Genomic DNA, 110,516 nt, shown 5'->3' with positions numbered 1-110,516 from the left:
CGTCGGTTCGGTTGACAAGGCAGCCGCAGACCAGGCGGTCGCCGTCGTATCCTGCGATAAAGGCAAGATCCGGGTCGTTCAGCAACTGCGGACCGAAGAGCAGCTGACCCAGTTGGAGGTCGGGGTCCCAGGCGGCCCGCCAACGGGCCAAGCCCTCCTCCTCCGCCACAATCTCGAATCGAAGATCATGGGACACTGGCTGCAGGCTGGCCGCGTTCAGGTGGATCCAGTTGGCGCGAAGCAGCCTTCGGAAGCCAAGCGGTGCCAGATCCAGGACGTCGTGGCTGTCCTTGATCGACCAGTCGGCCCAGCCGTTCCTCGTGGCGGTCTCGGCAATGCGCAGGAGCCGGTGATCGGGCCGCCACTGCTCTGAGCGGGTGACTGCGTTCGAGTAGTAGGGAGGAGCCTTCTCATCCGTGTGGGCCAGGTCAGCCTCGACGCGCCAGCCGATCCCAAGGTGGCCGAGGATGGTCCGGTAAAGGCCCACGTTGTTGTCGATGGCTTTCTGCAGCAGGTTGCTCATGTCGGATCCTTGGAACTCGGCAGCTCTTCGTTTACTCGTCCCGGTAGCCTGCAGGCCATGCCCTACAACATCGGTCTGGTCCGCTGGGGTGGCGTCACCATCCCTGCGCGGCCGTGTTTACGCTCAGCCTGGGTGGGCGTCCGCCCAGCGAGCGCTCTGCGTCCGCCCGGCATAGCCGTAGGCGTCCCCGTCCACCGCCTGCACCAGAACGTAGCTCTCCTCACGGACCGGACCGAGCAGGTCTTGCATGCCATCGAAGGCGGCCCGGATAAAGGCGGCCGTCTCGGCCTTCACGTTCGTTCCGGCGGTGATCGTGATGGTGAGCCAGAAGACAGAGAACCCGAGCTGAGTTGGGTTCTGACCTGCGACGAACCACGATCCCGGCGCGGCCGGCTCGACGAGCACGGCCGTGACCTCCGGGCGCTTTCCGAGGTGGTTGGCCGCCAAACGGGTGGCCAGGGCCGCGATCTGCTCGGAAAGGTCGGGCCGAGGTTCAGGGGTGACGTACCGGACTGTAATCATGGGCATCGAGGGGTCCCTTGGGTCGGGTGAGCGGTCGTGTAGCGGGCCGCCGATCCCGGCGGCCCATTGGGTAGGTCAGTCAGAACAAGGGATCACGCGGCCTGCTCGACTTGCAATGCGAGCTGGCCCAAGTACCCGCCCTGCCGCACAACAAAGGCGCGCAGGCGCTCGGGGTAGTCGGGCGCGACCGCCCCCTGCACGCTGGGCCGGGCTGCCAGCGCCTGGCGCCAAGCTTTCGTCTTCGGCCGTCCGTCGAAGAGCCTGAGGTCGACGAAGCTGTCGAACACGTCAAAGTAGCGGAACACCGGACCAAAGGCCGCGTCTACCAACGAGAAGCGCTCGCCTCCAAACCAGGGTCCTTCACTTAGAACCGCCTCAATCTGATCGAAGCGGGTGGCCAGGTCGGTCCGGCGCGCGTCGAAGCCCGCCTCGTCCGCTGCCGTGTAGAGCCGCCAGATGTCGTTGAGCACCGTCGAGGCGAACTCGATCCAGGCGCGGTGGCGCGCCCGCTCCAGCGGATCGGCCGGATGCAGGCGCGGCTCCAGGGTCTCGTCGAGGTAGTCGCAGATGACGGCGGACTCGAAGAGCACAGCGTCGTCCACTCGCAGGAGGGGCACCTTGCCCAGGGGCGAGAGGGCTGAGAACCAGGCTGGCTTGTTGTCGAGGTCGACCACGGTGCGGGTGAAGGGCACCCCCTTCTCAGTCAGCGCAATGACGGCGCGCTGGACGTAAGGGCAAAGGGCGTGGCTCACGAGTTCCAGGCGGGGCATGGGAGGTCTCCAGAGGGTACGGTGAACGGGAGGGAGCGCGGGCGGCCGCACCCCCGACTTTGCTGAGGTGCCGATTTCAGGCCGCCTGCGCCCTGAGTGACCCCTCGGCGGTCAGTGCGGCGCGCACGGCTGGACGAGCGGCGATGCGACCGAGGTAGGCGCGGATCGCCGGATAGGCCGAGAGGTCGAAGCGGAGGATCCCGGCCCAGTTCAGGATGGTGAACAGGTAGGCATCCACCACGCTGAAGCGGTCGAGCACGGTGTCGCGCCCAGTCAGACGCTCCTCGACGAGCACCAAACGGGCATGAAGCTTCTGGACCACCTGCTCGCGCGTGGCGGGCTCGGTCTCCTTGTGCCAGAGCCAGGGCGAGAAGCCCTTGTGCAGCTCGGTCGCGATGAAGTTCAGCCACTCGCGGGCGCGTTGGAGCTCCAGAGTCCCTGCAGGCGGCAGGAGGTGGCGGTCAGGTGCTTGCTCGGCCACCCATTGCAGGATCGCCGCGACCTCGGTGAGCACGTCGCCGGCTTCGGTCTCGAGCGCGGGAACGTAGTTCTTGGGGTTCACAGCAATGAGCGGAGAGCCGTCGGCCAGCCGATGGCGGCCGAGATCGACCTTGGCGAGATCAAAGGGCAGCCCCGCCTCACGCAGGGCGATGTGGACGGCCAAGGAGCAGGCGGCCGGAGAGTAGTAGAGCTTCATGGATGCAGTCCTTATGCTGGACAGGGTGTCGGGATCAGGGGATCGGCCGCGCGCTCAGCCGAGGCGTGGCTGGGGGCGAGCGAGGCCGAACAGGCGCCCGAGGGAGATAGATGGGCTGAGCGCCCAGGCGCCGTCGCCCAGAAGGGCCTGAGCCAGGCAGAGCACGAAGAGGTAGGCGGGGTACTCCCAACCGCCGCCCGCGGCGGTGAAGACCCAGCCATTAGCCCAATGGACGGTCACGAGGGCGCCCAGCAGGAAGGGGCTGAGCAACATCGCCACCCAGCGCGCCTGGATGCCCAGCACGAGGGCTAGGCCGCCCGCCGCCTCGGCGGCGAAGGTGACGTAGGCGAGCCAGCCGGGCAGGCCCACGCCCTCAAAGAAGGCGGCGGTGCCGGGGAGGGTGTAGGTGAAGAGCTTGAGGACGACGCTGTGGGCGAGGAACATCGTGCCGAGCGACACCCGCAAGAGGGTGACGCCAGCCCGGCCCGCCCACGCATCGAGCGCGAGGGGAGAGGTCATCGGAGGGGTCCTGTCGAGGTTGGCCCAAGGCCGTCGTGGCCTCGGATGACCGCAATCTGCCGGCCCATGGCGCGCAAATCCATCGCAAGTTCGGCAAAGGGCGCTTGCAGGATTGCAAGCGCAGGACCGTCTGGGCTGGACTAGCATGAGGTACCGTTCGGAAGGACCACAGCCATGGACGACTGGAACGACTTGCGCCTCGTGCTGGCCGTGGCCCGGGCCGGCTCCCTCACCGGTGCGGCCGAGGTCCTGCGCGTCAACCACTCGACCGCGTTCCGCCGGCTGGGGAGCCTAGAGCAGCGCTTGGGCGTTCGGCTCTTCGAGCGCCTGCCCGGCGGCACCTACCTCGCGACCGCCGCGGGCGAGCGGGCCGCCGCGGCGGCCGAGCGGATCGAGACCGAGGCCGCCGCGCTGGGGCGCGACATCGCGGGCCAGGATGTCCGACTCACTGGCCGACTGCGCGTGACCTCGTCCGAGACGCTGGCCTTCCGCCTTCTGACCCCAGCCATCCGTCGCTTCCGCGACGCCCATCCCGGCATCACCGTCGAGCTCGTCATCGACAACCGTGTCCTGAGTCTATCGCGCAGGGAGGCCGATATCGCGCTCCGGGTCATGCGACCCACCGAAGGCGAGCTCCACGGCCGCAAGCTCGCCGACATCGCATGGACGGTCTATGCGTCCCGGGAGTTGGGCGCCTCGGGCGAGGACGGCCTCGGGGCCTTGTCTCACCTGCCGGTCATCGGCTGGGAGGACGGCGTGCGAGGCATCAACGCCGCCGAATGGCTGGACCGCCATGTCTCGGACACTCAGATCGTCTACCGGACCAGCAGCGTGGTGAACCAGCTCGTCGCAGCCAAGGCGGGCCTCGGCGCGGCCGTGCTGCCGTGCTACCTGGGCGACCCGGAGGCGGACCTCGTGCGGCTTTTTGATCCTGTCCGAGAGCTTGCGCGCGAGCTCTGGATCGTCACCCACGCCGACCTGCGGCGCACGGCCCGGGTGCGGGCGTTCCTCGACATCGTGGGCGAGGCGCTGATAGCCGAGCGCGCCCTGCTCACCGGTATGGACAGGCCCGCGGAGCAGACGACTGGAGGATATAAGGCAGACGCGATGACGTCAGGCTGAGCCGACGACTTCACCACGCCGGCCCTCAAGCAGCTTCGGCCACATAGGCCGGGATCTCATCGAGCGCGTGGTAGACCGGGATACCCCTCTCTCGTGCGATCCGCACATCGTTGTCCGCGCCGGTCGAGGCGCCGGGCAGCCTCAGCACGGCATCGCAGTGCTGCAGGAGCCGGTGGGCGGTCGGGTGCATCACCCGGTCGTAGAGAGCGTCGCCCACCCGCCCTCCACCCGCACCGTGCAGCACGGGAAGCGCCACCCACTCGCCGATCATGGGCACATGTCCCTTCTGGAAGATGGGCCAGGCCGCCTCCTCCAACCGGCGCAGGTTCGCGGCCATCAAGTCAGGATCGTCGCCGGTGCCCGAGCGGTACGGGCCGGCGATCAGGATCATCATGGGTTTGAGCATTAGGGTCTCCGTGGTTGCTGATCTCCACTTGCCACATCCCACAGGTTCATGCAATGTCCTTCAGTATCGTGCAAGATCATGCAGTCTGGACCATGCTGACCCGTGAGCGCAAAGCCCTGCTCCTCGACCGCCTTGCTGTCGAAGGCCGCCTGGTCGCGGCAGCCCTGGCCATCGAGTTGCAGGTGTCGGAGGACACGATCCGGCGGGACCTACGCGAGCTTGCGGCCGAGGGGCGGCTAACCCGGGTTCACGGCGGCGCCCTGCCTGCGTCGCCCACGCACCGACCCCTGGCCGAGCGCTCAGCCATGCAGACGGAGGCGAAGGTCCGGCTTGGCCGGCGGGGCGCCGAACTGATCAGGCCTGGGCAGATCGTCATCCTCGACGGGGGCACGACCCACATGGCCCTGGTTCAGGCCCTGCCCCGCAACCTTCACGCCACCATTGTCACCCACAGCCCAACGATAGCCGCAGCGCTGGAGCCCTTCGAGCGCGTGGACGTCATCCTGATCGGCGGCACGCTCCTCCGGCTCTCTATGGTGGCGCTCGGGGCCGCCACGGCCGAGGCGTTCGGGCGCATCTCGGCGGACCTGCTGTTCTTGGGGGTGACCGGCGTGCATCCCGAGGCGGGCTTGACGACCGGCCACCCAGAGGAAGCTGAACTCAAATCACGTCTGATCCGCTCGGCGGCCGAGACGATCGTGCTGGCCACGCCGGACAAGATCGGGGCCACCTCGCCGTTCCAGATCGCACCTTTGGCAAGTGTCACGGCGCTCGTCACGTTGGGAGAACGGCCAAGCTGGTTGCCCTCTGGCCTTGCGCACTTGGGAGCAGGACCATGAGATCCGGGCATCGCTCCGTTGCTATCGGCGACGGCACGCTACCAATCTATCACCCCTAAACCGGTACTCCGCTCGTGCATTATCATGCAGACAGATCCCATGCTCCCGACCATCCACATCCGACAGTCCGGGCCTGACGACGTGCCCCGCCTGCTGGCCGTTTGGCGGCAGGCTGTCCTCGCGACACACGGCTTCCTGAGCCCTTCCGACTTCGCCGTCATCGAAGCCGAGGTCAGGGACAGCTACCTGCCCCATGCAGCGCTCTGGGTTGCGACGGACGACGAGGACCAGGTGCTCGGCTTTATGGGCCAGTCAGGCTCGCACGTTGAGGCCCTCTTCGTCGCCCCGGATCACCAAGGTCGAGGGGTGGGGCGAGCCCTGGTCAGGCATGCCGCTGCACGGCAGCCCCGCCTGACTGTCGACGTCAACGAGCAAAATGAACGTGCCACTGCGTTCTACGAACGACTGGGCTTCCGCCGCGAGAGCCGCTCGCCTGTCGACGGCGCGGGGCGGCCCTATCCGCTTCTTCACCTCTATCGAAACACCCAGACCTGAACCGATCTGCACAAGCGAAGCCGGACACGATCGACACGGGTCCGATCCCGGCAGACTCTGGTCAGGCCAGCGTCCCCTATGCCGCCCAACTCACTTAGGCTGCAGCGGCAAGCTAGGCCGGCAACCAGCCTTCGAAAACCTCATGAGCATCAAAGATCGTTTCCAGATCCAGAACGTCCGCACCCTCTCGGACGACTGGTACACTCTTAAGATGACCACATTCGCCTGGCGCCGTCTGGATGGTGCGTGCCAGACCATGAACTGCGAAATCTACGATCGGGGCGACGCTGCTGCCCTACAATCTCGAGGCAAACACAGTGCTCCTTGTCCGGCAGTTCCGCTACCGGCCTATGTCAACGGCTACGATGATCTGCTCATCGAAGCGCCGGCAGAGCTGCTTGACGAGCCTAAAGGCGGCATGCCTCATCCTGACATACCGCTGTTCACTCCTCCGTTGAGCGGGTGACGGCCTCGATCCGGTGACCATCGGGATCCACAAGGAACGCCGCGTAGTAGTCGGGGCTGTACTGCGGACGAAGGCCGGGCGGACCATCGTCGGTTCCGCCTGCGGCGATCCCGACGCGGTGGAACTCGCGTACGGCTGCGCGGGACGGCGCCACGAAGCAGAAATGCGAGCCCTGCAGTGGAACGGGTCGCGTCTCGGAGCGGATGAGAAGGAACTCGTCCGACCCGCCACGATGGTAGGCCACGATCCGCTCGTTCGAGGACAGCAGCACGACCCCGAGCGGCGCGAGCACGGCATCGTAGAAGCGCCGGGACCGGTCGAGGTCGATTACCGCGAGCGAGACATGGTCGAAGATCGGGTCGGGCATGAGAGGTCGTTGGTCAGGAGAGGAGAGGTGAGGTGAGGTGGCCAGAATACGCCCAGGGCGCGGACTGCGGTATCCAGCTTATGGGCTTTCTGATGGAGAAAGCGCCTCGGCAATATGATCCCGGTCCGAGGCCTTCGGCTCCAGAGATTTCAGGAACGCAGAGAGCTGCTCCCGCTCCTCCTGGCTCAGGTCCAGCGGCCGCAGCTCACTATGCCCGTCCAGCGCCTCTGGCGCAGTGGCGTAGTGGGCCAGCACCTCGTCCAAAGTCCCGATCTGCCCTGCGTGCATGTAGGGTGGACGTGTCGCGGCGCCGCGCAACGAGGGCGTCTTGAACGCACGCAGGGCGTCATGGCCGGGCTCGGCCATGAAGCGCAGCTCCGCGCAGTCTTCAGGCGCGGCGTCGCTGTAGGAGCCGAGGCAGTTGAACTCGTCCTCGATCACCAGACGTGCTCCGTCCAGGCGACCGGTGTCCTCGGGCAAGCCCGGCACGGAAGGCACGCCCGTGTTGTGGAAGTGGTTGTCAGTCAGTAGCGGCCCGTTGTGGCAGTTCACGCACTCGCCCTCGCCCAGGAAGAGGCGCAGGCCCGCGATCTCGTCTTTCGACAGGAGGCCTGCCTCGGGGAAGTCCTCCGAGGCGACCCAAGCATCAAAGCGGGTCTCGGGCGGCAGGATCGTCCGCTCGTAAGCAGCGATAGCCTTGCCCATGTTGGCGAAGACCGAGTTTACCGCCGCCCGTAAGGGCTCCGGCAACGCGTCCCAAGCCGCAGCGGCTTCTGGGTTGGCAACCGGACTGGCGTGGGACGGAAGACCGCCGAGGTCGGGGAGAGGTCCGAACACGGCTTCGTACTCGTCCGCGTAGTACTCGGTGACAAGGTGGGCATACTGGGCGCGGTCGCCGCCGTGCTCGACTGGGCTCTCCAGCGGCCCAAGCGCCTGCGCCCAGAGGCTGTCCTTTCGCCCATCCCAGAACAGGAACGGAGCATAGGCCATGCCTGCAATGGGCATGGTACGGCGTCCCGTCGTGCCGACGCCCTGGCCGAGCGGAAGGTCATCCTGGAACTGCCGCTCGGGCAGGTGGCAGCTGGCGCAGGCAACCTCGCTGTTGGCGCTGAGGCGGGTGTCAAAGAAGAGCGCCCGGCCCAGCTCGGTCGCCGCCTGGTCGTCGGCCACGCGGTTCGAGGGATCGGGCGGCAATGGCGGCAGTGCCTCGAGCGAGAGGGAGCGGACGAGCGCCAGCTCCTCCTCGGTCCAGTCCGGCCCCTGCACCAAGCCGTAACCCGCGACGGTGGCGCCTGAGAGCAGGAGGGAGGCCGCGACGAGAAAAGAGAGCCGGCGCATGTCTGTCCTCACAGCACGAGGTTGAAGGTGACGGCGTCGGAGCCGGGGGTGCCCTCGATGGCGAGGTCGATCTCCCACCATCCACCCATGTTGAACCTCATGCCCTCAACAAGGTATTGGCCCTCGCCCAGAGCCTCGGTCACCGCCGGCGCGGTGGGCAGGCCATGGCCATGCTGGGGCATGCCACCATCGACATGAATCGCGGCACCGTCCACAGGGAGTCCTTGCGCGTCCTGAAGCGTCACGACCCAGGCGTGCATCGGGCCCACGGTGACAGGCTCCTGCACCGGCGCCATAGCGGCGACGTAGAGACCGGCCACGCTCGCCTTGGCGAGCGACAGGTCGAGGTCGGAGGGCGGGCGCATCATAAAGGCCATGGCGCCAGTGGCGACAGCGGCAAGGCCGAGGGGAAGCCCGATCAGGAAGGCGCGGCGGGAGCGGATGAATGGCATTGTTGAAGTCCTTTCCGTGAGAATCAGCACGGGCGGGACATAAGGGACGGCTGCTAGGCGCCGCTTGAACGAAGATGCTATCCTGACCGGGGGAGGAAGAACGTGGTCACAACCGTCGCCAAGGACTGCCGCATCGTCGTCTGGGAGGGCACGAGCCTCTGGGCGTTTGACGCGAGCGGGGCCGCACCCGCCCCGCAATCCACCCGTCTCCATGTCCATCACGCCATCCAGCTTACGATTGCGGCCGGCGGGCACTACACGCTACAGACTGAGGCGTCCTCCCTTCCGGGGCCGCTCGTCCTGGTTGCCCCCGACGTGCCACACGCCTTTCTACCCAAGGGCCGGCACGCCCTGATCTTCGTGGAACCCGAAAGCCGCACGGGCGCCGCGCTTCTGCATGAGCTCAACGGCAAGTCCATGGCGGCCGTAGATCCGAACCGGCTCCCTGACGTGGCGGAACGCCTGGCTGCCATATGGGACACGCCGCGCCCGCCGGATGCCTGTGTCGCTGAGCTGGGGCAGGACATTCTCGCTCAACTCCTCGGGCCCGCCGCTCCCCCCTCCCCCATCGACCAGAGGATCGCGCGCGCCATAGCTTGGGCGGAGGACCGGCTGGACAAGGCCGTCACCATGCCGGAGGCCGCATCGGTTGCCTGCCTGTCAGAGAGCCGCTTCAGCCATCTCTTCGCCGAGGAGACCGGCCTGCCCTTCCGCAGTTGGGTGCTCTGGCGTCGCATGATGCGGGCGATGCAGGCGCGAGGGGCCGGAGCGAGCCTGACGGACGCCGCCCATCTGGCCGGGTTCTCCGATTCCGCGCACTTCAGCCGCACCTTCATGCGCATGTTCGGAGTGCAGGCGGCGTCGCTCGCGATGGTTTAGCAGGAACGTTCAAGCGACGGCGCCGCGCGGTCCGTAGATGCCCTCTTGCCGTTTCGAAGGAGAGCATTCATGGCCATCGATCGTCGTACCGCCCTCGCCGCCCTGGCAGGCCTCACCCTCGCTCCCGCTCTACCCCAGCTCGCCCGAGCCCAAGAGCAAACCTTGGTCCCGCCGCCGGTGGAGGGATCCGCCCAGCGGATCGCCATGCTGGTCTTCACAGATTCTGACTCGAGCGGACCAGATTCTGCGAACGATGGCTCCACCATGCGGCGGCGAGCGCCAGGCCTCCGAGACTGGCCGCGACTGTGAACGTCACCTGCAGCCCCGCCTCAACAGCATCGGCCCCCAGGTTCCCGGCGACCCGCGATCCTAGAGCAAACAGCGCACCCATGGCCGAGGCTCCCGTCACGAGTCCCAGGTTGCGGGCCAGGGCAAGGAGCGCCGACGTGACGCCGCGCCGATCGGCTGATGCCTTGCCCATGATGGCTGCGTTGTTCGCAACCTGGAATAGCGCATAACCCATAGTGATGAGTGCGAGGCTGCCGACGTAGCCGCCGAGCCCGAAGTGGCCGGGCAGCCATGACATGAGCCCCGAGCCCAGCACGACGCCGCTCAAGCCTGTAAAGGTCACCGCCTGCGAGCCCAAGCGGTCGACCAGCTGGCCGGCAGGCACGCCGACCAGCGCCACGATGCCGGGCCCTACGGTCATCACGAGGCCCGTAGCCACTGGGCCGAGCCCCAGAGCGTCTGACAGATAGAACGGACCCACGACAAGGGTGGCCATCAGAATGGCGGAGACGAGCCCCAGCGCGAGGAGGCCGGAGCTCAGCTCTGCGTCGCGAAGTAGATGAAGCTGGATCAAGGGTGAGGCAGCCTGCGCCTCCACCGCAACAAAGGCGATGAGGCCCAGCACCGACCCAACCGCGAGGGCGGCCCTCACAGACATGTTCGCGTCGAGGGTCGTCGCGAGAGAAAAGGCTCCGAGCGACAGTGCCAGCAGAACGATCCCGGGGAGATCCAAGGAAAGCCACTGGCGAATGACCAGGAGATTGCCCGGGAGGGTCCACGTGGCCAGCAGGAGCGCTCCAACGCCCGCGAGCGCCATGACGGCGAACACGGATGGCCAGCCAGACAAGGCTATCAGGAGGCCGCCGAGCGACGGTCCCAGCGCGGTTCCCACCGCTGACACCGTGCCCAGCAGTCCCATGGCCCGGCCGGTGAGCTCTTTGGGGACCAAGTCGCCCACCATGGCGACTGCGAGTGCCATCATGAGAGCGGCTCCGGCGCCCTGGAGACCGCGTGCGACAACGAGGGCCCAAAGGCTGGGCGCAAGCGCGCTGCCTGCTGAGGCCAGGGTGAAGATACCGACGCCCGCAAGAAGCATCCGCTTGCGCCCCCAAAGGTCACCCAGGCGCCCGGCGGCCACGACCAGGGAGGTCACAGCTAGAAGGTAGGCGATGACCACCCACTGCACGTCCTGACTGGAAGCGGCAAATTCTAGCTTGAGCGTCGGGAGGGCCACGTTGGCGATGCTGGTGCCCAGTGATGGTAGCAGCATCACCACGGCGAGGGCCGCAAGCTGCCAGCTGGCTTTGTGATGAGACTCGGTCGGCATCTCGGTCACCCCTGATGCGCAGCCGGAGCCACGACCGCGAGGGTCACGAGACGCCGGGCGAGCGGGGCGACGACGAGTACGAAGGGAAAGGCGACCAGCCAAGACAGCAGCCAGGCGCCGAGCCAGAGCGTCAGAACACCATCGGCCAGACCGGCGTTGCGAAGGGTGGCGATGCCGGAGACGACGAGCGACATCAGTCCGGAGAGGACGAAGCCGAAGAGGGCGGGAGCAAAACGAGCGGGCATTCTCAACTCCTGTGAAGAGATGCCTGCCACATAGATGTAGGAGAGTCGTTGCAGAACGCGCACTGATCGCATGTAGTCAGTGCATCCCACGCCATCTGTCATGCTGAGGTCTGCAGTGCCCGATCTGAACCTTCTGGTGACGCTCGATGTCCTACTCGCGGAAGGCAGCGTGGCCGGCGCGGCTCGCCGACTGCGCCTCAGTCCATCCGCCATGAGCCGGGCCCTGGCGCGGCTGCGCGAGGTCACGGGTGATCCGCTGCTAGTGCGAGCGGGCCGCAGCCTCGTTCCCACGCCACGTGCGGTCGAGCTGCGGTCGCAGGTCGGGGCGCTGGTGGAGAGCGCCCGCGCCGTGCTGCGGCCGGCCGAGACGCTGGACCTCGCGACCCTACAGCGCCGCTTTACGCTTCGGACCAGCGAGGGCTTTGTCGAGACCTTCGGGCCGCGGCTGCTGGCCCTTGTCGCCGATCAGGCCCCCGGCGTGACGCTGCAGTTCCTGCCCAAGCCGGACAAGGAGAGCGCCCCGCTGCGCGAAGGAGAGGTGGACATCGAGACGGGCGTCATAGACGCAACGACCGCGCCCGAGTTGCGGGCCTCCCCGCTCTTCGAGGATCGCTGGGTCGGCGTGGTCAGGGCTGGCCATCCCCTCGCCCAAGGCACCGTATCAGGCGAGCGGTATGCCGGCGCAGGCCACGTCGTGGTCCTGCGGCGAGGTCTCCACAGCAGCGAGATCGACGACGCCCTGCGGGCCGCCGGGCTTGAGCGGCGGGTCGTGACCATCGTAGGCGGCTTTGCCGCGGCGCTCGCGCTGGCTCGGGACGCGCAGCTCGTGGCCACCGTGCCGGAGCGGCATACCAGGGGCCTGCGCAAGGGGATGGACAGCTTCCCTCTCCCGGTCCCGATCTCCTCGTTCACCATCTCCATGCTGTGGCATCCACGCATGGATGGTGATCTCGCGCACCGCTGGTTGCGGGGCTGCGTGCGCTCGGCATGCGGCACCCGCCATGGTGAGATGCTGGACGGCCTGCCTGATCTGACGTAGCGTCAGGCGCACGGACAGAGTGCAAACGACGCGCGTTCCGCAACCGACGCCGAGTGCCTAGTGCAGAGGGTGCTGCCCGCCACCCCAGCCAAGAGGCTCCTATGGAAAGCATCACCACGCCCGCTTCCGCAGCAGACTTGATCGCTCAACCTGATGTCAGCCCAAGTGCCTTAGGGCGGCTGGCGAGCCAAGCTGGGGTCCGTCAGGACCAACTCGCAGAGGACCAACGCTTGGCCCGCCTGACCGGCCTGCTGTTCCTTATCACCTATGCCACTTCGATCCCCGCCGCTCTCTCCCTCTACGTGCCGGCGCTCAGCGACCCCACCTTCATCCTCGGCGGCGGCTTCGATCGGGGCGTCTCCTGGGGCGCGTTCCTCGAGCTTATCCTGATCATCGCCAACATCGGCTCGGCGCTTGCGCTCTATCCCGTGCTGCGGAGACGCTTCGAGGTCCTGTCGCTGGGCTTCGTGGCCGCGCGCATCACCGAGAGCGTGTTCATCGCCGTCGGCATCATCACCATGCTGGCCCTGAACACGCTGCGGCTCGAGGCCGGAGATGCTGACGAGGCGTCGCTCCTCGTGGTCGGCCAGTCGCTGGTCGCGATCCACGACTGGACCTTTAACCTCGGGCCGGGCGTCGTCGTCGGCGTCGGCAACGGCCTGATCCTCGGCTGGATGCTGTGGAGAACCCGGCTCGTCCCGCGCGCCATGTCGGTTCTGGGCCTGATCGGGGGTCCCGCGCTCCTCCTGGCCGGCATCTCCATCGTGTTCGGGCTCATCGAGGCCGGCTCCACCGCGCAGATCATCGCCACCATCCCGGAGTTCTTCTGGGAGCTGTCGCTCGGCATCTGGCTGCTGGTGAAGGGCTTCAGTCCGACCGCCTTGGCCGCGCTGCACGAACCCCGCCCGTGATGTCCGCCCACGCCGGACTAAGGATGGTGGGCGCTCCCGAGAGCCGAGGCGACCACCAAGCTGGAACCGGGAGCCCCACCGCCTCCGCTCGGGCGCGCAGATCCCAAGCACTGCAAATGCAATCCCTCAGGCCCAGGAGAGTAAGATGACGATCACAGGAGCCAGCCTCATTCGCGCGACGGGTCTGGCCGCCATCATGGCCGGGATCATCTTCGCGGCCATCCAGCCAATCCACCCAGCCGACGTGCTGGCATCGGTCACCTCGAGCTACTGGACGGTCATCATGGTCCTGAAGCTCGTCATGTGCTTCCTCTTCCTCTTTGCCATTGCAGGCCTCTACGCGAGGCAGCTTGAGGAGGCGGGATGGCTGGGGCTGGCCGGAGCCCTCCTGTTCAGCCTCTGCTGGATGCTCCAGATCGGTTATGTCTTTACCGAACTCTTCATCCTACCGGCGATGGCGACCGCGGCACCTTCGTTCGTCGACAGCTTCCTGGGCATCGTGAATGGGAGACCGGGCGAGATGGCCATCGGCGCTCTCGGACCGGTCTATGGAGTGCTCGGCATCCTTTATCTGCTCGGAGGCCTGTGCCTGGGCATTGCCACCTTCCGGGCTGGCGTCCTGCCGCGCTGGCCGGCAGGCCTTCTCGCCATCACGGCCCTGCTGACGCCCCTGGCCGCTTTGCTGCCGCACGAGGTCCAGCGGCTTGCGGCCGTGCCGATGGGGCTTGCCTTTGCTTGGCTGGGCTATGCCCTCTGGTCGGAGCGCCGGGTGGACGCGTCCCGCGTGGCTCAAGCCGCCGGTCCATCACTCTCACAAACCGCCGCAGGGTAGGTCTGGGTCTGACAAGTGGAGCAAGAGGAGCGGCTTGTTATTTGCGACGGGACGGCGGGCACGGCGATCCAGACGGCCCGCCTCCTTCTGCGTCCAGCGCGGATGTCAGACCTCGATGACCTTCATGCCATCATGTCGGACCCAGCCGTGATGCGCTTCTGGTCGACGGAAGCACACCGCGACCGGGCGGAGACCGAGCGCTACCTGGCGGCTATGGTCGGCGAGGCTCACCGCGGGCTCGACTTCATGCTGGAGGTGGATGGACGCATCATCGGCAAGGCCGGGGCCTGGAGCACACCTGAGATCGGTTTCCTGCTCAGTCGCGAACACTGGGGACGCGGTCTGATGGACGAGGCGCTCCGCGCTGTCATCACCCACCTGTTCGCGACGACGGACGTGCCGGAACTCACAGCTGATGTTGACCCGCGCAACGAGGCCTCGCTTCAGCTGCTGACAAAGCTTGGCTTTCAGGTAACAAGACGCGCCGCGCGGACCTTCTTCGTCTACGGGGAGTGGGCAGACTCGATCTACCTTGCTCTGCTCCGACCGACCTGACGGTCTAAAGCGCACAGGCGGAAGGCCTAGCCTTACATTACGCCCTGCGTAGCAGTACGGCCACTCGCTGATAGTCAATCCCGTAGTGCAGGAGCAGGACCAACGTGAAGGCTCCAGCGAGTCGAGGGGCGCCGGCCGCGAGCAGAAGCGCAATGGCGATGCTGAAGACGGCAGCTTCGAGCAGGAGCCTCGCCGCCCCGCTGACCACCACGATTGGCTCGCCTCCGTCACCCGGCACGCGGAACACGGCCCAGGCTGTGGCGAGCAGGAGCGGCAGCCCGAGCCCTCCGAGTAACCTCACACCGAGCGGGGCAGAGAGAGTGAAGCCCCAATAACCTACGGCCACCAGGGCCAAGAGTTCGAGCACGAAGCGCAGGGCAAGGTTAAAGGCCTGGAGCATGGACGGGCAGCCGGATCATTAGAAACGTATTATCCGATCATGGCATGATACCGGCTATGGCCGCCACTCCCGGTTCCTGAACTCGTAGGGTGAGATCTACCCGCCAGTGCGTCATTCGGGAGATACACTCAGTGAGCCTTGCTTGAAAAACGTTGCAGTCTGAAAATGCTGAGGAGCTTCCTGCCGCCTTGGCTCTGCCGTCCTCGGTTCTCGCAAGAGCTTCGTCCAGAATGGCGTCGATAATCCCAGCAGAGATCCGGCTCCAGCGAGCCTGCCGCCATGAGGAGCGCAGCCATCTAGCTCAGTGAGCCGGCATCCTTAATCGAGGCTGGGTTGCAGCGTGTTGTCCAGCCCAGATCGAGCTCAAGACGATGACGGCACCGATCATTTGCACCGGGCTCAGCTCCTGTCCGAGTAGGACCCAGCCCAGAAGGACGGCCGTGACCGGGCTCATCATCCCCAGCATCGAGAGAGGTGCGGGCCCGAGCCGGGCGAGGCCACGGAACCAGAGGACGTAAGACACTGCCGCGCCGATCAGGCTAAGGTAGGCCACAGCACCCAGATGCCGCACCTCGATCGGGGGAAGTGGTGGCTCGACCACAAGCGCGAAGGGAACCAGGATTAGTCCGCCTGCTGTCAGCTGCCATGCGGTCACGGTGAGCGCGGATACGGGCAGCTGCCATTTGCGGCTCAGGACCGTGCCGGCGGCCATCGAGGCGGACCCGCCAAGGCCTGCAGCGATCCCCACGGGGTCGAGCGCTGCCTCAGGGCCAAGCACCAGAAGTGCCACGCCGCCCACACCAGTGGCAGCTGCCGCCACGGCGGGCAGGTTGATGGCCATGCCCAAAAGGCCGCGCGCCAGCACGATCACTAGGAGCGCCTGGGTCGCTCCGAGGGTGGCGGCAACGCCCCCTGGCAGACGATAGGCTGCGACGAACAAGCAAATCCAGAAAACGGCAAAGTTGAGCGCGCCTAAGATGAAGATCCGGCCGAGCCATTCTCGCTCCGGTAGGCGGCGCGTGACGGCAAGAAGCAGGAGTCCCGCAGGCAGCGCACGGAGCGCTGCGATAGTTACAGGATAGCCGTGGGGCAGGAACTCGGTGGTGACGTAGTAGGTGCTGCCCCAGACGACAGGCGCCAAGACGGTCAGAACAAGGTCGGTCGAGCGGGTCATGCGAAGCACCGAAGCACGGGGCGGGTCGGTCGAGCGTCCGACCGCGAGGTTACAGGTAGCGGCGGAGACGGGCACCGAAGTCGTCCGGGTGGGGTTCAAGGCCGATGTCGCGCAAGAGCCTGTGCGGCAGGTGCCGGGTCGCAGCGTCGAGCCGCTCTTCCTCGCGACGGCGATGGTGGCGGACCAACCAGCTCCGCAGGGTTCGGGCAATCAGCGTGGAAGGAGTTGACGCAAGTCGGGCAAGGGTCGGGGCCATGACGCTCTCCATCAGGCCACGAGCTTCAGGGCCACGCGCAACTGAGCGCGCAGATCTTCGACCGGTCCGTTGATCAGGCGGGCGCCCGTCTCGCGCACGACCAGCGTCGGGACCGAGCGCACCTGGAGCCGGTGCGCGTACTGACGGTCCCTTTCCACAGCGCGACGGGTGCCAAACTCGGCCATCACCTCAGAAAAGTGAGCCGGGTCGTACCACGCCTCTTTCGCAATCGAGATCAGCACCTCGGGGTCGGCAACGTTGCGGGCTTCGGTGATGTGCGCCTTCTGAAGCCGGTCGAACATGTCCCAGTGCGCAGCAGGGCCGCCGATCCGTTCTGCAGCCTTGCAGGCGAGTGCCGCGGGCAGGCCGAAGGGATACTCGAACGGGGCAGCCCTCATACCGTCGAGGTTGAACAGTTCCGGGGTGTCGCTGGCCCGGCGGCAGGCCTCCCAATGGCCGAGGATGGTCTCCTTCGCTGCGGCAATGGAGCCCCAGACCTCAATCATCCGCTCGCGGCTGTCCTGGAGAACGAAGGTCCGGTGATGGACCGCGAGGTCGAACTCGTCGGCCAAGGCGCGCAGACGTGGCGAGATGTTGAAGCACCAGCCGCAGACGACGTCATGGAAGAAGTCGATGGTCAGGCGAGGCATCACGCAGCCTCCCTCTGGACGGCGCCGGAGGCGAGCCGCGCGGCAATCCGAGCGACATGGCGGCCCTGGTACCAGGCGCCGGCCAGTTCGATCTCTGAGGGTAGCCGTGAGTTGTCTACCCCAGCGATCGTGCCAGCGCCGTAGGGCGATCCGCCCACCATCTCATCGGTCCGATGCAGGCCTTCGAAGCTGTAGGGGAGCCCCGCAATGAGCATCCCGAAGTGCAGCATCGGCACATGCGCCGACAGCACCGTCGCCTCCTGTCCGCCATGCTGGGTGCTGGACGAGGTGAAGACCGCCCCGACCTTGGCCACGAGCGCATTGCGGGCCCAAAGCCCGCCGGCTTGGTCAAGGAACTGCTTCATCTGTCCGGCCATGTTGCCGAAGCGCGAGGGCGTGCCCAGGATGATGGCGTCGTAGTCCGGCAGGTCGGCGACCCGAGCTTCCGGCGTGTCGTCAAGCATGTAGCCCGCGCTGTCCCGCACCACCTGCGGCACGGTCTCCGGCACGCGCCGGAGGTCGACCTGGACGCCAGGCACGGAGCCGGCACCTCCGGCTTCGGCTTGCGCCAAGGCGCGGATGTGGCCGTAGCTAGAGTAGTAGAGAACGAGAACCTTTGTCATGGGATCCACCGGTTGTCTGGATGCGATGACCCGGAGGATGGCGCGATGGACGGCCCGGATTAACCCGGCTGCGCGAACGTCATTCGTGAGCTGGCGTCACGAGTGGGGACTCACAACGCATCGGAGGAAATCAATGAAAGCGAGTGTCTTCGCGTCGGCCCCCAGCCGAGAGGCGGTCACCGCGTAGATCGTGCGTTCCGGCATCTCCCAGCCCGGCAGAACCCGCATAAGCCGTCCGGCCTCGACCGCCGGGGTCGAGAGGAAATCCGGCAATGCCCCAATGCCCTGTCCTGCGACGAGCATGTCCCGGAGCACGACGCTGCTGCCCAGCCGGAGCCTGGGGCTGATCTCGACGGCCTCGGTCCGCTCGGCGCCTCTCAGCATCCAGCTTCCTGGGGTGTCCGAGAGAGCGTAGGCGACAAGGTCGTGCGCGTGCAGCTCCTCCGGAGAGGTGGGACTGCCACGGGTCTCGAGATAGGCAGGAGCCGCGAACAGCCCCTGCCGGACGCCGCCGATCCTTCGCGCCACGATCCCGGAGTCGGGAAGCTCTGCGCGGATGCGGATCGAGAGGTCAAAGCCACCTTCGATCATGTCGATCACATGGTCGTCGAAGGACAGCGAGAGCTGCACCTCCGGGTAGCGCGCGAGGAACTGTGGAAGGGTCGCCGAGAGCACTGTTGTGCCAAAGGAGTGCGGGGCATTCACCCGCAGCAGCCCGCCAATCACTCCGGCGCCGGCCCGCACCCGCTCTTCAGCCCGGGCAAGATCGTCAATGATCTGACGTGCGTCCTCGTAGTAGATCTGACCATGCCCGGTCAGGGACATCCGCCGCGTCGTGCGGCTGAGAAGCGAGCAGCCCAGGCTTGTCTCAAGGAGCTTGAGCTCGCGGCTGAGCAGCCCTGGGGAGACGGCGAGGTCCTCGGCGGCTCGTGCGATGCTGCCGCGCTCCACGATCCGGCAAAAGGCCCTCATGACAGACAGACGGTCCAGCGCTTCCTCCGAAAACTTCAGCAGGAACGATGCTCTCCCACGGTCACAGGGTATCTGCAGGTGCCGATCAGCCCAAGGGGTAGGGTCGCGACGCTATAGCATTGGCGAGGCAAGTGGCTCCAATCTAGCCCCGCCTGTTCTTCTTCGTCCGGACTGGGACCAGGACCATCCTGCTTCCCTCTAACACCGGCTCAGCAGGACCGGCACTCCTCGAGTTCGACCGGCGCGGTTGTTTTCCGTTGCAACGACCACCTGGTGATCCACTCACGCAGCCGTAGCCTTCGGGCCGACCAGCGAGCCCGTCTCTCCTGGCGCAGCATACGGACCAGCTCGCGCCGGTGCATGGCCGCCGGATCATGGGCCTCGAAGCGTTCAAATCGGCCGGCCAACCGCAAGTAGTGATGATCGATGCTCTGTAACATGGCTTGGCTTCCTCGAAGGCAGGTATGGAGCCAAGCTAGCTTGCAGGCCTGATGTGAGCTAATCAGCAATTCTTCAGATCTGAAACCTGGGGTTTCACATGTCGGCACCCGACTGGCGGCATCTTCCTTCCCTTTCAGCGCTGCGAGCCTTTGAGGTCGCGGCCCGCCACCGCAACTTCAGCGAGGCCGCACGCGTGCTCAACGTTACGCATGCGGCCATCGGGCAGGCGGTCCGCGGCCTTGAGGCTGAACTCGGTACAACGCTGTTGCGGCGCTACGGACGGGACCTGACTCTTACCGAGGACGGCGAGCGCCTCGCCCGCGCGCTCCATGACGGCTTCGGCACCATCGCCGCCGGGGTCGAGGCGCTGCGACGGGTGGAGAAGCGTCGAGGCCTTCGCGTGACCACCACACCCAACTTCGCCCAGTCCGTTCTTCTGCCCCGCTTAGGGGAGTTCTGGCGCCGCCACCCCGACGTGGCTGTCTCGATCACACCGGATTATGCAGTGTCCGACCTGACCCGGGATGGCTACGACGTGGCCATCCGGACCGGCCAAGGGTCGTGGCCCAGAACGGTGGCCGAGCCTTTGGTGAGGACACGCTACATCCTGGTGGGAACGCCTGAGCTTCTCGCTCGCGACAGCGACATCACGCGCCTGCCGTGGCTTCTGGCACCAGATGATCCGCAAGAGGCCCTGTGGTTTCAAGGCGCCGGGATCGATCCGGCGACGCTGACGGTGAACGGCATCGACAACCCGACCCTGGCCGTCTCGGCTGCACTGGCCGGCTATGGTCTTCTGTTCTCGGCCGATGCTGTGGTGGCCTCCGACTTGGCCGCCGGACGGCTCGTCGAGGTGCCCTTTCCGGGCCTGCCCGAGCTCACCTACTGGGTCGTGACCTTGCCTGGCCCGCGCCGGCCGGCCGTGGACGCCTTTGTGAGTTGGTTGCGGGCAAAGCCGGGAGAGAGCGAGAAGGGCGGTTGAGCTGGGCCAGGAACAGGTCGTGCCACTGCCTGGCATGACAGATGGCAACACCCGTAGCGCAGGAGCACTGCCAAATTTGCGCTTGGTCTGGCATCCGCAGTGCTTAAGCTCGCCGAAACATCCTGGCTGATCTGTGTCGATCTGAGCCGCCGCAGGTGCAGGCGAGAAACTCCTTGACCTTCCCATGATGGGAAGGGCCAGCTTGCATGGCAGTTCACCTCCGGAGAGCTGCCATGACTCACATCAGCCACCACGACCACCACGCTGCACCCGGCGCCACGCTCAATCGATTGGCCTTCAGCGCGACCGTCCACTGCCTCAGCGGCTGTGCCATCGGCGAGGTGCTGGGCCTTGTGATCGGTACCGCGCTAGGCTGGAGCAATGGTGCCACCATCGCTCTCGCCGTCATCCTGGCCTTTCTCTTCGGGTATGGTCTAACGATGCTGCCGCTCCTGCGCGCAGGCCTCACCCTTGGGGCGGCCGTCCGGCTTGCGCTCGCGGCGGACACCATCTCCATCACTCTGATGGAGGTCGTGGACAACGGCATCATGCTCCTCATCCCCGGGGCGATGCACGCTGGGGTCGGCTCTGGCCTTTTCTGGGGCAGCTTGGCCATGGCGCTGCTGATCGCCGGAGCGGCGGCCTTTCCGGTCAACCGGTGGCTCATTGCCCGAGGCCGGGGACATGCTGCCGTCCACCAGCATCATACTGGACACTGAGCGAATCCGAAGACCCGTAACGCTGGCGTCATGACCTTGCGGCCGCCTTGAAGAACCCGCCCCCCCAGCTTGTGCGCGTCACCGCGCTTATGGCTGGCCGAGCAGGGCACAAGACATCTTTCACAGCGTCCGCCTGCCTCTCCAAGCAGGTCCGTGTCACCGCATCGCAGAGGTTTCCTGCCTGCGCACGCTTCATACGATGCGTCCAGCGCTCCGGTGCGGATGCTGAGGGGGAATAGTTGCGGCATTTCTAAGCCACTGCTGTTCGCCAGACGAGCGAAAGACCCACAACGGCATAGTCTGGGTATGTAGCTGCCCCACCGGAGCAGTTGCGATCACGTTGGGCCTCGAAACTCTCATTGTGGTCTGTTATCTCTTGTTCATGCACGATTCACCCGCTCTCTCCCTTGGTCGTCGCCAACAAATCGCTGATCGTCTGGCTCGCGGTCAGGCCGTGGTAGCCACTGCACTCGCGCAGGAGTTCGGCGTCTCCGAGGACGCGGTCCGCCGCGACCTGCGGGCTTTGGCGCAGGAAGGGCTCTGCCAACGCGTCTATGGCGGCGCGCTACCGCTCTCGCCGGCCTCGACGCCTATCGAGGTCCGTTCGGGCGAGGATGCCGCGCGGAAGCGCGCCCTGGCGCGAGCCGCCGTGGCCCTGATCTCCAAGGGACAGACCATCTTTCTCGACACCGGCAGCACGGTGCTTCAGCTGACCGGACTGCTGCCGCGCGACTTCGGCTTGCGGGTGGTCACGAACTCGCTGCCGGCCGCGGCGGCGCTGATGACTCGGGACGACCTCTCGCTGATCCTTATCGGCGGCCGCGTGAACCCATCCGTTGGTGGCTGCGTCGACGCCCGGGCCCTGGCCGAGCTGGGGCGCTTCCGCTTTGACCTCTGCTTCCTGGGTGCCTGCGCCTTGTCGGCCCAGAATGGCCTCGCCGGCTTCGACATGGACGACGTGGACATGAAGCGCCGCCTCCTTGAGGTGAGCTCAGCCACCGCCCTGATGATGACCAACGCCAAGCTGGAGACCTCGGCTCCGTTTGCGATCGGCCCGATCTCGGACATCGCCCACGTCGTCCTGGAGCATGACGCGCCTTCCGAGGTCGTCTCCGCACTTCGCGCGAGAGGCGCTGACCTGCGGATCGCTGAAGCCCCGAACTTCTGACCCTTTCCTCCCTTTTCCTTGAGCCCTGACATGACCTCTTACGCTGAGACCACGCCTTCGTCGGCGGACACAGGGGGCACCCGCCTCGCGACGCGCCTGTCCTTCTTTGCCGCCGGCTTCGTGATGGCCTGCTGGGCGCCCATGGTGCCCTTCGCCAAGGCGAACGTTGGCGCCGACGAGGGCCAGCTTGGGCTCCTTCTTCTTTGCCTCGGCCTGGGCTCGATTCTGGCCATGCCGCTTACCGGTTGGATCAGCGCCCAGGTGGGCAGCAAGCCCATGATCCTGACCGGGGGCCTGGGCCTCGTCCTGATCCTGCCCTTCCTCTCCGTGGTCAGCAGTCCGCTCCTGCTCGCCGCCGCGCTCCTTCTCTTCGGGGCCTCGCTGGGCACCATCGACGTGGCGATGAACGTCCATGCCACGGAGGTCGAGAAGGCCGCCGGCGTGCCGCTCATGTCGGGGTTCCATGGCATGTTCAGCGTAGGCGGCTTCGTGGGCGCGGGCGGCATCACGCTCCTTCTGTCTCAAGGAGTCTCGCCGTTCGCGAGCGCGCTCTGCGGCAGCGCCCTGGCCCTCGTGGCCATTCTTCTGGCGTGGCCGCGCCTGTTGCAGGTTCAAGGCGGCGAGGCCCCGGCCTTTGTGGCCCCGCGCGGCATCGTGCTCCTGCTTGCGGCCCTGTCCGGGCTCATCTTCCTTGTCGAGGGCGCCATCCTCGACTGGAGCGCGCTGCTGCTCCTTGGCCGCGACCTGGTCGACTCGGCCGCGCAGGGGGGGGTGGGCTACATGCTCTTCTCCGTCGCCATGACCGTGGGCCGGCTCACGGGCGATCGGGTGGTCAGCGCCTTGGGAGATCTGCGGGTGCTCGTCTGGGGCGGGCTGCTGACGATGGCTGGCTTCGTGCTGCTGCTGGCCGTCGACTGGACGCCTGTGGCGCTCCTGGGCTTTCTCCTGATCGGGCTGGGGGCCGCCAACCTCGTGCCCGTGTTCTTCAGCCGGGCCGGGCGACAGACCATCATGCCGGCGGGCTTGGCAGTCGCGGCGGTCACGACAACGGGTTACGCGGGCATCCTCGCCGGCCCGGCTCTCATGGGCTTTGTCTCGGACGCGACCAGCCTGTCGGCGGCCTTCTGGCTCCTGGCCGCGCTGGTGCTCCTGGTGCCGCTTTCGGCCCGAGCCGTGACGCGAGGGTGAGCTTTGAAACCCGCTCATCACCATCCGGACCCGTGATCTTGAAGGCTCTGCGGCCTTTTGGCGCAACCACAGACACATCCACGGTTTCCGCAGGTAGCTGGGCCTCGCGCGTCAGGCTGACCTAAAGCAAGGGTCAGGCGCACAGATAAAAGTGTAGAATCGGCCAAGGGCAGCCCTAGTCGCCATTATCGCGCCTTCCAGTCTTGGTGGAGCCAAGGTGGGCGTGGAAGGCTCGGGCACTGAGGTTCGCCGCGTAGACTTTAACCTCGAGAACAGGATGAGGCACCAAGGCCCTTCGGACTGTAGGACCGCGCGATGCGGCGAGACACCTTCGATGATCTCCAGCGAGGAGCAGGAAGGTGCCTTCGATGTCCAACAACCAACGGAAAAGCAGCGACTGCCGAATACAGTCTCTACTCTGTTCTCGAGTTGTCGTCCTATCCCGACGCAGGGTGCTCAAGGAGTTGCCCGATCTTGCGCGTCAGCGCGTCTACCGCGAAGGGTTTGGTGAGCATAGCCATGCCGGGTTCCAGGACACCGTTGGCCAACGTGGCGTTCTCGGCGTACCCGGTGATGAAAAGAACCTTGAGGTCGGGACGTCGCTCCCGCGCTTGGTCCGCCATTTGGCGACCGTTCAGGCCGGGCAGGCCGACATCGGTGATCAGCAGGTCGATGCGACGCTTCGACTGCAGGATCTTGAGGCCCGATGGACCATCCCCCGCCTCGAGCGCATGGTAGCCCAGATCGCCCAGCACTTCGACGATCAGGCCGCGCACCACAGGCTCGTCGTCGACAACCAGCAGCGTCGCCCCGGCTTCCGCTCGGGCAAGCTCGACCACTCCGGCTTCAGCCTCGGCGCTCTCCTCCTGCCCTCGATGGCGCGGCAGGTAAAGCTTGACCGTCGTGCCCTGCCTCTCCTCCGAGTAGATTCGGACGTGCCCTTCCGATTGCTTGGCGAAGCCGTAGACCATGGACAGGCCAAGCCCCGTGCCTTGCCCGATGGGCTTTGTGGTGAAGAACGGCTCGAAGACACGCGAGACGAGTTCAGGCGACATGCCCATCCCGGTGTCTGTCACGCAGATGGCGACATACTGGCCCGGTGTCACGTCGCGCTGGGCGGCGGCGTAGGCGTCGTCGAGATGAGCATTGGCCGTTTCAATGGTCAGCCGCCCTCCGTCAGGCATGGCATCACGCGCGTTGATGCAAAGATTCAGAAGTGCGCTCTCGAGCTGCACGGGGTCGCACAGCGTGCGCCAGAGGCCGCCGGCCATCACCATCTCAAGGGAGATCGCAGGCCCGAGCGTGCGCCGCAGAAGGTCTTCCATGTCGGCCACCAGGCGATTGGCTTCCACCGGTTTGGGGTCAAGCGGCTGGCGGCGCGAGAAGGCCAGAAGGCGGTGGGTGAGCGCCGCCGCGCGCTGCGCCGAGGTCATCGCCGCGCCCACATAGCGGTCGAGCCCCGCCGTCCTGCCTTGCGCGATCCGGGTCTGCATGAGGTCAAGCGAGCCCACGATGCCTGCGAGCAGGTTGTTGAAGTCGTGCGCAATGCCGCCCGTGAGTTGGCCCACGGCTTCCATCTTCTGTGCCTGGCGCAGAGCCTCCTCGGTCTCGGTCCGCGCGACGATCTCGGCGGCCACGCGCTGTTCCAGCGTCTCGTTGAGCGCCTGCAGAGCAGCTTCGGCCTTCCGGCGCTCCGCCAGTTCGCATTCGTTGACCTGGAACAGGCGGGCGTTATCGATGGCCGTTGCGGCGTGACCGGCGATCCCTAACAGAAGGGTCTCGTGCTCGCTTCGGAATACATTGGGCTTACCGTGGCCGTATAACAGTGCGCCCAGCACCTCGCCCGAGCGCGAGATCACAGGGACGCCCAGGTAGCTGCGAACCGGCAGATGCCCATCTGGCATTCCGTTGTAAGGGGCATTCATCCCATGGCGTGGGTCGGACAGGACGTCATCGGAACGAACGACCGCCTCCCCCTGAAACGTGGGGTGGAAGAGCGCTGTGGAGCGCACCATGGGGAAGTTGGCAAAGGCCTCCCGCTTCGCGCCTGACAGGGCATAGAGCATGAAGCGCTCGCCCTGTTCGTTCAGGACGTTGTAGAAGAAAGCTCCGAACTCGGCTCCCGTGAGCTCCCGTCCCGCATCCGTGACCATCTGCACGATGCGCTCGAGATCCCGCTCGGCCGCGACGGCGGCACCCGTCTCGTTGACGATAGCGAGCGCCCGGGTTTCGCGCCGCAAGGCTTGCTCCGCTCGCCGCTGCTCGGTGACGTCCACGTTGACCCCGGTCATTCCGAGGAACTCGCCTACCGCGTTGAACCGTGGACGCGCATCCGTTCGGAGCAGGCGATACTCGCCATCCGCTCGCCGATACCGGGCTTCAACAGTGAATGCCGTTTGGTCCCGCATCCCCCGGCCAAAGGGCTCAGACAGTGCGACGACGTCGTCTGGATGGATGGTGGGGGTCCAATCGAAGCGAGGGATGTCCTCCTCGGCCACGCCCCAGAACTCCCGCTGGGCGTGGTTGAGGTAAAGGCACTTGCCCTTGGGGTCGCCCATCCAGAGCATCACGGGAGCGCTGTCCGCGATGAGGCGGAACCGCTCCTCGGTTTCCTTCAGCGACAGATGCGCGTGCATCCGTTCGGTCTCGTCGGACATGACACCGATGATGCGGGTCGGCTGCCCCTCGGCATCGAAGAGCAGATCGTAGCGCAACCGAAGCCAACGGACTCCGAGCTCGGGGTGTTGGTAGCGGAACTCGGCGTCATACGAGGTCTGCCCTCGCGCCATAGCCGCCGCATGCTCCGCCGAGATCCGCTCGTACTCGCCGGGGCAGTAACGAAGGCGAGCCGCCTCAGCGTCAATCGGCTCGCCTTCGGGGAAGCCAAGGAGCCGGCTCACATCCGGCGAGCCGGTGACGGTGTTGGTGGCGACGTCGAGATCCCATACCGCCATCCGGCCAGCCTCGACCGCCAGACGCAGGCGTTGCGCGGCCTGGCTTTCGGCCTGTTCGGCCTCGCGACGAGAGGTGATGTCCTGGATCGTGCCGAGATAGCGGACGGCTCGAGCCTTGCCGTCCACCTCTTCGAAGATTGCTTCTCCAAAACCGAGGATCCAGCGGATCGAGCCATCCTCGAGCAAGACCCGGTACTCGAAGGGGTCGCGGCAGCGCTCATTCGGGTCGAGCGCCGAATGATAGAGCGCCTCCACATGAGCGCGGTCGTCGGGATGGATGACGGAGAGGATCCGCTCGGGCGTGACTGCTTCCTCTTCGGGAAGACCAAGGATGGCCTTGGCGCGACGCGAGTAGGTCATCCCACCCGTCAGGACGTCCAGATCCCAGATGCCAATGCCGGCGGCCTCGGTGGCCAGCTTGAGCCGGGCCCGCTCGTCGTGCAGGGCTTTCGCGATCTCCTGCTCGTCCGTCACGTCCTCCTGAACGCAGAGCCAGTGCCGCTCGCCAGCGATCTCGACCTTGCTGATGCGCGAGCGGGTTGTGAACTCCGACCCATCCTTGCGCCGGTTGCGCCACTCGCCCTGCCAGGTGCCCGAACGCTTGAGTTCCTCGATGACCTCTTCGACAACCCGAGTGTTCTCCTCAGGCGAGTAGGCGTTCTGCAACGAGACGTGCTGGCCCAGGAGTTCGCCGGGCCCGTAGCCAAACAGCCGTTCCTCGGCCGGGTTCGTGTAGACGATCGTGCCGTCCTCGCGTGAAAGGCTCACACCTTCGGTCATCTTGTCCAGCAGGACACGGGTGAGGCTCGCAGGGCTGGCGAGCTCGGCAAGCCGCAGCGGCATCATGCTGCTCACATTCATCGCAGACCTCGGAGGTTCAGAAGGACGGAGTGGATGGCTGGCTCGGGCACGAAGACATCTATCGGAAGCCGTCACCCGGGTGAAGGTAGGTCCAGAGGAACTCGGACGGGCCAGTCACTTTGGCCGGGTTCCGCACGCAGAGCGTTCGTCCTTGGTCACCTCGCCGCCACGGACCGATCTGCCGGTCCGCAAGACAAGGCGGCGAGCCATCCCAGCACCGCCGGCCGCCGATCCTGGACCGGAGAGCCGCGCCGCGTGCCAGGCCTTTCTCGGGATCGCATCGTCCTGGGCCTTATCGGCTACGGAGGCCCTGCGGCTCCTGGGTGAGCCGCTGAGCGGTGAGGTGGAGCGCATGGTGCGGCTGCATGGGGTCCTTGGCGCTCATCCTCCTCGGCTCCCAACTTGTGGAGTATCCTCTCTAATTGGGATCCCCGCTGCGGCGCTCTGCAGCATGAGGACCCCAAGTGCATCAGATCTGCGATGAGCGCTGGCAGACGGTCGCCCCCTGACGAGCAAGTCGCCATCATGTCGTCGCCAAGGCAACTCGCCTATACGAGAGGGGTCGGCTGGCTGGGCTCCCCAGGGCCCTGGGTTGGGGCGCCGGGGAAGCCGAGGGCGGGCGTCAGCGCGCCTCGCCGTGCAGGCGATGGAGCTCCTCGGCGAGCCGCTGCCCCCGCTCCGTCAGGTGGTGGCGGTCGTCGGGGGCACCGGGCTCCGTCCGCAGGAAGCCCTCCTGGCGCAGCCGGTCGATTTCGACCCGGGTCAGGTCAGCGCGCCGCACCTTGCGCGTCTCGAGGACGCGCCTGATCTCGTTCGTCGAGGCATTGCCGACCCGGGCGAGCTCATTGAGGACGATTCCGCGCAGGGGCGGGAAGTCCGCGGCCCGGACGGCGAGGTCCAGGACGAGCTTGCTCCCCCGCGGGCGGCCGGGCCGGCGCGTCCCGGCCTTCTCGCGCTCGGGCTGGACCGTCTTGGCCTTGTGCGTCGTCTCGACGGCCGGCCAGGGCGCGCGCTCGATCGAGCAGCAGGGGATGTCGAACTGCTCTCCGAGCATCCGCCGCAGGGCGGTCTCATCGAGCATGCCCGCGACGAAGCGGATGCTGTAAAAATGGGGTGCCGTACGCATCGTTGTCCCTCGTGTTGCTGGGCTCGCGCCTCAGCTTGTTGTCGATATGATGAGGCTAGGGGGAGGTTGCGAAAATCGTGCCGGCTCTTTTTCACCCATCGCAACTTTTTTCCTGGTCACCGATCGGGCGGTTCCGCGGCCCCGCCGCGATGGCGCGGGTGACGGCGGCGACCGTTTCGCCGCCGGTTTGGTGCCGCTGCGGCACCACTGTCCGGGTGGCCGTCGGTCCGACACCGCGCTCCTCCCGCCGGCAGGAAATCGCGGCCTCCGGCGCAGCGCCCTGCCTCGTGAGGGTCCACGGAATCGACCGGCCCCAGCCCCATCTGGTGGCCGACGCCGGGGGGCCTCGGAGTGAGAGCGTCATCGCCCTCGGCCTAAGCAGCACAGGCAAGACCTATGTCGCCCTCGGGCTTGGCCTGACCGCCTGCCAAAAGGGCTTCGCTGTCGGCTTCACCAGCACGGCTGCTCTCTCGCATGAGTTGATGAAGGCCCGTGGCGAGCGCCAGCTCATGCGCCTCCAGAAGCGGATCGCCAGCCACACGCTGCTGATCATCGACGAACTGGCTTCGCGCCGCTCTCGACGACCGGGGCTGAGCTGCACTTCGAGCTGATCTCCCAACGCTACGAGCGCGGCGCCACGCTGATCACCAGCAACGGCTGTTCGACGAGTGGACCGAGATCTTCGGTTCGCCGAACACCGGAGCCATTCTCCAGCCACCGTCGGATCAGACGTCATCACAGGGGCACGACCGCGGGGGTGGAACGTGGATGAGGGATCCTCACAACAAGGCACGAGCTTTGACGCCGCCAAGATCGACGCCCCTCGACCACACGCCGAGCGCATCCTGTGAGCCCCGCCGCGGGCAGCACGAATAGAAGCCTGCTCCCGGCGCGGAACGCCGCTTGGCACGAGACCGCCCGATGACAGAAGCCTTATCCTCTGCCCAGCTGAGGCCGGGCCTGCGCGAAGCCTTGCCCGCCCGTCTGCGCGGGAGGTGCCGCACGTGCGATCCGGCCGACACGCGTCCTTGCCACACCGACATGGAGGACTATCGCTCGGGCTCGTCGCAGCGGAGACTGCAAGGGCAGCTCGGCACGGCGGCCCCGATGTAACGTCTTTACATCAGTAACGCGATACTCGCATGATTCATACTTCCCTTTCCGCAGGCCGTGTTCTATGATTCCGCCATGACGCCCCTCGGCACAGACTGTCGCGAGGCACCGCCTAGACCGCCCTCAGGATCCCTTCCAATGACTCGCGCCCGATTGGCCCTCCGGCGACACGACATACACACCGGCCGCCACTCCGCCGGTGCTGCTCTCCTCGTGTTCCCTTCCGCCCGGTCCTCCGCCGGCGGGTCATCCCGGATCCATCATGCTTGGCGATCTCCCCTACCAGATTCTTCGACTTCTCGCCGCTTGCCACCCCATCCTGTTCATCTGGGCCGCGCGCGTTCACGTCGCCGCGTTTGATGCGTGCGACCAGTTCCTCCATGACCGCCCGGACCTGACGCGGCCGGGCAGGCAGCGGCCCGCTCCCTGCCCTTGGTGGTGGGTCGTGATCCAGGAGGCTGCGTGATGCCGGAGCCGCTCCCCGTCGCCCGGCCCGCCCTTGGCCGGATCCCCCTGGGCGAGTTGCTCCTCCTCATCGCGGACAGCGAGCACCTGCCTCGCGTTCCGAACGGCCGCCTGCCCGTCCTCGACGGCTGGCAGATCGACTTGGGTGAGCACGACCTGCTCCACATCCAGGGCCATCTCGACGGCGCGGCGGAGCGGTTGAACCTCCCGCTCCTGGCTGTCGCGCCGAGGCTCAGCGCGGCGTGGCTCGTCGGTGCCGCCTGGGTTGAGCTCGGGGCGCATGCAACCCTCACCAGTGAGCTCGCCGTGGTCGCGACGCTCCTTGGCGCTGAACTCTGGTGCGATGCGCTGCGCCACGATCTCCTCACCCCCAAGAGCGGCTGACCTCGGCGACCGCCCAACTTGTCCGCCGCTCGACGACTGACCTCCGCTCGCTACGATGCTCGCCATGACGACCATACGCATGCCCGCGACCTTCGCCCCCACGCGCTGACCGCGCGTCCTCCGTCCCACTCTACCCTTCCGTGTGACGTCATGCGCTCCCTCCCCGCCCCCGGGCTCATCACCGCCCGACCCAAGCCCCGCGCGCCCGGCGAACTCGCCCGCGCTTATCTCCAGCGCCTCGAGGCCGCCGAGCGCGAGGCGCGCCGTCGCGACACCGAGGTCGATCGCTGGCGCGCCCAGACCCGCCGCAACGCCCGGTTGGATAAGGGACGGGGCGCCGCCCTTATCGCGCAGTCCCTCGCAGGCGACGGAAGCCGCGACGACCCGCGCTGGCTGCCGCCGCAAGCGGCCTATGCACTCCCCGAGTCGGACCGCGCCCGCATCAAGCGCGCCGCGGCGACGATCGAGGCGCGCCGGCTCCCGCCGACGCCGCTGCCCACCCGGATCGCTCGGGAGGAGCGCGACGAGCTCTTCGCCGCCACCCACGCCATGCGCCTAAGCGGGGTCGCGACCGAGGCCGAAGTGGACGAGGCCTTCGCGGCCATCCACGCCGAGTTTCCGTGGCTAGCCCGGGCGACGGAGATCCTGTGGCATCAGGCACGGCTGCGGGCCCGAGACGGCCTGCCCTTCCGGGTTGGGCCGGTCGTCCTCCTCGGGCCGCCGGGCTGCGGCAAGTCCAGCTTCGCGCGGGCGCTCGGAGCACCCTTCAGCGTGCCCACGGTCACCGTAGACGTGGGCCAAGCCGGTGGCGTGTGGGACCTGCAGGGAAGCGACAGCAAATGGGGTGGGAGTTCCCCGGGGCGTATCACGCGCTCGCTCCTCGCGACGCGCATCGGCAACCCGGTGGTGGCGGTCGACGAGATCGACGCCGGCCGCGCCATGGGCGTCCACGGGGGCGGCCGCTCGCCCTCAATCCATCGTGTGATGATGGGGATGATCGAGCCGTCGACGGGCGCGGCGTGGGTGTGCCCTTACTACGAGGTGGCCATCGACCTGCGCCACCACAGCTGGGTGATGACGACCAACAGTGTCATGCACATCGAGCAGGCGCTTCTCGATCGGGTGCGGGTGATCGAGCTCGACGCCGTCGGCCAGCGCGACCTCGTCACCACCGCGCGCCGGATGGCGGCGGTCAAGCTCGACGAGGAAGGGGCCGAGCTCGTGGCCGGGGAGGTTGAGCGGGCGCTGAAGCGCGGCGCCAACCTCGGGTTGCGCCAGGTCGCGCGCCTCGTGGAAGCGGCCGAGGCCGCTGCCAATCGGCCGGTCCTGCACTGACGGGAGGGAGAGATGAGCAGCTTGCTGAGTGAGCGTGACCTGCGCGTGATGAGCGCCTTCCCCGAGCTCTTTGGGTCGGGGCGCTGGGACGCGCGGACCGGTTGCATGGTCTGGGGCCTCATGGTCGGCGAAGGCTGGCGGCCCCTCGTCCTCGGCCTCCTCGAGGAGCTCGCCGTCCTCGTGCGCAAGGAGGGCGTCGGGGGCATCCACATCCTGCAGGTCAAGGACAAGTACGAGGGCCTGAGGGTCTACGTCCACCCCTACACGGATCCGGTGGAGGCCGCCATCGTCCGCGCCGAGGCGCGCGCCGCGCGCGCGGACTTGCGAGACCTGCGGCCGCCTAGGCGAGCTCCGGACCGACCAACCTTATCTGCAGACGCTCTGCGACGCCTGCGCGACCGCGAGGCGGTGAGCCGATTAGCTTGGAGCCTCACCTCGCCAGGCTGCAGGGCTAGGAGCGGTACAGGCCCGTGAAGGTCGCGCGGCGCATCGAGGGCGAACCTACGCTAGTGTCGCCGCTCCGGATCGGCAGCTGGCCGGTCACCGTGGGCGAGAAGGCCACTATCGCCGCGGGGGTCGCACGGCCCCGTAGCGTGGCGCGTCTGCTTGCGGCGGCCGTGGTCGGCGCGGCGGCCAAGCAGGGGCAGGTCGATCCCACGGGCCGGCGCGCAGCCCGCTTCCATCTCCTCGGAGCCAGGGCCGACGACCTCCGGGAGCCCTCCTGGGCCGCCACCGTTTTGGTCACGGATGGCCCTTTCGGGAGAATTCGAGGCCGATTTTGTTCATCGATGACCAATCTCGGTGCCGCTCCAGATCATCTAGGTCGTCCCGCCCCGGACGGCCCTCGATATGACGCCCGGCGACTAGGACAGTGGCCCCACGAAAAGAGGAGAACGAGTCAAGCTTGGCGGCAACCTCAGGAGCGTAGCTCAGCGGCAGAGCGCTTGCCTTATAAGCGAGAGGGCGCTGGTTCGAGCCCAGCCGCTCCCACCGTCCCGCGCCACGCGCGAGCGCGTCCTGCGACCGGTCCAGGAGCTTGGGCCGTGCCGCAGGCGCGCACGAAGCTCCGTCGACGACCGACAGCCAAGTCTCGGGCGGGTCCTCCAGTGGCCTAGATTACTTCTCCTTCGTCATCAGCTCGACGATCCGGAGCGCGTCGGCGATGTCCATCTCCGCCGCGACCTCGAGGAACACCCGGCCCCGGCCCCCACCGTAGGCGGGGGTGATCCGGAACGGCACCCGGCCCTGCTCCGGGGGTGGCACCTCCTCGAGGTCGCCCCGCTCGGGGTCGATGTCCGCCGGTCGGACCCCCAAGGCTTTGGCGATGGCCACGAGCTTGGCCGGCGGCGGTCGCGTCCGACCGAGAAGATAGCGCCCGAATGCATCTCTCTGCAGGCCGGCACGGCGCGCGAGTTCTGCCTGCGTGAGGCCGCTGCGCCGGGTCAGGTGCTGCAAGTTCGCGGCCCAGACCGGCAATTCCTCGATCGGCCGCGTAGCCTCGCCATCGGCCACGGCCTCCCTTGGACTCGACGCGCCCTCCGGCGCGGGGGCCGACGCCGGTATCTCGTCGGGAACCCGATTGGTCATGCCGCTCCTCGTCTCACGTCGCGCCAATCCGGGAGCTTCCCATAACACGGCAGCCTCTGTCGAGAGATCAGACGGCCGGGGCAGCTCCAGCCTGGCCGCGGCAGGGCTGCTTTTCAGCCCCGTGCGACCCGATGGCCTTGCGGCCGCGATGGCGTTTGCCATGTCCAGTTTCCCTGCCGGTTTGCGATATGAGAAATGGCAGATCGCGCCCGGAGTCGGTCGGGAAACGCATAGATGGGCCCGGCAGGCCTTGGGAGGGATGCCTCCGGCGACGTCGGACCACTCGCGGAGACTCCCGCCGGGATTTTTCCAGGGAGTGGACATCCCCTTACTCTCTTTCGACAATATATGGGTTTCGAGGTGTGGCGCGGCTCTAAGCCGACCGACACCGTCTTTCCCGCCTTAACTAGGTCGCCTGCGATGCCCTAAGCGAAGGAGCGAGACAGCGGTCGGCGATTCCTCAGCCGAGGTTGGCCTCATCGCCTCAACGGAGGCGCTTAGGACTTCAGCCCGCTTCGGACGCCGCCCGCCCGAAAGACAGCGAGTTTATCCTCACCATCTTCGAGAAGCTACGGACCGGAGCCGACCGCTCGCGTGATGCGCTTCTTGAGATGACAGTGAGAGGACCCGACCTCACCGCTTCCTTATGGCCTCTGTCGGTCCTGCGGTGCTCGGGCTTCTCGCATGGAGGGTCCGGGCGAGCGAACGGCAGCTCGCCGGGAGGAGCACGTCGGTGCCGCGCTAGTGGGCCCTACTCCCCCACCGTCTGGACCCGAGGCCGAGGAGCGGCATGTGCTTGGCCGTCTCGGGCTGCCTTTTCTCGCGAGGGGGCGAGGTCGGCTGCGGACGTGCTGGTCCGTCTCCGCCAAGTCATGGCTCCTATCCGCCCAGCTCTCGCGGGTCTGCCAATGCGGCTCCTGGCGCAGCCCTCCAATCTGCGCTCCGGCTTCCCTGACGTTGGCCCACGCCTCTCCAACGCGCGGCGATTTGCGAAGACCCGGAGCGCCTCAACCATCCTTCTGTCAGCGCGGATGCGCTGCCGGCTCAGTCTTGAACGCGCGCTGGCGAGGGCGGCGAGTGCCGCCTCATCGACCTCGGCCCAACCGTGGCAACAACAAGCCGCCTAGGAGTTCGAACTTCGCATCTGCATTGATGATCAACTGCCGGAACCAATCCGACCGACAACGAAGAGGCAGTTGGGCCGCGAGATTTCGTGACCCGGCGGGCAAGGTGCTAGCGGGTCGCTGGAGGCGCCAAGGGAAATCTTGTTCGCCGGCCGCACTCCCGGCTGTCGGCCCTGGTTCGGTGCCAGGACCGGCTTCGCCAATCTTGCGAAGTTCCGGGCAAGAGCCGCGAGGACGAACGTTTCCGCGGCGCCTGACAACGCCCATGTTCGGGGACAGGTCAGGCCGGAACGTTACCTCCGTTCAGCACTCCCAGTAGGTGAAGTGCCCGAGGCGAACATGGCGCCCTGGGCCAAGTGGAAGAAGGCGTCGACGCCCACGAACTCCATCCTGCCGCCGTGGATCAGGACGATGAAGCCTCGCTCGCCATCCTCCGTGAAGGACCGGATCATCTCGCCGCCTGCGACCTCGATCATGAGCTCGGCGACTTGGGCGCGGGCGCACGGGGGTTCAGCGTTGGTCTGGTCCAGGGGCATTGCGATCTCCGCCGCGAGGGAGAGCGGTCACCTTGTGGTCTCCAGCGCCACTCTGGCGGGGTTCCGGAACACCGAAAGCTGTCGCGGCAGCACGACTTCTATGAAGTTGTGGACGGCGCTTTCCGTCAAGGGAACAGCGCTTGAAGAGCGGCGCCGCGTCAGTGGTCCTTCTCCGTCCTCTGGACCGCGCTTGATAACCTTTCGGAGGCAGCAGGCCGCTAGGTGGAAGGGGCGGCGTCCCTGCCCCCGGATCTGCAAGCGCGAGGCAGGACCTTCGAAGCGGCACTCGGAGTTGCGGACCGAGGGCGCTGCCTTCTTGCGGACCACCCGCTTTCGCTCCGCGGGCGCGAGGTGCAGGTTGCCTGCCCCGAGCGCCACCTCACTGCGCTTCCGGGCCACCGCCTCACGCATGGGCTCGACGTCACCGAGTTCGCGGTCAGAGGGTTCGTCGATCATCGTCTATCTCTCTCCGGGCCGGTGGCTGGGCTCCCCCGACCCTGTCTCAGGTCTGGGGGAGCCGGGTGCCGTGCTTCAGCGCGCCTCGTCGTTCAGGCGGCGGAGCTCCTGGTGGAGCCTCTCGCCCAGTTCCGTCAGGTGGTGGCGGTTGCCCGGCTTCCCCCGGACGGTCACCAGGAAGCCCTTCTCGCGGAGACGCTGGATGTGGACCCGCGTGTGGTCCGCGCTCCGGACACCGCGCGCCTTGAGCACGGAGCTGATCTCCTCCGTCGAGGCCTCGCCCACCCGCGCGAGCTCCTGCACGATCTTCCCGCGGAGGATCGGGAAGCTCTTCGCCACTTCGGCGGGGTCGAGGGCCACCTGGATAGCGTTCCGGCGCTCGGGCTGGGCCGTCTTGGCCTTCTCGCGGCCGGGCCGGCGCGTCACGGCCTTGCGGACCGTCATGGCCTTGCGGGGCGTCTCGACGGCCGACCAGGGCGCGCGCTCGATCGAGCAGCGGTTGACGTCGAACTCCTGTTCAAGGAGCGCCCGCAGGGCGGTCTCGTCAAGCAGGCCCGCGACGAAGCGGATGTTGTATTCATTGGCAGATTCACGCATTTCTGTCCCTCGTGTTGCCCGGCGCGCGCCGTGGCCTTGTTGTCGATACGCTGAGGCTAGAGGCAGGTTGCGAAAATCGTGCCGGCTCTTTTTCACCCATCGCAACTTTTTTCCTGGTCACCGATCGGGCGGTTCCGCGGCCCCGCCGCGATGGCGCGGGTGACGGCGGCGACCGTTTCGCCGCCGGTTTGGTGCCGCTGCGGCACCACTGTCCGGGTGGCCGTCGGTCCGACACCGCGCTCCTCCCGCCGGCAGGAAATCGCGGCCTCCGGCGCAGCGCCCTGCCTCGTGAGGGTCCACGGAATCGACCGGCCCCAGCCCCATCTGGTGGCCGACGCCGGGGGCCCGGGGAGTCACCGGCGGGGGCAAGCCATCCGGAGGCCGACGCCGAATGTGCCTTGACATCGCGCGACGACGGGGCTCGCTTCGGAGAGACCCTCAAGCCAATCGCAACGCGGCCTGGTCCATAAAAGCGGCTGACCGCCTGGCCTGCGAAAGCCGCCCCCGACCTTTCTGGCCGGGGCCCTGCTCGACAGGTCCCCTCGGGCGGCCCATAACGCCCGAATCGCCGGGCGTACGCCTTTTTGTTACAAAAATCCTCAGAATTTCCAGATACTTACCTGGCTTATAACGCCGGCAACGGATCTGACCGGAAAATGTGTCTCTATACATGAGGTGGTGTGTGAGGCCCTCTGGGACTCTCTTTTACTCCTTATACATATAGAATTAGTTGTTATAGAAGGACAGAGGGCCCTTTTTGCCTGCTTCTTCGGCAGCTTAGGGCCGTCACTAAATGTGTTATGTGAAGTATCATTTGTAACATAATCTTTTTATTGAAGAATTTTTCTTCGCTGCGGCGGAGGAGACCTCCGTCCTCGCCGGGAAACCGGCTCGCGCCCAGAAAGGGCCGAACGGCAAGCTCACGTCCCGGCGGACGAGGGATAAGAGCGAGCCGAGCTGGTTTGTGCCCTACCCGGACCCTCAAGCCCTGTGCCCCGAGAACATTTGAGGGGGGACGAAGCTTGAGGTGCGGTCCGGTCAGCGGTGAGCCTGCCTCCGGCCGTGGTTCGCGAAGGGCCGCGCACCCAGATGCCCGTCGGTTCCTGCGCGCCCCGGCATCAGCCCGGGGCCTCTCCCCACGACAATACATCCCTGCCGCGCCCGGAGCCGCAGGAGCTGCTCGGCACACGCCCTGACCGCCCCCTTCTCGCCCGGGCAGACCACGCGCATCCGCCCCGGCCGCCCGATCTGGCCCCAGGAGGCTACGAGGACCCAATCCCCGAACAGGTCCGGCCCGACGCTCAGCCCATAGGCGCGAAAGCGGTTCCGGGCGGGATCGATGCAAGGGAGCCGGACGTCCATGTTCCCCCTCCGACGACCGAAGCCGTAGAGTCGAACGTCCGGATTCGCCCGCGCAAGGGCCGCCCGCCCATCCTAACTCGGACAAACGAACAGGCGACGCCCCCATGCCCCAGTTCTACTCACTCACCCGAAAGGCCGAGCTTGCGGCCCACCCCTCCGTGTCGCCACGCCCTCCGCATCAAGGCTTCCCGCTGCCCCGCCGACCGGGGCGAGGCCATCAAGGTCCCCTGCCTCGCCTTCCATCTCGACGGTGACCTCTCCGCGCCGATTCGCAGAAGATTTTGCCCGCACCGATTGGTGGTCGACCCTTCGGCTGCGATCCTGACCAGGGCCGACCTGAACTTCCGCTTCGGCAAGAAAGTGGTTGAGATCGACATGGAGGCGAGCGCCTGGGTACTTCTGCGCCACTAAATCCACGCCGCCCCTCCCCAGCCTGCCCGATCCCTCGACACCGCCCGCGAGGCTACCCTGATCCAGTGGCTCACCCGCCGGTGCCGGAGCGCGGCCTCCCCAAGCCCGAGCTCCACACTTGGCTTTTCCGCATCGTCAACCATTCACTGACCACCCGAGGCCTCCTCGCTCGATGACCAGATTGTGACTAAGGGGGAAGCATTCCTCAATCTGGACAAGTCTGGTCCTCGATTGCGGGTAATGTCTGAACCGGTCGACCTGGTGCCTGTTCAGGCGCACCATGCTCGTTTGGTGCATCCGCCGTCTCTCATTGGGAAGGTGGACGACAGGGTGGATCAGGCGCCCCCTCGAAGCTCTATGTGTCAGAAGAGTCAGGGTTGCCGGCGCCGCTCTTGGTGCCGGGCCTAGGCACTGCGCCAGCTTTCCGACCCTGCGCGACAGACCGCAGTTCCATGGCGCTCCGATTGTGCTAAGGCCCCGTCATCGTCGGTTTCGGCTGTGGCTCCCGACGACTGAGAGACAGGGGACCGAAGGTCCTGCGCGCTCCCGCCTCAACGGCTCGGGAACGTGTCATTGGACCCTATTATACTGCTCCTCCTGGTGGAGGACGAGGCGCTGATCCGCCTCCTGCTCGAAGAAACGCTGACCGACGAGGGCTTCGGTCTGGTGCTGGCCAAGGACGGCCATCAGGCGATGGCGGCACTCACCGCCGGCGCGGCCCGGTTTCGGGCTCTGGTGACGGACATCGACCTTGGCGCGGGTCCGGATGGCTGGGCCGTGGCCCGCCACGCCCGTGGGCTCGTGCCCGAGTTGTCCGTTGTCTACATGAGCGGGGGAAGCGCGAACATGTGGGCCGCTGAAGGCGTGCCCAGGAGCGTCATGGTACCCAAGCCCTTCGTGCCGGCCCAGATCATCACGGCCGTGTCCAACCTGCTGAATGAGGCGGGCGGTCGATAGGCAGGGCTCCGAGAGGGTTCGACGGGCAGGGGACCGCCGCACACCGGTGCCCATGGTGTCGGGCCTAGGCACATGAAGTGTACTAGGCGGCGCTCGCAGTAGGTCTCTCCTCGGCCAGATGTCGAGGCCGAGGAGAGGTCATGGTGCCCGGAGGGCTCAGGCGTTGATGCTGTCCTTGAGCGCCTTGGCGACGGTGATCTTGACCACCTTGTCCGCAGGTTTCTGGATCTGCTCGCCCGTAGACGGGTTCCGTGCGGTGCGCTCGGGCCGCTCGCGGCAGTAGATCTTGCCCACGCCAGGCAGCGTAACGGCGCCCCCTTGGACCACCGTTTCGGTGATGATGCCGGTGAGCGCCTCGAGCGCCGCTCCGGCCTGCTTCTTGTCGCCTCCCGTGCGCTCGGCCAGCGCCGCCACGAGTTGCGCCTTGGTCATTTGGTTGGCCATGTGTCCCTCCTGTTGCGCGGCCTCTGAGGCCGTCGGAGCTCCATGCTCCGCCGCGGCTCAACCCGCTTGTCCAGAAAAACCTCTGTTCCCTCAGGAAAGCCGCGGATCGTTGCGCTGGAAAAGGGACACTGGTGCCCAGCTTGGGCACAGAGCTATGCGCACCTAGAAAATGCACCGCTCAAGAGACTGAGCGGGTGAGGTCCGCCAGCATGTGCGTCTTTCGAGAAAGACGCACTGAGAAAGGGTGGGGGTTGGAGACGCCTTATCAGTGCTCAACAGAGCAAAGCGCTGCGTCACAGGTTGCTATCGGTGGGGACGCCCTAAATAGCTGTTATGACAAGGCGCGCTGCTCTCAATGTATCCCTGACCCCCGAGCTGGTGGCCTTCGTGGCCGCTCAGGTCGGTTCAGGCCGTTATGCCAGCGCGAGCGAGGTGGTGCGGGCCGCGCTCCGCTGCCTCGAACGGGACGTTGTAACAGGACCGCCGGGCTCTGAAGCCGTCCCGTCTTGAGCCGCGCCCACGATCTCGGTGAGCCGGACAACGTGCGGCATGACACTGCAGCCGAGCGCGAGCAGCTCCTGCGCGCCTTTGATCAGGCGCCCGGGCTCGTTGCTATGCTGGAGAGCGCAGAGCACCGCTTCACCTTTGTCAACGCGGCCTACCGCACGCTGATCGGCGGCCGCGAGGTGGTGGGCAAAACGGTCCGAGAGGCGCTCCCGGAACTGAAAGGCCAAGGCTTCTTCGAACTGCTCGACCAGGTCTACCGATCGGGCGAGCCATTCCGGGGCACCTCGATGGCGGCCCGTGTTGTGCGCGTGACCGGCGAGCCAGCCGAGGAGCGCATCTTCGACTTCGTCTACCAGCCCGTCACCGATCCGGACGGGCTGGTCACGGGCATCTTCGCTCAAGGCGTGGACGTCACCGAACGGCACACGGCCGAACAGCGGGTGGCCGAGGTCCAGCGCCGGCTCGACGCCGTGTTGACCAACGCCTCCGTTGCCATCTTCCTCATGGATGAGCGGCAGCACTGCGCCTACATGAACCGCGCGGCCGAGGAGCTCACGGGCTACACCTTTGCCCAGACGCAGGGCCGTCCCCTGCACGACGTCATCCACCACACGCACCCGGACGGCCGTCCCTTCCCCCTCGAGGACTGCGCCATCGACCGCGCTTTCCCGGAGAACGCCGACACGCGCGGCGAGGAGGTCTTCGTCCATAAGGATGGCTCCTTCTACCCGGTCGCTTATGTCGCGTCGCCCATCCGCGACGAGGCCTCCCGCACGATCGGCACCATCATCGAGGTGCGAGACATCTCGAAAGAGAAGGCGGGGCAACGTGAGCTGGAGGAGGCCCAAGCTGTCGCGGAGACGCTGAACCGCACCGGCGTCATGATCGCGGCCGAACTCGACCTCAAGAAGGTCGTCCAGCAGGTCACAGACGCCGGCGTGGACCTCACGGGGGCGGCGTTCGGGGCGTTCTTCTACAACGTGCTGACCGAAGCAGGCGAGAGCATGCTGCTCTACAGCCTCTCGGGCGCAGATCGCGCCCACTTCGACCAGTTCGGCCTGCCGCGCGCCACGGCCGTGTTCCACCCAACCTTTGCCGGCGAGGGTGTGGTGCGCTCCGACGACATCCTCCTCGATCCGCGCTACGGCAAGAACGATCCGCACAAGGGTATGCCAGAGGGCCACCTGCCGGTTCGCAGCTACCTGGCCGTGTCAGTCGTCTCCCGCTCGGGCGAGGTGGTGGGTGGCCTCTTCTTCGGCCATCCCGAGCCGGGCCGTTTTGCCGAGCGCCATGAGCGCATCATCGTGGGGCTCGCGGCGCAGGCGGCCATCGCCATCGACAACGCGCGTCTCTTCCAGGCCGTGCAGCGAGCCAACGAGACACTCGAGGCCCGGGTCGCCGAGCGCACCGAGGAGCTTGTCCGCACCCAGGAAGCGCTTCAGCAGTCGCAGAAGATGGAAGCCGTGGGCCAGCTCACCGGAGGCATCGCGCATGACTTCAACAACCTCCTGGCCGGGATCTCGGGCAGCCTGGAGCTGATGGCCTCGCGCCTGAGCCAAGGCCGGGTGCAGGATGTCGAGCGCTACATGACTGCGGCCCAAGGAGCCGCTCGGCGGGCCGCCGCGCTGACCCACCGTCTTCTGGCCTTCTCCCGCCGCCAGACACTCGACCCCAAGCCCACCGACGTGAACCGGCTCGTGACGGGCATGGAAGAGTTGATCCAGCGCACAGTCGGGCCGGCCATCACCATCGAGACCGTGGGGGCCTCGAGCCTGTGGACGGCGCTGGTCGATGCTCCTCAGCTGGAGAGCGCCATCCTCAACCTTTGCATCAACGCCCGCGATGCGATGCCGGACGGGGGGCGCATCACCATCGAGACCGCGAACAAGTGGATGGACCGCGCGGCCGCGCGCCAGCACGACATGCCTGAGGGGCAGTATCTGTCGCTCTGCGTGACGGACACCGGGACGGGCATGAGCGCGGAGGTGAAGGCCCGTGCCTTTGACCCGTTCTTCACCACCAAACCCATTGGGCAAGGGACAGGCCTGGGTCTGTCGATGATCTACGGCTTTGCCAAGCAGACGGGCGGGCAGGTGCGCATCTACTCGGAAGTGGGAGAAGGCACTACGGTGTGCATCTACCTGCCCCGTCATCATGGCTCCGCCGAGATCGATGACAGTGACGGCGACCACAGTGAGCCAGTCGGAGCCAGCCAAGGCGAGACGGTGCTCGTTGTGGACGATGAGCCCACCGTGCGCATGCTCGTGACCGACGTGCTGGAAGAGCTGGGCTACAGCGCCCTTGAGGCGGCTGATAGTGCGGCAGGGCTCAAGATCCTGCAGTCCAGTGCCCGGATCGATCTTCTTGTGACCGACGTGGGACTGCCCGGGGGCATGAACGGCCGGCAGATGGCGGACGCGGCCCGAGTGAGCCGCCCCGACCTCAAGGTGCTGTTCATCACCGGCTATGCCGAGAACGCAGCAGTCGGGAACGGACACCTGGAGCCTGGTATGGCGGTGCTCACCAAGCCCTTCGCGGTCGACATCCTGGCCGCGCGGATCAGAGAGCTGATCACCGCATAGAGGCGTGGAGACCTGAGACGGCCCTCCCGAAGAGCGAAGAGAGATCGAACGCCGATACTCAGCTCGGGACTCTGCGACCCTGACCAGCAATGGTTTCATGAGCAACGCGGTGGACCACGAGCCTGCTGGCTCCGCGTTCCTCACCCCTGAAAAGAAAGCGACCGAGAGACATGGCTGATCGCGAGCAGATGGTGGTCCGCCAGAAGGCGCTGGCCGAGTTCGGCGAGCTGACCCTGCGCAGCGACAGCCTCGACAAGGTGCTGCAGGAGGCCTGCCGCATCGTGGCCGACGCGCTCGAGACCGACCTCGCCAAGGTGCTGGAGATCCAGCCAGAGACCCAGGAGCTGCTGGTCAAGGCGGGCGTGGGCTGGAAGCCGGGCATTGTTGGCCAGACGCGGATCCTCATGGGCGAGTGGTCGTCCGAGGCTTACGCCATCGAGACCGCCGAGCCTGTCATCATGCAGGACATCCGCCACGAGGAGCGCTTCGACATCCCTGAGTTCCTGAGAGAGCATGGCGTTGTTGCGTTGGTGAACGTGCCCATCTTCCTGCCGGGCAGGAAACCTTACGGCCTTCTCCAGGTGGACAGCCGCGCGCCGCGCGAGTTCGACGACGAGGACATCCAGTTCCTGCGCACCTACGCCACCATCCTGGGCCCGGTGATCGACCGTCTGCACAAGTCCCATAGCCTCGAGCAGGCACTCCTGACCAACCGGCACCTGCTCGAGGAGCTGCAGCACCGGGTCAAGAACCAGTTCACCATCATCGCGAGCCTGCTCCGCATGGGAACGAGACAGGCCAAGTCCGGAGAGACACGCCAGGAGCTGGCGGCCGTGGGTCAGCGTGTCGAGACGCTCAGGATCCTCAACGAACAGCTCTACATCGCGGGCACCGTCGATCGGCTGCGCCTGCGTCCCTTCATCATGCAGGTGGTCGAGAACCTCGTTCACCTGAACCCTCCCGAGGCTGGGGAGGTGCGGCTCGAGTTCGCGATCGAAGAGGTGGAGGTCAGCCCCGAGAGGGCCGTGCCCTTAGGCCTGATCCTGAACGAGTTCGTCACCAACAGCCTGAAGCACGCATTCGACGGGCGTGGTGGGATGATCGAGGTCAAGATAGAAACCCAGGACACGGGCACGATGCGCCTGCAGGTCAGGGACAACGGCAAGGGCCTGTCCTCCGGGCCACGTGAGGCGCGACCCGGCTCCGGGACGGGTCTGCGGCTGATCGGTGCCTTAGAGGGCCTAACAGAACCTCCTTGTGGTGATGGCGTTGTCCTCATCATGAGAGAGTTGGTGAGCGACGAGATGTGGTCGGCGGTGGAGCCGCTGCTGCCCGAGGAGAAGGCGAAGCCGAAGGGTGGTCGGCCGCGATGCTCGGATCGGGCGGCCTTGCGCGGGATCGTGTTCGTGCTGCGCTCCGGCGTGCCCTGGGAGATGCTGCCGCGAGAGGTGTTCGGCTGCTCGGGCATGACCTGCTGGCGACGGCTGCGGGATTGGCAGCGGGCGGAGGTGTGGGACGGCCTTCACCGGGTCCTGCTTGAGCGGCTGGACCGGGCCGGTGAGCTGGACTGGTCGCGTGCTGCCATCGACTCGGCCTCGGTCGGGGCAAAAAGGGGGGTGCTGCGACCGGCCCGAACCCGACGGATCGCGGCAAGCCGGGCACCAAGCGCCACACCGTCACCGATGCCCGCGGCACGCCGCTCGGCGTGACGATCACCGGCGCGAACCGTCACGACAGCATGGCGCTCGCGCCGACCTTGGACGCCGTGCCCGGCGTGCGATCGGGCAAGCGAGGTCGCCCCCGCAAGCGCCCGGCCAAGCTGCACGCCGACAAGGCCTACGACAGCCGCCGGTGCCGCGCGGAATGCCGAGCCCGCGGCATCCGCCCTCGCATCGCACGAAAGGGCGTCGAGACCTCCGCCCGTCTCGGCCGCCACCGCTGGGTCGTCGAGCGCACCTTTGCCTGGTTCGCTCAGTTCCGCAGGCTGGCCATCCGCTACGAGCGCCGCGCCGACATCCACCTGGCCTTCACCAAGCTCGGCGCCGCGCTCATCTGCCTGAACCAGATCAGGAGGTTCTGTTAGGCCCTCTTAGCGCATCAGATCGAGGCCAAGCCCGTCTGGTCCTCAGCCGAGCCAGGGACGGCGCTCTCTCTGGAGTTCAGCGGTCAGGACTGAGGGAGCACATGGTGCTCGCGTTGCAAGCCAAACGGTGGATGCGTGCTCACCCTCAAAATCCCTGCACTCGCAGACGTGCCCTCCGGCGCTGTCCTGGTCTCCTGCTAGGGACCTCTGTCTCACATGACCTCGCCCTTGCCAGAAATGGCGGCTCGCCGTGTGCGTATTTCTTGCAGACCGTGTGGAAACGCACCCGGCGCCGAGCGACAGGGAGCTTCAAACTCTCGGTGACGGACGCTGACCCGCTTTCGGCTCCTGTGGGGCCGTAGAGCGAACTGAGCGATCAGGAACTACCTCGGGTGGTCACCAGTCAGGCAGCACGGGTGTGCTGTTAACCCTTTGCCGCGGCGATCAGGCCGGGCACTCCGATCAGGCTGATGGCGCGCCGGATGTTGTAGACGAGCGCCGTCAGGCTGAACTCGCCCCGGGCATTGTCCAGTCGCCGCATGAGGAAAGCGCCCTGGTTCGTCCATTGCTTGATCGTGCCGAACGGGTGCTCGACGCAGGTTCTTCGCTGATTGAGGACCTCGGGGCGGGCTGCGAGCCGCACCGCCATGCGGCCCAGCACGGCCTCGTTCTCCAGGCGCGAGACGTATCGCCAGAGATACCCAAGCCAGCCTTGGTTGCAGTGCCACGGCCGAGGCGACTAGCCTTGGCAAGGGCGATCACTCTGCCCTTCGTGCCTTCCTTTGGGTAAAGCAAAGGACTGATACCACCGCGCACATGAACTGACCCATGTGGCGCAACGATATAGACAACTGCCGCGCCAGAGGCGCGCAGGGGCGGGATTGAAACGGCGCGCCTGCGACTCGGACGGGTCAGTTCATGTGCGCGGTGGTATGATCCTGCAGGAAGGCGAGCGGGCTTCCGGCCCGAGTTCGGTGCCCGTGAGCTCAGGCGCCTGATCCGGTCGGAGGTCGAGACCCAGCTTGCCCGCGCGATGCTCGCGAACGAGGTCCACGAGGGCGACCGCGTGGTCGCCCGCTGGGACGCCGAAGCGGGCAAGGTCGTGTTGGAGCCGCAGCCGGATGACACCCCCGCAGCGGAGATCTCCGACGACAGGAAAGATGCCAACAGAGATAGGCACTCGGCCGAGGCGGCAGAATAGGGAGGTGCCGGGCCCGGCGGTTAGCCCGCCGGGACGACCAAGGCAAAGGGCCGGGTCCCTCACGGATCCGGCCCTCCCTTCTTTGTATCAGCAGCAAACTTCGGTGCTCAGGCTCGGCGGGCGATCTCCTGGGGCACGGCGCCTCGATCTACCAGGGAACGCAACTCCTCTTCGCCAATCGTTTCCTTCTCCAAAAGGAGCCGTGCTGTCCGCTCCAGCACGGGCCGTTGCGCCTCCAGCAGCGCCACCGTGCGGTCGAAGGTCGCGTCCACGATCCGGCGCACCTCCTCGTCAACGGCGGCGGCGGTCTCGTCGGAGTAGTCGCGCTCCTTGGGCCCGTAGTAGGGCTGGTCGGTCGCCACGAACGAGCGTCGCTCACGGTCGAGCGCGACATGGCCCAGCCGCTCGGTCATGCCGTAGCGCGTGACCATGGCGCGGGCGATGTCGGTGACCTTGACGAGGTCGTCGGCCGCCCCGGTCGAGAGATGCCGATAGACGATCCACTCCGCCGCGCGCCCGCCCAGGAGCACGGCCATCTTGGCCTCGAGCTCCTCGCGGGTCATCAGGAAGCGGTCCTCGGTCGGGCGCTGGATGGTGTAGCCCAAAGCCCCTACCCCTCGCGGGATGATGGACACCTTGTGGACCGGATCCACACCGGGGAGCGCCAGCGCCACGAGCGCGTGCCCCATCTCATGATAGGCCACGATCTCGCGCTCCTTGGGATTGAGGAGCCGGTTGCGCTTCTCGAGCCCGGCCACAATCCGCTCGACGGCGTTGGTGAAGTCCTCCATCGTCACCGCCTCGGCCCCCCGGCGCGTGGCGAGCAGCGCGGCCTCGTTGACGAGGTTGGCGAGGTCGGCGCCGGTGAAGCCCGGGGTCAGATCTGCCACCTTCTCGGCGTCCACGTCGGAGGCAAGCTTGGCTTTTCTCATATGCACGCCCAAGATCTGGACGCGCCCGAGCTTGTCGGGCCGGTCCACCAGCACCTGCCGGTCGAAGCGCCCGGCGCGCAGCAGCGCCGGATCGAGGATCTCCGGCCTGTTGGTCGCCGCCAGCAGCACCAGCCCGGTCGAAGGGTCGAAGCCGTCGAGCTCTACGAGGAGCTGGTTCAGCGTCTGCTCCTTCTCGTCGTGGCCGCCCGCCAGGGGGCCGATGCCCCGGGCGCGGCCCAGCGCGTCGAGCTCGTCGATGAAGATGATGGCCGGGGCGCGGCTGCGGGCCTGCTCGAAGAGGTCACGGACACGCGCAGCCCCCACGCCCACGAACATCTCCACGAACTCGGAGCCTGAGATGGAGAAGAACGGCACCCCCGCCTCGCCCGCGACGGCCTTGGCCAGCAGCGTCTTGCCGGTGCCCGGAGGCCCCACCAGCAGTACGCCCTTGGGCATGCGGCCACCCAGGCGTCCGTAGCTCTGCGGGTCCTTGAGGAACTCGACGATCTCGCGAAGCTCATCCTTGGCCTCGTCCACCCCGGCCACGTCGGCAAAGGTCACCCCGGTGTCCTGCTCGACATAAACCCGGGCCCTGCTCTTGCCGATCTGCATGAGCGTACCGCCAACACCTCCGCCCATCCGCTTCAGGAGGTAGACCCAGACACCGACAAAGAGCGCGACGGGAATGATCCAGGAAAGGAGGTCGCGCAGCCAGGTGCTCTCGATCTGGCCTGTCACCACCACACCATGCTCGGCCAACTCACGGGCGAGGTCCGGCTCCACCCGCGTGGTGATGAACATGGACCGGCCATCCAGAGGCTCTGTGAAGCTGCCTTGGATGAACCGGTCGGAGACGGCCACCTCGGCGATCCGGCCCTCGTCCAGATAGGACTCGAAGGCGCTGTAGGGGATCTGCGCGACCTCTGTGGCCGTGGTGTAGACATACTGGAAGAGCATCAGGCCGACGAAGGCGGCGACCCAATACCAGGCGGACAGCTTTATTCGTCTCGTGTCATCCATCGCCGTAACACCCCATCGCTGTAGAACCCCGATGGCCGTCAGGGAGGAGCGAGCCGGCCCCTACGGGCTGGCCCACTCCCACTCAGCCCCGATTAGGCTGTCGAATGCGGCCGGTGATTATCGGACCAGAGCAGGGCCGCCGCGACGATGACCACGACGAGCCCAAGCACGACATGCGCGCCCATTGCGGTCCTCAGCTCCGAGAAGCCCAGCACCCAGGGCGCGATCACCGCCCAGAGGCCGAGCAGGCCGTTCACCCATTCCTCCGCCCGGTGATACGAGACCAGGGCCGCCAGCGCGATGAGCGCAATGGCGGCGCCCACGATCCAGGCGTTCCAGGCCGCGGCCGTCACGGTCGTGAACTCCAGGAACCAAGGCGACAGGGCCAGACCGAGACCCGCGAGGATGTTGGCAGCATCCGCCGGGTTGTGGTCGCGGAAGTTTGTCGAATGCATCATTGGTTTTCCTCCTTTCTGTTTCTGCGGTTTGCTTCAGTGAACCGTCCCCTTGGCAGGGACGGACACGGCGACGGCAGGCCGTCCGCCGTCGCCGATCGCGAGGCGGGGCTTGGGCGGCGCTAGGCGTGGCACCCCGGCTGCATCGGGCAGGAAGGACGCCAACTCCCCTTTGGCGAAAGCACCCGCGGCGATCTCGGCCAAAGCCAGGTGAGGCCCCGGCGCGGCCCCGGCGATGACCCGGGGCTCGGCCCCCTGTCGAAGGGCACGGGCCCGAGCCGCAGCGGCTAGGGTCAGGGCGAAGGGGTCAGGGACCACCTTCTTGGCATCGAAGACAATCAGCGGGTTCATCGCGTCACCTCATGCCGCAAGCCCGGTCTGGTCCGCCTTGGCCGTCTCAAAGGGGGCGCGTCTCTCCAGGGCCAGAAGGGCCTGCTCGACGTCGGCCAAGCGCGAGGGCCGGCCGTTCTCCGGCATGCCTTCGGTTGTGGCCAGGTCGGCCAGGTGCTCGCTCCAGGCCCAGTTCATCAGGACCGAGCGCTTTGCCTCGATCAACAACTTGGGATCGGCCACCACGTCCATCGGGTCGGCCCAGGTGTCCTCGCCCACAGGGTCGCCGCGCTCGGCGGCTCCCGCCATGGCCTGGCCATAGCGGTCCTGAAGCCAGCGCATCTTAAGGCGATCGAGTGTTGCGTCGGAGAACAGTCGCACGGCGGCCGCAAGCTGCTCGCGCTGCCGATCTGTGGCACCCGGCGGCGGGATGACCTCGTAAGAGAGCCCCTGCCCTTCGGCGTAGCAGATGGCGGCCTCCAGCGTCGGGAAGCTCAGCTCCACCGGGGCCAGGGGATCGTCCCCGCTGGTCCAGCCCATGAGGTCGTCCAGGACCGGCGGGCTGCGCCGCTCAAAGGTCAGCCGCCAGCCCTTGGCTCGGGCCTTCCCGGACGTGGTCACCGAGCGGTCTGCCTTCTGAATGCGCGCCCTGACCCCCTTGGGCCAGATCGCGCCCGCGAAGGGCAGGACAGGATCAGTGTTACCCGCCTTCGGAGTGCCCTTCATGGGCCTTATCGGGATTAGAATGGAAAAGGGTTCAGCGTTCGCGTGTTTGATTGCTGCTGCATCTGTCATGACTCATCCCTCCCGTTTGGCGAAGGATGGGGCTGGCGGCCCGCTCGGAGCCGCCAGCGTCTGGTCTCGGTTCTGCCGCTCAGTGGCTGATCGGAATGCGCTTCACCTGCGCCTGCGCCTGCTCGGTCTTGGGCAGCACGACCGTCAGCACGCCGTTGCGGAAGCGCGCCTCGATCCGCTCCTCCTCGACCTCGATCCCAAGCGGGATGCGCCTCTCGAAGCGGCCATAGACGCGCTCGGAGAAGTGCCGGTCCTTGTCCTCGGTCTCGGAGCGCTTCTCGCCCCGGAGCGTCAGGACATCGCCGTCGAGCAGCACCTCGATGTCCTTTTCCTCGAGCCCCGGCACCTCGGCCGTCACGCGGATCTCCTTGTCGGTGTCCGAGATCTCGACGCTGGGCCAGGGTGCGCCAAAGCCCCCCAAGGACCCGAACGCCCCCGTCGCGGGTAGTCGGCTGTCGAAGGAACGGAAGACGTCATCGAAGAGCCGGTTCATGTCCCGCTGGAGCGACAGGAACGGGTTCTGCTCGCTCTCGCGGTAGAGAGTCGGGGCCTGCTGGTCGTTGCTGCGGCCCCAAGGGATCAGACTACGCATGTTCATGGTCATCCTCCTATGTGTGCTCGCAACGTCCCCGAAGGCGCCCGGCCTTTGGCCGGACGCCCCTGGACGGCATGAGTGGGGAAAGCTGGCCTCAGGCGGCCTGCTGGTCGCCCTCGATCTGCTTCGTCTCGGTCCCGGGCAAAGACTGAGGCTCGGCCCGACCGATCTCGATGCGGCGCGGCTTCATAGCCTCGGGGATCTCGCGCACGAGCTCGATAGTGAGCAGGCCGTCGGCAAGGCTCGCTCCAGTGACCTTCACGTGGTCGGCCAGTTCGAAGCGACGCTTGAAGGCGCGCTGCGCGATGCCTCTATGCAGATACTGCGCGTTCTCCTCGCCGCCCTTCTGCCCGGTCACCACGAGCAGGTTGGGCTCATGATCGAGGGTCAGCTCCTCGGGCGTGAAGCCCGCCACCGCCATAGCGATCCGATAGCTGTCCTGGCCCGTCTTGACGATGTCGTAGGGCGGCCAGGCATCGACAGCCTCGAGCCGGCTCGTGTTCTCGAGCAGGTTCAGCATGCGGTCGAAACCGACGCTCGAGCGGAACAAGGGAGAGAAATCAAACGTGGGTCTCATAGCCACATCCTCCATTGAGCAACATGGATACAAGGTGGCGCCAAGTCCGAATGCGTTCTCGACGCCCGCTTGACAGGGCCAGCCCCAATGCAGGCGGCTGGCGACCAGCGATATGGAAAGGGCATTCGACATTTCAAGAGGGGGAGATCAACAATGGATTGGCGTCAGCGCTTTCATTGGGAGATTATCTCGTCAAATGACCCCGCGGAGGCGCGACCTCAAACCAGAATGCCAAATCGGTTTTGCGCCAGATGGTTGCTGGCCATGGCAGGTCTGGCAGCCACTCAGTCATGCCTCCTCGCCCGGCACGCTGACCTTTTCGTGCAGCACCTCACACATCCAGAGCTTCTTAACGAGCACAAGGCACACCACGGCCAGGGGTGTGGCTAGGATCAGCCCCAGCGGCCCGAAGAGCACGCCAAAGCTCAAGACCGCAAAGATTGTCAGCACGGGAGGCAGGCTCACTGTCCGCTGTTGCAGGAGCGGCAAGATGAGCATGCCCTCGGCCTGCTGGACGAGGACGTAAAGCCCAGCCACCCAGAGCGCACTGCGCGGGCTGTCCGTTAAGCCCGAGGCCACCGCTGGGAGGGCGCTGGCCACCGGCCCCACAAAGGGCACGAACTCGAAGAGGCCGGCCATGAACCCCAAGGCCAAGGCCGACGGGATCTCCAGAACCGTAAGCCCCAGTGTCACCAGCGCGCCGACGACCATCATGGCTGCGAGCTGACCGACCAGCCAGAGCTTCAGAGCTTGGCCGAGAGCGGACACCGTGTAGCGCGCCATCTGCTGTCGGCTCGGGGGCACGAGCTTGAGGATCCCGTTCAGGTAGAGGGCCGGGTTCAGGGCGAGGTAGATGCCGGCCGCCAGCATTACGACGAGCTTGGCGGCCGCCGTGATCGCCCGGGTCGTGTAGCCGGCCAGGCTCGCGACCAGATCTGCACCCGCAAGACCCTGGCCCCGCTGCTGGTCCAACCACTCGCCCAATGCGTCGGCCCCGACTTGGTCCTCAACGGCCCGCACCAGATCGGGCAGGCGCTCCAGCAGGGCAGTCCCCTGTGCCCGGATCTGCGCCCCCAGAAGAAGAGCAAAGCCGACCAGCAGCACGAGAATGAGCAGCGCCGCCGATGCAACGGCCAAACGGTCCGGAATGGGCGTGTGGCGCGCGACCGGACCTGCGATCGAGCGCAGCAGGATGGCCACCAGAACGGAGCCGAACAGTAGGAGTAGCACCTGCGCGAGATGCCAGACCAGAAGAGCTCCGGCCCCGATGGCAGCCGCCAGCACGAGGAGCCTAGCTGCGCTCCACAGCCCTGTGCCCTGCCCCGGGTTGGCTGGACCGGTCATGGGAACCTCAGCTCATTGGCCACCGCTGTCCGGCTCTTTTAGCGGAAGCACGCCTCCACACTGGACTTTCGTTCCGCTCCGCACCGGGATCGCGGGCTACGCCAGACGCCCCGCCACGGTGAAGCGGCGGGGCGCCTCGATGCCTGTCGCCTCAGGACTGGACCAGCGGAACGGCCACAAAGGACCGTGCGCCCGCCCGGTCGATCAAGAGAAGGACGGAGGACCGGCCCTCGGTCCTCGCGGTCTCGACCGCCTTCTGCACGTCCTCGACCGTCTCAACCGCCACCCTGTGGACCGACACGATCACGTCGCCGTCTTGGACGTCGGACCGGGTTGGGTCCTCCACCCCAAGAACGGCCACGCCTTGGGTGGACTCCGTCAGGCCCCACTCCTCCCGCAGATCCGGCGTGAGCTCTTGCAGCGTGAGACCGAGGTCGGGCACAGCGACACCGGACAGAGGAGCCGCATCGCTATCGGGCGTCGCAGTCTCACTAGGCAGAGCTGCCAGGGTCGCGGTCAGGTCGACCACCTCCTCCGATCGCCAGACCTGAAGTCGCACCTTCTCGCCGGGCTCGCGGCTGGCAACCGACCTCGAGAGGACCTCCGGCTCGGCGACTGCCTCCCCATCCAGTGACATGATGACGTCGCCGTCTCGCAGGCCAGCGGCAGCTGCAGGAGTGTCCGGCTGGACTCCGGCGACCAGCACGCCTTCGGGCTGGTCCAAGCCCAGCGCGGAGGCGATATCGGCCGTCACCGGCTGGATCTGAACACCCAGGTAGCCGCGCGCGACGGCGCCAGATTGCGCCAGTTCGTCGACCACATCGCGCGCGACCTCGGCAGCAAGGGCCACAGTGGCTCCGGTCTGGGTTGCGTCGCCCGCATTCGTGCGGATGCCGATGACCCGACCTTCGTTGTCCAGCACCGGCGCGCCGACCAGAGCCGAAGCCGGCGCATCATCGATCAGCAGGCGCTCTCCATTGGTGCTCCGCCCGGCCAGCAGGCCTGTGACCAAGACGGGGCCGAAGTCCTCTGTGCGCCCGACCGACGGCAGGCTCTCGCCCAAGTCGAGCTCTTCTGAGGTGCCCCAGGACAGTGCGGGGAGTTGCTGCCCCTCGACCCGGAGCAGGGCAATCCCTGTCTGAGCGTCACGGCCGATAATCTCGGCAGGCTCCGAGCTGCCGTCCGGCAACGTGACTTCGACCCGGTCGGCATTGGCGAGGAGCGCATCGGCGGTCACGATCAGCCCCTCGGGATCGGCTATGAAGCCGGAGCCTACGGTCTGAACAGGCCCGGCTCCAAGCTCTGGCCCGGCGAAGGGCAGATCAGGTATTGGCTGATCGCTGTCCCCGAAGCGACGGAGGAACTCGCGCATCATATTGTCGTCCGGGTCCAAGCCTGAGCGGGGCAAGTCGGGCGTCGAGGCTGTCACGGTTATGGTGACGACGGACTGAGCCGCCGCTTCGGCCACTTGGGAGAGGGTGGTTTGCTCCTGGGCAGGCGTCTCAGCGGTCTGCGCCATAACCGGCGTGGCACCCAGCGGAGCGACCAGGCAGAGAGCGGACAGGGCGACTCCGGCGAGCATGCCCGCTCGGCGCCCTTGAGATATATGGATCGGTGTCATTGGTCATGAACCTCCAAGAAGACCACAACACATTGACATGCGCGATTGCAGCTCGCGCACCCGGCATCGCCAGCCTGCGGCTCAGAGATGCCGGGTGAAAGATGTTGAACAACTTTAATGGGTTTAAGAGCGCTCACCTGTTTTTGACATCGATATAGACATCTAGATTAGCTTCGGATGCTGTGCCTTACTGACCGACCATCATTGAACGGCCTGGGGAATATCGGTTCGGCCGTAATACTGGCCTCACCGTAAGCCTTCCCGGCGGCGCAGGAAACTTCGAGGGAGGAAGCAATTCAGGAAGCAGGCGACGAGATCACGAGCCCGGCGGGGCGCCTTGTCTTCCGCCCGGTGACCAGGCGGACAAAGGAGGACTTTGTCGCGCTGTTCGACCGACCCGGTACGCAAAAGCAGTGCTGGTGCATGGTGTGGCGGGCGACCAAGGAGGAGGGCCAGGGCACGAGCCCGCCTGTCCGCCGGGCGCAGATGCTGGGCCGCATCGGTCGGGGCACGCCCGTCGGGCTTCTGGGCTATGACGGTGACGAGCCGGTCGCTTGGGTGTCGATTGCGCCCAAGGAGACCTACAGCAGGCTCGGTGGTCCCGATCCGGTGGAGGGCGAGACTGTTTGGTCGCTCGCCTGCATGGTTCTTCGTCCGACCCATCGTCGCCGCGGACTGGCGCACGACCTCATCGCGGCAGCGGTCGAGTATGCCAGACGGAACGGCGCGACCGCAGTGGAGGCCTACCCCGTCGATCCCGAGTCGCCGAGTTACCGCTACATGGGCTTCGTGCCAGCCTTCCAGCGCGCGGGCTTCGTAGAGGTGGGCATGGCCGGGTCGCGCCGCCATGTCCTGCGCCTCCACCTCCACGGCCATGCATCCGGCTTGTAGATCTTTGCGCCAAAGACAAACAATTCCAAGTAGCACGGCAGGAACTCCAAAAAGGGGCTGCTGGTTTTTTGTGCGCAGCGTCTGAGTGGGCGCAGCACCAACGAGGGCGCTGCCATCAAGGTCCAAACTAGCAGATGGAGAAGGCGAATGAGATCGCTTGCTTATCTGGGTCTGGCACTTGCGGCCTCCTTGACCACCGCTCTGCCAGCCCTGGCGCAGGACGAAACGTCTGGCACCGAGCAGACAACAGAACCGACAGATCCGGCGGCTGAGCAGGACGCAAGCCAAGGAGCCACTGAGCAGGGGACTGACGAGGCGGCCGGACAGGACGCAGGCCAGGCGACTACGGAGCCCAGCACCGACGCAGGCACCGGACAGGCCGCGGACCAGACGGATGCTGAGCAGGGGACCGATCAAGCGGCCGCGGACAGCACAGCTCAGGCCGGTCCCTCCGGCGAGATCCGTCCAGTGACGATCACCTGCCAGGACATCGTGGACACGGACGTCCAGCTGGTCCCACAACTCGTCTACTGGATCGATGGCTATAACATCGCCTACGACGCGGCGACCGGCCAAACGGACGTCGATCCCGTCGTCAGCGTGGCAGAGAACTGGCTTGCCGTACCCGTTGAGAACATCATCCGGGCCTGCGAGGCCAATCCGGACAGCGCCGCGGCGGACGTGATCGCTCAGGAGCGCGCGAACAACGAAGGCGCTGCGGCGCAGTAAGCACCTTTGAGCGGCAAGGAGACCGGGGGCGGCTTGAGTCTGCCCCCGGAATTTTTACGACGCCCCGATAGGACGTCCTGGAGGTCAGTGGTCGCGTTGGGCTGGGGCACTGCCGTTCATGAACCACGGCCCTGCATATGAGGCCAACATCTGGGTTGCCGCGAAGCGAGACGTGACTCAGACTCCCAGCATGCCGATCGCGCCTGAGCACCGCTGGTACTACCCCATCGACTGGCGCGAACTGTCCGATCTCATTCGGTTCACCCGGGCTCAGAGCCGCTGCGAACATTGCGGCCGCCCGCATGGACAGGACGTCACACACTTGGGCAACGGCACCTGGTGGGACAAAGCATGCAGCACCTGGCGCGATGGCCGGGGCAAACGGGTGCCCAAGCTGCCCCCACCTCAGGTGTTCGAGGCGGGGCAGCCCAGCTTCACCGGCATCCCCCCTGCCCCACGTCTGCCTGTCACGCGCGTGGTCCTGGCCAGCGCGCATCTCGACCACGACCCAGGCAACAACCGGCCCCGCAACTTGGCGGCGCTCTGCCAGAGGTGCCACATGCTCCACGATGCGCAGGAGCACCGCAGGCGGAGATGGAGCAAGGTGTTCCGGCTCCGCGCCCTCGGCGACCTGTTCGAATAGGGCACCGAAGATGTGGGCGACCGATCAGGCTCGCCGGATCGTCTTTGCACTCACCCGGAACAGGGCGGCGATCTCACCCATGGGCCGTCCTTCCTCGTCCCGCATCCGGCGAGCCTCGGCCCGCTGAGAGGGCGACAGAGCTGGAGGCCGTCCCCCTACCCTGCCCCGCTTGCGAGCCGCTTCCAGGCCTTCGCGCGTGCGCTCCGCGATCCGGCCCCGCTCGAACTCAGCGATCGAGGCGAAGACATGGAACACCAGACGCCCAGCCGGAGTGGTGGTGTCGATGTCCTCGGCCAGCGAGCGGAAGCCAGCGCCCTTACTCTCGATGATTTCGACGATCTCCAGCAGGTCCTTCAGCGAGCGGGCGAGCCGGTCATACTTGGTGACCACGACCACGTCGCCCGGACGGAGCTGGTCCAGGAGGCGGTTGAGCTCAGGCCGCTGCCGGGCCGTGCCGGTGATGGTGTCCGCATAGAGGCGCCCTGCCCCGGCCTTCTCCAAGGCCTCGCGCTGACCGTCAAGGTTCTGCTCGCTCGTCGACACCCGCGCGTAGCCTAAGATCATGGACAGAACCCTCCCAAAACCTCGGAGGTTTTGGCCCAGGGTTCTGTCTCAGTCAAGCCTTTGTAGCTGCTGAGTCAGCTCAGGTGGGACAAAAACGACCGTTTTAGTCCTATAAGTACCGCAAGCGGCTACGATCCTATCCTGCTTGCCGTGCCAAAACCGTGAAGGCAAATTTCACGAACCAGAGGTATTGCCAAGCCGAGCTCTCGGTGGCATAAGCGTGGTATCAAGATTCACACCTGATCGGATATGGCATGAAGAAGGTCTTCCGAGAGTACGAGGCGCTGTGTCGCGCCGAGGGATATCCGCTGCTCGCTATAGAAGTGTCCGGCCGTCATTGTCGGCTTCGGTTCGATGCTGGGTTCATCGTGGCGGCGATGACCCCGTCCGACCACCGCAACATTCAGAACATCAGAAGCGCCATTCGGCGACTGCATCGCTAACTTGAGAGATGGACATGGACGACGTGACAGACGCTGAGGCGCGGCGCGATACCTTCTCAGAGCTGATGTTCCAGTATGGGGACGATCCTCACTACTGGGACTATGCCCAGTGGATCGCAGACATGCTGTTCCAGGCTCTCGAGCATATCGAGGGATTGGTAGGGAAGGAGGCGGCGGCTGCCCCCTTGCGGCAACTCGTTCAGCCGGTTGCCAACTCAGGCGGCCATAGCAGTGCAGAGACCTGGCGCGACGTCGTTGAAGATACTCTCGCCGCGGGCACGGTCTGGCCGATCTCCGATCGGCTTCATTATGCCCTTCTCTACGGGATGTATGGCGTCACGCCCGAAAGTATTCCGCTCAAGGAGCGGGCGGGCTGGATCGCCAACCTTGTAGAGGAAGTCGCCACCTTTGCCGCCCGGTCGGACGTACGCGCCTTGGAAGGTGGAGGAAACGCAATCATCAGGATCGCGAACCTTGCCTCTTCCCGCCATCACCTGGACACCGGTCGGGGAGAGGTGGACGTCCACTCCCTGGCCGTCCTCGGCGGGGTTTCGGAAGGGCGCGTCCGCAACCTGCTGTCCGGCTCAGAGGGGCCACTCGAACGAGGCCCCGAGGGAGGCATCGTTGCGATGAGCGCATTGACCTGGCTTCAGAAGCGGAAGGACTTCCTGAACTCGATCTGGGCCGAAGACGAACCGGTCGAGACAGAGGACAGCGAACCTGCCGGGCCGATCGAGCCGGATCGGATCACCTTTGTACCAGTGGCGCGGGACGGCTCGATCTTCAACCCCGATCTGATCCGGGGTGGCGTCTACCAGATCGGCGCAAAGGGAGAGGAGCAGACTTTCAGCAACTTCACTGACGCGCTGGCGGCGCTCAATGCCATGCCCGTGCCACGCTGGCGCCGCCCTAACGACAAGGGGCACTGGGGGATTGTGAGCGGCGTAGCCTGGCAGCGTGTCGAACGGCAGCAGTAGGAGATCTGACCATGAACATGCGATTTGGAGCCGACCTGTCCGCCGAAGATGTTCTGTCTCGCCTTCTCGGGGCAGGGCCCGAACGTACGTCCCTCGCCCCGAAGGATAGTCGTGGGATCTACGGTCTCGTGGATCACCACGGTGCTCTGCGATACGTCGGCTCGACGGCTTCGACGACGCAGACTTTCTACGAGCGGATCCATCAGCGGCACCGTACCGGCTCAGAAGACAGCAGCCACTACTTCTCCCGTATGTATAACACCGGGCGGATGTGGCGGATGCGGAACGATCCTGCGACGCGCGCCGACGGCGATATCGCAAAGGCGCTGAGGAACGCGTTCATCGCGGAGTACTGCCGGGCGGTCTGGGTGCCGTTGCCGGATGGGGCCGACATCGCCGGGCTCGAGAGGGCAGTAATCGAGCTCGCGCCCGCCGGAGCCGTGGCTTGGAACCGGCGCGCGAGCGAAGTCTACGCAGAGCCGCAGGACCTGGTTGACCGGATTATCACCCGGCTCGGTCTCGGCGCCTCGGAACTTGCTGCCTTGGGGCGTCAGAAGCAGAGATACGAAGCGGCGTCGGCCGGCATCGCTAGGCCCACCACGACACCTTCGACCCACGACAGAGCGATGCCGCCGTTTCCAGACGGTCCGTTCCGCTTCTTCGCACTCGATGTCGAGACAGCGAACCATGACCGGGGGAGCATCTGCCAGATCGGTGTCGCCTGTGTCCGACCTGACAACAGGATCGTGCCTTGGGTGACCTACGTCGATCCCCAGGTGGATCGCTGGGCCTTTACCTACCTGCACAAGATCGGCCCGGAGACCGTGCGGGGCGCGCCGACGTTCCGGGAGGTCCTGCCGGTGCTCGCCGATGCGCTGCGTGGGCCTGTCGTCTATCAGCACTCCGGCTTTGATCGCAGCGCGATCGAGGCTGCCTGCCAGACCTGCGGACGTCCTGCGCCGGAATGGGAATGGAAGGACAGCGTTCAGGTCGCACGGCGGGCCTGGCCGGAGCTTCGGGGCAACGGCGGGCACGGATTGGCATCCCTCAAAGCCCGCCTGAACCTGTCGTTCCAGCATCACGACGCCGGCGAGGACGCCCGCGCGGCTGCGCAGGTCGTCCTGCTTGCCGAGGCCGGTCGCCGGATCGTCGTCGCGTCGGGACACGGCGACAGTGCCTCTGACGTCCTTGAGAATTTCGAGGAGACGCCAAACCTTTCGGCCGGGACCTCAACGGTTGCAACCAACCGTTCCCCCACGGCGAAGCTCATCGGGCGGACGACGCTCACGGCGGGGAACATCCGCAACAACCACATCTACCTTCGGGACTTCTTCGACGCCTTTCCGAAGGAGGTCGTCGGCGGATCGAATGCAGCTGCAACGGCTCCGCAGACGATTACGGTCGAGTGGGGTGGCGACAGCGTTGTAGTCACCGATCTCGACGGAGAGAAGAAGTTCTTCCGAAAGCGAGGATGGGTTCGGGAGTTCTTTGCGCGAACCGGTGCCATCCCGGGTGACGCGGTTCTGGTGGAGATGATCGGCCCGTATGCCTACAGGGTCACCGTCCAACGAGGGTGAGAGCAGTTTACCGGTGGCGCCGTCGCCCTCGGCACGTCAGGATAAATCTTAGTACCCTTTGCCAGACAGATGATATCCTGACGCGGTTCTCGGACCAACCAGGGAAGCGGCAGAGGGAGTTCGCTCACCCTATCTAGGCCTGTCCGCTATGGGGTCGTTTGTTGGACATAGTTTCTGGCGAAGAAGGGCTTGGTGGGCTCGTAAGCAGCGTGACGCTTTCTACTCGGGACAAGGCGTGTAAGGCTGCGCCGGCGTGAAGAGGAACTGCGCTGCAATCATGTCTCCTTTCGTAGCCACGCACTTCACTGCCTCAGGAACGAGCTCTTCAACCGACCTCCGCCAGTCATCGAGTGCGATCTGCTTCTCATTGGTCGGCGCGTCGAGACGCATGACGTTGGGAGGCCCGAGCAACAGCCGTGCTTGGTTTGTCGCGGCGAGCGACTGAAGCCGCATGGCTGCGAAGATGGCGTCCTTCCAGAAGAACAGGCCTCCCAGCTGGATCTGCTTCGATGAGACCACATAGGGGTCGTTCCCACAGCCAATCGTCAGAACGTCGATCTGGGTAGGCTCAACCGTAAAACAGGTCAGTGCCTCGATGACCGCCAACATGACCGGGTTGTTGGCCCACACGCCCCCGTCCACAAGGAGGTAGCCGCCGCGCTCCAGAGGCCGAAAGAAGGCCGGAGCCGCAGCAGTCGCGAGCCCGACTGTGACCATGGGCACATGCCTGTCGGTCTTGTAGTCGGGATGATGCGGGGTCTTGAAAACGAAGACCTCGCTGTGGCGGCCCTCGAACGCGGGCACGACCAGCCGAACCTTGGAGCTTCCGAGGAGCCTGCGTGCCCCAAGTCGATCCATCAGCAGCGCCTCGAGCGCGGTCTGGTCATAACGATATCGGAGGTAGTGAAGTCCGTTGCGCCAGATCCCTTTCAGGCGGCCGCAAAGGCCTCTGGGAAGTGATGGGAAGACCTCGAAGCCTCGCTCGACGTATAGGTTCTGGAGATCGCGTCCTGTGAGGCCGGCGCCCAGTCCCAGTCCCAGGATGCCACCTGTCGAGGTTCCTGCGACCAAGTCGAAGTAATCTCCGATGGCTCGGCCGTTCGTATAGCGGCGCTCCAGTTCGGCCAAGATCGTGGCCGGGAAAACTCCTCGGATGCCGCCGCCGTCGAGCGATAAGATGCGAAACCGCCGATCCTTTGGCCAAGCCTGTGGAACGCGGCGGTTAGGGATCGCTCCCCATGAACGGGCCTCTCCAGGTCCGAGGCGTCCGAGTCCAGGCATCGGGTTATGTGATCGTCAACGTGGAAACGAAGCCGCCCACAGTGCGGTTCTGATCCCAAATGAGTAGCGGTAAGTCCGCTTTCGGCATCCAAACGCGTCCCACTTCCACGGCAGTTGAGTTGGGTAGTGCCGAGAAGACATTGATTACGGCGTCCTCGCCATGGGCGGCCTTGATGCGGTCAAACAGGTATCGGACGCGCCGCTTGAACTCTGCGAGGTCTTCTGGTCGGCGCATGATGTCGTTGTGAGGGTTGTCTGCAGTAAGCGACCAGATCGATACATCGTCCCCCAGGACCGCATGGATGCGGTCGTCGTTTACTGTTGCGCTCAGCGCGAGCTTCAGCGCGACCTTCGAGTGCCGCGGTCCATCAGGTTCCGCAGTCCGGAACGTGATCGCGGGCTGGTTCGGCTGCCAGCGCCAAGTCGACGGCTCGCGATGTTTTTGGTGGACCGACACGGGCACGATGTCGCCCAGGAGACGTCCCAACTCCATCAGCAACGGCTGGGGCGCCAGCGCGAAGACGCTGATCTGGTTGATCTCCCTTTGCTCGATGCGCTCCTTCACCTTGCGCGCGAACTGCCGCCTCAGGTTGTCCTGTTGGACCTCCCAGTACTTCGCCTCGTGGTCGGCGTAGTCGCAGCCAACGAGTTCGATGTCGATGGTACGGCCCTGCGCAGGGTGGCGGTCGGGCGGCATGGCTGCGAAGATGGAGCGAGTCGAGACTAGGGCATCGTTCTGCCCGATGTCGGCCGCGAACCGGATTACGTGGGAAGCACGCTCCTCCGCGATCCCCGTGACGATGGCGATACGGTCCTCGTGCTCCGCCTTCATGTCGAGCAGGACCTCTTCGGGATGGTCCGCAAGGTAGTCGACATCCACACCCTTGTGATGCGTGGCACAGAGCAGCATCAAATTGGAAATGTCTTTGGCTAAGAGGGGTGAACGGACACGATCGCCACGCGGACCGTCGGCGCTGTCGCCCACGATATGAGCGATGAAGCCGAACTTCCCGTCTTCACGCCCGGCGATCAAGTCGCCGATAAGTTCGGTGTTGCAGCCGCGATATTCACAGCGGCCTCCAGCCTTTACCCACAATGCTACTTGAATTTTCTCCGGAATGTACGTCTTCGCCATAGCGGTCCCTGCATCTCTCAACTATATCGTGTTCACGTTTCATTCACCAAGTCCAGTCGAGGCCGCTGATCACCTGAGGGGTGGCTTCACAGCGGGATTATGTTTGGAGGGTTGATGTGAGAAGACCTGACCTCTCGACCGAGAGCGCCGAGTTTCTAGAGGATCTCGCCGAGGAGCTGAGCGTTCCGCCGAGCCGCTACGAGGAGGCGGAGCGAAGCTACAAGTCGCTCGGTGAGTGGCTGCACCGGGATGGGTCGACAGTTCGTGAGTACGATCCACAGGTCTACGTCCAAGGATCCTTCCGTCTTGGAACCACGATCCGACCCTCGAATGAGGACGAAGAGTACGACGTCGACTCCGTGTGCGAGCTTCGCAAGCTGAGCAAGGGCCACCTCAGCCAGCAGAAGTTGAAGGCGCTACTCGGGGCAGAGATCGAGGCTTATCGTCGGTCGAAGAGCATGATCAAGCCCCTCAGGGAGGGGCGGCGCTGTTGGGCGCTCGACTATGCGGATGGTGCGCAGTTCCACATGGACGTGGTCCCCGCACTTCCGAACGAGGCATCCGTGCGTGCTCTGCTTGAAAGCAAGGGCGCCGATCCTCGATGGACCTCAACTGCGATCGCCATCACCGACAACGAGGTCTGGAGCTACCCGTACGTCACTGACGACTGGCCTCGTTCCAACCCGAAGGGCTACAGCGAGTGGTTCAAGAGCCGTATGGCTGTGACCTTGGAACGCAGGAAGCGGGTGCTGGCTGAACAGGTTCGGGCAAGCATCGAGGACATACCAGACTACAAGGTGCGTACTCCGCTCCAAGCCGCAGTCATGATTCTGAAGCGCCACCGCGATCAGATGTTCGAAGGCCGCTCGGAAGTCCGCCCGATTTCGGTGATCCTTACTACTCTTTCAGCGCACTCTTACCAAGGAGAAGAGTCCGTCGGGCAGGCGCTCGCGTCCATCCTCGCCGGCATGGATCAGCATATCGAACAGCGCGCCGGCCGTTACTGGTTACCCAATCCTACCGACGCCTTGGAAAACTTCGCTGACAAGTGGGCTGCGCACCCTGAACGGGCTCAGGCCTTCTTCGAATGGCTGGACAGAGCGCGAGGCGACTTCTTGCAGGCCGCGAGCTCGACTGACCGCAAGATCATTACGGAGACTTGGGAACGTGGAGTGGGCACCGAGCTCGCGGACCGTACCTACCGGCGTCGTCAGCCTGCCGCTCGACCCACGCTCCTCAAAGCGGCCTCTGTCGCTCCTCCCAGTGCGGCGTTGTCGTTCCCCAACAAGGAACGGGTGCCGACGAAGCCCCAGGGCTTCGGCGGCGCAACATGATTTGGTGGCTGGAGGATCCGACGCGAGCCAAAGCGGAGCGCCGAGGCATCGCCGACCTTGCCGAGCGAGCTAGCTGGCTCCGCAACGTGCGATGGCATCTGTCCAGTGGAGCGGTTCTGGCTGTCGACTTCGATGTCGATCACGAGGGCGAGGTGATCCCGCTCACAATGACATACTCGGAATTTCATCCGAACGCCCCGCCCAGGGTCGTGCCGCGTGAGGGGACCCGGCTGTCGGGTCACCAGTACGGTGACGGCGGGAGCCTCTGCCTTGAGTATCGTGCCGACAATTGGACCGCCGACATCACGGGCGCGACGATGTTGGAAAGTGCCCATCGGCTCTTGACCAGCGAAAGGGGCTTGGCTCCTGTCGAAGTGCCTTCGGCACATCGTCTCTCTTCGGGGCAGAGCGTTCGTGGGACGTCCTTCAGGTTCCTGATAACGCAGGCGGCCAACGAACGACTGCGACACCTTGAAGCGGGGCTGTGCGTCGAGATCGGCCTTCTTGAGAAATTTCAGTTTGGCGTGGTCGCCACGACCGTGACCGATATCGAGGGGTCGCCTTGGGTTGGGGCTTGGCCTGTTGGGGTGCCTGGGACCTCTCGTCGGGGCTTTGCAATTCGCCTTCCACCTGACTTCTCGATGCCCACACCGACCCGGGAAGGCTTGTCCTCTCTCCTAGGCGATCTGGGCTTCGCCGCCCTCCGGGAGCGGGCTATGCAGGCTGGCGAAGATCTGGATTTCGTTATCCTGACGAGCGAGGATCCGGCCCACTTCCTTGTGTTCGACGCGAATGGCACTCGCCATTTCTGCCGCTCGCGCACGCTCATGCTCGAGCCAGTCGAATCCCGCGTCCCGTATAGCTATGCCACACTCGCCGAGAAGAGCGTGGGCCTCGTAGGCTGTGGTTCGCTCGGGTCCAAGATAGCGGCAATGCTCCTGCGAGCGGGGCTGCGTCGCTTCACACTCGTCGATGACGACGTCCTGCTGGAGGGCAACCTCGTGCGCAACGAGCTCGCCTCGCCTGCCGTCGGTGTTCACAAGGTGGATGCGCTTCGCGCGCGTCTCATCGAGATCGCCGGCGAGGTGGAAGTTAAGGCCCACCGCATAGCGCTTGGCGGTCAGGAAAGCGCCGAGGCGACTGACCTCGTGATGTCAGGCCTACAGGCGTGTGATGTCATCGTCGACGCCACGGCAGATCCCAGCTGCTTCAACTTTTGCGCGGCCGTCGCTCGGGCCAGCCAAAGGCCGATGATCTGGGGCGAGGTCTTCGGCGGCGGAATCGGCGGCTTGGTTGCGCGGGTCCGACCGGAGCGCGAGCCCGAGCCGCAGGCGGCGCGGAACCAGATTGTGAACTGGTGTAATGCCCACGGAGTCGCGGCACCGTTGGCGCACACGGTGGCGCCTTATGCCGGCCTAGCCGAGGACGAGGCGCCCCTCCTTGCGGACGACGCGGAGGTGGCCATCATAGCGGGCCATTTGGCTCGCTTTGTTATAGACACGCTGGTCCGCCCTGACGGAAGCGCCTTTCCTTCGCCGGCCTACGCAGTCGGCCTCAGCCGGGGATGGATCTTCTCGGCTCCGTTCGAGACGTGGCCGATCGAGTTGGTCGGCGCCGAGCCTTGGAAAGCCGAACGCGATGTAGCCTCCTTGGAGCAGAGCCTTGAGTTGCTTCGCGAGCTGATGCCTGGCGCATTCGATGATCACGATCAGCCTGCCCAGTGAGCAGCGCGCCAGGCTGAGCGGATACCTCAAGCGAGCCGGGCGGCGCGAGATCGGCGGAATCCTCATGGGGGAGCAGGTCGCGCCCGATCATTTCCAGATCGTCGAGTTCTCCGTCGACCCGGTGACCGGCACGGCCGCGCACTTCGTTCGCAGCCCCGAGCATCACTCAGCAGCGCTTGGCGAATTCTTCCGGAGGACTGGCGCAGACTACAAGCGGTTCAACTACCTGGGCGAGTGGCATTCGCATCCAAGCTTCCCGGTCAGGCCGAGTTCGGAGGATGTGGCCTCGATGCAAGGCTTGGTGGATGGTGAGAGAGACATCGACTTCTCTGCCCTGCTCATCGTAAGGCTGCGTTATTGGCTGATGTTCGAGGCACGCGCCTACATGTTCGTCCGGCAATCGCCGTCCCGAGCCGTTTCGCTGACGCTCTGACCCAACTTCGGATTGGCTTCCGAACCGCCTTTACTGGCCGAAGTCGCATCACATACCTTACGGAAAGTCTGGCCTTGCGATCGCCTCGACAATTGCAGCAGGCAGCGGCCCGCTCACGTCGCCCAGAGCCGCAGCGCCTCGCCTGGGGCCTCGAGAACTAGGTCCTGTCTGACGGCCGCTGCAAAGAGAGGGAGCGCAGGTAGTTGAGTTGGTGAGTGTCACCATGGCGGGAGTAGAGAGAGCAGGCCCGCGCAACGCTTGCAGCATTCCTCATTCAGCTTGTTCAAAGAGTAGCACACCTGTGGTCAGGTCTCGCAGGCATCGTTAGCGGGCTTCTTGATATAGGTGCCGGGTGCAGGCGGACGGCCAGCAATCACGTCGAGTTGCCAGGCGATTACTTCCCCCTCGAGCCAAGCACTGCGCCGGGGCCCGAGCTTCAGAGGAGCAGGGAAGCAGCCGTTCGCAACATAGCGATGGATCGTGCTCAGCGAGAGAGCGACACGGCGCTGGACCTCGGATGCGGCGATGAAGACAGGGTGGTCGGGGGTACTGGTAGCGTCAGGGGCGCAGGGTGCGGAGGACATAGCGAAGGTTCCAGAAAGCATCTCTGGATCCTACGTAGGGCGGCCGACCTGATACAGGAAACTTGAAGTAGAGCTTATACTATGAAGCTAGTTTAACCTCATCGAGGCGATCCGCCCACCACTGCATCATACGGCGGCGATGCTCGAGATACTCGGCCGCGTTGTAGGTTCGGCGAACAGTGTCGCGATCCACATGATCTAACTGCAGCTCGATCCAATCGCTCTCAAAGAGACCAGACTCGTTGAGCCAGGTCGAGGCAGTCCGCCTCAGGCCATGGAAGGTGATCTCCGACTTGTCGTAGCCCATCCGGCGCATCGCGGAGTTAAGAGTGTTCTCGGATAGCGGCCGCGACTTGTCTACCGCACCAGGGAAGATCAGGCCGTTGCCGTTTCGGCCGCCGCCGGGACCCGACCAAGGCAGGACCTCTTCGAGAAGGGCCCGCGCCTGACGCGACAGCGGAACGATGTGGTCGCGATGGTTCTTCATGACAGATCCCGGCACGCGGATGAGTTCCTCGGACCATCGGACGTGATTCCACCGCAAGCGCCGGATCTCTGCCGAGCGGAGGAAGATCACTGGCCCGAGCCGCAGCGCGAAGTGAACCGATGGGTCCCCACGATAGCTGTCGAAGGACTGAAGCAGCTTACCGAAGTCGCTCGGTTCGAAAATGGTGGGGTGATGCGTCACTTGGGGCGAGGCCAGTGCCTCCGAGAGCAAGGCACAAGGGTTTGTCTTGGCATCGCCCGAAGCGATCGCGAAGGCGTAAACTCGCGCGAGGAACGTCCGGGTTCGTGCGACTTTCTCGAGATGTCCCGAAGCCTCGTAGACCCGGAGCCGCTCGAGGATCTTGCGGGGCTCCACAGTGTCGGGGGCCATCGCAAGGATCTCCTCGCCGACCGTATCCATGAACCAGTTCATCTTGTCCATGGTGGCAGCGGCCGCGCCCTCCCGGCGGCGCTTCTCCATGTACGCGCGGGCTAGCTCCCCGACCGTCGGGCCCCTTGGAGCTTTGGGTGCAGGTAATGACCCCCTCTTACGGGCCTGCTTCTCGGCTGCGGGGTTGACTCCTTGCGCGATAAGCCTCTTGGCCTCATCGCGCGCGACCCGGGCCTCGGCGAGGCCGACTTCCGGGAAGGCGCCGAGCGCCAAGGTTTGCTGCCGGCCGGCGAAGCGGAAGTTCATCCGCCAGAGCTTGCCGCCAGCTGGCGTAACGAGGAGGTGGAGCCCGCCCCCGTCAGTCTCCTTGTAGGCCTTCTCAGCCGGCTTGAGGGCCCGAATGGCAACAGCGGTCAGCCGCATGACGAATCGCTCAGTGAAAGTAAGCGGGTGAGAGCTGACCGAAGCGCAGGTGATGGTATTTCGGAGCCCTGTGGCCCGCAGACTAGCGAGATACCATCAAGGATACCATCAGGATCTCGGGATGTCTTGAGGTCTCCTGGAGGCTTATGGCCTCGGGAGGTCAACATAAAACCAAGAGAAACAAAGGTCTTAGCGTTTCTTGGATGCTTCTGAAGGGAAGATGTGGTGCCGCAGAAGGGACTCGAACCCCCGACCCCATCATTACGAATGACGTGCTCTACCAGCTGAGCTACTGCGGCGCAGGGGGGCTTTAGCACCCCCCCGCAGGAGGTGGAAGCCCTAACTTGATGTCGACGGGCCTGGGCGGCCGGGTTCCAGATCCTCCATGATGGGGGTGATCGCCGTCGAGCTTCTTCCTTCGGACCCGTTCTGCACTAGGAGAGGCAGAAGCTCCACTCCACCCGGCAGGCTCGCCTCGGCAGGAGGGGTCTTCCAGCTCAGGGTGTCGAAGGCGTGGCAGTTCGCGCAGACCGGAACCCAATGCGGATGGATGCGGCCGCAATTGTCGCAGACCCATTGGGGGCCACGGGGGGCGGCCAGCGCTCGCGTCAGCCAGCCCCGGACCGTTGCCTCATCATCGCCCAGACCTCGGGCGATCGCGGCCATCAGGGTAAGGTTGCGGCCGGTTGGCTGAGTCTCGGGCAGGTCGCCCAGCGCACGGCGGGCAGCCTCAAAGTCCTCGGCGGCGATCAGGAGTTCGGCCACCAGCATCCTCGTCTCGGGATGCTCCGTGCGGATCGACGTCAGGACCTTGAACCGGTTGAGGCGCTCCTGCGGCGTCTCGTCCGGAACGATCTCTGCAAAGGCCGCCGCCAGGTCTGGATGCGGCTGCACGTCCCACGCTTTCCGAAGGATGCGCGCGGCCGAGCGGGAGTTGCCGGCTGCGATATAGCCGCGGGCCGCCATGACCGCCGCCGGAATAAGATCCGGCGAGAGTCGATTGGCCTCGATCGCCGCCTCGCGGGCTTCGATGCTCTTGCTTTCGTCGATGACGTCGGCGGCCTGGGACAGGGCCAGAATGGCATCCCGCCGCTTGTGGACGTCGCGCGGCAAGGCTCCGGACCTGCGCTGGGCATCCAGCGTCTTCCGCGCACCCGCCCAATCATGCGACTCGGCCTGCAGGCGCAGGAGCACGTCCTGCGTCTCGGTGTGGCGCGGGTTGATCTCGAACGCCTTTTCCGCCAGCCGGAGCGCCGTCACATCGTCACCCTCCGCCAGCTTCTGGCGCAGCAAACCCCGGACACCGGCGAACCGCGTGCGTTCGTGGCGAGCGAGGATCTTGTAGGTTTCCTCGGCGCGTGCGCGGTCGCCCGCCATCTCGGCCGCTTGCGCGACAAGGAGCTGCGTCAGCTCGGGCTGGTCGAGATAGCGGTTGGCGGCCATCGCCCGGGAGAGCGCCCCGCGCCCATCGCCCGACGCCAGCGCCACGGCAGCCTCGGTCAGCGCATTGAGGCCCTTGCGCTCCTTGCGACGGGAGAAGTGGTTCGAAAGCGCGTTGTTGTCGCCGTTGAGAAAGCGGATGACCGCGCCGAGCACGCCGAACACCGTGAGCAGCAGCCAGACCACGACGGCCAGCAGCAGGAGTCCGATGGCGAGCTGCAGAGGGCTGAGCGTGAACTCGTAGCCGCCGACGGCGATGACCGCGCCGCCACTCTGCTCCATGAGATAGGCGCCACCGATGGTGAGCCCCGCGACGACGGCCACGAAGGCGAGGAGCTTGATAAGAGACCAGAGCATGGCCGGGGCCTTTCGGTTCTTGTTCCTGGGGCCGTCAGTCGGCCGAGGTGGCTTGGGAGGAGGTGGCGCCGTCGCGCAGGGTTGCCAGGGCGGCTTCGGCGTCGATCCGGGCCTGGGCCTGCGAGATCCAGTCGGCCATGGCAGCCTTCACGGGGTCGGGCAGCGAGTCGATCTCGGCCAGTGCCTCGGTCAGCCGCCCTTGCCCCAGGTCGCCTTCCACGCGCGATAGGACCGCATCCGGGTCCTGCCCTTCCCGCGGCGTCACGGAACGGAAGGAAAGCTGTCCCCGCAGGAAACCGAGGACGCCCGGGCCATCGTCGAGAAGACCCTGGTCGCGGGCCGCGGACAGGCCGGCGCGGGCCGCCTCCGGGAACGTCTCGCGCAAGGTGGCGAGGGTGGGAACGCCGGCCCCTGCCGATTGGGTCAGAGCGCCGGGAATGTCGACGCCGGTTCCGGCGAGGTCCGACAAGGGAGCCTCGAAGGTCTCGCCGGCGTCCAGCGCGGCGGAAACCTGGGACAGCGCCGCTTGCCGGCGGGCCTGCGCCTCGGCAGCCGTGGCGCGGGACTCCATCTCGGTGGCGGCGCTGGCGGCCGCCTGGGCCTGCTGGGTCGCGGCCGTGCTGGCAGCCTCGGCGGCATCCAGACGGCGATCCAGGTCGTCCACGGCGGCCTGGACCTGCGACAGCGTCGAGCCTGTCTCGGTCAGCCGCGACTCGGCCTCGCCCAACCGGGGCTCGAGAGCGGCCACGACCTCCTGTCGCAGCGCCTCCGCATCGACGGCCGGGGCGGAGGGTCCGGGTGCCCCCTCGGCGGCCAGCGAGCCAAGCGGCGCCTCGCCCCCTGCAGGCGGGGCCGGACGAGCCTCAAGGGCAGCGATCCGTTGCTCGAGTTGGGACGTGCGCTCCTGAGCCGTCTGGACCTCCTGGGCCAGTTCGGCCCGCAACGGCTCCAGATCGACGGCGGGAGCCGTGGCGGTCGCGTCCGCGGTCTGAGCCGGAGCTTCCTCCAGGGTGGTGAGACGCGCCTCGACCTGGGACAGACGGTCGGTCAGCGCCTGCACCTGATCTGCCGGAACCGTCGGCTCGGCCTCCAGGGCGGCCAGGCGCTGGTCCAGATCGGCTGGCAGCCGTGCCGGGAACAGGCCGAACCGGTCGTGCGCCAGCCAGGCCGCCCCGAACCCAAGGGCCGCGGCGATCATGCCGCCCAGCAGCAGGCCGCCGAAGCCGCCTCTCCGACGCGAGGCGGGCACCGAAGCCGCTGAGGGAGGCAGATCGGACAGAGGGGGACGCCTGACCGGATCCGTCGGGGCTGCGGCCCCGGTATCGCTGATCCGGGACGCGGAAGAGCTGACACCGGAGGTTACCAGCGGCTCGGAGCCGTGCAGGCCGGAATGGTTGCCACCGAGCGGCTCGGAGCCGCGCATGGCTGTGTCGGAGCCTCCGCCAGCGACGATGGCGTCGTCCGGCCTCGGATCCGAGGAGGCGGACGAGGTCCATGGTGCCGCCCCGGTCGATCCGGCCCTGTCGGCCCCGCCCAAAGGTTCGGATGTCACGGGCTCGCCGAATGGCGTGCTCACCAGGCCTTCTTCGGAAAGGGCTTCGACGCGCCCTTCGGTCGCCGGCGCGCCGGAGGATGAGAGCGACGGCTCCTCCACATCGACCTGTCGGACGTCAGGGAAATCGCCGGACTGGCCCTGGTCAGGAGCTTCCGAACGGTCGGTCGGTGGGAGATCCGCGCGCCCCTCCGGGGCGACCTCTGCCCCATCGTCGGGGCCCGGCTTGCGCGCCATGTTCGTTCCTTCGCTAAGGGTCACTCGGGACCAGGTGCCGATCCTTACCTAATCTGCTCTCTTGCCCCCCTCAAGCCGGAGGCCTGCAACCCGGTGAACCGATCAAGGATGGCCTGGACCATGGCGGTGCCGTTCGGACCCGCCGCAGTCACGAGGCTCGCGGGTCGCAAGGGACCCGCCGCCTGGGCGACGGCGTCGCTGAGGGCGATGACGTCCAGGGGCGCAGCAGGCGTCCAGGCCGCCAGGAGCGTTGCGCTGCGCGGCGAGAACAGCGGCACGACGAGCGGATCGGGGTCTTGCAAGGCCGCATGGGCTTCGGGAGTGGGAGGCAGGGCCTCTTGGCTGTAGGCCACCGCTTCGCCGGCGCAAAGCCCAGCGGCGTTCAGCCGCGCCGCGATGTTTCCGCGGGCGTGCTCGCCCCGGAGGTGCAGGAGGAGGCCGGAGGGCCGTTCGGTCAGCAGCCGTTCGACCAACTCCTCGGCCTCCTGACCGGCGACACGAGCCTGGAGCCCTTCGGCCGCCGCCACGTCGGCTGTCCGGCGTCCCACGCACCAGGCAGGCAAACCCGCCAGTCCGAGCGCCCCGGCCCGCCTCGCCCCATGCTCGGAGGTCAGGATGAGCCCGTCGGGCCGTTCGGGCAGATCGACGGCTCTTGGCTGGATCGCCATCACGGGACTGATGATCGCGGGGATCGGGCGGCCCCACACGGCCTCGCAGGCGTCGAGGAGCCGCTCCGATGCCGCCTGAGGACGCGTGAGCAAGAGACGTGCCGCCCCGTTCATGGTTCCCGTCCTTGCCCGATGCCGCCACCGATGTTACGCGCGGATCCTGGGCAGAGGCCAGCCCATGGCGGACCGGCCTCCAGGACGGACAGGCATGGACCGATCTCTCACCTTCCTTGGCATCGAGTCGAGCTGTGACGACAGCGCCGCGGCCGTGCTGCGCGACGGCCCTGCAGGGACACGGATCCTGGCCTCGGTGGTCCGCGGACAAGGACGGCTCCATGCGGCCTTCGGGGGGGTCGTGCCCGAGATCGCCGCACGGGCCCATGCGGAGACCCTGGACCTCTGCGTCGAGGCCGCGCTGGCTGAATCCGGCCTGGAGCTCACGGATCTCGACGGGATCGCCGTCACTGCCGGCCCAGGCCTGATCGGAGGCGTGCTGGCCGGCGTCATGACGGCCAAGGGTCTCGCCGCTGCCACGGGGCGGCCTCTCTGGGGCATCAACCACCTGGCAGGACACGCGCTGACGCCGCGCCTGACGCACGACTGCGCCTTTCCGTATTTGATGCTGCTGGTGTCCGGAGGGCATTGCCAGTTCCTGCTGGTCGAAGGGGTGGACGACTTCCGACGACTGGGGGGAACGATCGACGACGCGCCCGGCGAAGCCTTTGACAAGGTTGCCAAGCTCCTGGGGCTCGCGCAGCCCGGCGGCCCCGAGGTGGAGCGGGAGGCGGCGGACGGGGATCCCCGACGGTTCCCCCTGCCGCGCCCGCTTCTGGACCGCGAGGGCTGCGACATGTCCTTCTCCGGCCTGAAGACGGCGGTGCTCCGGACGCGGGATGGCCTGGTGGCCGGGGCCGGGGGCCTGCGCGAGGGTGACCGGCGCGACCTGTGCGCTGCCTTCCAGAACGCCGTGGCCGATGTGCTGGTCGAGAAATCCCGACGGGCCCTTGCGATCTATCGGACGCACGCACCGGAGAGCCCCAGCTTCGCCGTCGCCGGCGGTGTGGCGGCGAATGGAACGATCCGCGCCCGGCTCCAGGCCCTGTGCGAGCGGGAAGGCGTGGCGTTCGTGGCTCCGCCGCTCGCGCTCTGCACCGACAACGCCGCCATGATCGCCTGGGCCGGGATCGAGCGGGCGCGGATCGGCCTGCCCCCGGATCCGGCTATCGTGGCGCGGCCGCGCTGGCCCCTGGACCAGTCGGCTGCGCCCATGATCGGCGCCGGCCGCAAGGGCGCCAAGGCATGACCGGGATCGCCGTCGCCGGAGCAGGCGCGTTTGGCACGGCCTTGGCGGTCGCGCTTTGCGCCACCCGGGACGTGACGCTCTGGGGACGCGATGCGCCAGCCATGGAGGCCATGGCGACCACCCGGAGCAACCCGCGTCTGCCCGGGGTGGACCTGCCCCCAGCCCTGTCCGTCAGCGCGGACCCGGCTGTGGTCTCGCGGGCCGAGCTCGTCCTCCTGGCCATCCCGGCCCAGGCCTTGCGCGGCTTCCTTCTGGATCACGCATCCTTATTGGCCGGCAAGCCACTGGTCGCCTGCGGCAAAGGGATCGACCTCGCCACGCTCGAGGGTCCAAGTGCCGCCATCGGGCATGTTGTGCCCTCGGCGCGTCCCTTGATCCTGACCGGACCCAGCTTTGCCGCCGACATCGCGCGCGGACTCCCAACCGCTCTGACCCTGGCCGCTGCGGACCCCGACGACGGGATGCGCCTGCAGGCTCGCCTGTCCACGCCGGCCCTCCGCCTTTATCGCACGACCGACCTCGTGGGGGCCGAGTTGGGCGGGGCCCTCAAGAACGTCGTTGCGATCGCCTGCGGGGCTTGCATCGGCGGTGGCTTCGGCGAGTCGGCCCGCGCCGCCCTGCTGACGCGCGGGTTCGCCGAGATGCAGCGCCTGGCCCTGCGCCTGGGAGCCCAGGCAGAGACCCTGATGGGGCTGTCGGGCCTTGGGGATCTCGTGCTCACCGCCACCTCGCCGGGCTCCAGGAACTACCGCTACGGCCTTCACCTGGGTCGTGGCGAGGCCTTCGAGTCCGGCGTCACGGTCGAGGGGGCGGCGACGGCCCTCGCGGCCGCACGGCTGGGGCAGAGCCTGGGAATCGATTTGCCGGTGACCGATGCGGTGGCGGCCCTTGTGGACGGACGAAGCGATGTCGGCTCGGCCCTGCGGCGACTTCTCGACCGTCCGCTCAGGGCCGAATAGGACAGGCGCGGGACAGACAAAGGAAGCAGCAATGGCCTACTGGCTCTTCAAGTCCGAGCCGGACGTCTTCAGTTGGGACCAGCAGGTCGCCCTGGGCGACGCCGGCGGCGAGTGGCACGGGGTCCGCAATTACCAGGCCCGCAACAACATGCGTGCGATGGTTCCCGGCGACCGTGGGTTCTTTTATCATTCCCAGAAGGGGCGCGAGGTGGTCGGGATCGTCGAGGTCATCTGCACCGCGCACCCCGACAGCACCTCCGAGGACCCGCGCTGGGACTGCGTCGATCTGCGCGCCCTGCGTCCCCTGACCCGGGCCGTCACGCTCGATGAGATCAGGGCGGAGCCGGGCTTGGCCGACATGGTGCTGGTGAGGAACAGCCGACTGTCGGTCCAACCCGTTCGTCCCGAGGAATGGCAACGGATCTGCGAGTTGGGCGGGACGGAGCCCTGAGCCAGCCGGTCCTTGGGCCACATGCCCGGATCGCGCTACACCGAAGCAGTTCCTGGAAATGCATGAAGGGGTTCCGCAGGACGGAGCGGAACCCCTTCTCCTCACCCGCGCTCCCACACGCGACGAAGGTCTTGGTCCGAACCGTCCTGGCTCATGGCGGTACTAGCATCGCAACGCCGACGAACCAAATGCCAAGCGCCAAGAATTTTAGTCAATTGCCTGAATACGAAGAAGGCCCCCGGCATCCCGGAGGCCTGTTCCGCAAAGTCGGAGCGCCGGAGTCCTCCGGCCTTGGTCGGGCGGGTGCCCTCAGTAGCGGTAATGTTCAGGCTTGAAGGGGCCTTCGACCGTCACGCCGATGTAGTCGGCCTGATCCTTCTTGAGTTCGGTGAGCTTGGCCCCGATCTTCTTGAGGTGGAGCTTCGCCACCTTCTCGTCCAGCGTCTTGGGCAGGATGTAGACGCCCGGCGCATAGTCGCCCGGCTTCGTCCACAGCTCGATCTGGGCCAGAACCTGGTTCGAGAACGAAGCCGACATCACGAAGCTGGGGTGGCCGGTGGCGTTGCCGAGGTTGAGGAGCCGCCCTTCGGACAGGAGGATGATCCGGTTGCCCGACGGCATCTCGATCATGTCCACCTGTTCCTTGATGTTCGTCCACTTGTGGTTGCGGAGTGCTGCGACCTGGATCTCGTTGTCGAAGTGGCCGATGTTGCCGACGATCGCCATGTCCTTCATCTCGCGCATGTGCTCGAGCCGGATGACGTCCTTGTTGCCGGTCGTAGTGATGAAGATGTCCGCGGTCGCGACCTCGTCCTCGAGGAGCGTGACCTCATAGCCGTCCATCGCCGCCTGCAGCGCGCAGATCGGATCGACCTCGGTGACCTTCACGCGGGCGCCCGCGCCGCGCAAGCTGGCAGCCGAGCCCTTGCCCACGTCGCCGTAGCCACAGACCACCGCGACCTTGCCGGCCATCATGGTGTCGGTGGCGCGGCGGATGCCGTCCACCAGCGATTCCTTGCAGCCGTACTTGTTGTCGAACTTGGACTTGGTGACGGAGTCGTTCACGTTGATCGCCGGGAAGGGCAGCAGGCCCTTCTTGTGAAGGTCGTAAAGACGCTTCACGCCCGTCGTCGTTTCCTCGCTGACGCCGCGGATCGCCTCGCGCTGCTGGGTGAACCAGCCGGGCGCCTCCGCGAGACGCTTCCTGATCTGGTTGAAAAGGCAGACCTCCTCATCCGAGGTCGGCACGGCGATCACGTCCGTTTCGCCATTCTCGACGCGTGCGCCGAGCAGGATGTAAAGCGTGGCGTCACCGCCGTCGTCCAGGATCATGTTGGCCGTGCCTTCCGGGAACTGGAAGATCCGGTCGGTGTAGGTCCAGTACTCCTCCAGGGTTTCGCCCTTGATGGCGAAGACGGGGATGCCGCGGTCGGCGATGGCCGCCGCCGCGTGATCCTGGGTGGAGAAGATGTTGCACGAGGCCCAACGGACCTCGGCCCCGAGGTCCACCAGCGTTTCGATCAGGACGGCGGTCTGGATGGTCATGTGGAGCGATCCCGCGATGCGGGCGCCCTTGAGCGGCTTGCTCGCGCCGAACTCCTCGCGCAGCGCCATGAGGCCCGGCATCTCGGTCTCGGCGATGGCGAGCTCCTTGCGCCCGAAGGCGGCAAGGCCGAGGTCCTTGACGATGTGGTCGGCGGGCATGCGCGGCTCCTTCTTGGGCGTGTTCAGCGGCGGGACTTAGCATTCCCCTCGTTAACCGGCAATTACTTGGCGAACCCCGGCCGGGCTGGCTACATCGCGCAAGCACGACGGAGGTCAAGGTGGTCAGGCGCGCATGGCAACGGATGCTTTCGGGACGGCGGCTGGACCTGCTCGACCCCACGCCCTTCGACATCGAGGTCGAGGACATCGCCCACGGCCTGGCCTTCGTGGCCCGCTGGAATGGCCAGACGGTCGGGGACTGGCCCTACTCCGTGGCCGAGCATTCCCTTCTTGTGGAAGAGATCTTCGGAGCGACGGCCCCCGACCCGACGACGCGCTGGCGTCTGGCCGCGCTGCTGCATGACGCCCCCGAATACGTCATCGGCGACATGATCTCGCCCGTGAAGACCGTTCTGGGAGAAGGTTATGGCGCGCTCGACGCGCGGCTCGCAGCGGCAGTGCACCTCCGCTTCGGCCTGCCGGCCACCCTCCCGCGGGAGGTCAAGGCAGCCATCAAGAAAGCGGACCGGATCAGCGCCTGGCTGGAGGCCACTCGGATCGCCGGTTTCTCAGTGGCCGAGGCCGATCGCATCTTCGGGCGTCCGCCCGATGGAGTGCTCGCCGGCCTCGTGCTTCGGCTCAGGCCGCCGATGGAAACGCGCGCTGCGTTCCTTCGGCGGCATTCGGAACTCGCCGAATGACGGTTCACCCGAGGCGCGGCCAGACCACGCGGCGCAAGCGACGCATCCTCCGGTCGGGGGCGGCTTCGGGGTGGTGCGGGGCGCGGGCAGCAACGCTGATCGCTTCAACAAGAATTTGGAACATGACCTCAATTCCTTCAACTTACCACGCTGAGATAGGCGAAGCCCTCACCGGCTGCGAGGCAGGAATCCTGCACATCTGTTAGGTTGGCTTTCATGTACCTTCCCTCGCTCACCAGCCTCCGGGCCTTTGAGGCGGCCGCTCGGACCGGCGGTTTTTCGGCCGCGGCCCGCGAACTGAACGTCACGCACGCCGCCATCGCCCAGCAGGTCCGCAGTCTCGAAGCTCACTTGGGAGTCACGCTGCTCGAGCGGGCGGGACGGGGCCTTGCCGTGACGCCGGAGGGGAAAAGGCTCGCCTCGGCCTTGACCCTGAGCTTTGAAGGCATTGCGGCAGCCATCGAGGAGGTGCGGACCGGCGAAGAAGGGCGGCCCCTGAGGGTGACGCTGACCCCGGCCTTCGCGAGCCAATGGCTCATGCCGCGACTTGGGCGGTTCTGGGCCGAGCACCCGGAAGTGCCCATTGCGCTTCATCCGGATCGGCAGGTGATCGATCTCGTGCAGGCCCGCATGGATCTGGCCATCCGCTTCGGCGACGGCCAGTGGCCCGGCCTCAAGGCCGAGCTCCTCGTGCCTGCCGCCTATACCATCGTGGCGGCCCCGGCGCTCCTGGAAGGGCGGTCATCCCTCACACCCGAGGAGATGGCCGTCATGCCCTGGATCTTCGAGGCCGGGGCCGACGAGGAGCGAGCTTGGCTGCGCCGGATCGGGCTGGATCCCGATCACCTTCAGGCGACCACCATGCCGACGGAAGAACTCGCCCTCTCCGCCGCACGGGCCGCTTATGGACTTTACGTCGAACTCGGGGCCCTGATCGGGGAAGACATCGCCTCTGGACGGCTCCAGGCGGTTCGAACGTCCACGGATGCGCGGTTCGGTTACTGGATGGTGCGCCGGAAGGTGCCGCCCAGCCGGGCCTTGCGACGCTTCATGACATGGTTGAGGTCGGTCGCCGCCGAGGGCTGATCCGCTTCAGACATGTTTCACGTGAAACGGGCGAAGGTGGGCATCGCTATTTCGGGCTACGCTTGGCCAGGATGCGCTGGAGCGTCCGCCGATGCATCCCTAGTCGGCGTGCGGTCTCCGAGACGTTGCGGTCGCACATCTCATAGACGCGCTGGATGTGCTCCCACCGGACCCGGTCGGCGCTCATGGGGTTTTCGGGTGGCTCGGGCAAGTCTCCCGCGCGGGCCAGCAACGCGCGCGTGACCTCTGCGGCGTCGGCGGGCTTGGACAGGTAGTCGATGGCGCCGATCTTCACGGCCGCCACGGCGCTTGCAATCGCGCCGTAGCCGGTCAGCACGATCACCCGGGCGTCCCCCCGCGTGTCCCGGAGGCGTTCCACGACATCAAGGCCATTGCCGTCTCCAAGGCGCAGGTCCACCACGGCATAGGCCGGAGGGTTCAGCGCGATCGCGGCCAGCGCGGCCGCCACCGACCCGGCCATCTGCACCTGGAAGCCGCGGCGCTCCATCGCGCGGCCGAGGCGGCGCAGGAACGCCTCGTCGTCATCCACAAGGAGCAACGACGGATCCGGCCCGAGATCGAGATCCTCGGGCATCTGGTCTGACATGGGAAGAGGACCTTCGGGCGCCATGGCCCGAGAATAGAACAGCCCATCCCCACGTCAACGCGCCTTGGTTCAGGCAGCCGCCGCCTTGACGAAGCATTCCAGCTTGTTCGCCACTTCGTCGGGCGTTTCATCCCGGTTCACGAAATCAACGAACCCGACCCCGGGCAGAACGAGGTAGCTGAAGGCCGAGTGGTCGACGAGGTAGTAGTCCGGGTCACCATCCTGCTTGGCGTAGTACACCCTGTAGGAGCGAGCGGCCTCGGCGACCTGCTCGGCGCTTCCCGTGAGGCCCACCATGCGGGGGTGGAAGTTCTGGGCGTAGCTCGCCACGACCTCGGGCGTGTCGCGATCCGGATCGACCGAGATGAACACCGGCGTGGCTTCGATCCCCCTCTGCTCCAGCAGGTCCACGGCCTGCGCGTTGCGGGCGACGTCCAATGGACAAACATCGGCGCAGGAGGTGAAGCCGAAGTAAAGGATCGAGGGCTCGACGATGACATCGCGGTCCGTGACCGTCTGTCCCGCGCCGTTGACCAAGGTGAAGGGTCCGCCGATGTCGCCCCCCGCCACCTGTCCCTCGCGGCAGTCGGCAAAGGCGTCACCCGCCCCCCCGAACCGAGGGGCCAAGGCCATTCCCGCCACGCCGGCCACGGCCACGAAACCGGCCGCGAGCGCAAAGGTTCTGGTCCGCATGCGCGATCCTCCTAGCTGTTCCGGGCGTTGATCGACCCGCCGACGGTACGTAACAATGCGCCTATCCGCCGCAAGGAGGTCCGTGCTGCCGGACGCCGACACCGATCTCTCCTGGCCCGATGCTCTGGGTCCCGTGCGCCGCCGCGAATGGGTGCCCCTGCGCACCTTGACGGTCCTTCGCTGGCTGGCCATCGCCGGACAGGTCGCCGCTCTCGTCGTGGCGACCAAGGTCCTGAGTCTGGACATCGCCACTGGCGCCGCCTCCCTGGCCGTCGGGGCCTCGGTGGTGGTGAATCTCGTGGCCACCTTCACGACCTCCCCCACCCGCCGCTTGACCGAGCGGGAGGCCACCCTGCTCCTGACCTTCGACATCCTGCAACTGGGACTCCTGCTCGCGCTGACGGGCGGGCTCAACAACCCGTTTGCGCTGCTCCTGCTGGCGCCCGTGACGATCGCAGCCAGCGTCCTGCACCCTCGGAGCACCCTGGTGCTGGGTGGCCTCACGCTCACCATCATCACCGCGCTGGGACCCTGGCACCTGCCTTTGCTGACCTCGGCCGGCCCCCTCGAGACGCCCCGCCTGTTCCTGTGGGGGTTCTGGGTGGCCCTGATGATCGGCGTCGGGTTCCTGGGGCTCTATGCCCGAAGCGTCACGGCCGAGATGGCCGCCATCAGCGAGGCCCTGACCGCCACGCAGCTCGCCTTGGACCGGGCGCAGCGCCTGTCGGATCTGGACGGCGTCGTTGCCGCCGCGGCCCACGAGCTGGGCACTCCGCTGGCCACCATCAAGCTGGTGTCCAGCGAGATGATCGAGGAGTTGAGCGATCATCCCGAACTTGCCGACCTGCGCGAGGATGCCGAGCTGCTGCGCGCGCAGGCCGACCGGTGCCGCGACATCCTTCGCGCCATGGGCCGGGAGGGACGACGCGACCCTTACCTGGACAGGGCGCCGTTCGAGGCGGTCCTCCGCGAGGCGGCCGAGCCGCATCTGGACCGTGGCAAGGCGGTCGAGATCCTGGTGGCCGCCGGGCGCCAGCCCGAGATCCCGCGCCGCCCCGAGATCGTCCATGGGTTGAGGAACCTCGTGCAGAACGCCGTGGATTTCGCCAACAGCCGCGTCGAGATCCGCCTGGACTGGACGCGGGACCGCCTTGTCGTGCGGATCCGGGACGATGGACCCGGCTTCGAACCGGCACTCCTCGACCGCATCGGAGACCCGTTCATGCGAGGCCGGCCGTCGTCGCGACCGGTCCTGCACGAAGCCGATCCGCCTCGCCCGGGGTATGAGGGAATGGGCCTTGGCCTGTTCATCGCCAAGTCGCTGCTCGAACGTACGGGCGCTCGACTCACCTTCGCCAACGACGCGGGCGGCGGGGCCGTCGCAGTGGTGGCATGGCCCTACGGTGCCTTGTCGGCTGCGTCACCGGCAAGCGCCGAGCCCACGGCTGCAGAGCCCGGTGTGGTCCCGCACAGCTAAAGAGGCATCCCCAAGCCACTCGGCGAAAGTGATTAACTGCTAATTAATCTTTCCTGCCCATTCCTGCCCAAGATGGCCTGGACAGGAGGAATGGTGCTGCACGCCCTCAACATCCTCGGCGCGGGACTTTCCGCGTTCGTCGGGGCATCCGCGATTGTCTTTGGCCTTGATCGCTGGACGGATGCGGCACCTGTCCGTTCATTATCGGCCGGCGGGGCGGTCATCTTCCTTTTCGAAGGCGGCACGCTGGTGGATGCAACCCCAGCGGCACGGCAACTCCTCCGGGGCAAGCGCCGGGCTGACTCGGATCTGTCACGACTAGCGGACGTCGTGGGGGGCAGGTTCGGCACGGTCCTGACACACCGCCTGTCCGAGCTGCGCGCGAACGGGCGATTGATCCTGACCTCCATCGACGGCCTCGAGACCCTTGAGGCCGAGGAGGAGAACGGCCTGCTTCGCCTGACACTCAGGACCGACTGCCGGTCGGTGGGCAGTGTCGATCGCCTGTCCGTGGATGCGCTGGAAGCGGAGTTGCTCCTGCTGCGCGGCCTCGCCGAGGATGCGCCCCTGCCGATCTGGACGCAGGACTCCCAGGATCAGCTGTCCTGGGCGAACCGCGCTTACCTGGAGCTCTCGGACCGGAATCGCGTTGCACCGGATGATCCAGCTCAGGCCGAAGGGGGCCGATCCTTCTGGCCCGCGGCGCCTCTCTTCGAGCCCCCGCGCGACCTGAACGAAGGAGAGTGCCGGCAACGCCGCCTTTCACTCCCCCGGCCCGTCGGCGAGAGCCCTGTTTGGTACGAAGTCACGAGCGTGCGCCGCGGGGAAGGCAGCCTGCATTTCGCAAATGACGTCAGCGGCCTCGTCCTGGCCGAATCCGCACGTCAGCATTTCGTGCAGACCTTGGCCAAGACCTTCGCTTCGCTGCGAACCGGGCTGGCCATCTTCGACCGTGACCGCCGTCTCGTCCTTTTCAACCCGGCCTTCGTCGACCTCACGGGCCTGCCCATCGGCTTCCTGAGCGGACGGCCCGTGGTCCAGACCGTGCTCGACCGCCTCCGTGAGGCCAAGATCCTCCCGGAGCCCCGCGATTATGCAGGTTGGCGCGACGAGGTCGCCGCCCTCGAGGCCGCCGCCGCCCAGGGGCAGTACTGCGAGAACTGGAGCTTGCCCAATGGCCAGATCTACCGGGTCACGGGTCGGCCGCACCCCGACGGCGCAGTGGCCTTCCTGTTCGAGGACATCAGCGACGAGATCGGGCTCACGCGCCGGTTCCGGGCCGAACTCAGCCTGGCCCGCAACGCGCTCGATGCGTTGGACGACGCTGTCGCTGCCTTCTCCCCGACCGGGGACCTGACGCTCTGGAACATGGCCTATGCCCGGCTCTGGCGACGCACCGAAGGAACGACCGATCCGGGTCACCTCCAGGCCGAAGCCGCCGAATGGGAGCGGGCCTGCCTCCCCACCCCGTTCTGGGCGCAGCTCCACGCCCGGTCGGACTCCGCCCGGGTCCCGCTGGAAACGGCGCTGGAGCACAGGGACGGCCGTCGTCTCCGGGTCCGCCTGGTCACTCTGACCGGGGGCGGTCTCCTTGCGATGTTCCGTGAGGACCCTGAACACCGGCTCGGTCCAACTCAGGTAGCCTCCTGAAGACACCGTCGGACCCAGTCACCGACGGAACGGCTCGGATTCGGCAGGACTTGCCAAGCCGAAGTCGAGCGGGTCGGCATGGTGGGACGTCGTGGCCTTCTGCCCGACTGTCATCGCTGATCCGACACGTCACGGAAGGGACGTCGTAGTCCCTGCCGCGCGGGGCTGGCGGGGTTCGGCCGGACTGCGTAGTCTGGAGGACATGCTGCTGGCCGGACCCAAGACCCTCTTCACGGAAGCCGATACCGCCCATCTGGCCGCGAGCCTGGCCGATCGTCTGGTGCCCGGCGACACCGTCCTGCTCAGGGGTCCCGTGGGGGCCGGAAAGTCCGCCTTTGCCCGAGCGTTGATCCGGGCCCGGCTGGGCGATCCCCAGGCGGAGGTCCCGTCTCCGACCTTCACTCTCGTCCAGACCTATGGTGAGGGCGACGACACCCTCTGGCACGCGGATCTCTATCGTCTGTCGCATCCCGAGGAGGTTCTGGAGCTGGGTCTCGCCGTTGCCATGGAAGAGGCGATCTGCCTGATCGAATGGCCCGACCGTCTTGGCCCCCTGGCCCCACCGACGGCCCTGGTGCTCGACCTCGCCCCATCCGACGAGGAGGCGCGGGTCGCGACCTTTTCGGGCTCGCCTGAATGGAAGCCGCGCCTGGAGGGCCTCGATGCCTGACGCCACCCCGCTTGTTTCGGACCAGGAAATCGATCCTTGCCAGGAGTTCCTCGCCGCCACGGGCGTGGCAGGCTGGCGGCGCGAGCCCTTGGCCGGGGACGCGTCGGGCCGCAGGTATGAACGGCTCTGGGGACCTGAGGGGCGCACCGCCATCCTGATGGACGCCCAAGCCGAACCCGACTCCGTCGCCCCATTCCTGAGCATCGGGCAGCATCTTCTGAGCTTGGATCTCTGCGCCCCCAAAGTCCTGGCGCGGGACGGCGGCCTTCTGCTGATCGAGGATCTGGGATTTTCGCACATGGCCGGGTGGCTGGACCGGCAACCGGACGACACCCGTCTCCTGTACGGAGTGGCCGTCGACGTCCTGGGCCGCCTGCAGCCGGCCCCGCCTCCCGAGGGCCTGGTGGCGCTGACACCGCTCCGGGCCGCGGGCATGATCGCACCCTTGTGGGAGCATTACGCGCCCGACACCGACCCCCGTCTCGCAGCCGAGGTCACGGGCCGGCTGCGCGAGGTGCTGGAAGTCCACGCCGGCACACCCAGCGTCCTGGCCTTGCGCGACTACCATGCCGAGAACCTCGTGTGGCGCCCGGAGCGCGAAGGGACCGACCGTCTTGGCCTTCTGGACTTCCAGGATGCCCTGCTGGCCCCGCCCGAATACGACCTGGCCTCCCTCCTCCGCGATGCGAGGCGGGACACGGGAGATGAGTTGCGCACGGCCATGATGCGTCGCTTCGCGGAAGCGACGGGGCGCGAGGACGCCCAGGTCACTGCGGCCGCGGCCGTGCTGGGACTCCAACGCAACCTGCGCATCCTGGGGATCTTCGCGCGCCTCGCCCATGAAAGAGGCAAGCCCGGCTATCTGGCCTTGATGCCTCGGGTCCATGCGCACATCCGCGCGGATCTGGAACATCCGGCCCTGAGCCCGATGGCGGACCTGATCGGCAGGGCTGTCCCGCCGCCCGAGGTCCGCTCGTGACATCGCACCCGGCCATGATCTTCGCCGCCGGGCTCGGCACCCGCATGGGGGCCCTGACGGCGGACCGGCCCAAGCCTTTGATCGAGGTGGCGGGCCGCCGTCTGATCGACCAGGCGCTGGACTTCGCCCGGGAGGCGGGCGCGGAGCCCACCGTGGTGAATGTTCACTACAAGGCGGACCAACTCCGCACCTATCTGGCCAGCCACCCTGTTCGGATCTCGGACGAGAGCGAGCGCCTTCTCGAGACGGGCGGCGGCCTCAAGGCGGCCTTGCCGCTCTTGGGACAAGGTCCGGTCTGGACGCTCAACAGCGATGCGGCCTGGACGGGACCCAATCCGCTGATCGCCCTGGGCCAGGCGTGGTCGCCCCGAATGGAGGCCTTGCTGCTTCTGGTCCCGACTTCGCAGGCCCTGGGCTATGCGGGCCAGGGTGATTTCGACATTGACCCCACGGGGCGTCTCGCCCGGGGGACCGGTCATGTCTATACGGGCGCGCAGATCCTCCGCACCGAAGGACTGGCCGAAATTTCCGACCCTGTGTTCTCCCTGAACCGGCTTTGGGACCGGGCTGCCGCGCGGGGCGGGCTCTTTGGCCTTGTCCATGAGGGGCAATGGTGCGACGTGGGCCGGCCCGAGAACCTCCGGCTGGCGGAACGTCTGCTGCAGGCGGAGGCTGGCTGATGTTCAGTTCCCCGGGGCCTCGCGTCTTCGGCCTGCCGCCCGGGGCGGACTTCGCGCGCGAGATGCTGCGCGGTCTGGCCCAGCGGCTCGACGGGGGTTCGCCCGAGAGTTGGGCCCGCGTCACGATCTATGTTCCCACCCGCCGCATGCAGCGCCAGTTGCGCGACGCCTTCGACAAAGGAGCCGCGCGGATCGTGCCGCGGATCCGCCTGATCGGCGACGTCGCGCTGGATCCGATCGGCGCTGACCTGCCGCCGCCGGTTCCGGCGCTGCGCCGTCGGTTGGAGCTGTCGCAGCTGATTGCTGCCCTCCTGGCGAGGGAACCTGACCTCGCGCCCCGGGCCCGGCTCTTCGACCTCTCGGACAGCCTGGCCGATCTGATGGAAGAGATGCAGGGCGAAGGCGTGCCGCCCTCGGCCATTGCCGGGCTCGACGTGGCGGATCTGTCCGGCCACTGGGCGCGCTCGCTCAAGTTCCTCCGCATCCTGGAGCCGTGGTTCGAAGCCGAGGGTGCGCCTGACGGCGACGCGCGGATGCGCCGCGTGGTGGACCGGCTGGAACGGCAATGGCTGACCGCCCCGCCGGCCGACCCGATGATCGTCGCCGGAGCCACGGGATCGCGCGGGGCAACGATGCGGCTCATGGAGGTGGTGTCGCGCCTGCCGCAAGGGGCGGTGGTCCTGCCCGGCTTCGACACGGACCTGCCCGGACCGATATGGGACCGGCTCGACAGCCCGCTGACGGGCGAGGATCACCCCCAGTTCCTGTATGCTTGCCTTCTGCGCCGGCTGGGCCTCGGCCCCGCCGAAGTGGGGTCTTGGACCCCGACTCCGCCCGCCTGCGCGTTGCGCAACCGGCTGGTGTCCCTGTCCCTTCGTCCCCCACCCGTGACCGATCAATGGCTGTCCGAAGGTCCGCTCCTGGGCGACCTCGCCCCCGCCTGCGAGCATCTCACCCTGATCGAGGCCCCCTCCCCCCGGAGCGAGGCCGAAGCCATCGCGCTTCGCATGAGGGAGGCCATCGAGGAGGGTCGGACCTGCGCCCTCGTGACGCCCGACCGGGTGCTCACGCGCGCCGTCGCGGCCGCGCTGGACCGCTGGGGGGTGAGCCCGGACGACAGCGCAGGCGAGCCTCTGCCGCTATCGCCACCGGGTCGTCTCCTGCGGCAGGTCGCGGATCTGAGGGGCGCCCGGATCTCCGGAGAGATGCTGCTGTCCCTCCTCAAGCATCCGCTCTGCCACGCCAGCAGCGACCGGGGACCCCATCTTCGCCGCACGCACGAACTGGAGCTGTCGCTCCGCCGCCGGGGTCCTCCGGTCGTTGGCTCGGCGGCGATCCGTAGCTTTGCGGCACGACAGGTCGGCCAGGATCCCGGGGTCTCCGCCTGGGCCGACTGGCTGGCCAGTTTGCTCGACCGCCTGCATCCGCGGGACGACCGGCCCTTGTCCGAGCACGTCGCCGACCACTTGGCGCTGACCGAGGCCTTTGCCTCGGCCCCGGACTCGGCCGGCACATCACCGCTCTGGCAGGAGGCTGCGGGACGCGAGGCTCGCCGGGTCTGCGATCAGCTTGCCCGCCATGCGGACGCCGGGGGACGCCTCTCGCCCCGCGACTACGCGAGCCTGTTCGATGGCGTGCTCGATACTGCCGAAGTCAGGGACCGGGACCGTGGCCATCCCCAGGCGCTGATCTGGGGCACGCTGGAATCGCGGGCGCAAACAGCCGACCTCGTCATCCTCGGCGGCATGAACGAAGGGGTCTGGCCCCCGGCCGCATCGACCGATCCCTGGCTCAATCGTCGCATGCGGGAAACCGCAGGCCTGCCCCTACCCGAACGTCGCATTGGCCAGACCGCTCTGGACTACATGCTGGCCCTTGGCGCCCCGGAGGCCTGGATCACACGGGCGGTGCGGACCGACGAGGCCCCGACCGTCCCGTCGCGGTGGCTCAACCGCCTCGCCAACCTGCTCGACGGACTGCCGGGGCAAGGCGGCCCCGACGCGATCGCCCGAATGCGGGAACGCGGCGACCGATGGCTCGCACGTGCGGCAGCCCTGTCGCGCCCCCAGCAACGCCTCGAGCCGGCACCCCGGCCCTCACCCCGGCCGCCGGTCTGGGCACGCCCCCGACGCATCTCGGTCACCGCGATCGAGAGGCTGCGCCGGGACCCCTACTCCGTCTACGCCGAATCGGTGCTCCGCCTGCCGGCCCTCGACCCGCTCACGGCGGCTCCGGACGCTCCGCTGCGTGGCACCGTCATGCATCGCGCCCTGGAGAACTTCATCAAGGCCGGGGTCTCTCCGGAACAGCCCGAAGCAGCTCTCAAACTTCTTCAGACCGCCTCCGAGGTGTTTGAAACAGATTGCGCCTGGCCCGTGATGCGACGGTTGTGGCTGGCCCATCTGGCGCGGGTGGCTCCGTGGTTCCTTGAAACCGAAGCCGACCGCCGCACCCGGGCCACGCCCCAGCTCTTCGAAACCAAGGGCGAGATCGAGCTGCCCGGCCTTGGCATCGTCCTCGTGGCCAAGGCGGATCGCATCGACCTCACCCCGGACCGCAAGGCGGTCATCCTCGACTACAAGACCGGGCAGGTCCCGACCGAAAAGCAGCAGAAGCAGTTCGCAAAGCAGCTGCTCCTCATGGCGGCAATGGCCGAACGAGGCGCCTTCGGGGCCTTGGGGGCCCTCAAAGTCGCGGATGCCGCCTTCGTCGGGCTCGGGTCGAATCCTCAGGTCATCAGGGCGCCCCTGTCCGAGATCTCGCCCGATCAGGTCTGGGAGGAACTCCAGGTCCTCCTGCGCGCCTGGATGGACCCCGCGCGCGGCTTCTCGGCGCGCATGGCGGTCGAGCGGGAAGATTGGGAAGGCGACCATGACCATCTTGCACGATACGGCGAATGGGATCATGCGACCCCCGTGACGCCGGAGGACATGGTCTGATAGCGTCGGACCCGACGCCACCCAGGACCTCGCCCGCTTCCGGATGACCGCTCCCCGCCCGACCTTCCTGGCCGACCACCCGGCGGCCGAGCGGCAGCGCCAAGCCGCGGATCCTCTGGCCTCGACGTGGCTCTCGGCCAACGCGGGCAGCGGAAAGACCCGCGTGCTCACCGATCGGGTGGCACGGCTCCTGCTGGCTGGGGTCGATCCCGCCAACATCCTGTGCCTCACCTACACCAAGGCCGCAGCCGCCGAGATGCAGACCCGCCTGTTCCGTCGGCTGGGCGGCTGGGCGATGAAGGAGGATGACCAGCTCATCGAGGAGCTCCGCCTTCTTGGCCTGACCGAAGGCTTGGAGCCCGTGAACCTTCGGGAGGCGCGCCGTCTTTTCGCTCAGGCCCTCGAGACGCCGGGCGGCCTCAAGATCCAGACGATCCACGCGTTCTGCGCCTCGCTTCTGCGTCGCTTTCCACTCGAAGCCGGGGTCTCGCCGCAGTTCCGCGAGCTGGACGACCGTGGCATGGCTCTGCTGCGGGCCGAGGTGGCCGAGGATATGGCCACGGGTTCCCAAGCGCCCCTGGTGGATGCCGTGGCGCAGCACCTGTCCGGCGATGCCTTCGAACGCATGCTGGAGGAGATCGCAGGAAAGCGTGAAGCGTTCTGGCCCGGTCCCAGCGAGGCTGACCTTCGCGGGCTGCTCGATCTGGCAGAGGACGTGACCGAAGAGTCGCTCCTGGCCTGCATCGAGTCCACTGAACGGCGGCAGCTGCTACGGGACGTCGTCACGCTGTGCGGCACCGGCACCGTCACGGACAAGAAGGCGGGCGTCGCGCTGGCCCGGGTCTGCGCCCAGGTCCGGTTCAGCCTCGACAGTCTGGCCGAGCTTGAACGGTGGTTCCTATACGGTGAGAGCGCAGAAAAGAGCGGCCCCTACACCGCCAAGATCGGGGCCTTCCCGACCAAGGCGCTCCGGACCAAGGAGCCCGAACTCGTCGAGCGTCTCGAGGAGCTGATGAAGGAGGTGGAGGCCGCGCGCGACCTGCGGCTCTGCCTGGCGGCGCACGCCCGCAACCGCGACCTCCATGCCTTCGCAAGCGCCTTCGTGGACGCCTATGAGCGCAAGAAGCTGGCCCGCGGCCTCCTGGATTTCGACGACCTCATCGCACGCGCGCGGAGCTTGCTGACCGATCCGGCCGTGGCCCAGTGGGTGCTCTGGCGCCTTGATGGCGGCATTGACCACATCCTCGTGGACGAAGCGCAGGACACATCGCCGGGCCAGTGGGCGGTGATCGAGAAGTTGGCCGACGAGTTCGCGGCCGGGGAAGGGCGGGACCCGCAACGCCGTCGCACGATCTTTGTCGTCGGGGACCGCAAGCAGTCGATCTTCTCGTTCCAGGGAGCGGACGCCGAAGGCTTCGACCGCATGCAGGCGCATTTCGGCGAACGGTTGGGCCGGATCGGTCAAACGCTCCAGTCCACTGCGCTGGAGTATTCGTTCCGCTCCTCCGAAGCCGTCCTGCGGGTCGTGGACGCCACGTTCCAGGACCATGAGGGCCTGGGGGATGCCGCGCCGCATCACCTTGCCTTCAAGGCCGGAATGCCGGGTCGGGTCGATCTCTGGCCCGCCATTCCCAAGGCCGAGAAGACCCGGGAGGAGCGTCACTGGACGGACCCGGTCGATTCGGAGGATCCGCGAAGCGAGTCGATCCTGCTGGCCGAGCAGGTGGCCCGATCGGTCGAGGAAATCCTCCGGGACGGCACCCTGCCTGTGGAGGTGGATGGGACCTGGATGCGTCGGCCCGTGACGCCCGGCGACGTGATGATCCTGGTGCAACGCCGGAGCGCGCTGTTCTCGGCCATCATCCGGGAGCTCAAGAAGCGCAACCTCGACGTGGCCGGGGCGGACCGGCTCAAGCTGCGGGCCGAACTGGCCGTCCGCGACATCGAGGCGGTGCTCCGGTTCCTGGCTCTTCCCGACGACTCGCTGTCCCTTGCCTGCGCTCTCAAGAGCCCGCTCTTTAACTGGACCGAGAAGCAGCTCTTCCAGCTGGCCCAGCCCCGTCCCGAAGGACAGACCCTGTGGGAGGCGCTCTGCCATGCGCCGCCCTGCGAGGCGCGGGCGATCCTCGACGACCTGCGGCGGAAATCCGACTTCCTCCGGCCCTACGATCTCGTGAACCGACTCCTGCTCCGGCACGACGGGCGGAGGCGGCTGCTCGCCCGGCTCGGCCCCGAGGCCGAGGACGGGATCGATGCGTTCCTGTCCCAGGCGCTCTCCTATGAGCAGGAATCCGTGCCCTCCCTGACCGGCTTCCTGGAATGGAGAGGGCAGGACGAAGCGGAGGTGAAGCGCCAGATGGACGCCGCCGGCGACCGCATCCGCGTGATGACCGTTCACGGCTCCAAGGGTCTGGAAGCGCCGATCGTGTTCCTGCCCGACTGCGCCAAGCGCAATGCGCCTCCCCTGTCGCCGCTCTACTCCATGCCGGGCCGCCCTTACGTCCTGTGGGCCTGTGGCCGGAGCGACATGCCGCGTGCCATGCGGGACAGGCGGGCCTCTCTCCTCGACGCGCAGGAGCGCGAACGGCGGCGCCTGCTCTATGTGGCCATGACCCGGGCCGAGTCCTGGCTGGTCGTCTGCGCGGCCGGGGAATGTGGCCCGGAGAGCTGGCACGGCGCTGTCGAAAAGGGCCTGGATGCCTTGGAGGCGCCTCAGGTCCCGGTCCTGGACGGCATGGGCCGGCGTTATGGAGGCGACTGGGATCACCTGCCCCTGGCACCGCGCCGGGCGCGCCGTCTGCCCCAGCCGGTCGTTCCCGTGCCGGACCTGGCCCCTGTGACCACGCCCGGGCCGCACCTCCAGGCCCGCGCCCCTTCGGACCTGGGAGGGGCCAAGATCCTGGACGACGAGGACGCGGACCAGGACCCGGAAGCTGTCCGCGCCCGGTCCCTTGCGCGTGGGCACCTCATGCATCTCGCGCTCGAGCACCTGCCCCGGACCTCCCCCAAGGCCGTCCTGGCGCTTTTGGCCGCCACAGAAGAGGCCTTCCTGGCCGGGGATCTCGAGCAGATCGTCGCCGAGGCCGGCGAGCTGATCGCCAACCCCGAGCTTGCCGACCTCTTCGGGCCCGACACCCTGGCCGAGATCGAGCTCAGCGCCGAGGTGGACGGGCTGGGACGGCTTCATGGCCTGATCGACCGCCTGGTCGTGACGTCGGACATCGTCACGGCCATTGACTTCAAGACCAACCGCGTCGTTCCCAATACGGCCGAACAGGTCCCTGAGGGCATCCTTCGCCAGCTTGGCGCCTATGCGGCGATGTTGGGCGTGCTCTATCCGGGCCGGGAGATCCGCACGGCCGTCCTCTGGACGCGGGCGGCGCAGCTGACCTACCTGCCTTCTCCTCTCGTCATGGCGGCCCTGCGCCGCGCGACCGGATCCGGCCTGCCGACTTGACGCCTACGGAAGCGCTCCATACCTTCGCCGTCCGACCCCACGCGTTGCGTCCCTTGTGCCGCGACGCTCTTGCAGGAGTGCCATCATGGCCACCGTTCCCGTTACGGACGCGACCTTCGACGCCGAGGTCCGCAATTCCTCCGTTCCCGTGGTCGTCGACTTCTGGGCCGAATGGTGCGGTCCTTGCCGGATGATCGGCCCGGCCCTCGAGGAACTGTCCACCCAGTACGGCGACCGCGTGAAGATCGCGAAGGTCAACGTGGACGAAAACCCGAACGCGGCCGCCCAGCTCGGCGTGCGCGGCATCCCCGCCCTGTTCCTGTTCAAGGACGGCAAGCCCGTTTCGAACCGGGCCGGGGCCGCGCCCAAGGCCGCGCTCCAGGCCTGGATCGACTCGGCCATCTGATGGCTGACGGCGATTTTCCCGGCTGGCACGGCACGACGATCCTTGCGGTCCGCAAGGAGGGACGGGTCGTGGTGGCGGGCGACGGCCAGGTCTCTCTGGGCCAGACCGTCATCAAGGGGACGGCGCGCAAGGTGCGCCGTCTCTCGCCCGGGGGGCACAGCGTGGTCGCGGGATTCGCCGGGAGCACCGCCGACGCCTTCACCCTGCTCGAACGCCTCGAGTCCAAGCTCGAGTCCTCGCCCGGCCAGCTTGCCCGCGCGGCGGTGGAGCTGGCCAAGGACTGGCGCACCGACAAATATCTCCAGAAGCTGGAAGCCATGCTGATCGTCACCGATGGGGCCACGCTCCTTGTGGTGACCGGGGCAGGCGACGTGCTCGAGCCGGAGAACGACGTCGCGGCCATCGGATCGGGCGGAAACTATGCGCTCGCGGCGGCCCGCGCGCTCATGGACACGGATCTGGACGCCGAGACGATCGCCCGCAAGGCGATGTCCATCGCGGCCGAGATCTGCGTCTACACGAACGGCAACCTGACGGTCGAAGCCCTGCCGTCGTGACGGGCCAGGGCAAGGGCGGGCGCCGACACCCGGATTCGGCTGTCCGTCCCTTTGCGCCACGTTGCAGCAGGCCCCGAGCCGGCGCGGGGGCCTCCGATCGCGAGGCCGGATGCATCCGGGCCGGGGCGGGCCGGGGCGGGTCCGTGGGGCCTCGGCTCGCTCCGCTTGCCCGCTCCGGGCGTCCGTGGCCTGACTGCGCCTTGAGCACCCAGCCCGCCGGCCCCATCTGGAGCCTGACCACCTTCATCCGAAAGCGACCATGACTGACCTGACCCCCCGCGAGATCGTATCCGAGCTGGACCGCTTCATCATCGGCCAGGACGCTGCAAAACGGGCCGTCGCCGTGGCGCTGCGCAACCGCTGGCGCCGCAAGCAGCTCCCATCCGACCTGGCCCAGGAAGTCACCCCCAAGAATATCCTGATGATCGGGCCCACCGGGGTCGGCAAGACCGAGATCAGCCGCCGCCTGGCCCGTCTGGCCCGGGCACCTTTCCTGAAGGTCGAGGCGACGAAGTTCACCGAGGTGGGCTACGTGGGCCGGGACGTGGAGCAGATCATCCGCGATCTGGTGGACGCAGCCATCGTCCAGACGCGCGAGCAGATGCGCGAGGATGTCCGGGCCCGGGCCCTGCAGGCGGCCGAGGATCGGGTCATCACGGCCATTGCAGGAGAGGATGCCCGCTCCGGCACCCGCGACGCGTTCCGGCGCAAGCTCAAGACCGGGGAGCTCGATGACACGGTGATCGAACTGGAGCTGAACGACACCTCGAGCCCCATGGGCCTTCCCCCCGGGCTCGACCTGCCCGGCGGACAGGGCATGGCCATGGCCTCGCTGGGCGATCTCTTCGGCAAGGCCTTCCGTCGCACCGTCCGCAAGCGCATGACCGTGGCCGAAAGCTATGACATCCTCCTGAACGAGGAGGCCGACAAGCTTCTCGACGACGAAACGGTGACCCGGTCCGCCTTGCAGGCCGTGGAGGAGAACGGGATCGTGTTCCTGGACGAGATCGACAAGGTCTGCGCCCGGGCCGAAACGCGCGGCGCCGACGTGAGCCGCGAAGGCGTCCAGCGCGACCTGCTGCCTCTCATCGAGGGCACGACGGTGTCCACGAAGCACGGGCCGGTGAAGACCGACCATATCCTGTTCATCGCCTCGGGCGCCTTCCACATCGCCAAGCCTTCGGACCTGCTGCCGGAACTTCAGGGGCGCCTCCCGATCCGGGTGGAGCTTCAGCCGCTCACGGAGAAGGACTTCGTCCGGATCCTGACCGAAACGGAGAACGCCCTCACGCGGCAGTATGCAGGGCTGATGGGCACCGAAGGCGTCGACGTGACCTTCACCGAGGATGGCATCGCCGCCCTGGCGCGCATCGCCGCCGAGGTGAACCGGACCGTGGAGAACATCGGGGCCCGCCGGCTTTACACGGTCATGGAACGTGTCTTCGAGGACCTGAGCTTCGTCGCGCCCGACCGCGGCGGCGAGAAGGTCACGGTGGACGCCGGCTTCGTGGAGAAGCACCTGGGCGCGCTGATGGCCCGTGCCGATCTGGGCCGTTACGTGCTCTGAGCCGTCCGGGGCGCGGTCGCGGTTCCTGTCACCGCCTCCCAGGGGGCGTTGGGATCGGACGGGTCGCGCCCGAACCACGCGGTTTCGATGATCTCGAAGACGGGTTTCTCGAAGGCGGCGTAGCGGTCGATGCGGACGTGTCCCGGCTCGATCGTCAGGAGGTTCAGGGTGTTGGGCTCGTTCCGCAGGCGCGTGGACAGGCCCGTCCCGGCCTGAACCAGCAACACCCCTGGTGCGGCCGTCAGAGGGGCCACATGGGCGTTGTGGAGGTGCCCGGACAGCACGATGTCGGCTCCGGCCTTCCGCAGGGCCTCCACGCCCTGGGCCGAGTGTCGCATGAGCCGTTTGTCCGAGCCCAAAGGGTGCTCGGGGGGATGGTGCATCACGACGACGACGGTCTTCTGCGGGTTCTCCTGGAAGGCGGTCGCGATGCTCCGGAGCTGAGAGCGGCCGATCCGTCCGGCCTGATGCACGTAGCGGTTGACCGTATTGAGGCCGATCACCGTGATCTCCTCGTCCTCGTGCCGGGGCGAGAGATCGTGATGGATCAGGCTCCGGTACCGCCCCCAGGGATCGAGCAGCCGGATCATCACGTTGTCCAGCGAAACGTCATGATTCCCCGGGACAGCGAGCCAAGGCGAACGCAGGCGGTCCAGGAAGGCCGCCGCCTCCACGAACTGCCCTCGCCGGGCGCGCTGGGTGAAGTCCCCCGAGATCGCGACAAGGTCCGGCGTCGTCTCGGCCGCAAGAGCCACGAGGGGATCGAGCAGGTCGGGCCGCGTGCGCCCGAAATGCAGGTCCGAGATGTGGAGGATGCGCCTCATGCCGCAGCCCCGGCCGACTCCGGCACCGATCCCGAGTCGGCCTGGTTGGGCGCAAAGACCTCCAGGGCGTCGTGGCGGATCCTGAGCCGCAGGGGGGTCTGCATGCGGAACTTCTCGCCGTCGCAGGCCACGGTCAGATGGCGCGATCGGGTGGCGATGGTCACCTGCTCCGCGCAGGTCAGGTCGAAGTCGCGCCCTTCGCGCATGTTGCGCCGCACGAGCCGGAAGGCCTTCTCGAACATCCCCACGCGGCCGGTGTCGGGGGCCACGAAGATCGCGAACTTGCCTTGGGCGACGCAGTCGCTTCCGGCCAGGCCGAAGCTTTCGAGCTGATAGACCGAGCGTGCCACGAACAGAAGCGGAGTGCGCACCCGCATCTCCTGATCGTCCGCCTGAATGTTGAGATAAAGCGGGCGCTGGAACCGCGCGAAGGTCTTGGCAGCCGACCAGTGTGCGGCGATGCGCCGCCGCCCCCACCGCGCGTAGACGTCCTCCCGCGCCCTCAGGATCGCGGGATAGATGCCCAGGCTGATGTTGTTCAGGAAGACCTGGCCGTTGACCTCCCCCAGCGACATGCGGCGGGTGGCCCCGTCCAGGATGACCTGCGCGGCGCCCGCAGGATCCTCGGGCACCCCGAGCCCCCGCGCGAAGTAGTTGAACGTCCCGAGCGGCAGCACGCCGAAGCGCCGGCCAGATCCCGCTACGGCGCCCGCAACCGTCATGATCGTCCCGTCCCCACCGGCGGCCACCACCGCGCCGAAACCATCGCGGACAGCCTGGCGGGCGACCTCCTTGATGTCTTCGCCCTTCACCCGCCGGATCACCGCTCGGGGTCCCAGAACGTCCATGGCGGCCTTGATCGCATCGGCCTCCCGGCTGTTACGGCCTGATCCTTCGTTGCAGATCACGCAGATACGGTCGAAGGCGGCGGCAGGAGTCTGATCGGGCATCTTCGGGTCCAGGGCTTGGCGCGACATGCGCGAGGACGCAACGCAAGCGGGCCGATCCCGGTTTCCCCGATCTCACGCCCGAAGATAGACGTAGAGCGCTCCTTCCCCTCCATGCCGCTGGTGCGCGGGGGCGACCTGAAGCACGGCTCCCGCCAATGGCGGCAGCATCAGCCAGCGCGGGACGTCATGCCGAAGCCGCCCCGCCCGGGCCGGCATCGGGGCAAGGTCGTCGGAGACTCGGCCCTTTCCGGTGATGACCAGCACGAAGCGACGCCCCGCGGCACGCGATCCAAGGATAAAGGACGTCAAAGCGGGATGAGCCTCGGCCAGGGTCATGCCGTGGAGGTCGATCCGCGCCTCGGGCCTGAGTTTGCCACGCTTCATCCGGCCGAACTGACCGGCGTCCATCCGCAGCGGCATCCGCGCAAAGCTTTCCACCAGGCCCGGCAGGAGGTCGTCCGAGCGTCGATGGTCCACCACCTGTCCGACGCGGAACGGGGCCAAGGTCGCGGATGGTTCAGCCGAAGCCGGCCGCGGCAGGGGATCGGGTGACTTGGGGGCTGGTGCCGGAATGGGTTTGGTCTCGGCATGAAGCGGGATCGCGCTGCCCCTGACGCGGTCCCAGAGCTCACGTTCTTCTGACGACAGCCGCCGTGTCACGACGCATCGGCCGCCGCTGAAACGGGCGCAGGTCCCTCGCCGTCAGCGGGCAAGAGGACGACCATGCGCCCGCCGTTCCGGACACGGCCAGCCTTTCGACCGGCCTCGACGCCGGTGCCGAAGAAGATGTCGGCCCGCTGCGCGCCCTTGATCGCGCTTCCGGTGTCCTGAGCGACCATCAGGCGGCGAAGCGGTTCAGGACCCTGCATCTCGATCCAGACCGGCGCGCCCAGAGGCACGCAGCCCGGATCGACAGCAAGGGTACGCCCGGCCGTGACGGGCTGCCCCAGGGTGCCCAGGGGTCCCGCATCGGCGGACAGGTCCACCAGCTCCCGAAAGAAGACATAGGACGCATTGATCCGCATCACCGAGGCGCCTTCCTCGGGATGGGCGCGCAGCCAGGTCCGGACATCCTCGGCCGTCGACCGCTCCGGGCTCAAGGCACCCCGGTCGAGCAGCGCCCGCCCGATGGACCTGTAGGGGTGGCCATTGGACCCGGCATAACCGATCCGCATGACTTTGCCCCCTGGCAAGCGAAGCCGGCCCGATCCCTGCACCTGGAGAAAGAAGAGGTCGATCGGATCCCTTGCCCAGGCGATTTCCAGGCCGCGACCATCAAGCGCGCCCGCTTCGATCTCTGATCGCGTGAACCAAGGCCCTGACGCGGGCCGGTCCGGCGGGAGACGGTAGATCGGCACCGGACAGCGTTCCGACGGGGCGAGATCACCCTCGATCTCGGGCTCGAAGTATCCGGTAAACAGGCCATCCTCACCGTCCTGCATGAGAACGGGACGGAAGTTGCGCTCGAAGAAGGTGCGCGCCTCGGAGGTCCCGACACCTTGGGACAACCTGGCCAGCCGCGCCCAGGCCGGACCGTTCAGGGCGCCGCAGGTGGCGCGAAAGACCCGCAACGCCTCGGCGTGATCGTCGTCGGCCCATCCGTCCAGATCGGCAAAACCGACCGGAGTCAGCTGAAGGCCCCGCAGCGGCGGGGCGGCCAGGCCGCTGACCGCGCTGCCGGATCTCATCATTCGCTGGTGGCGACCAGGATCCAGTTCGGATCGGACGATCCCATGACCCGGGCAAAGCTCCAGACATCCTTCTGCCGCCGGATCTCGGTCGGAGAGCCCTCGACGATGGCGCCGGTGCTGTCACGTACGACCGAGGTGAGCTCGCCCACGAAGCGGACGGAGATCTCGCCCTCACGGGTGGATCGGTCGAAGCTGGCGTCCCTCAGGGCAAGGTCGCTGACGCCGACGAAGGTCGCCTCGACCTTGTAGCCGTTGCGATGCCGCTCCTCCACGACCTGGGCCAGGGCATTGTAGACGTCGGGCGACAGGAATGGCTTGACCTGCGCGAGTTCGCCCCGCTCGAAGGCCATGAGGATCATCTCGTAGGCCGCCCGGGCGCCCTGGAGGAACTCGCGCACATTGAAGGACGGATCGGCTCCCTTCATGGCGGCGAGGGCACGGGCGGGCTCCGAATCCTCGGGCACGTGGTCCGTGATGTCGCGGTCGGGCCGTCCTTCGATCACCTCGAGCTCGGGCCGGGTCCTGCGACCGGTGGCCTCGGGGATCGCGACCGGGGGCTTTTCGAAACCCTCACGGCTCCCCAGCACGCTTCTCAGCCTCAGGATGAGGAATATGGCGATGCCAGCCAGGACCAGAAGCTGGATGATCGGTGAATTCATGTGATCCTCGCGGCCGGATGAAGGCCGCGGGTGGTGCAGCGGCCTAGGGTCACCTATGTATGCCGGGGGTAGGATCAAGTCCATCGGCCGCCGCCGCGCGACAGGATCTGGGCATCCCCGCTTCGGAGGCTCTCATGTTCAATGCACGCCTGATCGTCCCGGCCCTCGTCCTGGCCGAAATCGCGGGCTTCGTCATCATTGGCCGAGCGATCGGCATCCTGGGCACCCTCGCCCTTGTCGTGCTCGCGACGCTGCTCGGCGTGGCGATCCTCAAGCGGCAGGGCAGTGAGGCGCTGGCGCAGATGCGGGGCACGTTGCGCGTCGGGCAGGATCCCCGTCCGGCTCTGCTGCGGGGGGGCTTCGGGCTCGTGGCCGCGCTCCTGCTCGTCATGCCGGGATTCCTCAGCGACATCGTAGCGCTCCTGCTGCTCCTGCCTCCTGTGCAGCGTGCCGTCGTGCGGCATCTGGCCCGGAAGGGCGCCCGCGTGGTCAACCTGCAGACCCGGACCTATGGCCGGGAGGAGATGCGGCCGCGGACATCGCAAGGGCCCATCCTGGAGGCCGACTGGGAAGACGTTCCGCCGCCCAAGCAGCCGACTCATCGGCCCTCGGGCTGGACGCGCCACTAGGGTCCGCTCCGCCCGGCATTGAGACGGGCTCCGGGGGATGATAGGGAACACCGCCAAAGCAACAGTTGCGTCCCCCGGGAGGACCCCCATGCAAGACACGCCCGAGACCCCGCAAGGGGCCTCCCCCACGCCGGCCGCTGCTCCTCGGATCAGCCAGCGCATCCTGACCCAGTACATCCGCGACCTGTCCTTCGAGAACGTCCTGGCCCGCAAGGGCGTGACGACCAGCGACGTCGCGCCCGAGATCGCCGTCCAGGTGAGCCTCGACGGCCGCAAGCGCGGCGGCGACAACCAGTACGAGGTCATGACCAAGCTGACGGCGACCTCGAAGACCAAGAGCTCGGGCGAAGTGCTCTTCGTGCTCGAGATCGAGTATGTGGGCGTCTTCCAGATCGAGGGCGTGCCCGAGAACCAGATGCACCCCTACCTCCTGATCGAGTGCCCGCGCATCACCTTCCCCTTCCTGCGCCGGATCGTGAGCGACGTGACCCGCGACGGAGGGTTCCCGCCCCTGAACCTCGAGATGATCGACTTCATGGCCCTTTACCGGAACGAGCTGGCGCGCCGCGCCCAGGCTCCGGCAGCCGCCCCCAAGCTGGACGCCTGACAAAGACCGGCGGCCGTGTCCAAGGCGCGGCCGCCCTTCAGGAGCGCAGCCACAACGCTGCATCCCCCAGGCCCGCAACGAACTTGGCGTGCGCCGCAGCCTCTTCGTCCGTCAGGAGGGACGGGAGAGGCGTCGAGCGCGGCCGGGGACGCCAGTCGCTGTCCACCTTGGCCACGGCTTCCGCCTTGGCCGGAGTCGTAGGCTCGGCCTGGAGTCCGAAGTCGGGTTGGCGTCCACCGATCAGCTCCAGGTAGACTTCCGCCAGGATTTCGCTGTCGAGAAGCGCGCCGTGCAGGGTTCGCGCCGAATTGTCGATGCCGAACCGGCGGCAGAGCGCATCGAGCGAGGCCGGCGCGCCCGGAAACTTTCGCCGCGCCATCAGCACGGTATCGATGGCCCGGTCCATGGGCATGGCCGTGTAGCCGAGCCGCCCCAGCTCGTGGTTGAGGAATTTCATGTCGAAGGCGGCGTTGTGGATGACGAGCTTGGCGTCGCCGATGAAGTCGACGAACTTCTGCGCCACCTGGGCGAAGACCGGCTTGTCCCGCAGGAAGTCGTCCCCGAGACCGTGAACCGCGAACGCTTCGGCCGGCATCGAACGTTCCGGATTGATGTATTCGTGGAAGTGCTGACCGGTCGGCAGGTGGTTGAACAGCTCCACCGCCCCGATCTCGACGATGCGGTCCCCCGTTTCGGGGTCGAAGCCCGTGGTCTCGGTGTCGAGGACGATCTCGCGCATCAGGAACCTTCGTGACTGGGGGCAAGGCCGCCCCGGATTTCCTTGATGATCTGTCGCACGGCAGCGCGGGCGCCCTCAAGGGTTTCGGTCGGCACGATCCAGCGAGCCCGGGCCCGTTTGTCGGCATCCGGCATCTGGCGGGACAGCAGCAGCTCCGCAGCCGCGCGGTCTAGGCCCGGCCGCGCCAGAAGGCGTGCCATCTGCGTTTCGGGCGAGGCGGAGACCACCACGACCCCGTCGCATTCGGTGTCGATCCCGCGCTCGAGAAGGAGAGGAACATCGAGCACGACGATATCGCCCGGCGCTCTGGCCAGAAACGTCCTCCGGTACTGGGCCACCAAGGGGTGGACGATCGCCTCGAGCCTGGGAAAGAGCGTCGGGTCGGCCTCCAGCGCCTCGCGGAGGATGGGACGGCTGACGGACCCGCCGGTCACCGCCGCGGGCACGAGCGCGGCGATCCCCGGAACGGCGGCTCCTCCGGGTTCATAAAGGGCGTGAACGGAGGCGTCCGCGTCCCAAACCGCAAGCCCTTGGTCCCGAAACATCCGCGCGGTCGTGGACTTCCCCATGCCGATGGAGCCGGTGAGGCCGAGGACGAAGCGCGCCTCCTTCATATCAGGCCAGGACGGCGGCACGCAGCGCGGCATCCACCTCGGGCCGGGGACCGAACCAGCGCTCGAACGCCGGGACCGCCTGGTGCAGCAGCATTCCCAGCCCGTCCACGGTGGTTGCCCCGGCCTGCCGGGCCTCGCGCAGGAGCCGTGTCTCGAGCGGCGAATAGACGAGGTCCGTCACGACCTGCCCGGGCCGGAGCCCATCGAGCGGCACGCGCAACTCCGGCTTGCCGGTCATTCCAAGGGACGTGGTGTTCACCACGGTCACGCCCTCCTCGACGGCGTTGCCGGCCTGGATCCAGTCGAAGATGCGGATGCGGTCGCCGAACTCGTCCGCCAGCGCATCCGCCGTCGCTCTTGTCCGGTTGGTGAGCAGGATTTCGGGCACGCCCACATCCAGAAGCGCGACGATCACCGCCCGGGCAGCGCCGCCAGCGCCCAGCACCGTCGCGGGCCCCGACGCCGGGTTCCAGCCGGGAGCCCCCTGGCGCAACGAGTTCACGAATCCCTCCCCGTCCGTGTTGTCGGCCAGGATGCGGTCCTCCTCGAAGACGAGGAGGTTCGCCGCCCCGATCCGCTGCGCGCGCTCCGTCGCCTCGTCGGCGAGGCGCAGCGCCGCGAGCTTGTGCGGGATAGTCACGTTCACGCCCCGGAAGCCGGCCTTCGGCAGGGTCCGCAGCACGTCGCCGAGATCCGCCTCGGCAACCTCCATGGCAACGTAGTCGCCCGCGACCCCATGCCGAGCGATCCAGTGCCGATGGAGCCTGGGCGAGCGTGAGTGAGCGATCGGTCGTCCAACGACGCCCGCGAGAAGATAAGGCTTGGTCATGACGGAATGGTCCCGCGCGCCGACAGGAAAGACAAGAGGGGCAGGAGCGGCAGCCCCAGTATGGTGAAATGGTCGCCCTCGATCCGGGTGAAAAGCCGGATCCCCTCGGACTCGATCTGATAACAACCGACCGAGTGCCGCACGCTCTCCCAGTTGCGGGCCAGGTAGCCTGCGATCCACTCCTCCGAAAGTCGTCCCATGGTGAGCCGCGCTTCCGACACATGGCGCCAGATGGGCTCATCGCCCCGGTAGATGACGGCCGCGGAATGGAGCCGGTGCGTCCGTTCCATCAAGGCGATGAGTTGCTCCCGAGCGTCCTCGACGGTTGCCGGCTTGGAAAAGAGGCGGCCATCGCAGGACAGGACCTGATCGCAGCCCAGGGTCAGCGCCTCGGGCCGCCTTGGGCCCACACGGGCTGCCTTCATCTCGGCCAAGGCGTCGGCGATGTCGCGCGCCGGTGCCCCTTCGGCCAGGAGCGCATCCTTCAGGGCTCCTTCGTCCACCCGCGGCATCACGACGTCGAACTCAAGGCCTGCGGCCCGGAGCATGGACGCGCGGGTCGCGGACCCGGACGCCAGGACGAGATCTTCGGGCGGCATGTGGATAACCCTGCGGGCAAGAAGGGGCGAAACGAAGGGCAATGTGGACGACTTGCAGGCCGGGCGGAAGGGCTGTGGGAGACTCACCCCCTGCCCCATGTCACCCGCCCCGAGTCCCCCACCGGGGAGAAGGATAAGTCGCCCCTGTGGACGACTCAGGAAGAGCGTCAGGCGGCCTTCTTGGAACGCGACGCATCAGTTCAACGAAATCAGGACCATAAGGGATCCGATGTGGCATCCAGGTCAGATGATTCGACATGAACCTTTGTGGATCATTCGGTGGATTGCGCCATTGCGACGCAGTTTTCCACAGTACAACCGCCATCCACTTCCCTTTCATTCCTGAGTCTCTAGAGAAGGTGGGCCAGCCTCACTCCGCGGATCCGCATGATCGACCTGCTTTACCTGCTCTATCCCTGGATCAAGGCAGCCCACGTCATCGCGATGGTCGCGTGGATGGCAGGGCTGTTCTACCTGCCACGTCTTTTCGTCTATCATGCGGAGCGGGCGGCCCCGGGTTCCGAGCTCGACCAGACCTTCCAGGTCATGGAGGACAAGCTCCTCCGGCTCATCATGCGTCCGGCGATGATCGCCACCTTCGCCTTCGGGCTGACGCTGGCGGCAATGGGCGGGCTGGACTGGGGGGCGGCCTGGTCCTGGATCAAGATCGCGGCGGTGCTGGGTCTTGCCGGATTCCATGGCTGGTGCGCCGCGCGGCGACAGGACTTCGCCTCGGGGCGGAACACCCGTTCCGGCCGGACCTACCGCATCGCCAACGAACTGCCGACCCTGCTCCTTCTCGTGATCGTGGTCATGGTCATCGTGCGGCCGTTCTAGGCGGGCTGCACAGCCGATTGACGGACCGCTCCGGAATGCCTATCTCTGCGTTGCCCTCCCGTCCGGGAACGGCACCTCACGCGCATAGCTTCGTCCCGACCGCCGCCCTTTGAGGGTGAACGTGGTCGTGCAAGACTTTTCCCAGGATCTCCATGACCCAAGACCGTCTCAACCTCGCCGACCTCAAGGCGCAAAGCCCCAAGGACCTGCTGGCCCTCGCCGAGGAGCTCGAGATCGAGAACGCCTCGACGATGCGCAAGGGCGACATGATGTTCGCCATCCTCAAGGAGCGCGCGGACGAGGAATGGGTCATCGGCGGCGACGGCGTGCTTGAGGTGCTGCAGGACGGCTTCGGCTTCCTCCGCAGCCCCGAGGCCAACTACCTTCCCGGCCCCGATGACATCTACGTCTCGCCGGAGATGATCCGGCAGTATTCCCTTCGGACCGGGGACACCGTGTCCGGCGTGATCCAGGAGCCCAACGAGAACGAGCGGTACTTCGCCCTCGTCACCGTCGAACGGATCAACTTCGAGGATCCCGAGAAGGCCCGTCACAAGGTGGCCTTCGACAACCTCACGCCGCTCTACCCCGACCAGCGCCTCAAGATGGAGATCGAGGACGATCCCACGATCAAGGATCGCTCGGCGCGCATCATCGACCTCGTGGCCCCGATCGGGAAAGGGCAGCGGAGCCTCATCGTGGCGCCGCCGCGCACCGGCAAGACGGTGCTCCTCCAGAACATCGCCCACTCGATCGAGAAGAACCATCCCGAGGTCTACCTCATTGTCCTGCTGATCGACGAACGGCCGGAGGAAGTCACCGACATGCAGCGGAGCGTGAAGGGCGAGGTCATCTCCTCGACCTTCGACGAGCCTGCGACGCGCCACGTCGCCGTGGCCGAGATGGTGATCGAGAAGGCCAAGCGCCTCGTGGAGCACAAGCGCGACGTGGTGATCCTCCTCGACTCGATCACACGCCTGGGCCGTGCCTACAACACGGTGGTCCCGTCCTCGGGCAAGGTGCTGACCGGCGGCGTGGACGCGAACGCCCTCCAGCGGCCCAAGCGATTCTTCGGCGCGGCGCGCAACATCGAGGAAGGCGGCTCCCTCACCATCATCGCGACCGCGCTGATCGACACCGGCAGCCGCATGGACGAGGTGATCTTCGAAGAGTTCAAGGGCACGGGCAACTCCGAGATCGTGCTCGACCGCAAGGTGGCCGACAAGCGCGTCTTCCCGGCGATGGACATCCTCAAGTCCGGCACCCGGAAGGAGGACCTGCTGGTCGAGAAGGCCGACCTCGCCAAGACCTACGTGCTGCGACGGATCCTCAACCCGATGGGCACCACCGACGCCATCGAGTTCCTGATCTCCAAGCTGAAGCAGACGAAGACCAACTCCGATTTCTTCGACTCGATGAACGCCTAAGACCATGGCCGACACGATCTTCGCCCTGGCCACCGCCGCCGGCCGGGCGGGGATCGCGGTCGTCCGGATCTCGGGTCCTGCGGCGCATTCGGCGGCGGCGCGGCTGGCGGGACGCCTGCCCGAGCATGGACGCTCGCTCCGCACCCTCAGGGACCCTCGGGGCGAGGCGCTGGACCAGGCCTTGGTGCTGACCTTCGCCCCCGATCGGAGCTTTACGGGGGAAGCCGTCGTCGAGCTTCATTGCCATGGGGCTCCGGCCGTGGTGTCGGCCCTGCTCCGGGCGCTTGGGACGCAAGAGGATCTTCGCGCGGCCGAGCCCGGCGAGTTCACGCGCCGGGCCCTGGAGAACGGTCGCCTGGACCTCGCGCAGGTGGAGGGCCTGGCCGATCTCCTCGCCGCCGAGACCGAGGGCCAGCGCCGGCAGGCGATGCGCGTGTTCGCCGGCGCGCTTGGCCGCAAGGCGGAGGAATGGCGCGCCCGGCTGCTCCGGGCCGTGGCCCTGGTGGAGGCCACGATCGATTTTTCCGACGAGGACGTTCCCGAGGATGTCTGGCCCGAGGTCCTCGAGCTGATCGTCCTGTTGGAGGAGGAACTCCGCATGGAAGCCCAGGGCGCCCGCATCGCCGAGCGTCTGCGCGAAGGCTTCGAGGTCGCCATCGTCGGGGCGCCAAATGTCGGCAAGTCCACTCTCCTCAACCGTTTGGCCGGTCGCGAAGCCGCCATCACCTCGGACATTGCCGGAACCACCCGCGACGTGATCGAGGTCCGGATGGATCTCCAAGGCCTCCCCGTCACCCTGATCGACACCGCGGGCCTTCGCGAGGCGCAGGACCCCATCGAGGCCATCGGCATCGAACGCGCCCGCGCCCGTGCTGCGAAAGCCGACCTCCGTGTCCATTTGCATCTTCCTGGTGAGACCGCACCGGAGGCCGGGCCGGACGACCTCATCGTGCTTGCCAAGGCGGACCTGGCCCCCGGCTCGGGTCTTGCCGTCTCCGGTCGGACCGGCCAGGGCCTGGACGCGCTCGTGGCCGAGATCGGCCGTCGCCTGTCCGATCGCACGTCCGGACTCGGGGTCGGCCTGCGCGAGCGCCATGCGAACGCCATGCTGGATGCCGCGAACCTCCTTGACGAGACCCGCGCCCTGATCGACATCGGCGCGGCGGTCGAGCTCGTGGCCGAAACTCTCCGCCGCAGCCTGCGCCAACTCGACGCCCTTGTGGGGCGCGTCGGGGTGGAGGATATACTCGGCGAGATCTTCTCGAGCTTCTGCATCGGCAAGTGAGGCGGTGTTTCACGTGAAACAGGGTTACGACGTGATCGTGGTGGGCGGCGGCCATGCGGGCTGCGAGGCCGCGCATGCGGCGGCCCGCGCGGGCGCGCGCACCCTTCTGCTCAGCCTCAAGCTCGCCTCTGTGGGCGTGATGTCGTGCAACCCCGCCATTGGGGGCCTGGGCAAGGGCCACCTCGTGCGCGAGGTGGATGCCCTCGACGGCATCATGGGCCGGATGGCCGATCGCGCCGGCATCCAGTTCCGACTCCTGAACCGCTCCAAGGGTCCCGCCGTCCAGGGTCCCCGCACCCAGGCCGACCGCAAGCTCTACCGCGAGGCTGTCCAAGCCGAACTCGCCGCCTGTCCCGGCCTCGACCTCCTCGAAGGCGAGGCCGCCGACCTTCTTGTCGAGGGGGGCCGCGTCACCGGGGTCAGCCTGTCCGACGGCTCGCGCATTCCGGCGCGCGCCGTGGTCCTGACCACCGGCACATTCCTCAACGGCATCATCCACGTCGGCGATCGTTCCCGTCCGGGCGGTCGCGTGGGCGAGCCGCCGTCCAAGGCCCTGGCTGAACGTCTTTACGGCCTGAACCTCCCCATGGGCCGTCTCAAGACCGGCACGCCGCCGCGCCTCGATGGCCGCACCATCGCCTGGGACCGGCTCGAACGGCAGGAGGGTGACGACGAGCCGGCGATGCTGAGCTTCCTCAGCACCGGTCCCGTCGTGCCCCAGGTCGCCTGCGGCATCACCCGCACCAATGCGCGGACGCACGAGATCATCCGCGCGAACCTGGATCGATCGGCCATGTACGGCGGCCACATCCAGGGCGTGGGCCCGCGCTACTGCCCCTCGATCGAGGACAAGGTCGTCCGCTTCTCCGACAAGGAGAGCCATCAGGTCTTCCTCGAGCCCGAGGGCCTCGACGACCCGACCGTCTACCCGAACGGCATCTCCACCTCCCTCCCCGCCGAGGTGCAGGAGGACTACGTCCGCTCCATCGAGGGGCTGGAACACGCCATCATCACCCAGCCCGGCTACGCTATCGAGTACGATTACGTCGACCCGCGCGCGCTGACCCTGTCACTCGAGGTCAAGGCCCTCCCCGGCCTCCACCTCGCCGGCCAGATCAACGGCACGACGGGCTACGAGGAGGCTGCCGCTCAGGGCCTCGTCGCCGGCCTCAACGCCGCCCGGGCCGCGCAAGGCCAGGCTCCGGCCGAGTTCAGCCGCGCCGGATCCTACATCGGCGTGATGATCGACGACCTGACTTCGCGGGGGGTCTCCGAACCTTACCGGATGTTCACCTCCCGGGCCGAGTTCCGGCTGTCGCTTCGCGTCGACAACGCCGACCAGCGCCTCACCGCCCAAGGCCGAGATTGGGGCTGCGTGGGCGAGGCCCGCTGGGCCGCCTTCAGCGACAAGCTGGAGGCGCTCGACACGGCTCGCGCCGACCTCAGCGCCCGTCGCTTCACGGCCCGCCGGATCGCCAGCGCCGGCCTCAACCTGAACCCCGACGGCGAGAGCCGCGACGGCCTCCAGACCCTCGCCCTCACCGACGCGACATGGGACCACCTCGCCACGCTCGACCCCGCGCTGCCCTTGCCTGCTCCCGCGATCCGCGAGCAGCTCAAGCGCGAGGCTCAATACGCCACCTACCTTGACCGGCAGGAGCGTGACATTGCCCAACTCCGGCGCGAAGAGGCGACCCGCCTTCCCGCCGATTTCGACTACGCTGCTGTGCCGGGCCTTTCCATCGAGTTGCGCCAGAAGCTCGAACGCCACCGCCCGGCCACGCTCCGCCACGCGGCCGAGATCGACGGCATGACCCCATCCGCCCTCCTCCTCCTCACCGCGCGCCTCAAGAAGCGCCCGGACGGCCTTGCCGCATGACCACGACCCGCGATCTTGCCGGGCTGGACTTGCCCCCGGCCGTCCAGGATCGGCTGGAGGTCTTCGAGAGCCTCGTTCGCCGCTGGACCGAAAAGATCAATCTGATCTCGCCCGCAACGGTTCCTGACCTCTGGACGCGGCATATTCTCGACTCCGCCCAGCTCTGGCCGCTTGCTCCCGTCGGGGCCCAAGCTTGGGCCGACCTCGGCTCGGGCGGCGGGTTCCCAGGGATCGTCATCGCTGTCATCGCCGCCGAAGCGGGCGCTCCCAAGGTGACCCTGATCGAAAGCGACCAACGCAAATGCGCCTTCCTGCGCACCGCGGCGCGGGAACTGGGTCTTGCTGTCACCCTCCTCGACCAGCGTGCCGAATCCGCGACACCGCAGGGGGCGCAGGTCGTCTCGGCCCGGGCGCTGGCCCCGCTGGCTTCGCTCCTTCCACTGATCGCACGTCATCTGGCTGCCGGCGGAACCGCTCTTCTTCCCAAGGGCCGCGATCATGCGGCCGAGATCGAAGCGGCCCGAAAGGACGGCTGGACCTTCGACGCCGACATTCTGCCCAGCCTGACCGACCCTGCCGCGCGTATCCTGCGCATCACGAACCTCGCCCATGGCTAGCCCGCGCAAGACTCCGAAGATCATCGCCGTCGCCAACCAGAAGGGCGGCGTCGGCAAGACCACGACTGCGATCAACCTCGGGGCCGCGTTGGCCCGCCGCGAGCGTCGCGTGCTCCTCGTAGATCTCGATCCGCAGGGAAACGCCTCAACGGGCCTGGGCGTGCCCCCGGAGGAACGGAACGTCACCTCCTATGACTTCCTGCTCGGCGAGGCGACTCCAGCCGAGGCTGTGCATGAGACGACCAGCACCAACCTCGTCCTCATCCCGGCAACCTCGGATCTCAGCGCCGCGGACCCGGAGCTGAGCTCGCGCCAGGGACGCACTCACCTGCTGCGCGGCGCGCTGCGGCAGCCTCTGATGGACGAGCTCGCCCTCGATTACATCCTGATTGACTGCCCACCGTCGCTGAACATCCTGACCCTCAACGCCTTGGTCGCTGCGCAGTCCGTCCTGGTTCCGCTGCAAAGCGAGTTCTTTGCCTTGGAAGGCCTTTCGCAGCTGATGCTCACGATCCGCGAAGTGCGACAGAGCGCGAACCCCAGCCTCCGGATCGAGGGGGTGGCCCTGACCATGGTCGACCGCCGCACCAGCCTGGCCCAGATGGTTGAGGCCGACGCGCGCGAGAACCTGGGGGACCTTGTGTTCCAGACGGTGATCCCCCGCAATGTCCGCTTGAGCGAGGCTCCTTCCCACGCTCAGTCCGTGCTGGACTACGATCCCGCTTCGGCCGGCGCGAACGCCTATCGCGCGCTCGCCGCCGAACTCCTCGCCCGCGAAACCTGAGACAGACCTGATGGCCGAGAAACCTCTCCTGAAACGCGGCCTCGGACGGGGCCTGTCCGCTCTGATGGCGGATCTCGGCACCGATCTCGCCAAGGAGGCCGCGCCTCCTCCCCCTGCGCCCCGAAGCCCGGATCGCCTCATGCCGATCGAGGCCTTGCGCCCGAACCCCGACCAGCCCCGCCGCACCTTCGAGCCTGGCGCGCTCGAGGAACTGGCGGCTTCGCTCAAGACCAAGGGCGTGATCCAGCCCCTGATTGTTCGACCCGACCCCAAGGAGCCCTCGGCCTGGCAGATCGTCGCAGGCGAACGCCGCTGGCGCGCCGCGCAGAAGGCGGGCCTGTCCGAGGTGCCCGTCATCGTCCGGGACTACGACGATGCCGAACTTCTCGAGATTGCGATCATCGAGAACATCCAGCGGGACGACCTGAACCCCATCGACGAAGGTGCGGCTTATCGCAGCCTCATCGACCGCTTCGGCCATAGTCAGGAGCAGGTGGCGACCGCGCTCGGCAAGAGCCGCAGCCATGTCGCCAACCAGATGCGCCTTCTGGGCCTCCCGAAGGAGGTGCAGCAGATGGTCGCCGACCGGACCATAACCGCCGGTCACGCCCGTCCGCTGATCGGGCATCCCCGCGCGCTGGACCTGGCCCGCCGGATCGCCGAGAAGGGACTTTCCGCCCGAGACGCTGAACGGATCGCCAAGACTCCGGCGGCCGACAAGCCGCGCCCGGCCAAGGCGGAGAAGGATGCGGATACCCGCGCCATCGAGGGGGACCTGTCCGCGACACTCAAGATGTCGGTGCGGATCGACCATGGCACGGCAGGCGAAGGCGGACGCCTCACCATTACCTACAAGAACCTGGAACAGTTGGACGATCTGCTCCGCCGTCTCTCGGGCGGCTGAGGCTTAGGCCAAGAGGTCCCGCAGGACGGCGTTCAACAGCGGACGCCCTGCGGCCGTGGTGCGCAGACGACCGTCGACAGGTTCCACGAGGCCCATGTCGGCCAGCGTGGCCGCTCGTTCCGCCAGGCCGTCCAAGGCCGACAGGCGACCGATCTCGACGCCCTCGGTCAGGCGAAGCCCCATCATGAGCCGCTCCTCTGCGGCTTCGACATCGGATAGGACCTCGCGGGCGCTTTCCCCCGTGCCGCCCTGCTCGACCGTCTGGAGCCATCGCCCGGGCGCCCGTTCCGTCTCGATGCCGGTGCGCTGGCCATTCAGGGTGAGCCGCCCATGGGCGCCCGGCCCCACGCCGACCCAATCCCCGCCCTGCCAGTAGACGAGATTGTGCCGGCTTTCCTGTCCCGGGCCCGCGTGATTGGAAACCTCGTAGGCCGGAAGCCCCGCCCGAGTGGTCAGGTGCTGCGTCACATCCCACAGGTCCGCCGCCCTATCCTCATCCGGAAGGTCTCGCAGCTTGCCGGCCGCGAAACGGTCGCCAAAGGCGGTCCCATCCTCGATGGTGAGCTGGTAGAGCGACAGGTGGCCCGCCCCGTCACCGTCAACCAGCCGCAAGGCGTCGGACAACTCGGCGTCCCAGGCCTCCGGCGTCTGGCCCTGACGCGCGTAGATCAGATCCAGGCTCACCCGCTCGAAGGTGTCGCGTGCGACCCCGAATGCCCGGACGGCTTCGTCCGCGGAGTGCAGCCGCCCCAGCGCACGCAGGTCACGGTCATTCAGCGCCTGTACGCCCAGCGAAAGCCGGTTCACCCCGGCGGCCCGATACCCCCTAAACCGCTCCGCCTCGACCGAGGTCGGGTTGGCTTCCATCGTGATCTCGATGTCGTTGGCAAAGCCCCAGGCCGCCCGCGCCGCGCCGATCACCGCCTCCACCGTCTCGGGCTCCATGAGCGAGGGTGTTCCCCCGCCCAGGAAGATCGACCGGAGCACCCGCCCCGGCACCTCCCGCGCCGCCCGGGCGATCTCGGCCTCATAGGCCCGCGCCCAACGCCCTTGGTCGATGCTCCGCGCCACATGCGAGTTGAAGTCACAGTACGGGCACTTCGCCTGGCAAAAGGGCCAGTGGACGTAGAGAGCGAAGCCCCCCGCCTCCCAGTCCTCCCGCCGGACCCCGACCTCGGGCTTGAGCTCGCCATCAGCCAAGGCAGGCGGCCTCGAACGCGCGGATCGACGCACCACGGTGGCTCAGGGCGTTCTTTTCCTCGGCCGTCATCTCCGCAAAGGTCCTTTCGTGCCCATCCGGGATGAATATGGGATCGTAGCCATGCCCCAGGACCCCCTGCGGCGGCCAGATCACGCGACCGTTCACCTCGCCCCGGAAGCTTTCCTCATGTCCGTCCGGCCAGGCCAGCACGAGAACCGAGACGAACCGCGCCCGCCAAGGCTCCGGCGCGCCGCTGGCCACCAAGGCATCATGCGTCCGCTCCATGGCCACCAGGAAGTCGCGCCCGTTCGGCGTCTCGGCCCAGTCCGCCGTACGGACGCCCGGAGCGCCGTCCAACGCCTCGACCTCGATCCCCGAGTCATCGGCCAGCGCCGGCAGGCCCAGCGCCTTGGCCGCCGCATGCGCCTTGATCCGGGCGTTGCCCAGGAACGTGTTCTCGGTCTCCTCGGGCTCGGGCAGCCCGTGGTCCGCGTTGGAGGTGATCCCGATCCCACGCGGCTCGAGCAGCGCCCGCATCTCCTCGAGCTTGCCCTTGTTCCCCGTCGCGACGACCAGCCGCGTGTCGGTCAACCGCCGCATCAGGCGACCGCCCCCATCTGCGCCTGCGCCAGCAGGCCATTCCCTCGGGCCGCCAGGTCCAGCAGAACCACCATCTGCTCGCGCGAGAAGGTCGACCCCTCGGCGCT

Annotated in this window: 112 protein-coding genes, 2 tRNA genes and 2 pseudogenes (2 of these 116 cut by a window edge); 57 read left to right on the top strand and 59 right to left on the bottom strand. The window is 66.9% G+C overall.

Annotation, left to right across the window (positions count from 1 at the left end):
* The 5 genes from J3P31_RS11435 to J3P31_RS11415 all read right to left on the bottom strand — a co-directional run.
* Positions 1-523, bottom strand: partial view of a hypothetical protein gene (locus J3P31_RS11435; RefSeq protein WP_210528563.1) — the 5' portion only. Its footprint begins 212 nt before the window's first position; 523 of the gene's 735 nt are visible here — the first part of the coding sequence; the start codon lies at positions 521-523; its stop codon lies off the left edge, out of view.
* A gap of 123 nt (positions 524-646) precedes the next feature.
* Entirely contained in the window at positions 647-1,051 is a 405-nt protein-coding gene (locus J3P31_RS11430) for a tautomerase family protein (protein ID WP_210528562.1), read from the bottom strand.
* A gap of 86 nt (positions 1,052-1,137) precedes the next feature.
* Positions 1,138-1,815 (bottom strand): glutathione S-transferase family protein, encoded by a 678-nt coding sequence (locus tag J3P31_RS11425; protein ID WP_210528561.1) that lies wholly within the window; start codon positions 1,813-1,815, stop codon positions 1,138-1,140.
* Between the two features lie 76 nt (positions 1,816-1,891).
* Entirely contained in the window at positions 1,892-2,512 is a 621-nt protein-coding gene (gstA, locus tag J3P31_RS11420) for a glutathione transferase GstA (RefSeq protein WP_210528560.1), read from the bottom strand.
* Positions 2,513-2,566: 54 nt separating this feature from the next.
* Positions 2,567-3,031 (bottom strand): DoxX family protein, encoded by a 465-nt coding sequence (locus J3P31_RS11415; RefSeq protein ID WP_210528559.1) that lies wholly within the window; start codon positions 3,029-3,031, stop codon positions 2,567-2,569.
* Between the two features lie 174 nt (positions 3,032-3,205).
* Between J3P31_RS11415 and J3P31_RS11410 the strand changes: the two genes are divergently transcribed.
* On the top strand, positions 3,206-4,153 hold the full coding sequence (locus tag J3P31_RS11410; protein WP_210528558.1) for a LysR family transcriptional regulator: 948 nt from the start codon (positions 3,206-3,208) through the stop codon (positions 4,151-4,153).
* A 25-nt stretch (positions 4,154-4,178) separates the two neighbouring features.
* Here J3P31_RS11410 and J3P31_RS11405 read toward each other — a convergent pair whose 3' ends face one another.
* The gene (locus J3P31_RS11405) at positions 4,179-4,559 is read right to left on the bottom strand and encodes a DUF4406 domain-containing protein (protein WP_210528557.1); all 381 of its coding nucleotides are present in this window, start codon (positions 4,557-4,559) and stop codon (positions 4,179-4,181) included.
* 53 nt (positions 4,560-4,612) lie between these two features.
* Here J3P31_RS11405 and J3P31_RS11400 point away from each other — a divergent pair, with 53 nt between their 5' ends.
* The 3 genes from J3P31_RS11400 (at position 4,613) to J3P31_RS11390 (ending at position 6,419) form a co-directional block, all read left to right on the top strand.
* Positions 4,613-5,398: a DeoR/GlpR family DNA-binding transcription regulator gene (locus J3P31_RS11400; protein WP_210528556.1), complete on the top strand. Its 786-nt coding sequence runs from the start codon at positions 4,613-4,615 to the stop codon at positions 5,396-5,398.
* A gap of 99 nt (positions 5,399-5,497) precedes the next feature.
* Positions 5,498-5,953, top strand: a complete 456-nt coding sequence (locus J3P31_RS11395; RefSeq protein ID WP_210528555.1) for an acetyltransferase — start codon at positions 5,498-5,500, stop codon at positions 5,951-5,953.
* Between the two features lie 142 nt (positions 5,954-6,095).
* Positions 6,096-6,419, top strand: a complete 324-nt coding sequence (locus J3P31_RS11390) for an NUDIX hydrolase (protein WP_210528554.1) — start codon at positions 6,096-6,098, stop codon at positions 6,417-6,419.
* Here the strand turns inward: J3P31_RS11390 and J3P31_RS11385 are convergent.
* The 3 genes from J3P31_RS11385 to J3P31_RS11375 all read right to left on the bottom strand — a co-directional run bounded on the left by J3P31_RS11385 (position 6,397) and on the right by J3P31_RS11375 (position 8,576).
* Positions 6,397-6,786, bottom strand: a complete 390-nt coding sequence (locus J3P31_RS11385) for a VOC family protein (protein WP_246849440.1) — start codon at positions 6,784-6,786, stop codon at positions 6,397-6,399. The two genes, J3P31_RS11390 and J3P31_RS11385, sit on opposite strands and share 23 nt — an antisense overlap.
* A gap of 78 nt (positions 6,787-6,864) precedes the next feature.
* Entirely contained in the window at positions 6,865-8,124 is a 1,260-nt protein-coding gene (locus J3P31_RS11380) for a cytochrome-c peroxidase (protein ID WP_210528553.1), read from the bottom strand.
* 8 nt (positions 8,125-8,132) lie between these two features.
* Positions 8,133-8,576 (bottom strand): FixH family protein, encoded by a 444-nt coding sequence (locus J3P31_RS11375; RefSeq protein WP_210528552.1) that lies wholly within the window; start codon positions 8,574-8,576, stop codon positions 8,133-8,135.
* Positions 8,577-8,678: 102 nt separating this feature from the next.
* On the opposite strand from J3P31_RS11375, the gene J3P31_RS21860 reads away from it, so the two are divergent.
* Positions 8,679-9,455, top strand: coding sequence for a helix-turn-helix domain-containing protein (locus J3P31_RS21860; RefSeq protein WP_210528551.1), 777 nt, complete (start codon positions 8,679-8,681; stop codon positions 9,453-9,455).
* A gap of 214 nt (positions 9,456-9,669) precedes the next feature.
* Here J3P31_RS21860 and J3P31_RS11365 read toward each other — a convergent pair whose 3' ends face one another.
* Positions 9,670-11,070, bottom strand: a complete 1,401-nt coding sequence (locus J3P31_RS11365) for an MFS transporter (RefSeq protein WP_210528550.1) — start codon at positions 11,068-11,070, stop codon at positions 9,670-9,672.
* Between the two features lie 5 nt (positions 11,071-11,075).
* Positions 11,076-11,315: a DUF2798 domain-containing protein gene (locus tag J3P31_RS11360; protein ID WP_210528549.1), complete on the bottom strand. Its 240-nt coding sequence runs from the start codon at positions 11,313-11,315 to the stop codon at positions 11,076-11,078.
* A gap of 115 nt (positions 11,316-11,430) precedes the next feature.
* On the opposite strand from J3P31_RS11360, the gene J3P31_RS11355 reads away from it, so the two are divergent.
* The 4 genes from J3P31_RS11355 (at position 11,431) to J3P31_RS11340 (ending at position 14,652) form a co-directional block, all read left to right on the top strand.
* Positions 11,431-12,354, top strand: coding sequence for a LysR family transcriptional regulator (locus tag J3P31_RS11355; protein ID WP_368373067.1), 924 nt, complete (start codon positions 11,431-11,433; stop codon positions 12,352-12,354).
* Positions 12,355-12,584: 230 nt separating this feature from the next.
* Positions 12,585-13,265, top strand: a complete 681-nt coding sequence (locus tag J3P31_RS11350; RefSeq protein ID WP_210528547.1) for a DUF4386 domain-containing protein — start codon at positions 12,585-12,587, stop codon at positions 13,263-13,265.
* Between the two features lie 145 nt (positions 13,266-13,410).
* Positions 13,411-14,097 carry a hypothetical protein gene (locus J3P31_RS11345; protein ID WP_210528546.1) on the top strand — a complete coding sequence of 229 codons (687 nt, stop codon included), beginning with the start codon at positions 13,411-13,413 and terminating at the stop codon, positions 14,095-14,097.
* Between the two features lie 15 nt (positions 14,098-14,112).
* Positions 14,113-14,652, top strand: coding sequence for a GNAT family N-acetyltransferase (locus J3P31_RS11340; RefSeq protein WP_368373066.1), 540 nt, complete (start codon positions 14,113-14,115; stop codon positions 14,650-14,652).
* Positions 14,653-14,689: 37 nt separating this feature from the next.
* Here J3P31_RS11340 and J3P31_RS11335 read toward each other — a convergent pair whose 3' ends face one another.
* The 7 genes from J3P31_RS11335 to J3P31_RS11305 all read right to left on the bottom strand — a co-directional run bounded on the left by J3P31_RS11335 (position 14,690) and on the right by J3P31_RS11305 (position 19,167).
* Entirely contained in the window at positions 14,690-15,052 is a 363-nt protein-coding gene (locus J3P31_RS11335; RefSeq protein ID WP_210528545.1) for a DUF2568 domain-containing protein, read from the bottom strand.
* 301 nt (positions 15,053-15,353) lie between these two features.
* Entirely contained in the window at positions 15,354-16,226 is an 873-nt protein-coding gene (locus J3P31_RS11330) for an EamA family transporter (RefSeq protein WP_210528544.1), read from the bottom strand.
* A gap of 49 nt (positions 16,227-16,275) precedes the next feature.
* The gene (locus J3P31_RS11325) at positions 16,276-16,482 is read right to left on the bottom strand and encodes a hypothetical protein (RefSeq protein ID WP_210528543.1); all 207 of its coding nucleotides are present in this window, start codon (positions 16,480-16,482) and stop codon (positions 16,276-16,278) included.
* Positions 16,483-16,493: 11 nt separating this feature from the next.
* Positions 16,494-17,132 (bottom strand): DsbA family oxidoreductase, encoded by a 639-nt coding sequence (locus J3P31_RS11320; protein ID WP_210528542.1) that lies wholly within the window; start codon positions 17,130-17,132, stop codon positions 16,494-16,496.
* On the bottom strand, positions 17,132-17,755 hold the full coding sequence (gene wrbA / locus J3P31_RS11315; RefSeq protein WP_210528541.1) for an NAD(P)H:quinone oxidoreductase: 624 nt from the start codon (positions 17,753-17,755) through the stop codon (positions 17,132-17,134). Before wrbA ends, J3P31_RS11320 begins: the two co-directional genes overlap by 1 nt.
* A gap of 96 nt (positions 17,756-17,851) precedes the next feature.
* Positions 17,852-18,727: a LysR family transcriptional regulator gene (locus J3P31_RS11310; protein ID WP_246849441.1), complete on the bottom strand. Its 876-nt coding sequence runs from the start codon at positions 18,725-18,727 to the stop codon at positions 17,852-17,854.
* A 209-nt stretch (positions 18,728-18,936) separates the two neighbouring features.
* The gene (locus J3P31_RS11305; protein ID WP_210528540.1) at positions 18,937-19,167 is read right to left on the bottom strand and encodes a hypothetical protein; all 231 of its coding nucleotides are present in this window, start codon (positions 19,165-19,167) and stop codon (positions 18,937-18,939) included.
* Positions 19,168-19,265: 98 nt separating this feature from the next.
* On the opposite strand from J3P31_RS11305, the gene J3P31_RS11300 reads away from it, so the two are divergent.
* The 4 genes from J3P31_RS11300 to J3P31_RS11285 all read left to right on the top strand — a co-directional run bounded on the left by J3P31_RS11300 (position 19,266) and on the right by J3P31_RS11285 (position 23,225).
* The gene (locus J3P31_RS11300) at positions 19,266-20,150 is read left to right on the top strand and encodes a LysR substrate-binding domain-containing protein (protein ID WP_210528539.1); all 885 of its coding nucleotides are present in this window, start codon (positions 19,266-19,268) and stop codon (positions 20,148-20,150) included.
* Between the two features lie 233 nt (positions 20,151-20,383).
* Positions 20,384-20,869: a DUF4396 domain-containing protein gene (locus J3P31_RS11295; protein WP_210528538.1), complete on the top strand. Its 486-nt coding sequence runs from the start codon at positions 20,384-20,386 to the stop codon at positions 20,867-20,869.
* A 382-nt stretch (positions 20,870-21,251) separates the two neighbouring features.
* Positions 21,252-22,037, top strand: coding sequence for a DeoR/GlpR family DNA-binding transcription regulator (locus J3P31_RS11290; RefSeq protein ID WP_210528688.1), 786 nt, complete (start codon positions 21,252-21,254; stop codon positions 22,035-22,037).
* A 30-nt stretch (positions 22,038-22,067) separates the two neighbouring features.
* Positions 22,068-23,225 (top strand): MFS transporter, encoded by a 1,158-nt coding sequence (locus J3P31_RS11285; RefSeq protein ID WP_210528537.1) that lies wholly within the window; start codon positions 22,068-22,070, stop codon positions 23,223-23,225.
* A gap of 437 nt (positions 23,226-23,662) precedes the next feature.
* Here J3P31_RS11285 and J3P31_RS11280 read toward each other — a convergent pair whose 3' ends face one another.
* Both J3P31_RS11280 and J3P31_RS11275 read right to left on the bottom strand, forming a co-directional pair.
* Entirely contained in the window at positions 23,663-27,040 is a 3,378-nt protein-coding gene (locus J3P31_RS11280; protein WP_210528536.1) for a PAS domain-containing protein, read from the bottom strand.
* 622 nt (positions 27,041-27,662) lie between these two features.
* The gene (locus tag J3P31_RS11275) at positions 27,663-28,166 is read right to left on the bottom strand and encodes a helix-turn-helix domain-containing protein (RefSeq protein ID WP_210528535.1); all 504 of its coding nucleotides are present in this window, start codon (positions 28,164-28,166) and stop codon (positions 27,663-27,665) included.
* Between the two features lie 347 nt (positions 28,167-28,513).
* Between J3P31_RS11275 and J3P31_RS21370 the strand changes: the two are divergent.
* The 5 genes and pseudogenes from J3P31_RS21370 to J3P31_RS11250 all read left to right on the top strand — a co-directional run.
* A pseudogene (locus tag J3P31_RS21370) lies at positions 28,514-28,877 on the top strand (ATP-binding protein); the annotation flags it as partial.
* Between the two features lie 867 nt (positions 28,878-29,744).
* Positions 29,745-30,128, top strand: a complete 384-nt coding sequence (locus J3P31_RS11265; protein ID WP_210528534.1) for a hypothetical protein — start codon at positions 29,745-29,747, stop codon at positions 30,126-30,128.
* Between the two features lie 150 nt (positions 30,129-30,278).
* The gene (locus tag J3P31_RS11260; RefSeq protein WP_210528533.1) at positions 30,279-31,463 is read left to right on the top strand and encodes an AAA family ATPase; all 1,185 of its coding nucleotides are present in this window, start codon (positions 30,279-30,281) and stop codon (positions 31,461-31,463) included.
* 12 nt (positions 31,464-31,475) lie between these two features.
* Positions 31,476-31,937 carry a hypothetical protein gene (locus J3P31_RS11255; protein ID WP_210528532.1) on the top strand — a complete coding sequence of 154 codons (462 nt, stop codon included), beginning with the start codon at positions 31,476-31,478 and terminating at the stop codon, positions 31,935-31,937.
* A gap of 445 nt (positions 31,938-32,382) precedes the next feature.
* Positions 32,383-32,453, top strand: a tRNA-Ile gene (locus J3P31_RS11250).
* A gap of 126 nt (positions 32,454-32,579) precedes the next feature.
* Here J3P31_RS11250 and J3P31_RS11245 read toward each other — a convergent pair.
* The 5 genes from J3P31_RS11245 to J3P31_RS11225 form a co-directional block, all read right to left on the bottom strand.
* Positions 32,580-33,050, bottom strand: coding sequence for a helix-turn-helix domain-containing protein (locus J3P31_RS11245; RefSeq protein WP_210528531.1), 471 nt, complete (start codon positions 33,048-33,050; stop codon positions 32,580-32,582).
* A gap of 1,417 nt (positions 33,051-34,467) precedes the next feature.
* Positions 34,468-34,710 (bottom strand): hypothetical protein, encoded by a 243-nt coding sequence (locus J3P31_RS11240; RefSeq protein WP_210528530.1) that lies wholly within the window; start codon positions 34,708-34,710, stop codon positions 34,468-34,470.
* Positions 34,711-34,737: 27 nt separating this feature from the next.
* Positions 34,738-35,166, bottom strand: coding sequence for a hypothetical protein (locus J3P31_RS11235; protein ID WP_210528529.1), 429 nt, complete (start codon positions 35,164-35,166; stop codon positions 34,738-34,740).
* Positions 35,167-35,241: 75 nt separating this feature from the next.
* Positions 35,242-35,763: a hypothetical protein gene (locus J3P31_RS11230; RefSeq protein WP_210528528.1), complete on the bottom strand. Its 522-nt coding sequence runs from the start codon at positions 35,761-35,763 to the stop codon at positions 35,242-35,244.
* A gap of 1,038 nt (positions 35,764-36,801) precedes the next feature.
* Positions 36,802-37,125 carry a WGR domain-containing protein gene (locus J3P31_RS11225; RefSeq protein WP_210528527.1) on the bottom strand — a complete coding sequence of 108 codons (324 nt, stop codon included), beginning with the start codon at positions 37,123-37,125 and terminating at the stop codon, positions 36,802-36,804.
* Positions 37,126-38,109: 984 nt separating this feature from the next.
* Between J3P31_RS11225 and J3P31_RS11220 the strand changes: the two genes are divergently transcribed.
* Entirely contained in the window at positions 38,110-38,493 is a 384-nt protein-coding gene (locus J3P31_RS11220) for a response regulator (RefSeq protein ID WP_246849442.1), read from the top strand.
* Positions 38,494-38,649: 156 nt separating this feature from the next.
* Here the strand turns inward: J3P31_RS11220 and J3P31_RS11215 are convergent, their stop codons facing one another.
* Positions 38,650-38,937 (bottom strand): HU family DNA-binding protein, encoded by a 288-nt coding sequence (locus tag J3P31_RS11215; RefSeq protein WP_210528526.1) that lies wholly within the window; start codon positions 38,935-38,937, stop codon positions 38,650-38,652.
* 333 nt (positions 38,938-39,270) lie between these two features.
* On the opposite strand from J3P31_RS11215, the gene J3P31_RS21855 reads away from it, so the two are divergent.
* The 4 genes and pseudogenes from J3P31_RS21855 (at position 39,271) to J3P31_RS11195 (ending at position 44,109) form a co-directional block, all read left to right on the top strand.
* On the top strand, positions 39,271-39,447 hold the full coding sequence (locus tag J3P31_RS21855) for a type II toxin-antitoxin system ParD family antitoxin (RefSeq protein WP_210528525.1): 177 nt from the start codon (positions 39,271-39,273) through the stop codon (positions 39,445-39,447).
* Between the two features lie 32 nt (positions 39,448-39,479).
* Positions 39,480-42,026, top strand: a complete 2,547-nt coding sequence (locus tag J3P31_RS11205; protein WP_210528524.1) for a PAS domain S-box protein — start codon at positions 39,480-39,482, stop codon at positions 42,024-42,026.
* A gap of 170 nt (positions 42,027-42,196) precedes the next feature.
* Positions 42,197-43,249: pseudogene (locus J3P31_RS11200) on the top strand (sensor histidine kinase); the annotation flags it as partial.
* A gap of 57 nt (positions 43,250-43,306) precedes the next feature.
* A protein-coding gene (locus J3P31_RS11195; protein WP_210528686.1) for an IS5 family transposase occupies positions 43,307-44,109 on the top strand; the annotation gives its coding sequence in 2 pieces (ribosomal slippage) (positions 43,307-43,640 and positions 43,640-44,109; 804 coding nt in all).
* A 424-nt stretch (positions 44,110-44,533) separates the two neighbouring features.
* Here J3P31_RS11195 and J3P31_RS11190 read toward each other — a convergent pair.
* Complete coding sequence (locus J3P31_RS11190; RefSeq protein WP_210528523.1) at positions 44,534-44,770, bottom strand: transposase; 237 nt, start codon at positions 44,768-44,770, stop codon at positions 44,534-44,536.
* Between the two features lie 219 nt (positions 44,771-44,989).
* Here J3P31_RS11190 and J3P31_RS21365 point away from each other — a divergent pair, with 219 nt between their 5' ends.
* Positions 44,990-45,310, top strand: a complete 321-nt coding sequence (locus J3P31_RS21365; RefSeq protein ID WP_210528685.1) for a ClpB D2-like domain containing protein — start codon at positions 44,990-44,992, stop codon at positions 45,308-45,310.
* 107 nt (positions 45,311-45,417) lie between these two features.
* On the opposite strand, the gene ftsH is transcribed toward J3P31_RS21365, so the two are convergent.
* The 8 genes from ftsH to J3P31_RS11145 all read right to left on the bottom strand — a co-directional run bounded on the left by ftsH (position 45,418) and on the right by J3P31_RS11145 (position 52,979).
* Positions 45,418-47,262 carry an ATP-dependent zinc metalloprotease FtsH gene (gene ftsH, locus J3P31_RS11180; RefSeq protein WP_210528522.1) on the bottom strand — a complete coding sequence of 615 codons (1,845 nt, stop codon included), beginning with the start codon at positions 47,260-47,262 and terminating at the stop codon, positions 45,418-45,420.
* Positions 47,263-47,354: 92 nt separating this feature from the next.
* A complete protein-coding gene (locus J3P31_RS11175) occupies positions 47,355-47,720 on the bottom strand; it encodes an SPW repeat protein (RefSeq protein ID WP_210528521.1) in 366 nt (121 codons plus the stop codon).
* 33 nt (positions 47,721-47,753) lie between these two features.
* Positions 47,754-48,068, bottom strand: coding sequence for a DNA-directed RNA polymerase subunit omega (locus tag J3P31_RS11170; protein ID WP_210528520.1), 315 nt, complete (start codon positions 48,066-48,068; stop codon positions 47,754-47,756).
* Between the two features lie 9 nt (positions 48,069-48,077).
* Positions 48,078-48,773, bottom strand: a complete 696-nt coding sequence (locus tag J3P31_RS11165) for an NADH dehydrogenase ubiquinone Fe-S protein 4 (protein WP_210528519.1) — start codon at positions 48,771-48,773, stop codon at positions 48,078-48,080.
* A 148-nt stretch (positions 48,774-48,921) separates the two neighbouring features.
* Positions 48,922-49,440 carry an Hsp20/alpha crystallin family protein gene (locus J3P31_RS11160; RefSeq protein ID WP_210528518.1) on the bottom strand — a complete coding sequence of 173 codons (519 nt, stop codon included), beginning with the start codon at positions 49,438-49,440 and terminating at the stop codon, positions 48,922-48,924.
* 91 nt (positions 49,441-49,531) lie between these two features.
* Positions 49,532-50,014, bottom strand: a complete 483-nt coding sequence (locus J3P31_RS11155; protein ID WP_210528517.1) for an Hsp20 family protein — start codon at positions 50,012-50,014, stop codon at positions 49,532-49,534.
* 288 nt (positions 50,015-50,302) lie between these two features.
* Positions 50,303-51,358: an AI-2E family transporter gene (locus tag J3P31_RS11150; RefSeq protein WP_210528516.1), complete on the bottom strand. Its 1,056-nt coding sequence runs from the start codon at positions 51,356-51,358 to the stop codon at positions 50,303-50,305.
* Positions 51,359-51,509: 151 nt separating this feature from the next.
* Positions 51,510-52,979, bottom strand: coding sequence for a trypsin-like peptidase domain-containing protein (locus tag J3P31_RS11145; protein WP_210528515.1), 1,470 nt, complete (start codon positions 52,977-52,979; stop codon positions 51,510-51,512).
* Between the two features lie 423 nt (positions 52,980-53,402).
* On the opposite strand from J3P31_RS11145, the gene J3P31_RS11140 reads away from it, so the two are divergent.
* The 3 genes from J3P31_RS11140 (at position 53,403) to J3P31_RS11130 (ending at position 55,242) form a co-directional block, all read left to right on the top strand.
* Positions 53,403-53,870, top strand: coding sequence for a GNAT family N-acetyltransferase (locus J3P31_RS11140; protein ID WP_210528514.1), 468 nt, complete (start codon positions 53,403-53,405; stop codon positions 53,868-53,870).
* 147 nt (positions 53,871-54,017) lie between these two features.
* Complete coding sequence (locus J3P31_RS11135; RefSeq protein WP_210528513.1) at positions 54,018-54,599, top strand: HdeA/HdeB family chaperone; 582 nt, start codon at positions 54,018-54,020, stop codon at positions 54,597-54,599.
* Positions 54,600-54,789: 190 nt separating this feature from the next.
* Positions 54,790-55,242, top strand: coding sequence for a hypothetical protein (locus tag J3P31_RS11130; RefSeq protein WP_210528512.1), 453 nt, complete (start codon positions 54,790-54,792; stop codon positions 55,240-55,242).
* Between the two features lie 24 nt (positions 55,243-55,266).
* Here the strand turns inward: J3P31_RS11130 and J3P31_RS11125 are convergent, their stop codons facing one another.
* A complete protein-coding gene (locus J3P31_RS11125) occupies positions 55,267-55,806 on the bottom strand; it encodes a recombinase family protein (RefSeq protein ID WP_210528511.1) in 540 nt (179 codons plus the stop codon).
* Between the two features lie 254 nt (positions 55,807-56,060).
* Here J3P31_RS11125 and J3P31_RS11120 point away from each other — a divergent pair, with 254 nt between their 5' ends.
* From J3P31_RS11120 to J3P31_RS11110, 3 genes are read left to right on the top strand one after another with little or no spacing between them, the layout of a single operon-like run.
* Positions 56,061-56,249, top strand: a complete 189-nt coding sequence (locus J3P31_RS11120; protein WP_210528510.1) for a hypothetical protein — start codon at positions 56,061-56,063, stop codon at positions 56,247-56,249.
* A 14-nt stretch (positions 56,250-56,263) separates the two neighbouring features.
* The gene (locus J3P31_RS11115; protein WP_210528509.1) at positions 56,264-57,226 is read left to right on the top strand and encodes a hypothetical protein; all 963 of its coding nucleotides are present in this window, start codon (positions 56,264-56,266) and stop codon (positions 57,224-57,226) included.
* Between the two features lie 11 nt (positions 57,227-57,237).
* Positions 57,238-58,803 (top strand): 3'-5' exonuclease, encoded by a 1,566-nt coding sequence (locus J3P31_RS11110; RefSeq protein WP_246849443.1) that lies wholly within the window; start codon positions 57,238-57,240, stop codon positions 58,801-58,803.
* A 219-nt stretch (positions 58,804-59,022) separates the two neighbouring features.
* Here the strand turns inward: J3P31_RS11110 and J3P31_RS11105 are convergent, their stop codons facing one another.
* Positions 59,023-60,084, bottom strand: coding sequence for a CBASS cGAMP-activated phospholipase (locus J3P31_RS11105; RefSeq protein WP_210528508.1), 1,062 nt, complete (start codon positions 60,082-60,084; stop codon positions 59,023-59,025).
* A gap of 4 nt (positions 60,085-60,088) precedes the next feature.
* Complete coding sequence (locus J3P31_RS11100) at positions 60,089-61,219, bottom strand: SAVED domain-containing protein (protein ID WP_210528507.1); 1,131 nt, start codon at positions 61,217-61,219, stop codon at positions 60,089-60,091.
* A 116-nt stretch (positions 61,220-61,335) separates the two neighbouring features.
* Here J3P31_RS11100 and J3P31_RS11095 point away from each other — a divergent pair, with 116 nt between their 5' ends.
* Genes J3P31_RS11095 through J3P31_RS11085 form a run of 3 tightly spaced genes read left to right on the top strand, consistent with a single transcriptional unit; the run spans position 61,336 to position 64,710 of the window.
* Positions 61,336-62,553 carry a nucleotidyltransferase domain-containing protein gene (locus J3P31_RS11095; protein WP_210528506.1) on the top strand — a complete coding sequence of 406 codons (1,218 nt, stop codon included), beginning with the start codon at positions 61,336-61,338 and terminating at the stop codon, positions 62,551-62,553.
* Complete coding sequence (locus J3P31_RS11090) at positions 62,550-64,277, top strand: ThiF family adenylyltransferase (RefSeq protein WP_210528505.1); 1,728 nt, start codon at positions 62,550-62,552, stop codon at positions 64,275-64,277. Before J3P31_RS11095 ends, J3P31_RS11090 begins: the two co-directional genes overlap by 4 nt.
* A complete protein-coding gene (locus tag J3P31_RS11085) occupies positions 64,252-64,710 on the top strand; it encodes a M67 family metallopeptidase (RefSeq protein ID WP_210528504.1) in 459 nt (152 codons plus the stop codon). Before J3P31_RS11090 ends, J3P31_RS11085 begins: the two co-directional genes overlap by 26 nt.
* Before the next feature lie 305 nt (positions 64,711-65,015).
* On the opposite strand, the gene J3P31_RS21850 is transcribed toward J3P31_RS11085, so the two are convergent.
* From J3P31_RS21850 to J3P31_RS11055, 6 genes are all read right to left on the bottom strand, one after another.
* Complete coding sequence (locus J3P31_RS21850; RefSeq protein ID WP_368373070.1) at positions 65,016-65,294, bottom strand: helix-turn-helix transcriptional regulator; 279 nt, start codon at positions 65,292-65,294, stop codon at positions 65,016-65,018.
* Positions 65,295-65,373: 79 nt separating this feature from the next.
* Positions 65,374-66,594: a tyrosine-type recombinase/integrase gene (locus J3P31_RS11075; RefSeq protein ID WP_210528502.1), complete on the bottom strand. Its 1,221-nt coding sequence runs from the start codon at positions 66,592-66,594 to the stop codon at positions 65,374-65,376.
* 223 nt (positions 66,595-66,817) lie between these two features.
* A tRNA-Thr gene (locus J3P31_RS11070) sits at positions 66,818-66,893 on the bottom strand.
* A gap of 40 nt (positions 66,894-66,933) precedes the next feature.
* Positions 66,934-68,391: a heme biosynthesis protein HemY gene (locus J3P31_RS11065; RefSeq protein ID WP_210528501.1), complete on the bottom strand. Its 1,458-nt coding sequence runs from the start codon at positions 68,389-68,391 to the stop codon at positions 66,934-66,936.
* A gap of 34 nt (positions 68,392-68,425) precedes the next feature.
* On the bottom strand, positions 68,426-69,640 hold the full coding sequence (locus J3P31_RS11060) for a COG4223 family protein (protein ID WP_210528500.1): 1,215 nt from the start codon (positions 69,638-69,640) through the stop codon (positions 68,426-68,428).
* Between the two features lie 584 nt (positions 69,641-70,224).
* Positions 70,225-70,962, bottom strand: coding sequence for a uroporphyrinogen-III synthase (locus J3P31_RS11055; RefSeq protein WP_210528499.1), 738 nt, complete (start codon positions 70,960-70,962; stop codon positions 70,225-70,227).
* Between the two features lie 94 nt (positions 70,963-71,056).
* Between J3P31_RS11055 and tsaD the strand changes: the two genes are divergently transcribed.
* From tsaD to J3P31_RS11040, 3 genes are read left to right on the top strand one after another with little or no spacing between them, the layout of a single operon-like run.
* Positions 71,057-72,151, top strand: coding sequence for a tRNA (adenosine(37)-N6)-threonylcarbamoyltransferase complex transferase subunit TsaD (gene tsaD, locus J3P31_RS11050; RefSeq protein ID WP_210528498.1), 1,095 nt, complete (start codon positions 71,057-71,059; stop codon positions 72,149-72,151).
* Complete coding sequence (locus J3P31_RS11045; RefSeq protein ID WP_210528497.1) at positions 72,148-73,110, top strand: NAD(P)H-dependent glycerol-3-phosphate dehydrogenase; 963 nt, start codon at positions 72,148-72,150, stop codon at positions 73,108-73,110. The genes tsaD and J3P31_RS11045 overlap by 4 nt, the downstream gene beginning before the upstream one ends.
* Positions 73,111-73,141: 31 nt before the next feature.
* A complete protein-coding gene (locus J3P31_RS11040) occupies positions 73,142-73,561 on the top strand; it encodes an EVE domain-containing protein (protein ID WP_210528496.1) in 420 nt (139 codons plus the stop codon).
* 309 nt (positions 73,562-73,870) lie between these two features.
* Here J3P31_RS11040 and ahcY read toward each other — a convergent pair whose 3' ends face one another.
* On the bottom strand, positions 73,871-75,265 hold the full coding sequence (gene ahcY, locus J3P31_RS11035; protein WP_210528495.1) for an adenosylhomocysteinase: 1,395 nt from the start codon (positions 75,263-75,265) through the stop codon (positions 73,871-73,873).
* Between the two features lie 143 nt (positions 75,266-75,408).
* On the opposite strand from ahcY, the gene J3P31_RS11030 reads away from it, so the two are divergent.
* Both J3P31_RS11030 and J3P31_RS11025 read left to right on the top strand, forming a co-directional pair.
* On the top strand, positions 75,409-75,966 hold the full coding sequence (locus J3P31_RS11030) for an HD domain-containing protein (RefSeq protein WP_210528683.1): 558 nt from the start codon (positions 75,409-75,411) through the stop codon (positions 75,964-75,966).
* A 216-nt stretch (positions 75,967-76,182) separates the two neighbouring features.
* Complete coding sequence (locus J3P31_RS11025; protein ID WP_210528494.1) at positions 76,183-77,052, top strand: LysR family transcriptional regulator; 870 nt, start codon at positions 76,183-76,185, stop codon at positions 77,050-77,052.
* A 46-nt stretch (positions 77,053-77,098) separates the two neighbouring features.
* On the opposite strand, the gene J3P31_RS11020 is transcribed toward J3P31_RS11025, so the two are convergent.
* Both J3P31_RS11020 and J3P31_RS11015 read right to left on the bottom strand, forming a co-directional pair.
* Positions 77,099-77,659 carry an ActR/PrrA/RegA family redox response regulator transcription factor gene (locus J3P31_RS11020; protein WP_303645124.1) on the bottom strand — a complete coding sequence of 187 codons (561 nt, stop codon included), beginning with the start codon at positions 77,657-77,659 and terminating at the stop codon, positions 77,099-77,101.
* 69 nt (positions 77,660-77,728) lie between these two features.
* On the bottom strand, positions 77,729-78,352 hold the full coding sequence (locus J3P31_RS11015) for an SCO family protein (protein ID WP_210528493.1): 624 nt from the start codon (positions 78,350-78,352) through the stop codon (positions 77,729-77,731).
* Between the two features lie 85 nt (positions 78,353-78,437).
* Between J3P31_RS11015 and regB the strand changes: the two genes are divergently transcribed.
* The 10 genes from regB (at position 78,438) to hslU (ending at position 92,734) form a co-directional block, all read left to right on the top strand.
* Complete coding sequence (gene regB / locus J3P31_RS11010) at positions 78,438-79,829, top strand: sensor histidine kinase RegB (protein ID WP_246849469.1); 1,392 nt, start codon at positions 78,438-78,440, stop codon at positions 79,827-79,829.
* 90 nt (positions 79,830-79,919) lie between these two features.
* A complete protein-coding gene (locus J3P31_RS11005) occupies positions 79,920-81,479 on the top strand; it encodes a PAS-domain containing protein (RefSeq protein ID WP_210528491.1) in 1,560 nt (519 codons plus the stop codon).
* 202 nt (positions 81,480-81,681) lie between these two features.
* On the top strand, positions 81,682-82,149 hold the full coding sequence (gene tsaE, locus J3P31_RS11000; RefSeq protein WP_210528490.1) for a tRNA (adenosine(37)-N6)-threonylcarbamoyltransferase complex ATPase subunit type 1 TsaE: 468 nt from the start codon (positions 81,682-81,684) through the stop codon (positions 82,147-82,149).
* Positions 82,142-83,128, top strand: a complete 987-nt coding sequence (locus J3P31_RS10995; RefSeq protein ID WP_210528489.1) for an aminoglycoside phosphotransferase family protein — start codon at positions 82,142-82,144, stop codon at positions 83,126-83,128. The genes tsaE and J3P31_RS10995 overlap by 8 nt, the downstream gene beginning before the upstream one ends.
* Positions 83,125-83,808 (top strand): nucleotidyltransferase family protein, encoded by a 684-nt coding sequence (locus tag J3P31_RS10990; RefSeq protein ID WP_438270297.1) that lies wholly within the window; start codon positions 83,125-83,127, stop codon positions 83,806-83,808. The genes J3P31_RS10995 and J3P31_RS10990 overlap by 4 nt, the downstream gene beginning before the upstream one ends.
* Positions 83,808-86,747, top strand: coding sequence for a double-strand break repair protein AddB (gene addB, locus J3P31_RS10985; RefSeq protein WP_210528488.1), 2,940 nt, complete (start codon positions 83,808-83,810; stop codon positions 86,745-86,747). Before J3P31_RS10990 ends, addB begins: the two co-directional genes overlap by 1 nt.
* Before the next feature lie 43 nt (positions 86,748-86,790).
* Complete coding sequence (gene addA / locus J3P31_RS10980; RefSeq protein ID WP_210528487.1) at positions 86,791-90,204, top strand: double-strand break repair helicase AddA; 3,414 nt, start codon at positions 86,791-86,793, stop codon at positions 90,202-90,204.
* 85 nt (positions 90,205-90,289) lie between these two features.
* Positions 90,290-90,610 carry a thioredoxin gene (trxA, locus tag J3P31_RS10975; protein ID WP_210528486.1) on the top strand — a complete coding sequence of 107 codons (321 nt, stop codon included), beginning with the start codon at positions 90,290-90,292 and terminating at the stop codon, positions 90,608-90,610.
* Positions 90,610-91,167, top strand: a complete 558-nt coding sequence (hslV, locus tag J3P31_RS10970) for an ATP-dependent protease subunit HslV (protein ID WP_210528485.1) — start codon at positions 90,610-90,612, stop codon at positions 91,165-91,167. Before trxA ends, hslV begins: the two co-directional genes overlap by 1 nt.
* Positions 91,168-91,426: 259 nt before the next feature.
* Positions 91,427-92,734: an ATP-dependent protease ATPase subunit HslU gene (hslU, locus tag J3P31_RS10965; protein WP_210528484.1), complete on the top strand. Its 1,308-nt coding sequence runs from the start codon at positions 91,427-91,429 to the stop codon at positions 92,732-92,734.
* On the opposite strand, the gene J3P31_RS10960 is transcribed toward hslU, so the two are convergent.
* From J3P31_RS10960 to J3P31_RS10940, 5 genes are all read right to left on the bottom strand, one after another.
* On the bottom strand, positions 92,722-93,558 hold the full coding sequence (locus J3P31_RS10960) for a metallophosphoesterase family protein (protein ID WP_210528483.1): 837 nt from the start codon (positions 93,556-93,558) through the stop codon (positions 92,722-92,724). The genes hslU and J3P31_RS10960 overlap by 13 nt on opposite strands.
* Positions 93,555-94,508, bottom strand: coding sequence for a diacylglycerol/lipid kinase family protein (locus J3P31_RS10955; protein WP_210528482.1), 954 nt, complete (start codon positions 94,506-94,508; stop codon positions 93,555-93,557). Before J3P31_RS10955 ends, J3P31_RS10960 begins: the two co-directional genes overlap by 4 nt.
* 72 nt (positions 94,509-94,580) lie before the next feature.
* Entirely contained in the window at positions 94,581-94,985 is a 405-nt protein-coding gene (locus J3P31_RS10950; RefSeq protein ID WP_368373065.1) for a Smr/MutS family protein, read from the bottom strand.
* 179 nt (positions 94,986-95,164) lie between these two features.
* A complete protein-coding gene (gene mltA, locus J3P31_RS10945) occupies positions 95,165-96,199 on the bottom strand; it encodes a murein transglycosylase A (protein WP_210528480.1) in 1,035 nt (344 codons plus the stop codon).
* On the bottom strand, positions 96,196-96,858 hold the full coding sequence (locus J3P31_RS10940) for a Tim44/TimA family putative adaptor protein (protein WP_210528479.1): 663 nt from the start codon (positions 96,856-96,858) through the stop codon (positions 96,196-96,198). Before J3P31_RS10940 ends, mltA begins: the two co-directional genes overlap by 4 nt.
* Positions 96,859-96,992: 134 nt before the next feature.
* Between J3P31_RS10940 and J3P31_RS10935 the strand changes: the two genes are divergently transcribed.
* Entirely contained in the window at positions 96,993-97,487 is a 495-nt protein-coding gene (locus J3P31_RS10935; protein ID WP_210528478.1) for an FxsA family protein, read from the top strand.
* 88 nt (positions 97,488-97,575) lie between these two features.
* Positions 97,576-98,094: a protein-export chaperone SecB gene (secB, locus tag J3P31_RS10930; protein ID WP_210528477.1), complete on the top strand. Its 519-nt coding sequence runs from the start codon at positions 97,576-97,578 to the stop codon at positions 98,092-98,094.
* Between the two features lie 37 nt (positions 98,095-98,131).
* Here the strand turns inward: secB and dnaQ are convergent, their stop codons facing one another.
* From dnaQ to J3P31_RS10910, 4 genes are read right to left on the bottom strand one after another with little or no spacing between them, the layout of a single operon-like run.
* On the bottom strand, positions 98,132-98,833 hold the full coding sequence (gene dnaQ / locus J3P31_RS10925; RefSeq protein ID WP_210528476.1) for a DNA polymerase III subunit epsilon: 702 nt from the start codon (positions 98,831-98,833) through the stop codon (positions 98,132-98,134).
* Positions 98,833-99,447, bottom strand: a complete 615-nt coding sequence (gene coaE, locus J3P31_RS10920; protein ID WP_210528475.1) for a dephospho-CoA kinase — start codon at positions 99,445-99,447, stop codon at positions 98,833-98,835. Before coaE ends, dnaQ begins: the two co-directional genes overlap by 1 nt.
* Position 99,448: 1 nt before the next feature.
* Positions 99,449-100,276 carry a shikimate dehydrogenase gene (locus J3P31_RS10915; RefSeq protein WP_210528474.1) on the bottom strand — a complete coding sequence of 276 codons (828 nt, stop codon included), beginning with the start codon at positions 100,274-100,276 and terminating at the stop codon, positions 99,449-99,451.
* Complete coding sequence (locus J3P31_RS10910) at positions 100,273-100,875, bottom strand: Maf family protein (RefSeq protein WP_210528473.1); 603 nt, start codon at positions 100,873-100,875, stop codon at positions 100,273-100,275. The genes J3P31_RS10915 and J3P31_RS10910 overlap by 4 nt, the downstream gene beginning before the upstream one ends.
* Before the next feature lie 387 nt (positions 100,876-101,262).
* On the opposite strand from J3P31_RS10910, the gene hemJ reads away from it, so the two are divergent.
* From hemJ to J3P31_RS10875, 7 genes are all read left to right on the top strand, one after another.
* On the top strand, positions 101,263-101,712 hold the full coding sequence (hemJ, locus tag J3P31_RS10905; RefSeq protein ID WP_210528472.1) for a protoporphyrinogen oxidase HemJ: 450 nt from the start codon (positions 101,263-101,265) through the stop codon (positions 101,710-101,712).
* Between the two features lie 152 nt (positions 101,713-101,864).
* On the top strand, positions 101,865-103,139 hold the full coding sequence (gene rho / locus J3P31_RS10900; RefSeq protein ID WP_210528471.1) for a transcription termination factor Rho: 1,275 nt from the start codon (positions 101,865-101,867) through the stop codon (positions 103,137-103,139).
* Between the two features lie 4 nt (positions 103,140-103,143).
* Positions 103,144-104,424: a tRNA uridine-5-carboxymethylaminomethyl(34) synthesis GTPase MnmE gene (gene mnmE / locus J3P31_RS10895; protein ID WP_210528470.1), complete on the top strand. Its 1,281-nt coding sequence runs from the start codon at positions 103,144-103,146 to the stop codon at positions 104,422-104,424.
* Positions 104,425-104,428: 4 nt separating this feature from the next.
* Positions 104,429-106,303 carry a tRNA uridine-5-carboxymethylaminomethyl(34) synthesis enzyme MnmG gene (gene mnmG / locus J3P31_RS10890; protein ID WP_210528469.1) on the top strand — a complete coding sequence of 625 codons (1,875 nt, stop codon included), beginning with the start codon at positions 104,429-104,431 and terminating at the stop codon, positions 106,301-106,303.
* A complete protein-coding gene (gene rsmG / locus J3P31_RS10885; protein WP_210528468.1) occupies positions 106,300-106,920 on the top strand; it encodes a 16S rRNA (guanine(527)-N(7))-methyltransferase RsmG in 621 nt (206 codons plus the stop codon). Before mnmG ends, rsmG begins: the two co-directional genes overlap by 4 nt.
* On the top strand, positions 106,913-107,704 hold the full coding sequence (locus J3P31_RS10880) for a ParA family protein (RefSeq protein ID WP_210528467.1): 792 nt from the start codon (positions 106,913-106,915) through the stop codon (positions 107,702-107,704). Before rsmG ends, J3P31_RS10880 begins: the two co-directional genes overlap by 8 nt.
* Positions 107,705-107,714: 10 nt before the next feature.
* Positions 107,715-108,608, top strand: coding sequence for a ParB/RepB/Spo0J family partition protein (locus J3P31_RS10875; RefSeq protein ID WP_210528466.1), 894 nt, complete (start codon positions 107,715-107,717; stop codon positions 108,606-108,608).
* Positions 108,609-108,611: 3 nt separating this feature from the next.
* Here J3P31_RS10875 and hemW read toward each other — a convergent pair whose 3' ends face one another.
* The 3 genes in view from hemW to rph are tightly spaced (each overlapping or abutting the next) and all read right to left on the bottom strand, a layout consistent with a single transcriptional unit that may run on beyond the window.
* Positions 108,612-109,808, bottom strand: a complete 1,197-nt coding sequence (gene hemW, locus J3P31_RS10870; RefSeq protein WP_210528465.1) for a radical SAM family heme chaperone HemW — start codon at positions 109,806-109,808, stop codon at positions 108,612-108,614.
* The gene (gene rdgB / locus J3P31_RS10865) at positions 109,801-110,409 is read right to left on the bottom strand and encodes an RdgB/HAM1 family non-canonical purine NTP pyrophosphatase (protein WP_210528464.1); all 609 of its coding nucleotides are present in this window, start codon (positions 110,407-110,409) and stop codon (positions 109,801-109,803) included. Before rdgB ends, hemW begins: the two co-directional genes overlap by 8 nt.
* On the bottom strand, positions 110,409-110,516 hold the final stretch of the coding sequence (gene rph / locus J3P31_RS10860) for a ribonuclease PH (RefSeq protein WP_210528463.1). It continues 600 nt past the right edge of the window; 108 of the gene's 708 nt are visible here — the last part of the coding sequence; the start codon falls outside the window, past its right edge — the gene reads right to left on this strand; it ends in the stop codon at positions 110,409-110,411. The genes rdgB and rph overlap by 1 nt, the downstream gene beginning before the upstream one ends.

Origin of the sequence: Rubellimicrobium arenae (assembly GCF_017916275.1) — a bacterium.
GTDB classification, from domain to species: Bacteria; Pseudomonadota; Alphaproteobacteria; order Rhodobacterales; family Rhodobacteraceae; genus Rubellimicrobium; species Rubellimicrobium arenae.
Note: the sequence above shows the minus strand (reverse complement) of the source record. Positions and strands in the feature narration are given on the sequence as shown.

Bases quoted from the DNA above. Each gene is read 5' to 3' on its own strand.
- J3P31_RS11130 (WP_210528512.1), top strand. From the start codon at position 54,790: ATGCCGATCGCGCCTGAGCACCGCTGGTACTACCCCATCGACTGGCGC.
- J3P31_RS11230 (WP_210528528.1), bottom strand. From the start codon at position 35,763: ATGCGTGAATCTGCCAATGAATACAACATCCGCTTCGTCGCGGGCCTG.
- J3P31_RS11065 (WP_210528501.1), bottom strand. From the start codon at position 68,391: ATGCTCTGGTCTCTTATCAAGCTCCTCGCCTTCGTGGCCGTCGTCGCG.
- J3P31_RS11175 (WP_210528521.1), bottom strand. From the start codon at position 47,720: ATGATGCATTCGACAAACTTCCGCGACCACAACCCGGCGGATGCTGCC.
- J3P31_RS11055 (WP_210528499.1), bottom strand. From the start codon at position 70,962: ATGAACGGGGCGGCACGTCTCTTGCTCACGCGTCCTCAGGCGGCATCG.
- J3P31_RS11410 (WP_210528558.1), top strand. From the start codon at position 3,206: ATGGACGACTGGAACGACTTGCGCCTCGTGCTGGCCGTGGCCCGGGCC.
- J3P31_RS10940 (WP_210528479.1), bottom strand. From the start codon at position 96,858: ATGAATTCACCGATCATCCAGCTTCTGGTCCTGGCTGGCATCGCCATA.
- J3P31_RS11265 (WP_210528534.1), top strand. From the start codon at position 29,745: ATGCCGGAGCCGCTCCCCGTCGCCCGGCCCGCCCTTGGCCGGATCCCC.
- J3P31_RS11045 (WP_210528497.1), top strand. From the start codon at position 72,148: ATGACCGGGATCGCCGTCGCCGGAGCAGGCGCGTTTGGCACGGCCTTG.
- J3P31_RS10915 (WP_210528474.1), bottom strand. From the start codon at position 100,276: ATGACCAAGCCTTATCTTCTCGCGGGCGTCGTTGGACGACCGATCGCT.
- J3P31_RS11300 (WP_210528539.1), top strand. From the start codon at position 19,266: ATGTCGGCACCCGACTGGCGGCATCTTCCTTCCCTTTCAGCGCTGCGA.
- J3P31_RS21855 (WP_210528525.1), top strand. From the start codon at position 39,271: ATGACAAGGCGCGCTGCTCTCAATGTATCCCTGACCCCCGAGCTGGTG.
- J3P31_RS11005 (WP_210528491.1), top strand. From the start codon at position 79,920: ATGGTGCTGCACGCCCTCAACATCCTCGGCGCGGGACTTTCCGCGTTC.
- J3P31_RS11385 (WP_246849440.1), bottom strand. From the start codon at position 6,786: ATGCCCGACCCGATCTTCGACCATGTCTCGCTCGCGGTAATCGACCTC.
- J3P31_RS10955 (WP_210528482.1), bottom strand. From the start codon at position 94,508: ATGCCCGATCAGACTCCTGCCGCCGCCTTCGACCGTATCTGCGTGATC.
- J3P31_RS11280 (WP_210528536.1), bottom strand. From the start codon at position 27,040: ATGAATGTGAGCAGCATGATGCCGCTGCGGCTTGCCGAGCTCGCCAGC.
- J3P31_RS11295 (WP_210528538.1), top strand. From the start codon at position 20,384: ATGACTCACATCAGCCACCACGACCACCACGCTGCACCCGGCGCCACG.
- J3P31_RS11025 (WP_210528494.1), top strand. From the start codon at position 76,183: ATGTACCTTCCCTCGCTCACCAGCCTCCGGGCCTTTGAGGCGGCCGCT.
- J3P31_RS11120 (WP_210528510.1), top strand. From the start codon at position 56,061: ATGAAGAAGGTCTTCCGAGAGTACGAGGCGCTGTGTCGCGCCGAGGGA.
- J3P31_RS11400 (WP_210528556.1), top strand. From the start codon at position 4,613: ATGTCCTTCAGTATCGTGCAAGATCATGCAGTCTGGACCATGCTGACC.
- J3P31_RS11100 (WP_210528507.1), bottom strand. From the start codon at position 61,219: ATGGCGAAGACGTACATTCCGGAGAAAATTCAAGTAGCATTGTGGGTA.
- J3P31_RS11110 (WP_246849443.1), top strand. From the start codon at position 57,238: ATGAACATGCGATTTGGAGCCGACCTGTCCGCCGAAGATGTTCTGTCT.
- trxA (WP_210528486.1), top strand. From the start codon at position 90,290: ATGGCCACCGTTCCCGTTACGGACGCGACCTTCGACGCCGAGGTCCGC.
- rho (WP_210528471.1), top strand. From the start codon at position 101,865: ATGACCCAAGACCGTCTCAACCTCGCCGACCTCAAGGCGCAAAGCCCC.
- J3P31_RS11415 (WP_210528559.1), bottom strand. From the start codon at position 3,031: ATGACCTCTCCCCTCGCGCTCGATGCGTGGGCGGGCCGGGCTGGCGTC.
- J3P31_RS11245 (WP_210528531.1), bottom strand. From the start codon at position 33,050: ATGACCAATCGGGTTCCCGACGAGATACCGGCGTCGGCCCCCGCGCCG.
- rdgB (WP_210528464.1), bottom strand. From the start codon at position 110,409: ATGCGGCGGTTGACCGACACGCGGCTGGTCGTCGCGACGGGGAACAAG.
- hslU (WP_210528484.1), top strand. From the start codon at position 91,427: ATGACTGACCTGACCCCCCGCGAGATCGTATCCGAGCTGGACCGCTTC.
- J3P31_RS10880 (WP_210528467.1), top strand. From the start codon at position 106,913: ATGGCTAGCCCGCGCAAGACTCCGAAGATCATCGCCGTCGCCAACCAG.
- hemJ (WP_210528472.1), top strand. From the start codon at position 101,263: ATGATCGACCTGCTTTACCTGCTCTATCCCTGGATCAAGGCAGCCCAC.
- J3P31_RS11365 (WP_210528550.1), bottom strand. From the start codon at position 11,070: ATGCCGACCGAGTCTCATCACAAAGCCAGCTGGCAGCTTGCGGCCCTC.
- tsaD (WP_210528498.1), top strand. From the start codon at position 71,057: ATGGACCGATCTCTCACCTTCCTTGGCATCGAGTCGAGCTGTGACGAC.
- J3P31_RS11215 (WP_210528526.1), bottom strand. From the start codon at position 38,937: ATGGCCAACCAAATGACCAAGGCGCAACTCGTGGCGGCGCTGGCCGAG.
- gstA (WP_210528560.1), bottom strand. From the start codon at position 2,512: ATGAAGCTCTACTACTCTCCGGCCGCCTGCTCCTTGGCCGTCCACATC.
- J3P31_RS11335 (WP_210528545.1), bottom strand. From the start codon at position 15,052: ATGCTCCAGGCCTTTAACCTTGCCCTGCGCTTCGTGCTCGAACTCTTG.
- J3P31_RS11380 (WP_210528553.1), bottom strand. From the start codon at position 8,124: ATGCGCCGGCTCTCTTTTCTCGTCGCGGCCTCCCTCCTGCTCTCAGGC.
- addA (WP_210528487.1), top strand. From the start codon at position 86,791: ATGACCGCTCCCCGCCCGACCTTCCTGGCCGACCACCCGGCGGCCGAG.
- J3P31_RS11125 (WP_210528511.1), bottom strand. From the start codon at position 55,806: ATGATCTTAGGCTACGCGCGGGTGTCGACGAGCGAGCAGAACCTTGAC.
- J3P31_RS11145 (WP_210528515.1), bottom strand. From the start codon at position 52,979: ATGACACCGATCCATATATCTCAAGGGCGCCGAGCGGGCATGCTCGCC.
- J3P31_RS11310 (WP_246849441.1), bottom strand. From the start codon at position 18,727: ATGAGGGCCTTTTGCCGGATCGTGGAGCGCGGCAGCATCGCACGAGCC.
- J3P31_RS11240 (WP_210528530.1), bottom strand. From the start codon at position 34,710: ATGCCCCTGGACCAGACCAACGCTGAACCCCCGTGCGCCCGCGCCCAA.
- J3P31_RS11040 (WP_210528496.1), top strand. From the start codon at position 73,142: ATGGCCTACTGGCTCTTCAAGTCCGAGCCGGACGTCTTCAGTTGGGAC.
- J3P31_RS11360 (WP_210528549.1), bottom strand. From the start codon at position 11,315: ATGCCCGCTCGTTTTGCTCCCGCCCTCTTCGGCTTCGTCCTCTCCGGA.
- J3P31_RS11330 (WP_210528544.1), bottom strand. From the start codon at position 16,226: ATGACCCGCTCGACCGACCTTGTTCTGACCGTCTTGGCGCCTGTCGTC.
- J3P31_RS11430 (WP_210528562.1), bottom strand. From the start codon at position 1,051: ATGCCCATGATTACAGTCCGGTACGTCACCCCTGAACCTCGGCCCGAC.
- ftsH (WP_210528522.1), bottom strand. From the start codon at position 47,262: ATGGATGACACGAGACGAATAAAGCTGTCCGCCTGGTATTGGGTCGCC.
- J3P31_RS11235 (WP_210528529.1), bottom strand. From the start codon at position 35,166: ATGATCGACGAACCCTCTGACCGCGAACTCGGTGACGTCGAGCCCATG.
- J3P31_RS11305 (WP_210528540.1), bottom strand. From the start codon at position 19,167: ATGTTACAGAGCATCGATCATCACTACTTGCGGTTGGCCGGCCGATTT.
- J3P31_RS10910 (WP_210528473.1), bottom strand. From the start codon at position 100,875: ATGCCGCCCGAAGATCTCGTCCTGGCGTCCGGGTCCGCGACCCGCGCG.
- J3P31_RS11255 (WP_210528532.1), top strand. From the start codon at position 31,476: ATGAGCAGCTTGCTGAGTGAGCGTGACCTGCGCGTGATGAGCGCCTTC.
- J3P31_RS10875 (WP_210528466.1), top strand. From the start codon at position 107,715: ATGGCCGAGAAACCTCTCCTGAAACGCGGCCTCGGACGGGGCCTGTCC.
- J3P31_RS11285 (WP_210528537.1), top strand. From the start codon at position 22,068: ATGACCTCTTACGCTGAGACCACGCCTTCGTCGGCGGACACAGGGGGC.
- mltA (WP_210528480.1), bottom strand. From the start codon at position 96,199: ATGATGAGATCCGGCAGCGCGGTCAGCGGCCTGGCCGCCCCGCCGCTG.
- J3P31_RS11320 (WP_210528542.1), bottom strand. From the start codon at position 17,132: ATGCCTCGCCTGACCATCGACTTCTTCCATGACGTCGTCTGCGGCTGG.
- coaE (WP_210528475.1), bottom strand. From the start codon at position 99,447: ATGAAGGAGGCGCGCTTCGTCCTCGGCCTCACCGGCTCCATCGGCATG.
- ahcY (WP_210528495.1), bottom strand. From the start codon at position 75,265: ATGCCCGCCGACCACATCGTCAAGGACCTCGGCCTTGCCGCCTTCGGG.
- J3P31_RS11170 (WP_210528520.1), bottom strand. From the start codon at position 48,068: ATGAACCCGCTGATTGTCTTCGATGCCAAGAAGGTGGTCCCTGACCCC.
- J3P31_RS11150 (WP_210528516.1), bottom strand. From the start codon at position 51,358: ATGACCGGTCCAGCCAACCCGGGGCAGGGCACAGGGCTGTGGAGCGCA.
- J3P31_RS11260 (WP_210528533.1), top strand. From the start codon at position 30,279: ATGCGCTCCCTCCCCGCCCCCGGGCTCATCACCGCCCGACCCAAGCCC.
- J3P31_RS11135 (WP_210528513.1), top strand. From the start codon at position 54,018: ATGAGATCGCTTGCTTATCTGGGTCTGGCACTTGCGGCCTCCTTGACC.
- mnmE (WP_210528470.1), top strand. From the start codon at position 103,144: ATGGCCGACACGATCTTCGCCCTGGCCACCGCCGCCGGCCGGGCGGGG.
- J3P31_RS11085 (WP_210528504.1), top strand. From the start codon at position 64,252: ATGATCACGATCAGCCTGCCCAGTGAGCAGCGCGCCAGGCTGAGCGGA.
- J3P31_RS11390 (WP_210528554.1), top strand. From the start codon at position 6,096: ATGAGCATCAAAGATCGTTTCCAGATCCAGAACGTCCGCACCCTCTCG.
- J3P31_RS11290 (WP_210528688.1), top strand. From the start codon at position 21,252: ATGCACGATTCACCCGCTCTCTCCCTTGGTCGTCGCCAACAAATCGCT.
- J3P31_RS21850 (WP_368373070.1), bottom strand. From the start codon at position 65,294: ATGTCCTCCGCACCCTGCGCCCCTGACGCTACCAGTACCCCCGACCAC.
- J3P31_RS11165 (WP_210528519.1), bottom strand. From the start codon at position 48,773: ATGAAGGGCACTCCGAAGGCGGGTAACACTGATCCTGTCCTGCCCTTC.
- J3P31_RS11325 (WP_210528543.1), bottom strand. From the start codon at position 16,482: ATGGCCCCGACCCTTGCCCGACTTGCGTCAACTCCTTCCACGCTGATT.
- J3P31_RS11375 (WP_210528552.1), bottom strand. From the start codon at position 8,576: ATGCCATTCATCCGCTCCCGCCGCGCCTTCCTGATCGGGCTTCCCCTC.
- J3P31_RS11030 (WP_210528683.1), top strand. From the start codon at position 75,409: ATGCTTTCGGGACGGCGGCTGGACCTGCTCGACCCCACGCCCTTCGAC.
- secB (WP_210528477.1), top strand. From the start codon at position 97,576: ATGCAAGACACGCCCGAGACCCCGCAAGGGGCCTCCCCCACGCCGGCC.
- addB (WP_210528488.1), top strand. From the start codon at position 83,808: ATGTTCAGTTCCCCGGGGCCTCGCGTCTTCGGCCTGCCGCCCGGGGCG.
- rsmG (WP_210528468.1), top strand. From the start codon at position 106,300: ATGACCACGACCCGCGATCTTGCCGGGCTGGACTTGCCCCCGGCCGTC.
- J3P31_RS11075 (WP_210528502.1), bottom strand. From the start codon at position 66,594: ATGCGGCTGACCGCTGTTGCCATTCGGGCCCTCAAGCCGGCTGAGAAG.
- J3P31_RS11405 (WP_210528557.1), bottom strand. From the start codon at position 4,559: ATGCTCAAACCCATGATGATCCTGATCGCCGGCCCGTACCGCTCGGGC.
- J3P31_RS11140 (WP_210528514.1), top strand. From the start codon at position 53,403: ATGGTGTGGCGGGCGACCAAGGAGGAGGGCCAGGGCACGAGCCCGCCT.
- J3P31_RS10935 (WP_210528478.1), top strand. From the start codon at position 96,993: ATGTTCAATGCACGCCTGATCGTCCCGGCCCTCGTCCTGGCCGAAATC.
- J3P31_RS11395 (WP_210528555.1), top strand. From the start codon at position 5,498: ATGCTCCCGACCATCCACATCCGACAGTCCGGGCCTGACGACGTGCCC.
- J3P31_RS10960 (WP_210528483.1), bottom strand. From the start codon at position 93,558: ATGAGGCGCATCCTCCACATCTCGGACCTGCATTTCGGGCGCACGCGG.
- J3P31_RS11275 (WP_210528535.1), bottom strand. From the start codon at position 28,166: ATGCGTACGGCACCCCATTTTTACAGCATCCGCTTCGTCGCGGGCATG.
- J3P31_RS11090 (WP_210528505.1), top strand. From the start codon at position 62,550: ATGATTTGGTGGCTGGAGGATCCGACGCGAGCCAAAGCGGAGCGCCGA.
- J3P31_RS11155 (WP_210528517.1), bottom strand. From the start codon at position 50,014: ATGAGACCCACGTTTGATTTCTCTCCCTTGTTCCGCTCGAGCGTCGGT.
- wrbA (WP_210528541.1), bottom strand. From the start codon at position 17,755: ATGACAAAGGTTCTCGTTCTCTACTACTCTAGCTACGGCCACATCCGC.
- hslV (WP_210528485.1), top strand. From the start codon at position 90,610: ATGGCTGACGGCGATTTTCCCGGCTGGCACGGCACGACGATCCTTGCG.
- J3P31_RS11015 (WP_210528493.1), bottom strand. From the start codon at position 78,352: ATGCGGACCAGAACCTTTGCGCTCGCGGCCGGTTTCGTGGCCGTGGCC.
- J3P31_RS11160 (WP_210528518.1), bottom strand. From the start codon at position 49,440: ATGAACATGCGTAGTCTGATCCCTTGGGGCCGCAGCAACGACCAGCAG.
- J3P31_RS11115 (WP_210528509.1), top strand. From the start codon at position 56,264: ATGGACGACGTGACAGACGCTGAGGCGCGGCGCGATACCTTCTCAGAG.
- J3P31_RS11020 (WP_303645124.1), bottom strand. From the start codon at position 77,659: ATGTCAGACCAGATGCCCGAGGATCTCGATCTCGGGCCGGATCCGTCG.
- J3P31_RS10995 (WP_210528489.1), top strand. From the start codon at position 82,142: ATGCCTGACGCCACCCCGCTTGTTTCGGACCAGGAAATCGATCCTTGC.
- J3P31_RS11225 (WP_210528527.1), bottom strand. From the start codon at position 37,125: ATGGACGTCCGGCTCCCTTGCATCGATCCCGCCCGGAACCGCTTTCGC.
- J3P31_RS11105 (WP_210528508.1), bottom strand. From the start codon at position 60,084: ATGCCTGGACTCGGACGCCTCGGACCTGGAGAGGCCCGTTCATGGGGA.
- tsaE (WP_210528490.1), top strand. From the start codon at position 81,682: ATGCTGCTGGCCGGACCCAAGACCCTCTTCACGGAAGCCGATACCGCC.
- J3P31_RS11345 (WP_210528546.1), top strand. From the start codon at position 13,411: ATGACGATCACAGGAGCCAGCCTCATTCGCGCGACGGGTCTGGCCGCC.
- J3P31_RS11425 (WP_210528561.1), bottom strand. From the start codon at position 1,815: ATGCCCCGCCTGGAACTCGTGAGCCACGCCCTTTGCCCTTACGTCCAG.
- dnaQ (WP_210528476.1), bottom strand. From the start codon at position 98,833: ATGCGCGAGATCGTCCTCGACACCGAGACCACGGGCTTCGACCCCGAA.